This window comes from Actinomadura sp. 1N219 (genome assembly GCF_044326405.1).
GTDB lineage: Bacteria > Actinomycetota > Actinomycetes > Streptosporangiales > Streptosporangiaceae > Spirillospora.
In genome coordinates, this window is sequence record NZ_JBIRAY010000001.1 from 910,486 (window position 1) to 1,024,399 (window position 113,914).

A 113,914-nucleotide genomic window follows, 5' to 3' on the forward strand; every position below is an offset into this window, starting at 1 on the left:
CCCGAAGCGGGCCCGCAGGCGGTGCGCAGGCTGCTCACCGAACTGATGGACTTCGACGAGGTCAACCGCCATCTGATCGAGAAGATCACCGCGATCGGCATCCGCTACGACTTCGGCGAAGGCCCCGACCTGCTCGGCCGCCGCCTCCGCGACATCGACCTGAAACAAGGCCGCCTCTACGGCCTGCTGCACCGCGGCCGCGGCCTGCTGCTGGACCGCACCGAACGCCTGACCGTCGGCGACTGGTCAGACCGGGTCGACTACCTCGCGGATCCCACGGCGGTGCTGGACGTTCCGTGCGTCCTGCTACGCCCCGACGGCCACGTCGCCTGGATCGGCGACGACCAGCAGGACCTGGAAGACCACCTGACCCGCTGGTTCGGCAAGCCCGCCAACTGATGTCGCCTGAACAACCGGAAGGCCCATGAGGAGGATCGAACGGCGGCAGTAGCGACTGACCATCGGAAGGCTGGAGGCAATATCAGCCGTGGTGCTCTGGCGCGGGGGCCGGCCGGCGAGGAGGGCCGGCCTCCGAGTGACGACCGGAAGGCAGCGGAAGAGCACCACGGAGTGGGTGAAGATGAACCGAGGGGCGGGCTGGTCGCGGTGCCAGGCGGCGGGGCCGCGTGTCAGGTGTTGAGGGAGGATGCGCGGCGGCGGCGTCCGTTGCGCCTAGGGCGTTTGGGGGTGGTGCGCGCGTCTTCGTGCCGGGCGGCCGCGGAAGCGGGCGGCGCCTTGCGGGGGGACGCGGGCGGCGCCTTGCGGGGACGGGCGGTGTCCCGGGCGACGTTGGCGGGGGCGGCGTCGCGGGCCGGTGGACGGGCGCCGGTGATGCGGGCCAGATCGGGATCGCCGGGGCGGACGCTGGTGGTCCGCGGGGTGATGCCGGTCTGGGACATCAGGGCGTTGGTCTCGCGGCGCTGGTCGGGGAGGACGAGGGTGACCACGGTGCCGGTGCGTCCGGCGCGGGCGGTGCGTCCGGCTCGGTGGAGGTAGTCCTTGTGGTCGGCGGGCGGGTCGATGTTGACGACGAGGTCGAGGTCGTCGATGTGGATGCCGCGCGCTGCGACGTTGGTGGCGACCAGGACGGTGACGTCCTTCGCGTGGAAGCCGTCCAAGGCGCGGTTGCGCTGGGACTGGGTTTTCCCGCCGTGCAGCGCGGCGGCACGGACGCCGCGGGAGGTGAGCTTGCGGGCGAGGCGGTCCGCGGCGTGCTTCTTGCCGACGAACATGATCACCCGGTCGTCGCGGGCGGCGATGTGCACGATGGTCTCGTGCTTGTCGGTGTCGGCCACATGGAGCAGGTGGTGCTCCATGGTGGTGACGGAGTCGGTGGGCGGGTCGACCGAGTGGGTGACCGGGTCGCTGAGGAACCGGCGGACGAGCTGGTCGACGTTGCGGTCCAGGGTCGCCGAGAACAGCATCCGCTGCCCGTCGCGCGGGGTCTGCTCCATCAGCCGGGTGACCTGCGGCAGGAATCCCATGTCGGTCATCTGGTCGGCCTCGTCCAGCACGGTGATCCGCACCTGGCCGAGCCGGCAGTCGCCGCGTTCGATCAGGTCGGCGAGGCGTCCGGGGGTGGCGATCAGGACGTCCGCGCCGCGTTTGAGCGCGTTCGCCTGGCGCGAGATCGGCAGGCCGCCGACGACGGTGGTGAGCCGCAGGTCCACCGCTTCGGCGTAGGGCGCGAGCGCGGCGGTGACCTGCTGGGCGAGTTCGCGGGTGGGGACGAGGACCAGCGCCAGCGGTTCGCGGGGACCGGCGCGGTGGCCGGAGACGCGGGTGAGCAGCGCCAGGCCGAAGGCGAGGGTCTTGCCGGAACCGGTGCGGCCACGTCCGAGGACGTCCCGGCCGGCGAGGGCGTTCGGGAGGGCCGCGGCCTGGATGGGGAACGGGGTCGTCACGCCCTGGCGGCCCAGGGTCGCCAGGAGCGGCGCCGGCATGCGCAGGTCGGAGAACGACTCGACCGCGGGCAACGATGAAGCGGACGTCTCCGGCCGCGCGGACGCCTCCGGCCGCGCGGACTCCGCGGCGGGACGGCGCCGTTGCTCAGGGCGGCGGCGGTCGGAACCGGCACGAGGGCCGGCGGAGCGTTTTCGGCCGGACGTGTGGGGATTGCGTGACATGGCGGAGCCTTCCTCGAAACGGTGCGTGTCGAGGAAGTGCTCCGCCATGCTGGAACGCCTGCCCAGGTGACGCGGAGGATTCGCAAGAACGAACCGGGTGACGACCGCGGGAACCTGGGTCGCGTGGTGGGACTAGATCGTGGCCGCGTGGGCCGCGATGATCAGGAGGGGACGATGTTCTCCGCCTGCGGGCCCTTCTGGCCCTGGGTGATGTCGAACGTCACCTTCTGGCCCTCCTGGAGCTCACGGAAGCCCTGGGCCGCGATGTTGCTGTAGTGCGCGAAGACGTCGGCGCCGCCGCCGTCCTGCTCGATGAAACCGAAGCCTTTTTCGGCGTTGAACCACTTGACCGTGCCGGTGGCCATGGTCATCTCCTCTGGTCGGTCACGACCGCACACCGTGTGCGGACGAGATCGCCGCGATGGCCCATCCGGAAGATCCAGAACAACAAAAATGCGCCTGAGGTCAGATCCGACAGGCGCACGAACATGTCTATGGGAACCGCAACTGCATGCAGACTACCACACGTTCGGAGAACGGAACGGGAAGCGGTCGGCGGCCGGCCGGCGCGGTTTGTGATTTCAGTATCAGGTGCTGGTAGATGCTCCATAATGCTCGGTTGCCGCGCATACTGGAGTAATGAGACCGTCCGGTTCCGCCAGGCGGCGGCATCTGCCCACCAGCCCTTTCCCGCCGCCCACCGTTCTACCCCTCCGAAAGTTCGCCCTCCAGGACCAGGTGACCCACGACAAGTACGGCCTTGGACGGGTTGTCGAAGTCGAGCATGGAGGAGCCCTCCTGGTCGATTTCGGGTCCGGGAAAGTCAGGATTTCCGCCCCATACGCGAAACTCTTCAAACTCTGAAATCCGGGTCGGCTCCGTCCGGCCCTCTCCGACCCGTTCGGCCCCCGTCCGGCCCCATCCGGCTCCCGCGCGGCCCGCCCGCGAAAACCACACCCGTGAAGCGAACGAATCGGCGTCATCCCCGCCGAAGCTCGCGGGCTGCGGTGACATAGACTCGCCCCTGCCAGGGACCTTTCGAGCGCGGGCCGCCTTGCCGGCGTCGTTCCCGGCGACACACGTACCGGTTCCGTACGGACCGAGAATGGGGCCCTTCATGGCCCGTGACACCGCACCGCTCACCTTCCCACCCGGCACGACCACGGCCCCGCCCGGCGCACCCGGCACCACGACCGCCCCGTCCGGCACGACCGCGGCGTCCGAACTCAGGTCACCGCCCGCGCCGCGCCTGCGTCTGGCGCCCGGCCGTGCGGAACGCGGGGTCATGAACGGGGGCTGGTGGCCGCGATCCCGCGACACCGCCGCCGAACTCACCGAGCTGCTGACCGCCCTGGACATTCCGCAGGACGCGGCGGCCCGCGTGACCATCGACTTCAACGACTGGGACGACATCCCGCTCCGCATCACCGTCCTCGGACGCGAGGTCAGAGTGGGCTGGCTGGCCCACCGCGACCACATGGTCGCGCTCACCAGCGGCCGCGCCGACCCGATGCTGCTTCTGGTCATCCCGCCCGAGACGACGCCGGCGTCGGCGGAGGACGCCCTGGCCAGGTGCGCGGCCGAGATCGGTGACACGGAGCCGCAGGAGATCCTGGCCTCCTGCGACATCCCCGTCCGCCAGCGCTGAGCCGCTCGGCGGCTGACCCGCGTCCCGATGCCGCCCGCGGCCGGTGGCGAGCCGCACCGAAGCCCGAGTCGCACCGAAGCCCGCACTCGCCGCGTTCTCGGTCGAGCACGGAGGGCTGACCAGAGCCGACCAGGGCCGACCGTCTGACGGCATTCGTCCACGCGTGCCTCGGCCGCACCGCCCACCCGCCCCGGCCCGGCCCGGCGGGATCCGACGGTGCCGCTTCGACCAGAAGGGCCCCCGGCCACATCACCTTTCCGGGCGGACGACCTGGGCCGGGAGTGTTCGGGGTGAACCGAAGGGAATGAATCTGATGTCCGATCCGGGGGGTGAGGATGACCGGGCAGGTGGACGATCGACAGGCCACGACTCATGACCGTCTCGTGGAGGCGATGAACTCCGGGGTTCTCGCCACCGACGAGTCCGGCCGGATCACGGCCTGGAATCCGCGCGCGCAGCAGCTTCTCGGCTACACCCGCGACGAGGTGCTCGGACGGCCGATGCACCGGCTTCTGCACCGGGACGCCGACGGGCACGTCCCGCCGGAACGGGACTGCCGCTTCATGGACGCACTGCGCACCGGCGTCCCCGACCACGGGGACGGCCAGCGGTTCGCCCATCGCGACGGGCGGCTGGTGATGTGCTCCTGGTCGTCCGCTCCGATCTACGCCGGCGAGCAGGCCGCGACCGGACCGGCCGGGCTGGTCATCGTCTTCCAGGACGCCGCCGACCGGATCGCGGTCGAGCGCGAGCGGCGCGACCGGATGGCGCAGGTGCAGCGGGCCAATTCCCGGCTGACCCTGGTCGCCGAGATCACGACGGTGCTGTCGTCCACGCTGAACGAGGAGGAGCTGCTGCGGCGGCTCGTCCGGCTCGTGGTCCCCGCGCTGGGGGACTGGGCCGAGGTCGACCTGCTGATTCCCGACGGCCGCGTCGAGCGGGTGGCCGCGACGCACCACGAACTGTCGCCAGCCGACATCGCCGGGCTCGAGGGACCGCTTCCGCCTCTCCCGCGGATACCGCGCGGACCGCTGGCCCAGGTCCTGCGCGGGGGCTCCGCGGTCGTCGTCAGCGGCGACGACGGCGCCCGCTCCGACGAACCGCTGGCCGCCGCCCAGCACGAGCTCTTCCAGGTCATGGACGCCCAGAACGCGATCATCGCCCCGCTGGCGGCCCGGGGTGAGACCTACGGCGCGCTGACGCTGGGCTACTCCCGTCCCGGCCAGGTCTACGGACCGGGCGACAGGCTCGTCGTGGAGGACGTCGCGCGCCGCACCGGCCTCGTCCTGGCCAACGCCCGCCTGTACGCCGGGCAGCGCAACACGGCCGAGGCGATGCAGCGCAACCTGCTCGCGCCCCTGCCGCAGCCGGGCGATCTGCGGCTGGAGGCCCGGTACGTGCCGGCGACGCAGCTCAGCTCCGTCGGCGGCGACTGGTACGACGCCTTCATGCTGCCCGACGGCGCCACCGGGCTGGTCATCGGCGACATCGAGGGCCACGACCTGTCCGCCGCGGCCCGCATGGCCCAGGTCCGGAACATGCTCAGGGCCCTGGCGTGGGACATGGCCGAGCCGCCCAGCCGGGTGCTGGCACGCCTGGACGGAGTCATGGCCGCCGTCAGCGACGCCGACCTCGCCACCGCCGTTTTCGGCCGCGTCGAGGAAGATTCGGCCGGGCGATGGCACCTGCGCTGGTGCAACGCCGGCCATCCGCCGCCCCTGCTGATCACCCACGACGGCGGCACCCATTTCCTGGACGAGCACGGAACCCTGCTCGGCGACCCCGACCTCACCGGAACCCGCCCCGACGGCACCCGCGTCCTCCCGCCGTCCTCGACCCTCCTGCTCTACACCGACGGCCTCGTCGAAACCCGTGACTCCGACCTGTCCGACCGTCTCACCAGCCTCCGCCGCCACGCCTCCCACCTGGCTCAACTCCCGTTGCCCGACCTGTGCGACAAGCTCCTGGAGCGGGTGGAGCCCAGCGGCGAGGACGACGTCGCACTGCTGGCCCTCCGCATCCCCGGCTAATGCCCGCGCCGCCCATGCGTACACTGCGGGCGTCCGGCAAAGACGGCGCCGCGCTCGCGGTCGACCCGCACGCCGGCGACCCCGGCCGCCGGAGCGGCCCTCCTTCTCTGATCTTCGCAACCCGCCGGAACGTTTAAGACCGTACGTCCGGTGACGCCTTCTCGGACGCCACTTGTCAACGATCGGAGACTCATGCCCACCCCAAGCCCTGCCGGAGCGGACGCACCGAACGGCGGCGGAACGCCGACCGGCACGACGCTCGGAATCACCGCGCGATCGGGCAAGGAGAACGAGCGCCGGCAACCGATCCACCCGCTGCACCTCGACCGGCTCGACCCCGCGCTCCGCTCGCGCGTCTATCTCGAACGCGGATACGGCGAACGGTTCGGCGTCACGGACGAGGACCTGGAGCCGCAGGTCGCCGGGCTCCTGTCCCGCGAAGAGCTCATCGCCCGCTGCGACGTCGTCCTGATCCTCAAACCACAACCCGATGACCTCAAGCAGATGCGCCCCGGCCAGACCCTGTGGGGATGGCCGCACTGCGTCCAGGACCCGGAGATCACCCAGCTCGCCATCGACGGGCGGCTGACGCTCATCGCGTTCGAGGCGATGAACCACTGGACGTCCGACGGCGGGTTCGCCCTGCACGTCTTCCACAAGAACAACGAACTCGCCGGGTACTCCTCGGTGCTGCACGCCCTCGCCCTGACCGGCGGCACCGGGGCCTACGGACGGCGGCGGCGCGCCGCCGTCATCAGCTTCGGCGCGACCGGCCGCGGCGCGGTCACCGCCCTGAACGCGCACGGCGTCCACGATGTGGACGTCCTGACGCAGCGGGGCGTGAGCGCGGTCGCCTCACCGATCCACTCGGCCCAGATCGTCCATTTCGACCGCGATCCGGACGACCCGGCCCTCACCCGCGTCCTCACCGACGACGGCATGGTGCCGGCCGCCGCCTTCCTCGCCCAGCACGACATCATCGTCAACTGCGTCCTCCAGGACCCCGGCGCCCCGCTGATGTTCGCCACCGCCGCCGACCTGCCGCTCTTCCCCTCGGGCACCCTCGTCGTCGACGTGTCCTGCGACGCGGGGATGGGTTTCGAATGGGCCCGTCCGACCTCGTTCGACGACCCCATGTACACGGTCGGCGACAACGTCCGCCACTACGGCGTGGACCACAGCCCGTCCTACCTGTGGGACTCCGCGACCTGGGAGATCAGCGAGGCGCTGCTGCCCCATATGCACGCGGTCCTCGCCGACCCCTCCGCCCTGGAGACCGACACGATCATCGAGCGCGCCGTGGAGATCCGCGACGGCGTCGTCCAGAACCCCGAGATCCTGTCCTTCCAGCACCGCTCACCCACCTACCCGCACCCCCAGCTCTAACGGCCGGCCTGGTCGGGCGGGACGACACGTCGTCGGAGAAGTCAGACCCACGCCTTCATAGTTTCGGCGAGCGTCTCGGTCGGACGGCCGATAAGCCGGGCAAGGTCGCCGGGTGTGGGGGCCATGGCGCCGTCGCGCATGTCGGCGTTGAGGGTGACCAGGAAGCCCGCGGTGCCCTCGTCGAGGCCGGAGGCGAGGAGTTGCTCCCGTTCGGCCTCGGGGGTGAGCGCCTCGTAGCGGACGGGGCGGCCGAGCAGCTCTTGGACGGTGGCGGCGAACTCGTCGAAGTTCCAGGCGGTGTCGCCGGATAGTTCGTAGGCCTTGCCCTGGTGGCCGGGGGTGCTGAGCACGACGGCGGCGGCTTCTGCGAACTCGGCGCGTGGGGCGGTGGCGATGCGGCCGGGCCCGATGCCGTTGGCGATGACGCCGCGGTCGCGGGCGGCGGCGAAGTCCTGCAGGTGGTTCTCGGTGTACCAGCCGTTGCGCAGGAAGGTGGCGGGGATGCCGGAGGCGGTGATGAGTTCCTCGGTGGCCTTGTGGTCGGCGGCGAGCTCAAGGACGGTCGTCGGAGCCTGCAGACCCGAGGTGTACACCAGGTGGTTCACGCCGGCCCGGCGGGCGGCCTCGATGGCGTTGTCGTGCTGGGCCACGCGGGCGCCGATGTCGCCGAAGGAGATCAGGAGGAGCTTGTCGGCGCCGGTGAGGGCGGCGGCGGTGCCGGCGATGTCGTCCAGGTCGATGGCGGCGGTGCGCAGCCCGCGGCCGGCGAGCGCGGTGAGACGTTCGGTGCTGCGTCCAAGGGCGAGGATGTCGTCCGCAGGGACGCGGTGCTGGAGGAGGGCGTCGACGGTGTGACCGCCGAGCCGGCCCGTCGCGCCGATGATCGCGATGGTCATGAAGGCTTCCTCGTGGGATTTCAGTTGCTGATGGCGGGTGCTCTCGGGGACGACGAACCGTGTTTGGAGAGAGGTCCGGATCGGATTGGATCGGGTCAGGAGCAGGTGACGGCGATCTTGCCGAGGGTTCCGGCGCCGAACGCGGCGAACGCCTCGTCGGCCCGCTCCAGCGGGTAGGTCGCGGTGACCGGGACCCGCAGCGTCCCGGCGGCGGCCTGCTCGGCCAGCGCGGTCAGGGTCCGGCCGTTGGGGTCGGCCATGATCGGGTGGACGGTGACGCCGTCCACCGCGTCCGGGGACAGCCCGAGCGTGGAGGCGATCCGGCCGCCCTCGCCCAGCAGGCCCGCGAGCTGGACGCCGTCGCCCGCCAGGTGCAGCACCACGTCCACGCCCTCGGGAGCGATGGCGCGGACCTGCCCCTCCAGGTCGCCGGTGTAGTCGACCACCTGAACCCCGCCGCCGGTGAGCCCCGTCACGAAGTCGGCCTCCGTGCCCGGACGAGCAGTGGCGATGACGTGGGCGCCGCGGGCAGCGGCCAACTGCACCGCCAGCGCACCGACCCCACCCGTCGCGCCGGACACCAGCACGGTGTCGCCCTGGCCCACCTTGGCGGCGTCGAGACTGTCCAGAGCGGCGGTCCCGGCCAGGCCGAGCGCGCCGGCGTCCTGGAACGACAGGCCCTCGGGGACGTGGACAATTCCGTAGGCGGCGGGCACGGTCGCGTACTTCGCCAGCGAACCGACCTGCAGGACGGGCTTCATCACCACCCCGAACACCCGGTCGCCCACCGCGAACCCGTCCACGCCCTCGCCGAGCCCGGCGACCGTCCCGGCGAAGTCCTTGCCCAGCACCAGCGGGAACCGGTGCTCCATCATCTCCCGCACATACCCGGCGGCCACCGACAGGTCGAACCCGTTCACCGATGCCGACGCCACCTCCACCAGCACCTCACCGGCCTCAGGACGCGGCGCCTCCACGTCCCCGACCTGCGGGGTCGCCGGAACACTCTCGACTGCCACAGCACGCATACGATCTCCCAACATGAACTGGAACGGCCTTCCCGTTTCTGCTTCACCCACCCTAACCACATAAGTGGGAAGGTTGTTCCACTTGAGTAGGCTGGGGGCATGACGTCCGCGAACAACCCCCAAGCCGACGAGCCCGCGCCGGGGTCAGATCAACGCCCCGGGCCGGGGCTGCGGGCCGACGCCGAACGCAACCGCGACCGGATCCTGGCCGCCGCCCGACACCTCTACGCCCGCGAAGGGCTCGGCGTCTCCATGGCGGCGGTCGCCCGCGAGGCCGGCGTCGGCAAGGCCACGCTGTCGCGCCGCTTCGCCACCCGCGAAGACCTCATCACCGCCGTCTTCGCCGACCGCATGGACGCCTACGCCACCGCCGTCGCCGACGCCCTCGCCGACCCCGACCCCTGGCACGGCTTCACCCGCTACATCCACGCCGTCTGCGCCATGCAGGCCGCCGACCGCGGCTTCGCCGACGTCCTCACGATGACCTTCCCCACCGCCAAAACCCTGGAAGCCCGCCGCGCCCAGGCCTACAACGACTTCCTCGAACTCATCGCCCGCGCCAAGGGCACCGGACACCTGCGCGACGACTTCACCGACCGCGACCTGCCCATCCTCCTCATGGCCAACGCCGGCGTCATCGCCGCCACCGCCGACGCCGCCCCCGACGCCTGGCAACGCCTGACCGGCCACATGCTCCGCTCCTACGCCACCCCCGGCGCCCCCCTCCCACCCCTGCCGGACGCCCCCGAACCCCGCGCCCTGTACCGCGCCATGATCCGCATCACCCGCCCCGCCCCCTGACCACGGCCACGGGCGATCAAGTCACCGGCTGGGGCCCTTCTGCCGGCTCTGGTCGTGGGACCGAAAAGTGCGGTACTGCGGGCGTGGACGGCCTCGGTGAGGTCAGCAAAGAATTCCCAATACAGTCCATCCGTTCTGCGATCTTCTTGCTGATGATCTGCCTCTTCGTCTGCTGCATCACGACGATCGCGAGGACGCCTAGTGTGAGCGGATCGCAAACTTTCCCTATTTGGACATGCTCGGGTGCGTATTGAGGTGATTGTCGCGCAAGGCTCCTCCTTGACTGGAATCCTTGCCAGATCTTTCATAGTGTGTTCTCATGTTGCTCAGTGTCACCATCATCATGTGATCGCCTCTGCCGTCGGGAGGGCGGGACGATTGGAACGTCGCGACACGCCAACGCTAGTAGTGGTCGAGGCGCAACTGACGCCCGAGGGAATTCTGTGGCCTGTCGTGGCGGCGGAACTCGGCCTCGCCACCGTCTTCCTAACGAATGATCTTCAGCGCTATGAGAAACTTCCCCGGTACGCTGACGTTTTCGATAGAGATGATGTTCTGGCCATGACGGCCGATACCAATTCAAGGTCGGCGGTCGTCGAAACGGTGCGGAGCATCTCCGAGTTTCGGGACGTCCGGGGAATATATACGCAGTGCGACTACAATCTTCCACTGGTCGCCGAGGCTGCGGGGGAACTCGGCTTGCCGGGCTTGAGCCCGCACGCCGCCGCCCTGGCCCGCAACAAGTTGCTCACTCGCGAGGCTTGCCGCGACGCGGGGGTGCCAGCTCCGGATTTCATGCAGGTCATCAGCGCCGAGCAGGCGGTGGCGTTCGCTGAGAAGGTCGGCTTTCCCTGCGTGGTCAAACCGATGACGGAGTCGGCCAGCACCGATGTGGCGCTAGGCCGTGACCCGGGTGAGGTCGCGCGGCTGTTCGAGAGAATCGCCGCCCAGCGGCAGGACCGGCGCGGTCAGGCCCGGCCGTCGGGCGCGTTGGTCGAGGAATACTGCCCCGGCTATGAGGTCAGCGTCGAGACGTTCACGGTCGACGGGCACATCACCGTGCTGGGTGTCGTCGACAAGTCAGTGAGCGCGCATCCGTATTTCGCCGAGATCGGCCAAGTCTTCCCCAGCCTGCTGCCCGATCGCGTCACCGCGGAATTGGCCGGCACGGCGGTGGCGGGGCTGCGCGCCATCGGACACCATTTCGGCGCCGCGCACACCGAGGTCCGCATGACCGGAAACGGGCCGCGCCTCATCGAGATCAATGCGCGCCTGGCAGGCGAGGACATTCCCGAGCTCGTGGACGCGGCGCTGGGACTGGCGACTCGTCGGCAGGCATTGGCAATGCATGTGGGCCAGAAGCCCGATCTCACCATTTCCGAGCGGCGGGGCGCCGCCACCCGAAAGATCACCTTTCCGGTGGCCGGGACGATTCGGCGAGTCGACGGGCTCGACGCGGCACGCAGCGCTCCAGGCGTCGTGGAGGTAGTCCTCATGGTCGGGGAAGGCGACAGCGTGGCCGCCCTCGTAAGCAATCACGAGTTGTATGGGCAAGTGCGTACGGAGGCTTCCAGCGCGGGCGAGGCGCTGCGGCTCGCGGAGGCGGCCTTCAATCAGATCTCGTTCCTTGTTGACTGACCAAAGCCCCTGCCGTCGGACGAGGTAAGGAGCACGAGCGTGGGCTCTTTCATCCACACCGGAGACAACTACAAGGTCATCGACATTCCTCGGCCGGACCCAAGGGTTCTCAGTGAGTTCGGCCGTCTCCCTATGGATCCCTACGCCGGAGGAAAACAGCGCTATCGCCGCTTCTCCCAGTACAAGATGACATGGGACGAAGCCGCGGACGGGTGGGGACTGGAAGTGCTGAAGCACCGTCCATTCCTGCAGTCCCCGGAGGTCAATTCCTACGTCGGTGGAGTGCAGCGGAATTTCGAACCGCTGCGAATCGACCCCACCCCGCAGATCGACGCGGGCGCCAAGGCGCTCGCGCTGGACGAACACGACGCCTGGCAGATCAACGTCCACCAGTGCAGGGTCGTCACCAATGCCGAAGTACACGGCGTCTCGGTGCCCGAGGGCCCGCACCGCGACGGCCACGAGTACGGCATGCTCGCCGTCTTCGCGCGCGAGAACATCGGCGGCGGGGAGAACCAGCTCATGCCGACCGGTGGCGGTGAACCGTTCTTCGCCGTCACGCTCCAGGTGAACCAGGCGCTGGTCTACGACGACGCCGCCATGTGGCATTACGCCACCGACATCGTCCCGCGCGACGAGTCCGGCGGCCACCGCGACCTGTGGATCGTCGCGTTCAACCGGTGGGCGAATCGCAAGTACGGCCCAGAGTTCGAACGCCTGGCCACGGCGACCGGGAAAGGTGCTCGATGACAGTGGCCGAAGGAGTCGTTCCCGGCTTCTCCGACATCGACCTCAGGACGCTCGGGGACCAGTTCGGCACCCCGCTGTACGTCGTGTCCCTCGACCGCCTGCGCGATAATGCCGCCGCACTTGCAACCAGTCTGAAACCGGCCGCAGTGCAGCTGCTCTACTCGCTGAAGACCAACTACCTGCCCGCCGTCATCACCACGCTGGCGGCCGAGGGCCTCGGCGTGGACGTCGTGTCGGGCTATGAACTCCGCACGGCCCTGGATTGCGGGCTGCCCGGCGAGCGGATCGTCTTCAACGGCCCGGTCAAGACCGAAGAAGAATTGGCCGAAGCGGTACGGCACGGAGTCTTCGTCAACATCGACGGCGTCGAGGAGATACCCGTACTGGCCCGGCTCGCCGCCCGGCGGGGGAGGGAGCCGCTCCCGGTCGGCCTGCGGGCGTACCCACCGCACAATGTCTTCGCCGAACCTGGCGGGCCGGTCGAACGCGCACTGCCGTCGAAGTTCGGCTGGCCGATCGCGGACGGCGCCGCGGACGAGGTCGCCGAGAAGATCATGGCCGAGCCCGCGCTTCGGCTGACCGGCGTGCACTGCCATCTCGGGTCCCAGATCGTCCGGACCGGGAACTTGCTGGCGGCGCTCGATGCCCTGTGCGCCTGGGCCGCGCGGTTGCGGACCCGCACGGAGCTGACCGTTCTCAACATCGGCGGCGGGTTCGGCGTCGACGGCATCCACCGGATACCCGGCGCGGTCGCGTCGCTCAGCGAGGTACGGGCGGGCGGGCAGGCCGACCCGTCCGCCCAACGGCCGCGCTTCGACCTCGACCTGTTCGCCCAGGGACTCACCGAGACGCTGCGCCGTCACCACCTCGGCGACCTCGCCGTGTTCGCCGAGCCGGGCCGCGCGCTGGTCTCCGCGGCAGGAGTCCTGCTGACCCGGATGGTCGGCGAAAAGGACCTCGGCGACCACCGCTGGATCCTGCTGGACGGCGGGCTCAACCTGCTGCCGACCGCCGGCGTCGCCGAGGCGCATTCCTTCACCGCGCTCGTCTCGGACTCCGGCCGCCTGCGGCCGTGCCTCGTCGGTGGGCCGCTCTGCTACGAGGGCGACGTCTTCGGCGTCGACATCGACCTGCCGGAAACGCTCGAGGTCGGGGACTACGTCGCCGTCCAGGACGCCGGCGCCTACGGGTTCTCCCGCGCCACCAGCTTCAACCGGCTCCGTCCGGCGACGGTGACGGTGTCCGGGCGGACCGCCGAGCTCGCCTGGCGGGCCGAGACCCATGAAGACCTGATGAGCCCGGCGGTACCGATCCGTGCGGCCCGCTCGACCGTCCAGAGGGGACGCGCATTGTGAGTGACAATTCCCGCACCTTGCGGCAACGATCGCCGGGAGGTGACGCAGACCCGATCCGAAGCAGGGTGCCCGTCCAATTGAGTTCGGACGAGATGGCCGCGCCCGCGGTCGCGCTGTGGGCCGTGCCTCGCTCGGTGTCCACCGCCCTGGAAAAGAGCCTGTCACAGCATCCGGACGTCGAACCCGTCCACGAGCCATTCACCGACTGCTACTACTTCAGCGATCAACGCCGGAGCGACCGGTACGGCGATCAGCCGCACAAGCGGTCGTACGGAATGCCCGACGTCCATACACAACTGCAGGCGATTACCGCTCCCATCCCGCTCATCAAGGACCTCTGCTTCCAAGCCGAGCCGTACGTGCCCAGCGACCGCCTCGCTACCTGGACCAACATTTTCGTGGTTCGCCACCCAGCCCGAGTATGGCTTTCACTCAGTCGGCTCAAGCCCGACTTCACCGAGGACGAGTTCGGCTTCACCGCACTGAACCGGATGTGGACAAGGGTTGTGGAGGAACTGGGGCACCCCGGCCGGATTGTGGAGGGTGACCGCTTCCGGCTGCAGCCCAGGCGCGTCCTCTTCGACCTGTGCCACTGGCTGGGCTTGAGCTTTGACGCCCACATGACGAACTGGATCGACGGCAGAATCAGGCAGTGGTCACCGGACGAGCGCGACTCCCAGCAGAAATGGCATCGGGTACTCGAAGGCAGCCGCGGTGTCCTGCCTCCCGACCCCGAGTTGCCGCCGGACTGGGAGCCGATTGAGCCGGATCCGCTGCGGAGACGCATATACGACCAGGCGGTCGAAGTTCACGACCACATCATGCGTCTCGCACAGGTAGCCGGAGCGGCATAACCGTCTCAGTACTTCCACCGGACCCGCGAGACGATCTCCTCTGCACTGCATCCGTCGAACAAAGCAACCTCGCCTCGACGCACGACACAAATCGTATCGATCATCGCCTCACCCAGCGCCGCGCTCAGCACATCATCGCTCTCCAGCGCTTGAACGGCCTCCTCCAATGAGGACGGAAGCGCGGCAACGCAGTCCTCGCCATTCAGCTTCGCCGGATTCACGTCGACGGGCTTCGGGAGCGCGGCATTCTCGACGAGTCCGGCGTGGCCCGCGGCGAGCACGCCCGCCATCGCGAGATACGGGTTGGCCGCACCGTCGAAACTCTTGATCTCGAAGTTGGCCGTCTGCGCCCGTCCCCCGGCCGCCCCGGTCACGAACCTGAGCGCCGCCTCGCGGTTCTCCCACCCCCAGCAAGCGAAGGCGCCCGCCCAATGGAACGGGACCAGCCTCAAATAGCTGGCCACCGACGGCGCGCCGATCGCCAAAAGCGCGGGCAGCCGGGACAGGATTCCGGCGGCGAAACCTTCGCCGGACCGCGTGAGGCCGTACGGTCCGTCGCCTCCGGCCATCATGTTGTGACCGTCCCGCCAGAGGCTGATGTGCACATGCGCGCCGTTGCCGATGCCCTCTGTGACGAACATCGGCGAAAAACTCGCGCGCAGCCCATGACGGTGGCTGACCGCACGGATCGTCTCGCGCACCAGGACCGCGGTGTCGGCGGCGCTGACCGGATCCGCGGCCGCGACCGATATCTCGTATTGCCCTGCCGCATATTCGGGATGAATCTGATCCACCGAGATACCTGTCGCGGTCACCGCATCCAGCACATCCCGCAGATAGTCCGACCGCTCCATAAGGCGCGTCATCCCATAGGCGGGACCGGTGGACGCGGGTACGAAATCGTCACCTGGACCGACAGAAACCGACCATTCAATCTCAAACGCCGCGCGTACGCTGTAACCATCGGCGGCGAGGCGGGCAACGGCACGACGCGCCAGTCCACGGGCGTCCTGCGGATGCCGCCCGCCTTCCAGGTCGAACCGATCCGCGGGCGCCCAGGCCCACCCCGGAAGCGCGGCCAGCACCACCAGCTTGTCCAGATCGGGATGCAGGCGCAGGTCACCTACCGGACCACCACAAAAGCGGCCCTTCAAGATCGAGTCATCGACCATACAGGCGTCAAATGACGGCGACATGCCGACCCCCCAGGCGGCGGCGTGCTCAAGCCGACTCCGCGGCACCGCCTTGATTCTGGTGATACCCCCGGTATCGACCCACGTGATAACAACTCCACTCACCCGACGCGCGACAAGCCCTTCGGCCGCACGCCGCCCAACTTCGGCACGCCGCGACCGTTCACCCGCATCCATCGAGTCAACTCCACCCTGCACCACACCCCCGCCCATACCCCGCACGGCACCACGCCGACCCCTGCATGCCGCTCGATCCCCTCGCAGCAGCCACCCTGGCAGCGCCGCCCCGGCACCCGGGCACCCTCGGTAGTTCACATACCTGAACTTATGTTCTCCTACTTGACATGCTGTGGCTGATATCTGAGCATCTCCGTAGTTGGCCGAATGCGATTCCACGGCCACTCCCGCTGGCCGGTGACCCAGACACGTTTCAGGGAGTCTCTGATGTCCGATACGACGCCGCGCCGGACGCGTCCGCGGAAGATGCGGCGGAGCCAAGGACGATGACTCTCCTGCAGGCCTGGGCGCAAGCCGTCCGCCGAGAACCCGGCGCCCCCGCGCTCACCTACTTCGATCGCACGCTCGATCGCGGTGAGGTGGAGGCGCAGGCGGCGGCGTTCGCGGCGGCGCTCCTGGCGCGCGGGTTCGGTCACGGCGACCGGCTGGCGGTCTGCCTGCAGAACGTGCCGCAGTTCGTCGTGGCGGCGCTGGCCGCCTGGCGGATCGGCGCGGTGGTCGTCCCGGTCAACCCGATGTACCGGACGCGGGAGCTCCACCACGTTCTCGCGGATTCGGGCGCCCGCGCGCTGGTGTGCCTGGAACGTTCCCACGGCCTGGCCGAGGCGGCGCTGCCGGACACCGCGGTCGAGTTCGTCGTGACGACCTCCGAGCTCGACCACCAGTCCGCCGATGACCGGAGGCTGCTCGCCGACAGTGCCCGGCAGGCGCATCCGGGCGCCGACGACATGGCGGAGCTGATCGCCCGGTACGCGCCCGGCACCCCCGGCTCGCCGCTCGCCGAGGACGATCTCGCGTTGCTCGTCTACACGTCCGGCACGACCGGGCCCCCCAAAGGCGCGATGACCACGCACGCCAACCTGGCCTTCGGCGCGGCGGTCTACCGCGACCGCGCCGGGGTCGGGCCGGGGGACGTCGTGCTCGGCATGGCGCCGCTCTGCCACATCACCGGCCTCGTCGGGCATCTGGCGGTGGCGCTGCTGGCCCCGGCCGAGCTGGTGCTGACCTACCGCTTCCACCCGGAGGTGGCCCTGGAGGCGTTCGAGCGCCGGTCGGTCACCTTCACCATCGCGGCGATCACGGCGTACAAGGCGATCATGGCGCTGCCGGCGGCGGAGCCCGCGCGGTTCAGGTCGGTGAAGGCGCTCTACTCCGGCGGCGCCCCCATCGCCCCGGCGGTCGCCGAACGCGCCGCAGCCGTCTTCGGCCACCGGCTGCACAACGCCTACGGGCTCACCGAGTCCACGTCGATCACCCACATGACCCCGCTCGGGGCCGAGCACAGAGTCGCGGGAGCGCTGTCGGTCGGCCCGCCCGTGCCGGGCGTCGTCGCCCGCGTGGTCTCCGAGGACGGCCGCGAACCGCCTCCCGGGACGCCCGGCGAGCTGGTCATCGAAGGGCCCGGCGTGGTGGCCGGCTACTGGCGGAACCCCGAGGCGACCGGCGCGGGCCTGCCCGGTGGCGTGCTCCGCACCGGCGACGTCGCGTGGCTCGACGAGGACGGCTGGTGCTACGTGGTCGACCGCGCGAAGGACCAGATCAACGCCAGCGGGTTCAAGGTCTGGCCGCGCGAGGTGGAGGACGCGCTGCAGGAGCACGCGGCGGTGCGGGAGGCGGCGGTGGTCGGCGTCCCCGACGACTACCGCGGCGAGACGGTCAAGGGCTACGTCGTGCTGCACGCGGGCGCGCGGGCGACGCCGGAGGAGCTCATCAGCTTCGTCCGGCAGGCGCTGGCCGCCTACAAGTGCCCGCGCGCCGTGGAGATCGTGACCGACCTGCCCAGGACGGCGAGCGGGAAGATCCTGCGCCGCGCCCTGCGGGACACCGGTGAACGGAAGGGAGCGCCATCGTGAACGGCCGGGACGGAGTCGAACTGCGGAGCCTGCGGGCCGGTCATCGGGTCGATCCGCTCGGGCTGCCCCCGCGCGGGCCGCTGCTGTCGTGGACGACCGCCGGCACGGGAACGCTCGACCTCGGCCGGGGATATGAGGTGACGGTCGGGTCCGATCCCGGGCTCGCCGAGCCGATCTGGCAGCGGCGCGGGCTCACCGTTCCCCGGACGGTCTACGACGGGGAGCGCCTCGGCTCGCGGGCGCGCCGGTATTGGCGCGTGGCCGCGACCACCACCGGTGGCGGGCGGGTCATGAGCGAGACGGCGTCCTTCGAGGTCGGCCTGGCGGAACCCGCCGATTGGGAGGCGTCCTGGATCGCGGGGCCGCTGCTGCCGCACCGGCGCGAGAGCTATGACCCGTGCCCGTATCTGCGCACGGAGTTCACCCTGGAGGATGCTCCGGCGCACGCCCGCCTGTACGCGACAGCGCTCGGTCTGTACCGCGTCTGGGTGAACGGCACCGAGGTCACGGAAGACGCGCTGCTGCGTCCAGGCTGGACTGATTACGGCATCCGCGTGCACCACCAGACCTTCGACTGCACCGGCCTCTTCCGGAAGGGGCCGAACACCATCGCGGTCGCGCTGGCCAAGGGATGGTACGCGGGACGGGTCGGGCTCGTCCGGGAGCCGGGCCTCTACGGGGACCGCCCGGCGTTCCTCGCCCAAGCCGAGATCGTGACGGGCGGCGGCGGGGTCCGCCGGGTCGTGTCGGACGGTTCCTGGCGGGCCGGCCACGGCGCGCTGCTCGCCTCGGACATGCTGCGCGGCGAGACTCAGGACCGCCGGCTGGAGCCGGACGGCTGGCGGTCGGCGGGGTTCGACGACCGCGGCTGGACGGCCGCCGAGGTGGTCGGCCCGCCGGACGCCGAGATCGTCCCGCAGCCGCACGACTCGATCCGGGTGCACGAGGTGCACGCGGGACGGCTCGTCCACGAGCACGCCCGCGGCCCGGCGGTCTTCGACTTCGGGCAGAACCTCGTCGGCTGGACGCGGTTGGAGACCACCGCGGAGCCGTCCGTGGAGCTGATCGTCCGGCACGGCGAGATCCTCACCCCGGACAACCTGGTCTATCGCGACAACCTGCGCGGGGCCTTCCAGGAGGACCGCTACACGGTGGGCGATCACGGCCCGCACCGCCTGGAGACCGACTTCACCGTGCACGGTTTCCGGTACGCCGAGGTGTGGGGCCTGCCGACGGTCTCGCCGCACCTGGCGCTGAAGGTCCGCGACGACACGTCCGTCAGCGCCGTCTCCATCGAGACCGGGCACGACCGTTCCGGCGCGTTCGAATGCTCCGATGAGCGGCTCACCGCGCTGAGCAGCGCCGTCGAGTGGACGGTCCGCGACAACTTCCTGGAGGTCGCCACCGACTGCCCGCAGCGCGACGAGCGGCTCGGCTGGCTCGGGGACGCGGGGGTGATCGCCCCGACGGCCGCCTACCACTTCCACGTCGGCGCCTTCTACGCCAAGTTCGCCCAGGACGCGGCCGACGCCCAGACCGAGGATGGCGCGATCCGCTCCTACGTGCCCGTGGTCCCGCCGGGCCACCTCTCGCCGGGCGCGCCGGGCTGGGCCGACGGATACGTGCGGATCGTCCACCTCCTGCTGGAACGGTACGGCGACACGGTGACCGCGGAACGGCACTTCGACGCGATCGCCCGCTACCTCGCCCACGTCGACCGGAACAACCCGGACGGCATTCGGCGGGAGGCGGTCGGCGCGAACTTCGGCGACTGGCTGTCGATCCCGGAACGGCCCGGCGAGACGGTCCACCCCGGGTACGCCTACACGGGGGCCTTCTCGACCGCGCCGAAGGACGTGCACGCCACCGCGCACACCTACCGGTCCCACGTCCAGTTCGCCGAGATCGCTGCGCGGCTCGGCCGGACCGAGATCGCCGCGCGGCACGCCGAGCGGGCGGAGGAGATCCGGTCCGCGTACCTGAAGGCTTTCCTCACCTCCGACCGCACGATCGACGGCGCGACGCAGACCGTCTACGCGCAGGCCGTCGGCTTCGGGCTCGTCCGGGGCGAGGACGCCGTCGCCGTCGCGGGGCACCTGCGCGACCTCGTCGAACGGGTCGGGCACGTCACGACGGGCATCCACGGCGTCGAGCACGTCCTGCCGGTCCTGGCGCGGAACGGGCACGCCGACCTGGCCGGACGGCTCCTCCTGCGCGAGGAGATGCCGGGCTGGCTGCACATGATCCGCAAGGGCGGGACCACGATCTGGGAGAAGTGGGACGGCATCGCCGAGGACGGGACCCTGTCCACCGCCGAGATGAACTCCTTCAACCACTGCGCGCTCGGCGCTGTCGGCCGGTACCTGTTCGAGGACGTCGCCGGTCTCGACGCGTCCAGCACCGCGTGGGACGGCGTCGTGCGCGTCCGGCCGTCCTACCCCGAGGGGCTCGACTGGGCGAAGGCGACCTACGACAGCGCGGCCGGGACGGTGCGCTCTGCGTGGCGCCGCGAGGACGGCCGGATCGTGCACGAACTGGACCTGCCGCCCGCCGCCCGCGCCGAGGTGACCCCGCCCGACGGCCTGCGCCTCACGAACACCCCCGCGGGCGCCGCCGGTACGGCCGCGTTCGGGCCGGGGCGCCACACGCTCGTGCTGACCGCGGAGGGACGGTCATGAGCGCGCTCGCCGTGCCGGGATGGGCCCGGGCCGTCCTGCGCGTCGTCCGGCTCGTGGCGATCCTGCTGATCGTCGCCTCGCTGTGCTTCCTCAGCATGCAGCTCCTGCCGGGCGATCCCGCGCGGCAGATCCTCGGCCCCACCAACGCGACACCGGAGGCGGTGGCGGAGCTGCGCCACCAGCTCGGCCTCGACCGGCCGCTCGGCGCCCGCTTCGCCGACTGGGTCGGCGGCGTCCTCCAGGGAGACCTCGGGTCGTCCTACCGCACCGGCCAGAGCGTCACCGACATCATCGCCGAGCGGGTCCCGGTCACCGTCGAGCTGGTCGTGTTCAGCCAGCTCATCGCGCTCGCGCTCGCGGTGCCCGCGGCGATCGCGGCGGCCACCCGCCGCCGCACCGGAGTCGACCGCGGCATCAGCCTGTGGGTGTTCACGACCCTGTCGATGCCGAACTTCGTGATCGGCGTCCTGCTGATCTGGGTGCTGTCGGTCAGCCTCGGCTGGCTCCCGTCCAACGGGTACACGCCGTGGAGCGAGGATCCCGCCCGGCACCTGGCGAGCATGATCATGCCGTCCATCGCGCTGGCCGCCGCGCCGTTCGCGCTGTACCAGCGAGTGCTGCGCGCCGACCTGGTGGAGACGCTGAGCCGCGACTTCATGGCGGTGGCGCGGGCGAAGGGCGTGTCCCCGGCCCGGATCATCGTCCGGCACGCGCTGCGGCCGAGCCTGCTCGGGCTGAGCACCTCGGTCGGGGTCACGGTCGGCACGCTGATCGGCTCGACCGTCGTGGTGGAGTCGCTGTTCGGGCTCCCCGGGCTCGGCGCCGAGCTGGTCAGCGCGGTGCAGGGCCGCGACTACGTCGAGGTCCAGGGGATCGTCCTGGTGATCGCGGTGGCGTTCGTCCTGATCAACCGGCTGGTGGACGTGCTGTACGGCGTCCTCGACCCGAGGCTCGGCCCGGCCGGGACACCGGCCGCGGGAGGTGCGGGATGACCGTCCGGACAGGCATGCGCGGCATGGTGCGCCCGAACGCGCGCCCCGCCCCCGCGCGCAAGCGGCGCGCTCGCGCGGCCGGCGTCACGGACCTCCTGTCGGCCGGCTGGCTGGCGCTGCTCATCGCATCCATGCTGCTGCTCCCGACCCTGCTCGACCTCGACCCGCTCCGGCTGGACGCGACCGCCCGGCTGGCCGGGCCGTCGGCCGACCATCTGCTCGGCACCGACAACCTCGGCCGCGACCTGCTGGCCCGCGCGCTCGACGGGGCGCGGGTGTCGCTGCTGATCGGGCTCGGCTCCACGCTGATCTCCATCGTGATCGGCGTGCCCCTCGGAATGCTGGCCGCCTACGCGCGCGGCCCGGTGGACGCGGTCGTCTCGTTCGTGGTGGACGTGATCCTCGCGTTCCCGGGACTGGTGCTCGCGCTCGCGCTGACCGCCTTCCTCGGCGGATCCACCGGCAACGTCATGATCGCGATCACGCTGCCGATGATCCCGGTCTTCGTCCGGCTGGCCCGCGCGCAGACGCTGTCGGTCCTCGGCCGCGAGTTCGTCGAGGCGAGCCAGGTCATCGGCACGCCCGCGGCGGGGATCCTGCGGCGCGACGTGCTGCCCTCCATCGCCGAGGCGATCCTGGCGTTCGCGCTGGTCAACGTGGGCCGCGCGATCATCATCGAGGGCGGGCTGAGCTTCCTCGGGATCGGCGTCCCGCTGCCCCAGCCGACCTGGGGAACCATGATCAGCGAGGGCCGGCTGCACGTCGCGACGGACCCGCTGATGATCCTCGTCCCGTCGGCGTTCCTGATGTTCACCATCCTGAGCCTGAACCTGCTGTCCGACCGGTTCCTGGTCGACGACGGCACGACCGGGGGAGGCGCCGCATGAGCGAGCAGCGGACCGTGTCCACCGCGCCCACCGCGCCCGTCCGCACGGACGGGGACGTCCTCACCATCCGCGACCTGGTCGTGGAGTTCCCGACCCCCGCCGGGCCCGTCCGGGCCGTCGACGGCGTCAGCCTGCGGGTCGGGCACGGCGAGCGCGTCGGCATCGTCGGCGAGTCCGGCTCGGGCAAGAGCGTCCTGTCCCGGACGGCGCTCGGCCTGACCAGGCCGCGCGAGGCGCGGATCTCCGGCGAGGTGCTGATCGACGGCCGCCCCGTCCTGTCCCTGCCCGAACGCGGCCGCCGCGCGATCTGGGGACGCGTCGCCGCCATGGTCTTCCAGGACCCGCTCAGCTCCCTGCACCCGATCACACCGATCGGGGAGCAGGTCGCCGAGGCGGTGCGCCGCGTCCCCGGGGTGGGCCGCCGCGAGGCCGCGCGCCGCGCGGTCGAGCTGCTGGACCTCGTCGGCATCCCCAGGGCGGCGGAGCGGGCCGGGTCCCGCGCGCACGAGCTGTCCGGCGGGATGCGGCAGCGCGTGATGATCGCGATCGCGATGGCCGGGCGGCCGAAGCTGCTGTTCGCCGACGAGCCGACCACCGCGCTGGACGTCACCGTGCAGGCCCGCATCCTGGAGCTCTTCGACGAGCTGTGCCGCGAGTTCTCCATCGGCCTGGTCATGGTCAGCCACGACCTCGGCGTCATCGGCCGGCACACCGACCGGGTGGCGGTCATGTACGCGGGGCGCGTCGTGGAGACGGGCGCGGTCCGGGACGTCTTCGCGCGGCCCGCGATGCGCTACACGCGGGCGCTCATGGACGCGATTCCCCGCTGGGGCGGGGACCGCCAGGTCCTCCCGAGGCCGATCGGCGGGCTCCCGCCGAACCTGCTCGACCCGCCGCCCGGCTGCCGCTTCGCGCCCCGCTGCGCCGCGGCGCTGGACGAGTGCGCGGCCGACGCGCCGGCCCTGGCCGACCTGCCAGGCGACGACGGTCACCGCTTCGCGTGCTGGAACCCCGAGGACCATGCCGAGCCGGGAAGGGAGGCGGCGAAGTGACCGGCGACGAGGCGGTGCTGCGGCTCAGCCGCGGAAAGGTCGCCTTCCCCGGACGGGACGGGCGGCCGTTCGAGGCGGTGCGGGACGTGTCCCTCACCCTGCGCAAGGGCGAGATCCTGGGCCTGGTGGGGGAGTCGGGCTGCGGCAAGTCCACCACGGCCCGCGCCATGCTCGGGCTGCAGCCGCTCACCTCGGGCGCCCTTGAGCTGCGGGGACGTCCCGTCCGGCGAAGGGACCCGGCGCTGCGCTCGGCCGTGCAGGCGATCTTCCAGAACCCGGCGGGCTCGTTCAACCCCAAGCGGTCCCTGCTCGACTCGGTGATCGAGCCGCTGCGCGTGCACAAGCGCGGCTCCAAGGCCGAACGGCGCGAGCGGGCGCTCGCCGAGCTGGCGCGGGTCGGCATCACCGCGCAGCTGGCGGGACGGCGTCCCGGCGAGGTGTCCGGCGGGCAATGCCAGCGCGCGGCCATCGCCAGGGCCACCATCCTGCGGCCGGACGTGCTCATCTGCGACGAGCCCGTCTCGGCGCTGGACGTGTCCATCCAGGCGCAGATCCTGGAGCTGCTCGCCGAGCTGCGCGCCGAACAGGGCCTCACCATGCTGTTCATCTCGCACGACCTGTCGGTCGTGGCGTCGCTCTGCGACCGGACCGCCGTGATGTACGGCGGGACCGTCGTCGAGGAGGGCCCGACGCCGCGGGTGGCCGGGGCGCCGCTCCACCCGTACACCGTGATCCTGCACGACTCCGTCCCGTCGCCCGACCTGTGGGCCGAGGACGAGGTCCGGCTGCGGATGCGGCCGGGCGTCGGCGGGGACGGGCGGTCGCAGCCCGGCTGCCCGTTCGAGCCGCTGTGCCCGTCCGCGACGGACGTCTGCGCCTCCGAGCGCCCGGCGCCCGAACCCTCCGGCGGCGAGCACCGGGCCGCCTGCCACCACCCCTTCCAGGGTGTGGACGCGGCCGCCCCTGCGACACAGGCGGCCGATGCCTCGAAGGGCACCCCGACGTGATTCGCCCCCCGCACAACCCGGCCGCGCCCGGCGAGGGCGTCCGGCCGATCCCCGAAGGAGTATGACCATGACCGACCGGCGCAGACGCGGCGGCACGACCACCCTGGCCACGGCGGCCGGCGCGGCGGTGCTGATGACCGTGACGATGGCGGGCTGCGGGGCGGGAGGCTCGTCGGGCGGGACGCCCCGCTCCGGCGGGACGCTGAAGGTGAGCATGAGCTCCGCCCTGACCGAGCTGGATCCGGCGAAGGGCTCCGCGAACGCGATGGCCCAGGTGGGCGTGGCGATCTACGACACGCTGATGAAGGTGCAGAAGGTCGGCGACAAGCCGACCCCGCACATCGCCAAGTCGCTGACCGCGTCCGACGACCTCAAGACCTGGACGATGAAGCTGCCCGCCGGCGTGCAGTTCAGCGACGGCACCCCGTTCGACGCCGACGCGGTCAAGTTCAACATGGACCGCCACCTCGACCCGAAGACCGCGTCGACGGCGGCGTCGCTGCTGTCGTCGGTGGCGTCGGTGCGCGCGCCGGACGCGGAGACCGTCGTCTTCAAGCTGAAGTACCCGTTCGCGAACTTCCCGTACACGCTGGCGTTCGACGGCTCGGGGACGGCCGGGTACATCGCCTCCCCGGCCGCGCTGAAGAAGTACGGGAAGGACTACACCGCGCACGCCGCCGGCCTCGGGCCGTTCAAGCTGGAGTCGTGGGCGCCGGGCAAGCCGGTGACGCTCGTCCGCAACCCGAACTACTGGAACAAGAACCAGAAGATCCGCCTCGACAAGGTCGTCATCAGCACGATCGCCGACGAGCAGGCGCAGTACCAGGCCCTGCAGTCGGGCACCGTGGACGTCGCGTCCAGCATCGACCCGACGGTCCAGAAGCAGGCCAAGGCGAACAGCTCGCTCAACTACGAGCAGGGCGTCGGCAGCGACCAGAACAGCATCGCGCTCAACATGGACCAGCCGCCGTTCAACGACCCCCGCGCCCGGCAGGCCGTGTCCAAGGCGCTGAACCGGCCGGAGATCGTCGCGCTGACCAAGGAGGGCCTCACCGGCCCGGCGGTCAACCTCTTCCCGAAGGGCGACCCGTTCCACAACCCGGCGGCCGACCCCGGGTTCGACCTCGCGGGCGCGAAGGCGCTCGTCCAGCAGTACGAGCAGGCCACCGGCCGCCCGTTCGAGTTCACCTACACGTGCCGCGCGGTGGTGAACGAGACGCAGGTCATCGAGCGGCAGCTCGCCGCCGCCGGGATGAAGCTCAAGATCGAGATCCAGGAGGGCGCCACCGCGCTGGAGACCTTCTTCGGGCAGAAGTACCAGGCGACCTGCTGGTCGATGGCCGGGTTCCTGACCCCCGACCTGCTGCCGTACCGGTTCTTCCACTCGTCCGGCGACCTCAACAACATGGGCTTCAAGGACAAGCGGTTCGACGCGGCCGCGGACGCGGCGCGCCGCACCGCGGACCCCGCCGAGCAGAAGCGGCTGTGGGCCGAGGCGGACACGGTCCTGGCCGAGCAGCTGCCGTGGGTGTGGACGACGGGGCAGCCCGTCGCCTACATCTCCCGCAAGACCGTGCACAGCCCGGACCTCGACGAGCCGAGCCGGCTGCGCGGGCGGATCGTCGAGTTCGACGACATGTGGCTGTCCAGCTAGCGGCCACGCGGACGCGGACCAACGGCCGGGGCGCGCGGGTGAGCGGCCACGCGGAACGGAAGGGGAGCACAGTGGAGTGGGACGAACGGGTCGGAGTCGTCACCGGCGCCGCCTCGGGCATCGGCGCGGCGACCGCGCGCGAGCTGGCGGCGCGGGGCGCGCACGTCATCGCGCTCGACATCGACGGCGGCGGCCTGGCCGGCGTGGTCCGCGGCATCGAGGACGCGGGAGGCCGGGCCACCGCCCACACGGTGGACGTCTCCGACGCCGCGTCCGTCACGGCCGCCGTCCGGGAGACCGGGGACGACCTGGGGCGCGTCGACATGGTCGTCAACTGCGCCGTCAGTTTCATCGCCAAGGGCCTGGACGTGACGTCCGCCGACTGGGACCGCGTTCTGAGCGTCAACGTCAAGGGCATCTCCAACGTGGTGCAGGCCGCGCATCCCCTGCTGGCCCGCACCGAGGGGGCGGCCATCGTCAACACGGCGAGCATCTCCGCCCACATCGCCCAGCCCGCCCGCTGGACCTACAACGCGACCAAGGCGGCGATCGTCAACCTGACCCGGTGCATGGCCATGGACCTCGCGCCCGACGGCATCCGCGCCAACACCGTCAGCCCCGGCTGGATCTGGACGCCGGAGGTGGCCCGCGCCGCCGACGGCGACCGCGCCAGGTGGGAGCCGGTGTGGGGCAGGTACCACCTGATGCGGCGGCTCGGCGAGCCGGCCGAGGTCGCCAAGGCGATCGCGTTCCTGTGCTCGCCGGACGCGAGCTTCATCACCGGCGCCGAGCTGCCCGTCGACGGCGGCTACCTCGCCATGGGGCCCGAGGGTCTGGGCGAGACCTCCGCCTTCGCCGGCTCCGAATGAATTGGAACGCACCAAGAGTGTGGAAGGAGGGCTGATGTACAACGTCGTGATCACCGACACGAACCTCGGCGACGGCTCCCACGAGCGGGAGGCGCTCGGCGGCGGCCACCGGGTGGCCGCGCACCAGGCCAGGACCGAGGACGAGGTCCTCGCCGTCGCCGCCGAGGCGGACGCGCTGCTCACCCAGTGGGCGCCGATCACGCGGCGCGTCCTGGAAGGGCTGCCGCGGCTGCGCGCCGTGGTCCGCTACGGGATCGGCCTGGACACCATCGACCTCGCCGCGGCCGCCGACCTCGGCGTCCAGGTAGGCAACGTCGACGACTACTGCCTCGCCGAGGTCGCCGACCACGCCGCCGCGTCCATCTACGCCCGCAACCGCCGCCTCACCGAGGGAAGCCGCGGCTACTCCAGCCGCGGCTGGACGACCGAGGGCATCGCCAGGCCGCGCCCGCCGGCCGAGGACCCGGTCGGCATCGCCGGGTTCGGCAGGATCGGCCGCTCGCTCGCCGTCCGGGTCCGGGCGCTCGGGTTCCCCGTGCACGTCTGGGACCCGCTCGTCGAGGACATGCCCGACGACGTGACGGTGTGGCCGACCCTGCCCGAGCTGGCGGCGGCGGTCCGGCACCTGTCGCTGCACCTGCCGTCCACCGCGGAGACGCGCGGGATCGCGGGCCGGGACGTGCTGGCGGCGCTCGGCCCCGACGGTCACCTGGTCAACACGGCCCGCGGCGCCCTCGTGGACGAGGCGGCGCTGCTGGACGTCCTCGACTCCGGCGAGCTGGGCTTCGCCTCGCTGGACGTGCTGTCCTCCGAACCGCCCGAGGACGTCTCCGCCCGCGTCGCGGACCATCCCCGCGTCCTGGTCACCCCGCACATCGCCTACCTGTCCACCCGGTCGCTGCCGCGGCTGCGGGTGCGGGCGGCGGAGAAGGTCCGCGAGCTGCTCGACAGGACGCCCGCACGCGAGGGTGCCTGATTCCCCGCCGGGCCTGATTCCGCGCCTCCGTCACCGCGCCGACTGCCGCCATCGCCCCCACTCCGAGAACGAAGGACGAACACAGTGAAGGCTCTCGTATTCACCGGACCGGGCACGGTCGAACTGCTCGACGTGGACCGGCCCGTCGCCGGGGAGGGCGAGGTGCTCGTCCGGATCGAGGCCGCCGGGATCTGCGGAAGCGAGCTGCACGGCATCCTGCACACCGACTTCCGCAAGCCGCCGCTCATCATGGGCCACGAGCTCGCGGGCGTCACCGAGGACGGCCGGCGCGTCACCGTCAACCCGCTGCTGAGCTGCGGGGCCTGCGACCGGTGCCGCGCCGGCGACGACCACCTGTGCCGGGAGCGCGCGATCCTCGGCATCCACCGCCCCGGCGGCTTCGCCGAGGCCGTCGCGGTGCCGGAGCGGGCGCTGCACGTCCTCGAACCCGGCATGGACGCCGAGGTGGCGGCGATGGTCGAGCCGCTGGCGAACGCGGTGCACGCGCTGCGGCTGGCCGACCCGGCGCCCGGCGCCCGGATCGGCGTCATCGGCGCGGGCACGATCGGGCTGGTGACCCTGCTCGCCGCGCGGGACATCTCCGACCGTGTCGAGGTCTGCGACCTGTCCGAACGGCGGCTGGCGGTCGCCGCGCGCCTCGGCGCGTCCCGCGTCGGCGCGGAGCTCGCCGGGGAGTTCGACGTCGTGATCGACGCCGTCGGCGCGCACGTCACCCACCGGGACTCCGTCCGGCTCCTGCGCCCTGGCGGCACCGCCGTGTGGATCGGGCTGCTCAGCGCCGAGCCGGGCTTCGACGGCCGGCACATCGTGCGGCAGGAGAAGCGAGTCCTCGGCTCGTACTGCTACACCGGCATCGACTTCGCCGCGGCGCTCAAGCTGGCCGGCCGCGTCCCGCTCGACTGGGCCACCTCGTTCAGCCTGGCGGACGGCCCGGAGATCTTCACCGCGCTGATGCGCGGCCGCCAGGACGTCGTCAAGGCGCTCCTGCGCCCCTGAATCGGAGAGGCGAGACGTACATGCGATACGGAGTCAGACTGCTGCATCTCGGCGACGGGGACGTCCCGGGCCCGGAGGTCTACTGGATGTCGGACTGGGATCACTGGTACCGCCTGGCGTTCCAGGCCTTCCTCGTCCAGGGGCCGGGGGTGACCGCGCTGATCGGGACGGGGCCCGCCGAAGACCTCACCCCGATGAACCGGCAGTGGGCGGGCTTCCTCGGCGAGCGCGCGGCGATGCGCCGCGAGGCCGGCCAGTGGCTGCCCGACCAGCTCGCGGCCCTCGGCGTCGACCGGGCCGACGTCACCCACGTCCTGCTCACGCCGTTGCAGCTGTACACCACCTCGAACGTGCCGCTGTTCCCCAACGCCCGGATCGGCCTGACCGAACGCGGCTGGACGCATTTCCACCGCACGCACGCCCATCCGCACGACGACCGCTGGTCGAGCCTGCCCCCGGACGTCCTGGCGTACCTGACCCACGAGGCCTGGGACCGGGTGCGGCTGCTCGCCGACGAGGACGAGGTGGCGCCCGGCCTGCGGACCTGGTGGACGGGCTCCCACCACCGCGCGTCCATGGCCGTCGAGATCGACACCGACGCGGGCGTGGTCACCGTCACCGACGCGTACTTCACCCGCCGCAACCTCGACACCGATCACCCGATCGGGATCTGCGAGAACATCTACGAGGCCCTCGCCGCCCACGCCCGCGTCCGGGACGTCGCCGACCACGCGCTCACCCTGTACGACCCGGACCAGCTCGACCGCTACCCGGACGGAATCGTGGCACCCGCCCCTGTCGCCCGGTCTTAGTGACCGAGCATGCGGCTACGCGGTGAGGACCTGCCGCTGCCGCCGCCCGAACTCGCTGATCGAAACTTCACGTCCCGGGGGAGAACCCGAGCCGGAGCGAGACCGCGGCGGCCTGTTCCAGGACGGCGGCGGTTATCCGTTCGATGAACGCGGGAGACTTGCGGACGTCGGGCACGGACACGCTGATCGCCGCACGGACCTCGCCCTGCGCCCCCCGGATCGGCGCCGCCACGCAGAACACGCCGGGCGTGTACTCGGAGTTGTCTGTCGCGTGCCCGGTCGCCCTGACCGTCTCGATCTCCTTGGCCAGCACCTCGTACGAACCGATGGTCTGGGGGGTGAACCGGGTGAACGTCACGTCCTGGAACCGTTCGCGCAGCCCGGCGTCGGAGAGCCCGCTCAGCAGCGCCTTGCCGACCCCCGTGGCGTAGGCGGGCAGCCGCGCCCCCACCCTGGATTCGAGCCGCAACTGCTGGTCGGAGTCGACCTTGGCCACGTAGACGTTCTCGGTCCCGTCCAGGATCGCGAGCTGGACGGTCTCGTTGAGCAGGTCGCGAAGCGTCTCCATGTAGGGGAGCGCGAGTCTTTCCAGGTCCGAGACCGCCAGGTAGCTCTGCCCCGCCTGCCAGAGCCTGATGCCGACCCGGTAGCCGCGCGTGCGGGGATCCTGGCTCAGGAACCCCCGGGACGTCATCGTGGCCAGCAGCGAATGCGTGCTGCTCTTCGGCAGATCGAGGTGGACGCGGATCTCCGTCAGCGTCAGCCCCTCCGGGTGGTCCGTCAGCAGCTCCAGGATCCGCAGCACGCGATCGGCCGACTTTACCGCCTCACCCATGGCCACCTCGGTTCACATACATGAACAAAAATCTACGTATAAGAACCTTACTCCATCCCCTACCCGCACGCTCGGCCGACTTCCCTGTCCGTGTCCACCGGATCGTCAGTTGGTTCGGGTTCGGAGGGTTCGCGCCAGGGTGGGGATCATCACCGTTGCGGGGACGAGGTGTAGCCCGAGGAGGGCGGTGGTGGTGGCTGTGTTCGCCCCGGAGAGGAGGGGCGGGATCAACGAGATCGCGGTCAGCGGCACCGCCGTCCACACGAATCGCGCGGCGGGGCGGGCGCTCCAGCGAAGAAGGACGGCGGCGATGACGACGCCGACGGCCGAGAAGAAGCCGGTCACCACGGCGAACCCGGACAACGGGATCGTCTCGCCGCCGTCGGGGATCTCGAAGTCGACGCCGACGGCTTGGGCGAGCGCGGCGGCGAGGGTGGCGGCCGTCATCGCCGCGAGGGTGGCGACCAAGCCGACGCTGGCGAGCCTGCGGAATTGGTGGGTGTGGCTAGTCCGGCCTGGGGCGGCCCCGGTTTCGTTCATGTCGTCCTCGATCATCGGGTGACTGGCGTACGGGTGTGTTGACCGGCATGTGACGGTCTTGGCCCTGGGGGTGACGATGCGCACCGTCGCCGTGCGGCGGCCGGGGTTGCGCAGGGCGCGGACGCCGGTGCCGCGGAGCCAGAACCCGGCGTCGCGTCCCAGGACCGGCCCGGGCTCGCCGTCGCGCAGCTCCAGCTGCACCCGCCCTCGGGTGACGACGGCGAACGCGTCACACCACTCGCCGGCGGCCACCGCGACACGCGCGCCACCGCGCAGCGTGAGCGTCCGCACCGGGACTACTCCGCGCTGTCCGCCGGGAGGCGCTCCGGCAGCCCGAGCCGCGGGAACTGGTCGTCGTGGAACGTGGTGATCTCGGTGATCGCCCCGCCGGTGACGCGCAGGACGTCGATCGTCAGCGGCAGGTACGCGCCCTCGCGCCGTTGGTAGAAGGCGACCGCGGGCTGCCGGTTCACCGATGTCAGGACGGCGCGCAGGTGCTCCATGCCCTCAAAGCCGCTCTCGATCCAGTCGCTCACCACCGCGTCGCGGCCGATGTACAGGCCAGGCGTGGGCGGCATCGAGCACCGGACGTCGTCGGCCAGCAGTGCGGCGAGCTCGCCGACGTCGGTGGCCACGCTGGCTTCGGTGTAGCGGCGCACCACCTCGCGCGTCCCGGCGTCCTCCTCGCCGCCGGTCCAGTCCTGCCGCTCGGCGGGCAGATGCTCGCGCATGCCGGCGCGGGCCCGCTGCAGCGCGCTGTTCACGGAGTTGACCGAGTCCCCGAGGAGCTCCGCGACGTCCTTGGCCGGCCAGCCGAGCACGTCCCGCAGGATCAGCACCGCGCGCGGGCGCGGCGCGAGATGCTGGACGGCGACCAGGTACGCCAGCTCGACCGTCTCCCGCGCGACGGCGACGGCCTCCGGCTCGTCCGCCTCACCCGCGGGCAGCTCGTCCAGCAGCCGGTCCGGGTAGGGCTGCAGCCACAGCACCTCGCCGCCGGTCGCGGGCTCCGGGCGGCGCTTGGCGAGCAGGTCCAGGCAAGCGTTGGTGGCGATCCGGTACAGCCAGGCCCGGAACGTCGACCGCCCCTCGAAGGTCTCCCGCCGCCGCCAGGCGCGCAGGAACGTCTCCTGGACGGTGTCCTCGGCGTCCTCGAACGACCCGAGCATCCGGTAGCAGTGCACGTGCAGCTCCCGCCGGTGCCGCTCGGCCAGCCCCGAGAACGCCGGCTCGTCGACCTCGCCCAGCCCGCTCCCGCCCAGCTCCTCCAGCCGCCTGTCCGCAGTCATCACGTCATCCTTCCCGCTTGTCGTGTCCCGTCGTAGGTGTGACGGGGGCGGGCGCGGAAACTCATCACCGGGGGTCGGTCAGCATGTTCGTCCTGCCCGCTGAACCGGACGTGCCCGTTGGGCGAGCGTTCGGCTCTCGACGCGCTGCCTGGCGAGGATGCCGGCCGAGCGCTACCGCTTCTGTGGAGCGCGGATCAGCACGTCCGGCATCGTCCTGCGGTTGGCCCCGACGGAGCGCCATTCCGCCGGATCGGCAGGGGACGGATGCGTTGCACGGCCGGTTCGCCCCGACTCATTTGCAGCGTGTGGAATCACGGTTTCGGATGACGGTGACTTTCGCGGCTGTCGATCCACCTGTGCCTGTCATGTACGCCCCTTCGAAGGTCTTGGCCTGGCCGCACCCCCTGGCGGCGACCACCTCCGTGTGCCTCTGACAAGGGCTGCTGTCGTGATTCTTGTCGTCGGTCAGGGGCGGCGAGCGCAAAGGCCGGGCATGGACAACCTGCCAACCACCGGGCGTGATCCAACGTCCGCCCGCGTTGACCGCAGCTCCGTCCTCGCAGGCGTTTCGGACGCCCATTGCACAACGTTCGGAAGCCAATCGGCCGGTGCTTAGCGCGCTCGGTGCGCCGCGGCGTGCGGGTGCAATGCTGCGTGTTCCCCGGTGCCGTCCTCGAACGGATGGCCTCGGCGGTCTGGGGTGAGCTGCGCAGGGTTAAGTGAAGTCCGAGCTGGCGGCACCTGGTTCTATGTACGCGGGGGCTTTCGCAGGCCGTCCTCTGGTCCGGGAGGATGCTGACATGACCACGCTGGGCGGGCGGCGCGTGTACACGCGCGGCGACCTGATGGAGAGTTATGGGCTGGGGCGTAGCACGCTGGAAAAGTTGTATCGGGAGCGAGACGTCAACGGTCATCCCGAAGCGGTGGGATCGGTCGGCTCGCAGCTTGCGTGGGACTCCGAGGAGTGGGACCGCTGGTACGCGGGGCGTCAGGCGAGCCCGAAGGTTGAGGCCGGTCTGGTCACGCGGGACGAGTTGAGCGCGAGGTTTGGTCTTAGTCGCCATGCGCTCAAGAAGCTGTGGAGCGAGCGCGAGAGCAACGGGCACCCGGACGTCGCCCGCCAGGTGGGTAAGGCTCTCTACTGGGACGAAAAGCAGTGGGCGGCCTGGTACGCGGGCCGCCAGGAGGGCTCCGCTGACGACGGTGATCCCGATGCGTTGGTGACGTTGGCCGAGGCGGCGCGCCTCCTGGGTCTTGCCCAGAGCAGCGTCACCGTTTATGCGAAGCGTCCACCTGCTGGATGGCCCGAACCCGTCCGGCAGGAGGCTCTCGGGGGCGGTCGGGTTCGTCGTTTCTACCGGCGAGGTGACGTACTCGCTTACGGCGAGACCAGGCTTACTCGTCGAACATGATGAGTTCCCAGCCCAGTTCGTCCCAGGTCTCCTTGCGGACTTACCGGCCGATCACCGTGCGGCTGATCCTCGGCATCTGTCCGAACTTCATCGCCCTGCCCTTCCCCGGGCGTCTTGAAGAGCTGATCCGCCGTGCGCTGCGGCAGGTCCCGTCGGACGATCTCGGCTGGTCGGCCGCCGATCCGCTTGCCGATCCTCAAGGTGGCGCGGCGGGCAACGCCTAGCGGCAGCGCGGCCAGCCCTCGCTCCAGGCGGGTCTCGTTCAAGCCGGCAGAACCATCCTGGTGGTCCGGGACGGCGAGATGGCTCAATTGCGACTCGATGGCGTCTTAGAAGCGGTGTCGGCATAGGACGTCGCGTTCTCGCGGCGGCGGGCTCGGCGGGCTCCGGTTACCAGAAGGGCGGCCGCGACCAGGAGGACCAGCAGCGGCGAGGGTCCGTCGGCTACGAAGCCGGCGGCGACCCAAGCGACCATGGCCCACGAGATGAACAGTGGTGGTGTGATGCCGCGGCGGTCCAGCCACAGCACGGTCAGGCCGATGAGGCTCAGCGGTGGTCCGAAGCTGAACACCGTGTACCACCAGGCGACGGTGGCATCGCTCATCTCGGGGTAGTCCCCCAAGTTCCAGACCCCGCCAAACCATGTTCCGGCATGGTCCGGGGCTGCTTCGACGAGGCTGCCCAGCGTGTGCCCGAGTCCGGCGAGGACGATGATCCAACCTGCCCATTTAGCCATCTGATTTCTCCGATCTACTGCGAAGTCGGCCGAGCGGACGATCAGGTACGACTTTTCGTCGGTCGACAGGGACAGCGGCAGTCGCCGCCCCCACAGACCGCGACCAGATCAAAGCGATGGGTTCACCCGCGGCCAGGGCCCTGCCGCGGTGTGCCGGTTCGGGCGGCCATGGTCGAGCCAGGCACGTTCCCATTGGCGGGTCAGTGCCGGGTAGATGACGAGGTACCGGAACGGAAGGATGAAGGCCATATAGAGCCGTCCGAACAGTCCGTTGGGTTTGACCAGTGCCGCCATGCGCAGTTCGTATGCGCCTTCGTTAGTCGGCACCCAGCCGAGGTGCATGATGTCGTGGACGGTCTTGTTGCCCAGTTCGCGGGCCGCTTCGTTGTCGAGCTGGTACAGCTCGGAGAACGGATCGCTGCAGGGGACGGCGTCGTCCGCGGTCTGGGCGAGGTCGCGGGGGAGGCGGTCGCGCAGCGAGGCGACCCGTCCGGCCAGGCCCGCCCTGGGTGTGTCCCAGCCGAGCAGGGCACCGAGCTTCCAGCGCACGGCGAACAGGAATCGGACTGCAGCCGGATCCTTTCGGGTGTCGTAAGCGGTCTTCAGCGCTTCGACCATCACGGGGAAGTCGTCGGGCCCGGCGTCGGGCGCGCGGAAGGACCAGACGTCCTCGATCCGGAAGTCGTGGGTGAACTCGTGGATCCGCCACGGCTGTGCGGTGTGGGCGGCTTTCGGTATTCGCACGGTCATTCCTTCCGAGCCGGTGTGCCCTGTGGGCCGGGTGGGGGTAGGCGGTGGCGGAACCGCTAGTTCCGGAACTGTTGGTTTCGATACCTCTGGTTCCGTATGATGCACCCATGTCCGCTCGAAGGCAAGCTCGCCAGGGGGGCCGCCCCCGAGACAGCCGCGTCGACGACGCCATCGCCTCCGCCGTCCAACAGCTGCTGACCGAGGTGGGATACACCCGGCTCACGATGGCCGAGGTGGCCGCGCGGGCGGGCGTGGGCAAGGCGGCGATCTACCGGCGCCACGCCACCAAACAAGAGATGATCTTCGACGTCCTGCTGCCGGACCGGTTCCTGGCCGTGGCGCCCGACCGCGGATCGCTCCGCGCCGACCTGGCCGCCGTGCTCGCCGAGATCGCGGACGCCATGGCCTCTCCTCCGCCGGGGACGGTCCCCGGCCTGCTGGCCGACATCCACGCCGACCCCGCACTCCAGGACCGGTTCGACGAGAGATACCTGGGAGCCCAACGCCAGACTCTCGTGGAGATCCTGGACCGCGCGGCCGCACGCGGCGAACTCACCACCCGCCCCGACCCAGCCGCCCTCAACGCCCTGCTCGTCGGCCCCGTCTTCGCCTGGCTGTTCCTGCTGTCCGAATCCCCTGACCAGCTCCCCGTCCTGACCGCCGCACTGCTCGACGCGATCCTCGCCCTCACCACCACCGAGCCTCCCCCACCCCAAACACCTGAGGCCGCAAGTCGCGTCCGTCGACCCGACCGGTGACGGCACCTGCGTCCTTTGGAGGATCCTGAACGTTGTCGTCGCCTTGAGCGTGGTCGCCGTCGCGGCCTACCGGGACCCGGAGGTCGTAGCCACGATTGGCGCGGCCTGCGCGGTGATTTTCGATGCGTCCGCGATAACCCGGCTCCGGTCAGCCATGGACGGGCTGGGTGGGGAGGTGGATGGTGACGATGAGCCCGCCGCTGGGGCGGGGGGTGAGGTCGAGGGTTCCGTGGTGGGCTCGGACGATGCTGTTCACGATGGCCAGTCCGAGGCCGACGCCGGCGTGCTGGCCGGTGCCCGCGTGCTGGTCCGTGCGGGTGCGCTGGGTGCCGCGTTGGAAGGGCTCGGTGAGGGTCGGTATCAGGTCGGGTGGGAGCAGGTGCCCGGTGTTCTCGACCTGAAGGACGCTGCTGTGCTGCAGCGATGCGGTGTGGATGGTGACGGTGCCGCCGGTGGGCAGATTGTGGACGATGGCGTTCTGGACGAGGTTCGTCACCATCCGCAGCAGGAGTTCGGCGGAGCCGAGGGCCTGTGCCGGGTGGCCGGTGACGGTGAGGGTGATCTCGCGCTGTTCGGCGAACGGAAGCAGCGTCTCGGCCGCCTGTTCGGCGAGCAGGGACAGGTCGACGGGCTCGCGCGTGAAGTTGTGGCGGTCGCTGCGGCTGAGCAGCAGGAGCGCTTCGGTGAGGTGGATCGCCCGGCTGTTGACGGTGTAGAGGCGTTCGATGAGTTCGGTCCGGTCGCGGGCGGGGTCGGTGCGGGCGACGTCCAGGAGCGTCTGGGAGATGGTCAGCGGGGTGCGCAGCTCGTGGGACGCGTTGGCGGCGAAGCGTTGCTGTTCGGTGATGTGGGACTCGAGTTGCCCGAGCATGGTGTCGAATACGTCGGCGAGTTCGCGGAATTCGTCGTTCGGGCCCTTCATGTCGATCCGGTGGGCGAGGGATCCGGTGGCGGCCCGCCGTGCCGCATCGGTGATCTGGGTGAGGGGTGCGAGCATCCGGCCGGCGAGGATCCAGCCTCCCAGCAGGCCGAACACCAGGAGGAAGCCCAGCGCCTGGGCCGCGCGGGGCACGAAGGCGCGCTGCAGGTCGGAGCGGTTGGGGACGAACGGTTGCGGCTCCAGGGGCCAGCCGCCCCCGCCGCCCCTGGGCCCGTTCACGATCGTGCCGTCGGGGACGTAGCGGAGCAGGAACACCCAGACCACGGCCAGCAGCAGTGCACCGGCCACCATGAGGAAGCCGGCGTAGCTGAGGGTGAGCTTCAGCCGGGTGCTGAGCCCCGGGCGCCTATTCATCAGCGCCGCCAGGTCCGCTGTTCGGGTCGGGGTTGGGGTCCGGGTCGGGGGAGGGGTCGGCGCCAGGGGCGGCGGCGGCGTCGGGGGCGATGCGGTAGCCGACGCCGGGGACCGTGGCGATCAGCCAGGGTTCCCCGAGGCGCTTGCGCAGCGCCGACACGGTGATGCGGACGGCGTTGGTGAAGGGGTCGGCGTTGGCGTCCCAGGCCCGCTCCAGGAGTTCTTCGGCGCTGACCACACCGCCCTGGGCGGAGATCAGGACTTCGAGCACGGCGAACTGCTTGCGGGTCAGCGCGACGTAGCGTCCGTCCCGGAAGACCTCCCGGCGGAACGGGTCCAGCCGCAGGCCCGCGATCTCCAGGACCGGAGGACGGGCGTGCGCGCGCCGCCGGTCCAGTGCCCGCAGCCGCAGCACCAGCTCGCGGAGCTCGAACGGCTTGGTGAGGTAGTCGTCGGCCCCGAGCCCGAACCCCGACGCCTTGTCGTCGATCCGGTCGGCGGCGGTGAGCATCAGGATCGGGATGCCGCTGCCGGACGCCACGATCCAGCGGGCGATCTCGTCGCCGGAGGGGCCGGGGACGTCGCGGTCCAGCACCGCCAGGTCGTAGGAGTTGACGGCGAGCATTTCCAGCGCGGTGTCGCCGTCCCCGGCGATGTCGGCGGCGATCGCCTCCAGCCGCAGCCCGTCACGGACGGCCTCGGCCAGGTAGGGCTCGTCCTCCACGATCAGCACACGCATCTCCGCAGGGTATGCAACGCGACCTATCGCCGACGTATGCGAACGGACGCGCCCCGTGGCCCCCGTGGCTCCGGCCTCTCAGGGGCCGGGATTGTGGGGCTGTCCGGGCACGGTGGCGGCGTCGACGAGGTGTGCGACCAGTTGCTCGTAGGACAGTCCGGCGGCGGCGAACATTCTGGGCACCTGGGACTCGGCCGTCATTCCCGGCATGGTGTTGACCTCGTTGAGGACGGGCCCGCGGCCGGTGAGGAAGAAGTCGATGCGGGCGACACCGGCGCAGCCGAGCGCGTCGAACATCCGCAGCGCCGCCTCGGTCAGGGCCGCGCGGTCCGCGCCGTCGATGTCGGCGGGGACGCTGAACCGCGCCGAACCGTCGTACTTCGCCCGGGTGTCGAACAGGCCGTCGGCGTGGATCTCCAGCGGCGGAGCCGCCCATCGACGGCCGTCGGCCTCACGCAGGACGGCCACATCGATCTCGCGGCCCACGACGACGTCCTCGATCAGGATCCGTTCGTCGAACCGCGCCGCGCGACGCAGCGCCTCCCGCAGCTGGGAGGCGTCGCGTGCCAGTGCGACGCCGAAACTCGACCCGGCCGAGGCCGGTTTCACCACCGCATCGGTCTCGAACTCGATGTCCTTGATCTCCGCCGCCGTGACCAGGCGGCCGGGGGCGGTGCGGATGCCGGCGTCCTCCGCCACGAGCTTGGTCGCCCACTTGTCCATGCCGAGCGCACCGGCGCGCAGGTCCGAGCCGACCATCGGTTTGTGAGCCAGGGCGCACAATGCCGCGAGGGTCCCGTCCTCGCCGGACGGGCCGTGGACCGCGGGGAAGACGACGTCGGCACGTTCGATGACGTCCAATGCCGCCGCCAGGGAAGGGATGGCCTTTGTTCCGAGCGCGTCGGTTCCTCGCCACCATGTGCCGTCGCGGCCGATGGTCAACTCGTCCACGTCGAACCCGCCGGAACACAGCGCCTTCGCCACCGCCGCGGCAGTGGCGAGAGAGACGTCGTGCTCGGCATTCGCCCCACCACCGATCACCACAATTCGCCGCATCCCGCCGGCCCCCCCTTTCACACCACGCTCCTCTTTCATCTCGCGCTTCCACTTCCCTTCCATCCCGCACGCCCCCTGCATCCCGCGCTCCCGTTCGTCCCGGGCTCCCGTTCGTCCCGGGCTCCCGTTCGTCCCGGGCTCCCGTTCGTCCCGGGCTCCCGTTCATCCCGCGCGCCCCTTTCATCCCGCGCGCCCCCTTCATTCGCGCGCCCCCTTCATTCGCGCGGCCCTTCATCCCGCGCCGCGCCCTTCGAGTCGTGCGCACTCCTAGCCGTGGTCCCGTTCATGCGGCCTCTCTTTATGCGGTGCTCCGTTTCACGCGCGAGCCGATGCCGGTGACGATGGTGTGCGGGATGGTTCCGGACCAGCGCGCCCAGTCGCCGATGGACGGGGTCGCGCCCCCGTCCGGGCCGAACACGGTCGCGGACGTGCCGGTCGGGAACGCCACGGCACCGGTGTCGATCACGATCTGGTCCATCGAGACGCGTCCGACGACCGGGAAACGGCGCCCGCCGATCTCGACGCCGGCCTGGGGCGAGCACTCTCGCGGGATCCCATCCGCGTAGCCGATGGGCAGGACGCTCAAATGGGTGACCCGATCGGTGACGTACGCACCGCCGTAGCCGACCGGCGTGCCCGCCGGGACCTCCGACGTGTGGACGATCGGTGCGGTCAGACGGGACGCGCCGTGCATCTCCACCGTCCCGGAAGGATCGATTCCGACCAGTCCGGCCCCGACGCGGACCATGTCGAAATGAGTCGCCGGATCGGTCAGCGCCCCCGACGTGGCCGCGAGATGGACCGGCGGCGAACCGAGCCCCGCCGCCCGGACCGCCCGCCGCGCCGCCCGCATACCGGTGACCGCCCCCGCGTTCGCCACCGGATCGGCCTGGTCGGCCAGCGCCAGATGCCCCATCACGCCCACGACGCGGACTCTCCGAGCCCGCTGACCACGCTGAGCCAGGCCGATCAGCTCGTCCCAGGCCGCCCGGGGGCAGCCGCCGCGGGACATGCCGGTATCCATATGGAGATGGACCCGCAGCGTCGGCGCGGTCTGCGTGAGCAGTGCGTCGAGCTCGTCCACCGATCCGACCGCGACATCGACCCCGGCGGCCACCGCCGCCTCGGCATCGATCCCGGACGGGTGCAGCCACGTGAGGATCGGCACCGCCAGACCGGCGGCACGCAACACCGAAGCCTCCGTGACACTCGTCGTCCCGAGCCATCCGGCACCGGCGGCGGCGGCGGCCCTGGCGACGCGGACGGCGCCGTGGCCGTAACCGTCGGCCTTGACCACGGCCATGATCGTGCTCCGGGTCCGCGTACGGACCCTGGCCACGTTCGCGGTCACCGCCACGGGCAGCGTCTGCAACGTCGGCGGCCGAAATGTACCTGAACGACGCTCAGGCGCGACCGAGACACGATTCACGGACGCATCCCCGGGCCTTCGGACATCCACGAGCAACGGCCGTCGACGGCATCGGGACGCGTTTCGTCAGGCCACGTCTCATTGCAATACCCCTGAGACTGCCGCCCGTATGCGGCACCGTGCCCGTACAGCCAACCCGCCGCGTCCGGATGCGGCAGCCGGACCGGCTCCACCGTCCGGTACTCGAAATGCCACCACTCGTTGTCGTAGACGCGGTAAAGCCCGTACCGTCCACCGTGCTGTTCGAGCCATCGCGCGCCCTCGGTCGGCCGGACGTCGAGCGCGAGCCCCCGCACATGACCGGACTCCTCCGGCGGCAGCACCCGGCGCCGCGCAGCGGACACCGAGCCGGTGCGCCGCACCTCCGCCATGAAAATCCGGCGCTGCTCCGCCGCGTCGCGATATCCCGAGGTCAGACCGATCAGCTGCCCGTCCCGCCAGAACGCCTCGGCCCGCGCGTGCTTGAACGCCGCCAGCGTCTCCGGTGCCAGCCCGCGGAGATCCTCGGCGGGGTAGCGCAGGCTCAACGCCCATTGGCAGGCCAGGAAGCGGGCTCGGCCCGGTGCGCGGCAGGAGGCGATCGGCACCAGCAGCACCGCGACGAGCCGGGTGACGGTCGCAAGGACGCGCGCCTTGATCGCCGAGCGTGGCGGTGACGTTGATGCGCTGTGGTCCATGCCTCCACTGAAGACGGGACGCTGTTGCGGTGGCGTATCCGATTTTCGATACGCCCGCGATACAGCTCAGACGTGGTGGGTGTCGCCGGTCAGGCCGCCGGCGGCGGGGGTGAGGCACCGGGCCAGGACCTCGACGGCGGCGCCAGCGTCACGCCCGAGTGCGGCCTCCTCAAGTCGGCCGGGCTCGCTGACGCCGTCGCGGTCGGGGACGCGGAGCGCCGAGAGGCGATCCCGGTCGAGGTCGGTTTCCAGCCCCCGCAAGCCAAGGCGCGCCATGCTCTCGCAGGTGCGCACGCACCCCGGGCCGGTGCCGAGCTCAGCGGCCATGGCCGGGGATTTGCGGGAACAGGCGGCCCACGGCCCGTCGACTCCTCCAGAGATTCCACCCAGCGGCGACGGTTCTGCGGCCGGCTCCGCCATCCACTTGGGCAGATCCGCCTAGACCTTCCGGTGGTGCGCGTCCCGCCGCCGCGGTTCCGGGTGTTCACCGTCAGGCAGATGTGCGGGCGTGAAGGTGACGTGACGGGGAGCTCGTCCTGGAGGCTCGGCAGTGCGAAGGGCACCGAAGAGTCGCTTCAGCGCCTGCGGTAGTAGCTCGGGATCTCGCGATCATCAGCGCCGGGACCATCTCGCTGCCGGCGTGCGCCGGTGCCTTGATGCCGGGAATGCCGGGGATTGGGGTGTATCGCGGGCGTATCGAAAAGCGCATACGCCACCGCAACAGCCTCCCCACTTCAGTGAAGGCATGGACCACAGCAGGCCATGCCGAGGGCATGGCGCCCCGGTTCGGAAGGTGATCACGAAACGGAGCGCGTCGTGTCATACCTGAACGTTCGTTCGCCGCTGACGAGGGCCGGTCTGGCCGCCGGTGTCGCCATGGCGATCATGGCCCAGGCCGGGCCTGCCACCGCCGCCCCAGCGCGGGCCGGGAACGTGCAGAAAGCGATGGAGAAGCTGGCCACGGCGCCAGGGGTTGTAGGGGCCGTCGGCGGTGCTTACGTCGACGGGGAGCCCGTCGGGCTGGGCAGCGGGGGCTCCCGGTTCCTGGGCGGCGGAGGCGGGCGGATACCCGCGAACGCTCGCTTCCGGATCGGCTCCCAGACCAAGCAGATGGTGGCCACCGTGGTGCTGCAACTGGTCGAGGACGGCAGGTTGGGCGTGGACGACAAGCTCGGCGACCTGCTACCGGTGGTGCGGGACAAGGATCTGGTGGAGCGGGCCGACGAGATCACGGTACGGCAGATGCTCCGGCACACGTCCGGCATTCCCGACTGGTACGCCAGCAAGCCGAACCCTGACGGGAGCGAGGGAGAAGACCCCTCGTTCGACGTGTTCGACTTCACGACCCACTATCGGCCGCTGGATCTGGTGAAGTGGAGCCGCGACCGTCCCCGCACTGGGCAACCGGGCGAGAAGTGGTCCTACTCCAACACCAACTACACCCTCCTCGGCATGATCATTGAGAGGTTGACCGGCCACGACCTGGCCGCCGAGCTGCACAGGCGCCTGTTCGGCCCGCTCGGGATGACCAAGACCTACCTCCCCGTCAAGCCGCCGGAGGGGATCAAGGGACCGCACGGCCACGGCTACTACCCCGACGCCAACGGCAGGCTGCGCGACGTGGACCGGCTCAACGCCAGCATCGCCGGGGCGGCTGGAGGAGTGGTCTCCACCGCGCACGACGCCAGCGCCTTCCAACGGGCGTTCGCCCAGGGCAAGCTGCTGCCGCCGGAACTCCAGCGAGTCCTGACCGACCGACTGCCCGGTCACCCGCAGACCCTGGGCAAAACCCGCAGCTCTTGCGGCGACGATCTCTACATCATGGGCGGGACCGCCCCCGGCTTCCTCGCCATGACCTTCTACTCAGAAGACGGTCGCCGCCAGCTCTCGATGTCGGCCACCCTGAGCGGCAAGGACACCGCCGGGGCGGGCCAAGCGATGGGCAAGGCCATGGAGACGATCTTCTGCCCATCCTCGTAGCGGCGCCCCGGGGCTGTGAGGCACTCCCTCGTTCGTCTGCTGTACTTGACGTTCAATTCGCGTCCTGGGCTGGTCGGCGCTGCTTGCTCGCGGTGATGTCCTCGAAGGACAAAGACCTTGGTGATGCGGCATGAGGCCCCGATGCTGCGCCGACAGGCCGCCCGGCCCTGTCTGGACCGGGCCGACCGCGCGGAGATCTCGACTCTGGCGCGTCGGCCTCCGCGTCGGCTGCGCGCGTATCGGCTGGTGACGCCGGGGACGCTGGTGGCCTGGCATCGCCGCCTGGTCGCCGAGCACTGAACCCAGCCGAGCAAGGCCGGTCGTCTGCCTGTCTCGTAAGAGGTCCGCGACCTGGTGATCCGACTGGCCAACGAGAATCCCGTGCCGGGGCCATCGCCGAATCCAGGGCGAGCTGCGCGGCCCGGTTTATCGGATCGGTGCGGTACCGTCCGGCGGATCTTGCCAGCGGCCGCGCTGGACCGGCGCCTTGACAGTCCTCGCCGACCTGGCGGAAGTTCTCGACCCGAGCGGGGCCCTGAACCGCGCAGCAAGCCCCGCAACCTGCTCACGAATCTTGAGAGCGAACCGAGCATGTCAGGTTCTTGATCCGTCATCGCGACTCCCACCAGTGTCGCGCCAGCGGCCATGGCGCGCGCGACCGGCACTGACTCCTACCGCCGCGCCTGCAGCGATACCGAGGCCGGCACTTGATCCGCTACTGGCTACGGCTCAGTCGAACGTGCCGAGTTCTGTGCCGCTCTGTCCGTGTCCAGCCCGATCTCCGTGCCGCACAATGCCACCGTATGCCGATCCGTTTCAGAACCGCTGAGCAGACACCGGGCCAAACTGCTCACCAGCCGCCCGGGGCGGACATCAATGGGAGGTCATGTCGGTGGCGGAACAGTTGTTGATCAGTGACGGGTCTACCAGCGGCTCGTAAGCCGCTGAGAAGCTGATCGGCCTCGACCTGGACGCCGCGATCGTGCTCGCCCCAGCGCAGGATGGCAGAGGACTCTCGATCGTCTCAGTACTTGCTCCCGAAACCGCTCCGTCCCTTGCTGCGTCTCTTTAGAAGGAGATATTGCACATCCACGCTCCACTATCCTTTGGGCGGACTCTCATGGAGGACGAAGGTGGGACAAGAGCGTTTCGCAGATCGCCGCGAGTTCTTCTATAGCACATCAGCTCCTCCCTCCACTTGGAACCCTTTCATCCCTGTCACCCAGTACCTTCGCGAGAAACTGGACCGGCGATGGGTGCGGCGGCGGCTTAAGGGCGAGGTCGATGATCTGATGCGGCACACCCTGAAACTTCAGGAGGCAGCAGCACTCCCCGACCCGTTGATGCCTGCGTTGCGGACCGCGCGGTCCGCCATTCACAGTCTCCGCACCGAACTGGACGTATGGGGGCTCCTGGAGACCAGACCAGGTCAATCCGGCGCGGCCGTCGAAGTGCTGCTGGAGCTCGACATCGCCAAAGAACTGGGCAGGCACGGCATTAGCCTGGACCCGTCGATCGCCGAACGCCTCAAGGAACTACGACGAAGGCTCCACCGAGAACGAACCCAGGGCCTTCCGCACCGCCGCGACGACGACGGCCCGGGCGGCGACGGTGACGCCGGGCTGAAAGAGTTGCTGGACCTGGCCCTCACGGTGATCGACGAGCTGCTCGAGGACGCCGATCCCAACGACACCCAGTGGCGTGAACGTGCCGGACGCGTGCTGCACGCGGTCGTCGATCTGCTGTCGAACCTCGTCGTGGCAACCGCCGGAGTCGGCCTGACGATACTCGCCATCGATGACACTCTCAGCAAGGAAGTCACCAAGAAGGCCATCGAGATCCTCACAGGCATGATCGGACTGGAGCTCGTCCGGGCGGCAAGATCGAAAACGGCGGCCCCTGACATCGCCGCTGTTGTCCGTGCCGCCGACAGCGGCGTCCGCACCGGGGCCCGCAACCTGCTTACGGTCACGCGACGGATTTGCTCCAAGCGAGATCGTCGCAGCCGCGATCAGCTACAAGCCAAGAAGGCGCTGGCCTGCCTGAGAGGGCATGTCTTCACCGTGGAACGGCTGCTCGAACTCGCGGACACCAGCCAGTGGCCGGAGTCCGATGGGTATCTCGAAGTGTGCAAGCGACTGAACGAGCTCGCTCGGGAGGCCGTCGACTCGTTGAAGGACACCTCGCCCATCAGCCGATGGCGCATGCGCCGAGGCGTGCTGGCGAAGCTCGACCGGGCCGTTGTCGAGCTGGCCACCTTCCAGGTTCCCGACACGCTTCCACCATGGCTTCCAAGCCGATCATCCGCGGACGGCCAACCCGAATCGTGAGGAAGCGCTCGTACCGAGACACGCCACGTTGCCGTCACCCACAGCGCCGCGCCGCGTCACCATGACCAAGCGATGTACGCCACAGCCGAACGGCGAAAGGCGCCCCTTCGGTGTCCGCTCTGCCCCTCGCGCGAAAAGTTGACCCCGCGACGCGAATCGCCCGCTCGGCGACACCGATCGACGCACACCCTTCGCCCACGTCACGGCGATGGACTACTGACAGCTGAGGCCTTCGCGTGCTGCCAGGCAAGGAGGGTCATCGCACAACACAACGGGACCTGGCAGGGCCGATGTCCCGGATGCGAGGGCGTCTCTCATGATGATCAGGAAGATTTTGGAGGACTGCACGTGAGCACCCCCGATCTGTCGAGCCTCCGGTGGTGTAAAGAGCAGCCACAGCAGCGGCCAGGGTGGCGGCTGCGTGCAGGTCGCAGACCTCGCGCCCGTGGTGGCGATTCGTGACTCCAAGGACCCCGACGGCCCCAAACTCGCGTTCGATGTCGTGGCGTGGCGCGCGTTCGCCGACCAGGTGAAGGGGTGCAAGTGCAACTTGGGGCCCTAGCCGTGGGCCAGCCGGACGTCCAGTGGCGTAAGAGCGAGCACAGTAGTAGCCAAGGCGGTCAATGCGTCGAGGTCGCGTACCTCGCTACCTCAGTTGGGGTTCGTGATTCCAAGGATCCGCCTGGCCTCAAGCTGGCGTTCAGTCGTGCGGCGCGGCGGGCATTCGCCGACCGAGTGAAGACAAATGAGTTCGACCCGGAAGGTTAGGGACGGGATGCGCGGACGTCCGGTGGCGCAAGAGCAGCCGCAGTAGTGGTCAGGGTGGGCAACTGTGTGGAGGTCGCGGGGCCTCGCCGGGGCGGTTGGGGCGGCGGACTCCAAGGATTCGGACGGGGCCAAGCTCGCGTTCAGCGTGGCGGAAGTGGCGGGCGTTCACGCGCCGGGTGAGGTCTGACGAGTTCGACCTAGTGCGGTGACCACGAACGTTCATCGGGTTGGGTGACGCCGGGCTGGGCCGGGGGGCCCTGACCGGGCGGGAGCCACGGCGACCGGGAGGTCCGGTTCCCGGAACGGTGTTCGGCCTCGACCAGTTCGGGCCGCTGCGGACCTTCGTGACTCATGAATTCTCCCAGCGATGTGTCGTGACGTGCGATTCGCCGTTCGTCTTAGGAGTAGACCCTCCAGCAGGGGAGGGAACTTGCACCTAAGTGAATGTGAGGGGGATCGTCGTGGTCGCCGACGAAGAACTCATCCCGGTCCCGCGCAGCCTGGCCGAGCGGCGGGCCTATGCTCGCAAGCGGCTCGAATCCGGCATCCAGATGTGGCTGGCCACCGGCAGTGACGGTCGTGGCGCGCACCTGATCCCGGTCGCCTATGTCTGGGACGGGTCGGTTCTGTACACCGCGACCTTTGCCGGCAGCAGGACCGTCGCCAACATCGAAGCTCACCCGCGGGCCAGGGTCGCTGTCGGCGACACCGCCGACGTCGTCATGATTGACGCCGCCGCTTCGCCCATCGATGTCCCCGACATCAGCGTCGAAATTGGTGAGCGCTACGCCAAGGTTTCCACAGACCCGCGTAACTCGCCGGAGGGCAGGTTCGTCTACCTGCGCCTGCAACCCCGGCGCATCCAGGTCTGGAACGGCTTCCACGAATTCGTCGGGCGTACGGTCATGCAGGACGGCCGATGGCTGGACAGCTCCGTCGACTGAATAGTTCGTCCCACAACCAGGCCCCGTCCCTCCATCACCGCACCAGTCGCGGAGGAGCGGCAGGGCGCTGGTGTCCAAATGCCACAGGTGTACACCATGTACACCTGTGGCATTGTGTGCACTAGAGTGCCTGTATGGAGTCCTACCCGATCAAGGAGGCGCGGAAGCGCCTTGGCGACATGCACGCCGCCGTGGTTCACGGCCGGTCTCACCCTCGGATCACCAAGAACGGTAGGGATCCTGTGGTGCTGGTCACCGAGCAGGAATGGCAGGAACTCCAGCAGCTCCGCCGCGAGCGTGTTGCCCGGCACGCCGACCAGGAGGCTAGCCGCATCAAGCCGTATCTGGACGCCGGTGAGACCCCACCCGGCTACGAGGTTTACACGCGCGAACAAGTTGCCTCTGGTGACTGGCTTGCCTGATCACCTCGTCGTTCCGCGCAGTCTCCGGCTCCTGATCGCTGGCATGGCGCCCCACTATCGCACGGCCGTTCAGCTCGTGATCATGTCGTTGCTGAGCGATCCGGTTCCGCCCGATGCCAAGCCGCTCGGCATCGAGGGGTTGGAGTACGACCACTACACGCTCACTCGCGACGATGTCACCGTCTACTACCTCGTCACGGGCGACAGCATCGTGATCAACAACGTTCATCCCGACAGCTGACGAGTGCTGAGACAGCGCCACTGGCCCGTTTGCTCGCCCCGCCGCCGTGACCGATCGAAGGCGCGGGCCCGGCTGCCATGGCTGAGGTGGCATTCTCGGGATTCGGACGGGCCCAATCTCATGTTCAGTGCGGATAACAGGTCGCCTCTATGAATGGCCTGCTTGATCGTCTCCCTGTCGCCATATTTCGTGGGGTTTGGTGAATGCGCGTGCGTTGCTCGGTACTGTGTAACGCGTTATGCAACCTCCACAGCCTCCCCAGGGTCCGCCTGGTCCCCCTAGTCCGCCCGGACCTCCTCGGCCTCCGGGGCCGCCACAGGGATATCCAGGGCATCCCGGGCCGCCGTTTCAGCCGTACGGGCCGCCGTATCGGACGGGACGTAGGCGTTCGAAGAAGCTACTCATGCTCATCCCGTTGGCCCTTGTGCTGGTCGTGGGTCTGATCGTCGTGATCAGTGTGGTCGTCCACCAGCAGGGGGAGCCCAAGCGGTTTCTCGAAGCCTGGGTCGTCGAACTGGGCGAGCCGCGGAACATGAGGATCTATGAAGGTGGTTGGGTCGACGAAAAGAACGATGATTACACCGCGATCTGGCGAATGATCTGCAATCCTCCCGGCGCCTGCGCCGACCCGACCCCCTTCGAGTCGGTGTCGAAATGGCTGAAGGACGCCGGAGACGATTTCGACGAGGATCAGGTAGCCGAGTGTTACAACAAGGAGCTCAACTGCCAGCGGACCATTTTTAAGGACAATCATAAAGGCTTCGTCTCGCTGGATATTAATGGATACCGGCCCATGGTGTACGACATGAAGGTCGTCCTCGTGTGGTGATCGGGCCGGTCCCGCACGGCTCGCTTGCGCGCCACCTGGGAGCACCCCTGACCTGGTCCAGAAGGCGGGATGGGGCGGCGTATGGCGGCGGCGAGGCTGGACGAGTTGTCGCGGCGCGATCAGGATTGGCTGCCCGAGATTCCCTGTCCCGCGACCCGCACTCCGGTGACACCGTGCATTGGCCGCTGGACCGGGTCGATATCGACGGCTGGTTCTGGAACCACGACGGACCGGTCCGTCGCATTCCCGCCCGGCTTCCACGGCTATGGCTCACGCTGACCGGCGTCATGCGGACCGCCGAACCCGTGACCTATGCGCCGTTTACTTGTGAGCCCGGCCCCGGTCTCCCTTTCGTCGTTCCACGAATCCTGGAAGCCACGGACGTGCGCGCCGTTCTCGCCGAGGTCCCCGTTGGCTGCTGCGCCGGCTGGGTCATGGCCTGCTTCGGCCCCCTTTCGGGCGTCCCCCGTGGGTCCGCGGTCGCTGGCCAGGCGTGGGCGGACATGCCGGGCTAGTGCAGTGGCTGGCGGGGCGCGTGCGCCTGACGTTTCGGGATGGCGCATTCCCGCTCACGGCACGGAACTGGTCCTGGAAATTGTCCCTATGGTTCGCGGGTGACGGGGCCAAGGCGTGGTTCGGAGCCGGGTCCGCAACCGGGCGGTGGCGATTCTTGACCATTCGGTGCCCGAGTGACAGCACATTGCGCCTGATCCTTGAGGTGGTCCTGCGAGAGGCGGACATCCGCCCCGCGGGGCCAGCTCGTCGCGGGCGGCGGTGCTGTGATCGACAACGTGGCCCCGAAGGCTGAGCCGGGCCGGGCATTGCTTGAGGCATTTGCTATTTGGCGCGACTGGGCCGGGTCGGTGTGGTTGTCTGCCGGTATGACGGCGCCGGGGAGTCTTGTGGCCGGACGGTATCGGCTGCTGGGGTTACTGGGTGAAGGCGGGATGGGGGCGGCGTGGCGCGCCCGGGATGAGCGATTGAGTCGAGAGGTGGCGGTCAAACATCTCAAGGTGCCGTCCGACATCGGTGCTAAGGCTGTCGCGCTGCTGGTGAGCCGGATGCATCGAGAGGCTCGTGCCGCGGCGGCGCTGCGGCATCAGGGCATTGTCACGGTGCATGACCTCGTGGACGACGAGGACGGTCTGCCGTGGATCGTCATGGACCTGGTTTCCGGCTGCTCCCTGGAACAGGCCGTCAAGAATGACGGTCCGTTGACCATGGAGCGGGCCGCGCGTATCGGCGCCCAGGTGGCCGACGCGCTGGCTGCCGCGCATGCCGCCGGGATCGTGCATCGGGACATCAAGCCGGCCAACATCCTGTTAGAGGCGGATCAGGCCCTGGTCACTGATTTTGGAATCGCCGCCGTCGATGGAGCCGCTCGAATCACCCACAGCGGCATGCTTCTCGGCACCCCCGCCTACATGCCCCCCGAGCAATTGGAAGGGCGACAGGCCACTCCGGCATCGGACGTCTGGTCGCTGGGCGCCACCCTGTATTTCGCCCTTGAGGGCCGTCACGCGTTCGTCGGGTTCAGGCGGGATAGACCGGCACCCATGTCCCAGGTCGGCGGCTTGCAGGACGTCATCAACGACCTGATGTGTGAGACTCCGTCCGGCCGTCCCACTGCCGCGCAGGCCGCCAAGTCTTTACGACAGGAACCCGCAACCGCCACCAGACCGGATCTGACTCACGGCTCCAACGGACCTTTCCCCGCCCTCGCGCGAGATCATCCGATCCGGATCGGCCACCTCTCCGGCCATGCGACCCCCGTGACCACTGTGGCGTTCAGCCCGGACGGCAGAACCCTCGCCACCGGGAGCGGCGATAAAACGGTTCGGTTGTGGGACGTCCGGAGCCGTTCCCAGATCGGTCAACCCCTCACCGACGGATACCCGATCCATGCGGTGGCGTTCAGTCCGGACGGTGCGACGCTAGCCACCGGTGGTCTCGGAAACAAGGCGCGGTTGTGGGACGTTCCCCATCGTTCCCAGATCGGCCAACCCCTCGGGCATAAAGGCAAGTTCGGATCGGTCGATGCGGTCGCGTTCAGTCCGGACGGCAGGACGCTGGCCACCGGCGGCAGCGATAAGACGGTTCGGTTGTGGGACGTTGAGAACCACTCCCAGGTCGGCCAACCCTCTGGCATGTCCCTCATAAGGGACGAAGCCCGGGTCTTGGCAGTGGCGTTCAGTCCGGATGGCAAGACTCTGGCCACCGCCGGCAACGACACAAGGGTCCGCTTGTGGGATGCCGGGAACTGCCGCCAGATCGGCCAACCCCTCCTCCACAAAGGCCGGAGCAACGCGGTCTTAGCGGTGGTGTTCAGCCCGGATGGCAGGACGCTCGTCACCGCCGGCAGCGACACAAGGGTCCGGTTGTGGGATGTCGGGAGCCGTTACGAGGTCGGTCAGCTCAGCGGTCACAAGAAACGCGTCGTGTCGGTGGTGTTCAGTCCCGATGGCAGGCGCCTGGCCACCGGCGGTGACGACGGGACGGTGCGGTTGTGGGATGTCGGGAGCCGCTCCGAGGTCGGCCAGCTCACCGGTCACAAGAAACGCGTCGTGTCAGTGGCGTTCAGTCCGGACGGCAAGTCCCTGGCCACCGTCGGCCTCAACGGGACGGTGCAATTGTGGACGCCCTGAACGCAGTACGTGATGAGCCGCTCGCGGTGAGCGGTCGCGTCCGGAAATTGGATTGACGGCGGGGGCGGGCGGCTGTGTACGGTGCGTTCGTCGTCGTAGATCGTGAGGACACGCGCGTGAACACGCCCGCTATTTCTCTCTGACCCGTATCACCAGCGCTTCGTAGGCCGACCCCTGTCGGCCTCTGCCGGGCTGCGTGCCCGGCTCTTTAGCGTTCCTGGCCGTCTGTGCGCGGCCTTGTATCAGGGCTTAGAGAGATCGTGTCTTCACAACCCAATAGAGCTTGTTTCGTGCTGTCCTGGGCAGTGCGGTGTGTCCGCCTGCCTTTGTTGTCCGTGCGGTGCGTCGAGTGCCGGGGGACGACGGCCACGGCTGAGCGGCGGATGTTCCGCGTCAACGCCAACAAGAAGCTCCTCGACGTGTGGCTCCTGGTCGACTGCGTCCGTTGTGGCGCGACCGCGAAGATCGCGGTTCATGAGCGTGTTCCGGTGCGCTCGGTCGATCGGCTGCGGGGCTTCGAGGAGAACGACCCGCAGCTCGTCGAGCGGGTGCTCCTGGATCCGTCGGTCGCCCGCCGCAACCGGTTCACCCTGGATTGGGACGGTGCGTGGTACCTCGATACGCCGGAGGTGCCGCCGCTCGACGCGGACTGGCCGGTGCGCGTCGACGTCGCATTCGAGGCTCCCGTGCCGCTCAGGCCGGATCGCTTGATCGGTCAGGGGCTCGGGCTCAGCAGAAGGGCCGTCGAGCGCCGCGTGAAATGCGAGGTCGCACTCACGCGCAAAACGAGCCGGACGTTCGCCTTCACCCTGCTTCCATTGCCGGCCTAGTGCCCGGCGTCGCGGTGGCGTCCGTTGGCAGGTTCGGAGATGTGCCTACCAGGGAATGTCACTCTCGGTATTCGTATGGGGACGTGCCGTGAAGTAGCCGTCCCCGGCTTCGAAAAGGGATGATTCGTGAAATCTGGATCCGTTACCGTCCTCGCCGCCGCGACGATGGGCGTCGCCGCGCTCACCTGTACGGGGGCAGCCGCGGCGGCCACGGCACAGGCCCCGGTCGTGAGCCTGCGGGGGCTCCAGCCGCAGTCGAACGTGCCGAACCTGAGCGCACCCGGCGGGGCACAGACCGTGTCGTACCCGCCCGACCATCAGACCCGGCACCACCCGACCCGGGTGACGTTCGTCGCCCCGAAGTACACCCGCATCGTCGAGGTACCCACGAACTGCAACGTCGGGTGCGCGGCCAGGATCGGCTCGGGCGGCCGCACCGCGACACTCGATGTCGCGGGGGCGGGTTACACATGGAGTGCTCCGCTGCAGGTACGGGTCGCCGCCAATGCCGACGCGCCCCTGGAAGGCGGCCGGTTCAGCGGCACCACGAGCACCGAGGGCGTCACCCAGCCGCTGACCGTGAACATTCGACCGGGCACCCAGGGCTCGGCGTCGATGTACCCCAGGGACGCGCCCGGCGGGGGCGGTGTCCGCGTCCTGTTCGTCGAGGAAGACAGCAACGCCGAAAGGTCCGGGCTCAAGGCCGACGACCGCATCACCGCCGTGGACGGCAAGCCGATCGCCAACGGCAGGGAATTCAACGCGGCGCTTGAAGGCCACCGCGCCGGCAGCACCGTACCCATCACCATCACGCGCGACGGAGAGGAAAGGACCCTAAACCTCAAACTCGACTAATACTCCGGCTCATCGAACCCAACGGCCCACCCGGCCGGGTCGATGTCTTCCGCAGTAGGTGGCGCGGCCACCGCCGATCGTCTGGTTCCAACACACCACACGATCACAGCGGTGGCCGTCTCACGTCCCGGCTGACGGGCAGTTCCTCCATGTGAAGTGGTAGGTGCTGCCGAGGTCGGCGTGCATGTCCAAGGTGCTTGCCCTGGTCCGGTCGGGGGCGGTGAGGCGCAGTTCTGTGGAGATGTTCAGATTGCGCTCCTCGCCGCACGGCACATAGATGAGCCGGCCGGGGTCGATCGTCTCGGTGGCCTGCCAGCCGTTGGAGAAGGGGCCCTTGAACGAGTGGTAGATCGGTGCATGTCCTGGGGCGCCCGCGTAGTACTGCGACGCCTTGAGAACACCCGTCGCATCGGGTGCCAATTGGGCTGAGCCACGGTGGTCGATGCGCATCACTGCGTATGTGAAGGTCTTCGGGGGGACGATCCGCAGGTTGAGCTGGCAATTCTTGCGGAAGTCCGTTGGGAGGGCTTCGCCGCCGATTTTCGCCGAGTAGCGGCTGTATTTGACGGTGAAGCCGTTGGGTTCCGGGGTGATGGTCACGGTCTCGGGGCGGCAGCCCGACCCATTCGTGGACGCGATCTCAATCGTGGGTGTCGCGTGCGGCGGGGGTTCGGAGGCAGCGGGAGACGTCAGGACGGGTATGGCTGCGACGCCTAATGCCGTAACCAGCGTGGCCTTGGGGCTCATGGGTGGGTCAGCACGTTGACCACGCGGCCGTTGGGGTCGCGGACGAAGAACCGGCGCACTCCCCACTCCTCGTCCTGCAAGGGGTGGACGATTTCCGCGCCGCTCTCCCGCATCAGCGCGTAGACCGCGTCGACGTCGTCCACCTCGACGCTCATGTCGGGGACGACCGGCGCGGTCTTGTCGTGGGTCATGAAGGTGACCTGCGCCGTGGGATTGGACGGAGAGGCGAGCGTCACGACCCAGCCGAGGTTCATGACCTCCTCGAACCCCAAGCGGCCGTAGAAGTCGCGGCTCTCCTCGATGGCCTCTGAGCGGATATCGGGCATGACCCGGCGGATGGACATGGACGACACCTCCTTCTGCTGACGGGCGAGAGCGAACGTGCCCTGATTATGTCCAGTGGCGCCAGGGCCTCAACCGTGCGCATGGCCAGAAAATGACACGGACAGTAGTTAAGTGATTGCGGTGGGTATGTAGCGCTCGGGTCGCGCCACAGCGGCCCGCCGAATCTACGGAGGGAACGTGTACAAGTTCACTGCACCGTCCGCGTTGCGGACGGCTAAGACGCGCGTCCGGGCCATCGCCGCGGCCGTCGCCCTGGCCCTCGTCGTGCCGCTGACGTTCGCCAACGCGACGCCCGCCAGCGCGGACCCGGCGGCCTACTTCGTGTTCACCGACATCACCCGCGAGGAGGCCGTCCTCAAGCTCACCGACCCGGCCAAGATCCAGCACGCCCGGGAGCTGGTCAACGGTGAGACCGTCGACAGGCCCCACGTCGTCGGACGGATCGTCAAGCGCCAGGCCGACTACAACCCGCGCTGGAGCTACCACTACAACCCGGACACGATCGACTTCTTCGAAGTCGCCATCGAGGTCTGCGACGCGACCATTCCCTACGTCGAGGACCACCTGGACGAGGCGGGCGGCGCGTTCCTGCCCGGCCTGGTCTGGTGCCCCTGGACGTCCCGCCTGATCAGGGAGGTTCACGCGCCGTAACAGCTCGTGGTGCGGTGTCGCACCCCATTCGCCCAGGGGCCGGTCAGGCCGGCTCCTGGGCGTTTCCGTGTCCTGTCCCAGGCGCGGATCAGGCGCGGATCAGGCGCGCTGCCTCCTATTGTCCGGACGTATGTAGACGCCTTTCTACATGAGGTCGCTCATTGGAATAGGGGTGAAAACGTGCGAGCCGCAATCTGCTTGACCGGAACAGCAGTTCTTCTCGGGGTGATGGCCGGGCCCGTCTCGGCCGACTCCGCGTCGGGGGTGCCCGAGTCCGCGTCGGGGGTGGCCGACTCCGCGTCGGGAGTGGCTGACGCCTCGGCGCTCGCGTTCACGTCGAAGTCCTGGAAGTGCTCGAAGCCGACCGGGAAGAAGTTCAAGATCAAGAACAGCTCTCCCAACGAGAGGTGGACGCGGCTGAGCTACACCAATCCCTGCAACCACAAATGGTACGTCAGGGTGTACTACAAGAACAGCGGCGGGGTGGTGTTCTCCTACCCCTTCACCGTGAAGAAGAATTCCAAGGGCACCAAGACCTTCAAGCCCCGTCCGGCCTGGCTCATCAAGGTGGAAGCCTCGAAGAAGCGCCCCTAGGCGTCCGCAGTCAACACCGACTGGGAAAGGTTCTGCGATGCACCGCACAATTGGCGTGACGGCGGCCGTGGTCATGGCCGCCGGACTTATCGGGACGGTCCCCGCCACCGCGTCCGCGGCTCCGGCCGGGGCCGCCCGGACCACGGGGGCCGCCGCGACCGGCGCGTCCGCGCAGGCCGGGGACGTGTCGACGATGTCCGTCCACCGCAAGCACCGGAAGTGCACGAAGCCGAAGGGGAAGAGGTTCAACATCTCCTGGGCCGACGGCTTCTCGTCCACGACGTTCTACTTCAACAACCACTGCAAGGGAAAGAACTACATCAGGGTCTGGTACCAGTCCAACGGCAGAAAATGCAAGAACATCACGGTCAAGCCCGGCGTGAAGGGCCGCAAGAAGCTGCACCGGATCTACTACCAGAACCTGATGAACGTGGACTTCGGAAAGTGCCCCCTGTGGCCGTGATCCCCGGCTGACGACGGCACGATCAAAGGAGTATCGGCATGAGTCATCTGCTCGGCAAGACGGCCGCGGTGGCGATCGCGGTGGCTGCTATCGCCTCGGTTCCCTCCGTTGCGTCCGCGAGCCCGGTCCAGGCGACCGGGGCCGCCGGGACCACCGGGACCACCGTGTCCGCGAAGGCCGCGGACGCTTCGACGATGGCCGTTCACCGGAAGTCCCGGAAGTGCACCAAGCCCAAGGGGAAGAAGTTCAATATCTCCTGGTCGCCCGGAGGCGCTTCCACGACCTTCTACTTCAACAACCATTGCAAGGGGACGAACTACATCAAGGTGTTCTACACCGATTCCGTCCCGCATCTGGGCAAGTGCCGGACCATCAAGGTCAAGCCCGGCGTGAAGGGCCACAAGCGGCTCTGGAACGTCGTCAAGCACAACATCGACTACGTCGGCTTCGGTAAGTGCCCGTAGCCACGAGACAGCCCCGCCGACCGGATTTCGGGCTGCGGCATCCGGTCGGCGGGTCTCGCCTGGCCGCGTCGGCCGTCAGCGATGCGGGTGCATGGCGAGGCGGCCGCCGGCGATGCGGACCGCCAAGGGCCTGCCGCCGCAGGCGTGGAGCAGCTCGCCGACGGCCACCGGGTCGGCGTCGACGCGTTCGCGTCCTGCGATCGCGCCCAGAAGGACGCGGGCGTCCGGTTCGGGAAGTACGTCCAGCCGGAGCGTGCAGGAGCACGGCAGGCCCAGCAGGGGGAAGCGGGACGTCACCAGCACCGCGCAGCCGGGGGTGCCCGGGAGCAGCGGTTCGACCTGTGCCTCGTCCTGGGCGTCGTCGAGGACGACGAGCACGCGCCGATCGGTGATGAGGTCCCGGTACATCGCGGCCCGCTCATCTGCGGATTCCGGGAGGTGGGCGCCGTCCGCGCCGAGGGCGCGCAGGAATTCGGCGAGCACGTCCGCCGAGCGTCGCGACCCGGGAGTCGCGCTGCCGCGCAGGCACGCGAAAAGCTGGCCGTCCGGGAAGCGGGGCCGTAGCGCGTGCGCCACATGCAGAGCCAGAGCGGTCTTCCCTGTGCCGGGCATCCCCCAAATGCTGGCGATGGGCGGTGCGGTGGCCTCTCCGCACAGTTTCCCGGTGACCGCCTCGATTTCCGCGGTGCGTCCGACGAAGTCGGCGGTATCGGCGGGAAGGAGGCACGGGCTGCGCCGCCTTACCGGCACCGGCACCGGCACCTGCACCGGCACCGAAGAACCGGCCACGGCAGGCCCCGGTTCTTCGGTGAGCAGATTGCGGTTCAGGTCGCGGAGGTCGGCGGACGGTTCGATGCCGAGTTCGTCCACGAACCGGGCGTGCAGGTCGCGGTAGACCGCAAGCGCCTCGGCGAGCCTTCCGCCGCGTTGCAGGGCGAGCATGAGCAGCGCATGCGGCCGCTCGCACAGCGGGTGTTCGGCGGCGAGGCGCCGCATCTCCGAGATGACGTCCGAATGCAGCCCGAGCGTGAGCTTGACCTCGGCCCGCGCCTCCATCGCCGCCCGCCAGGACTCGCATAAACGCGACACTTCGGCGCAGACCGACGTCCCCGCCAGTTCCCATGCGGGCTCGCCGTGCCACAAGCCGAGGGCCGCATCGAACAATGCCTTGGCGTCTTCCAGCCGGCCTTCGGCCGACGCCTCGCGCGCCTCGTCGATCGTGGTCGCGAAGACGTCAGCGTCCAGCTCCCCGGGCCGGACGCGGACCAGGTAGCCGCGGCTGGCGGTGAGGATCCGGTCCGCGTCGCAGACCCTGCGCAAGTCGGAGATGAGCGTGCGCACCCTGCTCGGCGCGGCCGCCGGGAGGTTCTCACCCCACAGTGCCTCGGCGAGGCGATCGGTCGGCACCGCGCGGTTCGCGTCGACGAGCAGCGCGGCCAGCAGCGCCCGCTGCTGGCAGGTCAGGTCGACCGGACGTTCGCCCCGCCGGAGTTCAAGCGGACCGAGTACGCGGAAATTCAACGGCTCCATCGCGTCCCCCTCGCGGCCATTTCGTCATCGGGGAACGGGACGCGTTCGCCGACCGTTCTCCGTCCATGATCAGGCTCCTCGCGCACCGTGGCAGGTGAGGCTGGCGGAACGCTTGCCCGCCGGCTTGACGAACGCTTGCCGTGTGCTGGACGTCCGGCGGAACGGCCCCCGCCGGACTGGCCGTGATCATGATTTGCCGACCGGACGAGCGTTGACGCACGGAGTGGGGCGCCATGCGAGTAAAAGTCCTGGGTCCTGTTGAAGTCTGGAATGCGGACCGGAATCTGGTCGGCGCCTGCCGTCCGGCTCAACTCGCGGTTCTCGGCCTGCTCGCTCTGCACGCCAACCAGGTCGTTTCCAGGGATCGCCTCATCGAGTGGTTGTGGGGCGAGCGGCAACCGGCAACGGCCGAGAATCTCGTCCAGGTGCATGTGAGCCGATTACGCTCCGCGCTCCGCCGCGGCAGCCGCGAGGCGGCCGGACGGATCGCCACCCGCGCCCCCGGCTACGTGCTCCATGCCGAGCCCGGCGAACTGGACCTGCTGGAATTCGAGCAGCTCGCCCGCACGGGAGGGACGGCCCTGAACGACGGCGACCCGTCCGAGGCGGCCCATTTCCTGCGCGGCGCCCTGGAATTGTGGACGGGACCCGCGCTCGGCGGGCTGGGGCTTTCCGCGCGGGCGCAAGCCGGAGCCATGCAGCTGGAGGAAAGGCGGTTATCGGTCCTCGAACAGCGGATCGAAGCCGATCTGATATGCGGCGGGCATTGTGAGGTCATCGGGGAACTGCGGGGACTCGTCGCCGATTTCCCGCTGCGCGAACGGCTCTGGGAACACCTGATGGTGGCCTTGTGCCAGGCGGGCCGGGCCGGGGAGGCCCTGTACGCCTACACCGAGGCGCGCGGCCATCTCGTCGACCAGCTCGGGATCGAGCCGGGGCCGTCGCTGCGCCGGCTGCAGGATCGGATACTCGCCGGTTCATCGTGCGACAGACGTCCCGACCAGGCCGGGAGCGACGAAACCTCGGGCCGCCGCCGCCCGGCAGCCGACCTCACCGCCGCCCGGCCGGTGGCCGACCTCGCCGCCGCGCGTCCGGTGACGGACCTCGCGGCCGCCCGGCCCGTGGCGGACCTCGCAGCTGCGCGTCCGGTGGCGGATCTCGCGGCCGTGCGTCCGGTGGCGGATCTCGCGGCCACGCGGTCGGTTGAGCGGTCGGCGGCTCCCAGGCAGCTTCCCTTCGACATCCACGGCTTCATTGGCCGCCACGAGGAACTGGCGCACCTCGACCGGCTCCAGGACGACGCCGGTGCGAACCCGTCCGCGGCGACCGTCGCCGTCGTCTCCGGGACCGCGGGCGTCGGGAAGACGGCCCTGGCGGTGCGGTGGGCGCACACCGTCCAAGACCGTTTCTCGGACGGGTCCCTCTTCGTGAACCTGCGCGGCTATGACCCCGTCGGGCCGCCGATGGAACCGGCCGAGGCCCTCGACGGGTTCCTGCGGGCCCTGGGCACGGCCCCCTCCGCGATCCCGCCGAACCTGGAGGAGCGCGCCGCCCTGTTCCGGACGAAGGTCAGCGGCCGGAGAATCCTCATCCTGCTGGACAACGCGGCGTCGTCCGAACAGGTCCGGTGGCTGCTGCCCGGCTCGTCGCGGTGCATGGTGCTCGTCACCAGCCGCGGCCGCCTGTCCGGGCTCACGGTGCGTGAAGGCGCGGACCGCCTCTGCCTCGATCTGCTCGCCGAGAAGGAGGCGCTGCGGCTGCTCCGCCAGGACATCGGGTCGCGCCGGGCGGACGCCGAGCCCGCCGCGGCGGCCGAACTGGTCCGGCTGTGCGCCTGCCTGCCACTGGCGTTGCGCCTGGTCGCCGAGCTGACCCGCACGCGAAAGCACATCGCCCTCGGCGATCTGGTCCAGGATCTCGCCGACCAGCGCCAACGGCTGGACCTGCTGGCCACCGACGATGACCAGGCCACCGCCGTGCGAGCGGTGTTCTCCTGGTCGTACGACGCCCTGTCCCCGGCGGAGGCGCGGGCGTTCCGGCTGCTCAGCGTCCATCCCGGGCCGGACGTCAGCCGGGGCGGGGCGGCTGCCCTCATCGGCGCCGACGGTCCCGGCGCGCGGCTGCTGCTCGGCAAGCTGACCGGTGCGCATCTGCTCCAGGAGACCTCGCACGACCGCTACCGCTTCCACGACCTCCTGCGGGCCTACGCGGTCGACCGGGCGCATGAGGACGAGTCCGCCGCCGAGCGCGACGAGGCCGGGAGCCGCGTCCTGCACTGGTACATGCACACCGCGCTGAGCGCGGACAGGGTGATCATGCCGCTGCGCCGGCACATCGAGCTCGGCCCGCCGCCCGCGGGCGTGCGCCCGATCGAGCTGCGGAACCCGACCGACGCGGTGGCCTGGTGCGAATCCGAGCGGCCCAATCTGGTGGCCGCAGTTCACCATTCGGTGGAGTCCGGCCGGTACGAAGTCGCGAAGAAGCTGCCGCAGATCCTCTGGAGCTATTTCAGCGTCGCGACGCGCTGGAGTGATTGGATCACGACCAGCCGCCTGGGCGTCCGGGCGTCCCAAGATGACGACGACAGGTTCGCGGAGGCGTTCAGCCGCGCCAGCCTGGCCAACGCGTACCGAGATATTCGCCGCCTGGACGACGCCGTCGAGCAGTTCGAGCAGGCGATCGCCATTTCCCAGGAGATCGGCGAGCTGTGGATAGAGGCGTCGGCACGGAGCGTGCTCGGCATGACCTACCGGGACCTCCGGCAGTTCGACGCCGCCCTGCGCAATTGCCGGAGCGGCCTGCGCCTGTTCACCGCCATCGACGACGAATGGGGCGTGGCGTGGTCGTTCTACGGGCTCGGTGACCTGCTCGGAGCCTGCCGCGACCACGACGACGCCATCGCCCACCTGCGAAAAGCCCTCGCCATTTTCAACCGCATCGACGACCAGTGGGGCCGGAGCCGGGCGCTGTTCGGTCTCGGCCACAACCACTATCACATCAAGCAGTTCGACGAGGCCGCCATCTATTGCGGGGAAGCGCTGACCATCGCGGGCAAGATAGGAAATCGCCACGGCGTGGCTCTGGCGCTTTACACCCTGGGAAGAATTGAGAGCGATACCGGGAACATCGACGGCGCGAGGCGGACCTGGCGGCGGGCGCTCGCCATTTTCGAGGAACTCGACGCGCCTCAGGCAGTGGCGGTGCGCGCACTGGTGCGAGAGGACGCCGACCGCGACGCCACCTGATCTCCTGGGGCCTTGAGAACGGGTGGAATGACCGGATTCGGCCCTGGCTTCGAGGTTAGCGAGCAGGTCGCCGCGGAGGGCCCCAGGCGGGGCGCCGAGGGGCAGCCGGCGGACGCCGGGGGACCCCGTCCGGGCCATGTGATGATCAAGTCGTAGCACCCCGTGATCTCCTCACGACCCACCGGAGGTAACCCGTGCAGCAGATGACGATCAAGGGCCCGCGAGCGATCGCAGGAGCCGTGGCCCTGGCCTTAGCCGGGCTGCTGGTCATGGCCGCGGCCCGTCCGGCCGACGCCGCTCCGTCGGCCGCGGCCCACTTCGTCTTCACCGACATGGCCAGCGACGACGAGGCCGTCATCGAACTCACCGACCCCGCCGAGATCCAGCACGCCCGCGACCTGATCAACGGCACCGCCACCGACAACCCGCAGGTCATGGGCAAGATCGTCAAGCAGCCGGCGTCGTACAACCCCGGCTGGAGCTACCACCTCGACCCGGCGACGATCCAGTTCTTCGAGATCGCCACCGAGGTCTGCGACGCGTCCATCTCCTACGTCGAGGAGCACCTCGACGAGGCGGGCGGCGCGTTCCTCCCCGGGCTGACCTGGTGCCCGTGGGGCTCGCGCGTCCTCAGGGAAGTCCCCGCGTAATCCGCAGCGCAACACGCGCCGACCCGGGGGCCGTCCCAGGCCCCCGGGTCTCGGCTGAACCTGGGCGGGTTGGGCCGGGTGGACCGGTTGGGCGGGGTCAGCGGGTCACCGCGGTTTCGCGCTCCACCCGCGACAGCTTCTCGGGATTGCGCACGTAGTAGCAGCCGCTGACCAGGCCGTCGTCGAACCGCATCGCGAGGACGCCGTCGAGTTCCCCGTCCAGCCGCAGGAGCAGTGCCGGGCCGCCGTTGATCTGCACCGGCTCGACCGTCATGACGGCGTCGACCTTGGCGAGGCCCGCGGTGAACAGGCGGGCCGCCTTGTCCGCGCCCACGACGGGCTGCAGCACGGCCTGCTTGACGCCGCCCCCGTCCCCGATCACGACGACGTCAGGCGCGAGGACGTCGAGCAGGCCCTGCACGTCGCCCGTCTCAAGCGCCCGCTGGAACGCCTCCAGCGCGCCCCGGGTCTCGTCCGGCGAGGCGGCCCCGCGCGGACGGCGCGCCGCGACATGGGCCCGCGCCCGGTGCGCGATCTGCCGGACGGCCGCCGGGTTCTTCTCCACGGCCCCCGCGATCTCGTCGTACCCGAAGTCGAACACCTCGCGGAGCACGAAAACCGCCCGCTCCAGCGGCGTCAGCGTCTCCAGCACCAGCATCATCGCCATCGAGACGCTCTCGGCCAGCTCGACGTCCTCCGCCACGTCGGGCGCGGTCAGCAGCGGCTCGGGCAGCCAGGGGCCGACGTAGGTCTCCTTGCGGCGGCCGAGCGTCCGCAGCCGGGTGAGCGCCTGGCGGGTGGCGATCCGGACCAGGTAGGCGCGCCGGTCCCGCACCGTCGCGAGGTCGACCTTCGTCCACCTGAGCCAGGTCTCCTGGAGGACGTCCTCCGCGTCCGCCGCCGAGCCGAGCAGCTCGTAGGCCACGGTGAAGAGCAGGTTTCGGTGGGCGATGAACGTCCCGGTGGCAGGGTCCGGACGGCCGTCGCCGCCTTGCTCCGGCTCGTTCATGGACGGTCCCTCCCCGTTCGCCGACGATCGTCCCCACCCACAAGACTCCGGCCCCCGCCGTGGTGTGACATCCCCAGCCGGTGGCGCAGGTCACATGAACGGGGATGTCACAGGGACCGCGCGGGCGGGGTCTCCCTGTCGTAGGACGCCGCGCGGACGGACAGCGCGGCACTCAAGATCGAGAGCTGGGGAGAGGCCATGGAATCCCGTATCGACATGACGGCCAACGAGTTCGGCGCCAAGTTCTACAAGCGGTTCGGCAACACCGGACTGGTCGTCCACCAGTCGCCGCTGCCGAGGACCACGCAGGAGCTGCTGTCGCTGCGCATCAGCCAGATCAACGGCTGCGGCTTCTGCGTCGACCTCCACACCAAGGAGGCCGCGGCGGCGGGCGAGACCGCCCTCCGGCTCAACCTGGTCGCCGCCTGGCGCGAATCCGCCGTGTTCACCGAGCCGGAGCGTGCCGCGCTGGCGCTCGCCGAGGAGGGCACCCGCCTCGCCGACGCCCACCACGGCGTGTCCAACGAGACCTGGGCCGACGTGCGCGAGCACTACGACGACGACCAGGTCGCCGCGCTCGTCGCCCTGATCTCCCTGGTCAACGCGGCCAACCGGCTCGGCGTGATCACGCGCAAGCAGGGCGGCTCGTACGAGCCCGGCATGCTCGACACGGCGATCGCGAGCTGAGGCCCGGCGAGTCTCCGGGGGCATCGGCCCGGCCCGGACGCGTCCGAGCCGGGCCGATCCGCATTCGTTGTCCGACTCCGGCGTCTCAGGCGATGCGTCGGCGGGCCTTGTCCTTCTGTTCCTCTGGCAGGGCGTCAATCGGCAGTAGCCGCGGCAGCAGGTCGGATTCGGTGGTGAGGGCTCGGAAAGCAATGGCCACGGTCACGTCGTGTTCGGGGCGGGACACGATTTCGACGGGGTCGCCGGTGCGGATTTCGCCTGGCTCGATCACGCGTAGATAGGCGCCGGGACGGGCCGTCCGGGTGAACCGTTTGATCCAGCCCTCCTCGTCCAGCCAGCCCTGGAAGGTGCGGCAGGGAATTCGCGGACAGCTCACCTCCAGGACGAGGCCGGCCCCCAGCCGCCACCTCTCGCCGATCAGGGCGCCGTTGACGTCGATCCCGGTGGTGGTGAGGTTCTCGCCGAAGACGCCGTCGGGCAGGGGCTTGCCGAGTTCGTCCTGCCAGAAGTCGAGGTCTTCGCGCGCGTAGGCGTAGACGGCCTGGTCGGGCCCGCCGTGACCGGTGCTGAACGTCCTGTCGCCGGCCAGGCCGACCGCTCCGGGCGCCGCGGGGTCCGGCGCGGCGACCATGACCGGGCCGTCGGCCGGACGCTTGTCGATGCCCGTCGTCGGGGACTTGTTCCAGGGGTTGGTCCGAGGTTTGCCGATGTTGACCGAAAGCAGCATCACGATGCGACGATACGTCGCGGGACGGCCGGCCGTTACACCGAGATCACCTGCGGCCGCCGAATTCCCAGGGGTGGATCTCGACGTTCTCGTACAGGCCGCTCCGGGCGTAGGGCTCGTCCGCCATCAGGGACTCGGCGGCGGCTCGGTCCGGCAGTTCGACCAGCAGGGCGGTGCCCGCCCATTCGGCGCCGTCCTCGGAGAAGAGCGGGCCGTAGGCGATGAGGCGTTCGCGGTAGCCGCGGTCGAGGTATTCGTGGTGCGCCTCGTCCAGCGAATCGCGGGACGCGGCCGTTCCCGGCTTGGCCTGAGCGAGGATCAGGAACCGCTGGTATCCGGCGATCGCCCCGGTGAATTGCCACATCGTGCGGCCCAGGACGTTCCGCCAGCGGCGGACGAGGACCTCCCGGTAAACACCGGCCCGGTAGTTGGGCTCGTCGAACGCGAACTCGCGCGCGGCCGCCGGATCGGGCAGACCGACGATGTGCAGGCTGCCGGTCGCCGTCATGCCGTCCGGCGTGAGCGTGGGGCCGCGCGCGATCAGCGTCTCGGCGTAGCGGTCCATGAACGTCCAGTGGGCTTCGACCAGCTCCGAACGCAGTGCCGCGCTCCCCGGCCGGTCACGGCAGTAGAAGAAATACTCCACGTCGCCTCTTCATATCGGGTGTTCGGATGCCTTGACGCAGGTCAGGGCCGGTGCAAGCGTGGAACTGATGGTGAAAGGGGGACCCATCATGCTGGAGATCAAGAGCATCGACAAACCGGACGACCGGCGCGACATGTCCAAGGGGCACCTCGAACTCGTCAACCTGTCCGGGCTGGTGTTCGGCAAGGCGACGTTCGAGCCCGGGTGGCGCTGGACGGAGTCCGTCAAGGAGATCGCGGGCACCGACCTCTGCGAAGTGCACCACAACGGCTACATCGTCCAAGGACGGATGCGCATTCGCACGAAGGACGGCGCCGAAGGGGAGGTCGGTCCCGGCGACGTGTTCGTCGTGACGCCCGGCCATGACGCGTGGGTCGTCGGGGACGAGCCGTGCGTCGCGTTCGACTTCGGCGGCGGCATCGGCGAATACGCCAAGGCCGACGCCCACTGACCAAGGACTGCCAGGCCGACGAAAAATGCCGGGGTCAAACGGCTAGGACGGCGAAGGGCCCGCGGCTCTGGCCGCCGTCCGGTGATCGCCACTCGGCGGTGACGGAGCCCAGAGCGTCGCCCGTCCCGGGCTGATCCTCGCGGAGAACGCGCACGACCCGGATGGTCAGCGGGCCGCGAGGCTTGGTCTCCACCGTGATGTCGGTGCCGTGCCGGGCGTCCTCGACGGACGCCAGCGCGACCAGCGCCGAGGCCCCGTCGCCGGTGAAGTCGCTGACGACGGACGGGTCAGGGGTGTCGCTCTGGTTCTGGTGCTGCGGCTCGGCACGGCCCTGGAGGAGCGCGAGGAGCTGCCCGACGGCGACCGGGTCGCGGGTGGCGTCGTACACCCAGCGCCGTCCCAGCACACCGTGCTCGGACGTGCCGATGAGGGCCCGGTCGGCCCCGTCGAGCGGCGCGCCGCGGTAGCTGACCGGCACGTGGTAGGCGACGGGGGCGCCGCCGGACGTGTCCGTGACCACCATGAACTCGATCCCGACCGCGCCCTCCGGGTCGTCGAGCCGGAACCCCCCGGATTTGGACAGGACGGGCGCGTCCGGCGAGCCCGCGTACCACGGCCGCGCGGGCAGCCATGCCGCGAGCAGCTCCAGCTTGCCGGGCGTCATCGTGGTCTCGTGGATGAAAGCCATATCGCAATTGTCCACACCCGGGCGGGGCGATGACTGTCGCCTCTGGTCCTGGACACCGCCGCGATACGGAGAAAGATCGATGCGTGGCCATTAACGCATCCCCCGCCGACAACACGTCCCCCGCCGGCACCGCATCGCAGGCCAGCAGCGCATCGCAGGCCAGCAGCGCATCGCAGGCCGGCGCCGCATCGCAGGCCGAGGCGACGCCGACCACCGCCAGCCGCAGGACGTTCCTCTCCCTGTCGACTGCGGCGGCCGCCGCCGTCACCGCGACGGGCGCCGGCGCCGCGCTGACCGCCGCGCCCGCGGCGGCGAAGGAGCGCGGCTGGCCGGACGGTCCCGGCAAGCCCGTCGCCGACCAGCGCCCGGACGCCGAGCTGCGCGCGCTGCTGCGCGAGATCGACCAGGACCGCGTCGAGGCGAACGTCCGGAAGCTGGTGAGCTTCGGCACCCGGCACACGCTGTCCGTCCAGGACGATCCGGAGCGCGGCATCGGAGCCGCCCGCGACTGGATCCTCGCGGAGATGAAGAGCTATGCCGCCGCGTCCGGCGGCCGGATGACCGCCGAGCTGCAGTCGTACGTCCAGGAGCCGGGGCCGCGCATCCCGACGGCGACCCGCATCACCAACGTGGTCGCGACGCTGCGCGGCTCGGCGACCCCCGACCGGATCTACGTGGTGTCCGGCCACTACGACTCGCGGGTCACCGACGTCATGAACGCCACCGCGGACGCGCCCGGGGCCGACGACGACGCGTCCGGCGTGGCGGTCGTCATGGAGCTGGCCAGGGTGATGGCGAAGCGGCGTCCCGAGGCCACCCTCGTCTTCACCGCCGTGGCGGGCGAGGAGCAGGGCCTGTACGGGGCCAGATACCAGGCGAAGCAGTACAGGACGGCTAGCGCGGACGTGCAGGGGATGTTCACCAACGACATCGTGGGCAGCAGCACCGCCGACGACGGCACCCGCGACCCCCGTTCGCTGCGCCTGTTCGCCGAGGGCGTGCCGACCGCCGAGTCCCCGGGCGAGGGCGACGTGCGGCGCTCGGTCGGCGGCGAGAACGACTCCCCGTCCCGGCAGCTCGCCCGGTTCGTCTCGTCCGTCGCCGACAACGACGCGACCGGCATGCACGTCCGGACGATCTACCGCCGCGACCGCTACCTGCGCGGCGGCGACCACATCGGCTACCTGGAGCAGGACTACCCCGCCGCCCGCTTCACCGAGCCGCACGAGGACTTCGCCCACCAGCACCAGGACGTCCGCGTCGAGGACGGCAAGCAGTACGGCGACCTGCCCGAGTTCTGCGACTTCGCGTACATCGCCCGCGTCGCCAAGGTGAACGCCGCCGCGCTGTGGTCGCTCGCCCAGGCGCCCGGGACGCCGAAGAACGCCCGCGTCCGCACCAGCGCGCTCACCAACGACACCGACCTCGTCTGGGACCGCGGCGCCGAGCCGGACCTCGCCGGGTACGAGGTCGTGTGGCGGGAGACGACCAGCCCCGACTGGACGCACGTCATCCCCGTCGGGAACGTCACCGAGGTCCGGATCGACCTGTCCAAGGACAACGCGTTCTTCGGCGTCCGCGCCGTCGACCGCGACGGCCACCGCAGCCCGGTCGCGTTCCCCGTCCCGGGCTGACCGGCCTTACCTTGCGGGCGCGTCACGACCTTGCGGGCGCGTCACGCGGGCGCGTCCAGGACGGGGGCGAAACCGTCGTGGATGCGGGCCAGGCCGAACTCGAAGAGCTGCTCGTAGGAGAAGTCGAAGGTCTTGTCGTCCAGGCTGGCCATGGTCGGGAAGGCTCCGCTGTTCAGGGCGCTCTCCAGGGTCGGTCCCTGCTCCTGCCAGAACTCCTCGCTGCTGACGCCCGTCCGCGCCACGGCCCGGAGCTCGTTGATGTGGCTGCGCGCGACGCCGTTCACGTAGTCGTACTGGACGCCGACCATCATCATCAGCGTCCGGTCGTCGGTCCCGAAGCGGCGCAACTGGCCGAGGAGCTGGTCCAGCCCGCGCAGTGAGTTCGGGCCGAGGAGCGGACGGCTCTGGTCCACGAACGGGTACCAGGGATGGTCCAGGCAGAGCCGCCAGTGGCCGCGGGCGTCGGCCAGGAGGATCTCGCGCCAGCCGAGGCCGTCGTCCGCGCGCTCCGGCTCGTCGTCCGCGCACTCCGGCTCGTCGTCGCCGGAGGCCTCGATGACGCGGTCGAGCATGAGGTCGAGCAGCTCGCTCTTGCCCGGGACGTACCGGTACAGCGTCATCGTGCCGACGCCCAGATGGGTCGCGACGCGGCGCATCGACAGCGCCTCGATCCCCTCTTTGAGGGCGAGCTCGTCGGCGACCTCGACGGCCGCCGCGACGATCCGGTCGAGGCTGAGCCCGGGCGGGCGGCCGCGCGGCGGCCGGGTCCGGTCACCCCACAGCAGCTTCAGGCTGCGTCCGAGATCGCGGTCGTCGCCGTGCTCCGTTGCCATCGTCCGTCCTGCTCTTCCCATGTCCGGCGCCGCCCGCCGGCGTTCGGGACACGACGCTATCGCGTGGCCCGGCTGGACTTTGGGTATAGTGTACGCTAATTTGCGTAGGGTATACGCGATATGGGAGGCGGCATGCCGGAGAACGCGATCCTCGCCGAGGGGGTCCGCAAGATCTACGGAGCGAAACGGGCACTGGACGGCTTCGACCTGGCCGTGCCGAGCGGCATGGTCTACGGCCTGCTCGGCCCGAACGGGGCCGGGAAGACCACCGCCGTGCGCATCCTGACCACGCTCGTCCGGCTGGACGGCGGCCGCGCCGAGGTCGCCGGGCTGGACGTCGCCACGCGCCCCCGGCAGGTGCGCCGCCGGATCGGGCTGGCGGGCCAGCACGCGGCGGTGGACGAGGTCCTGACCGGACGGCAGAACCTGCGCATGTTCGGCCGCCTGTTCCACCTGGGCAAGAAGCGCGCCGCCGAACGCGCCGAAGAGCTGCTGGAGCGCTTCGACCTGCTCGACGCCGCCGACAAGGGCCTCAAGGAGTACAGCGGCGGGATGCGCCGCCGCCTCGACCTCGCGGCCAGCATGATCTTCGCGCCGGACGTCCTGTTCCTGGACGAGCCGACCACCGGCCTCGACCCGCGCGGCCGCAACGAGGTCTGGGACTCCGTCCGGTCGCTCGTCGCGCAGGGCACGACCGTCCTGCTGACCACGCAGTACCTGGACGAAGCCGACCAGCTCGCCGACCGGATCGCCGTCCTCGACCGGGGCAAGGTCATCGCGGACGGCCCGCCCGAGTCGCTGAAGCGGCTGATCGGCGGCGACCGGATCGAGGTCGTGGTCAGCGACGTCGCGAACCTGTCCGCCGCGGCGGCGGTCGTCGCCCGCGTCGCGTCCGCCGAACCGGAGACCGACCCGGCGGCGGCGCGGGTGCACGCGCCCGTCACCGAACGGGTCGCCGCCCTGACCGAGGTCGCCCGCACCCTCCAGGACGACGGCATCGGCGTCGAGGACATCGGGCTGCGCCGCCCCACCCTCGACGAGGTGTTCCTCCGCCTCACCGGCCACCGCGCCGAGACCGGCGACGACGCCCCGAAGAAGGACGCCCCGAAGAAGAAGGAGAAGGTGAAGGCGTGAACGTCCAGGCCAAGACCGCCGACGACGACGCGCTCGGCACGCGGCTCTACTGGGCGGCGGCCGACTGCTGGACGATCGTCCTGCGCGGCCTGACCCACTACGTCCGGCAGCCGAGCAACATCGCCTGGCAGCTCGGGTTCCCGATCGTCTCCGTCCTGCTGTTCGGGTACGTGTTCGGCAGCGCGATGTCCGTCCCCGGCGGCGGCGACTACCAGGAGTTCCTCATGCCGGGCATGTTCGGCATGACGATGGCGATGGGCTTCATGAACACCGCGTACGTCGTCGTGTACGACAGCGCCCGCGGCGTCACCGACCGGTTCCGGTCGATGCCGATGTCGCCGTCCGCCGTCGTCACCGGACGCGGCGTCGGCGACCTGATCGGCGCGTCCCTCGACCTCGTCGTCCTCGCGCTGACCGCGCTGGCGATCGGCTGGCGCTCCAGCGGCGGCGTGCTCGACACCCTCGCCGCCTTCGGGCTCCTCCTGCTGCTGCGCTTCGCGCTGATCTGGATCGGCGTCCTGCTGGGCCTCCTGGTGCCCAACGAGGAGGCCGCCGGAAGCCTGTTCGCGGTCGCGTTCCCGTTCGCGATGATCTCCAGCGCGTTCGTGGCGCCGTCCCTGATGCCGGACTGGCTGGGCACGATCGCGATGTGGAACCCGGTCTCCGCCACCGTGACCGCGTGCCGCGAGCTGTTCGGCAACCCGGCCGCCGTCGGCGACACCTGGATCGAGCAGCACGCCATGATGATGGCGCTCGTCTGGCCGATCGTCCTCACGGCGATCTTCCTCCCGCTCGCCGTCCGCCGCTACCAGCGCCTCAGCCGCTGACCCTCCGCACGCCGCGAACCCGACCGTCCCCGGGCCGGGGGCGGTAGGTTCGTGGAATGAATGTTCGGCCGGGGCTTGAGGACGTTCGGCGGGCGCCGAAGGTGTTGCTGCATGACCATCTGGACGGTGGGGTGCGGTCCGGGACCGTCGTGGATCTGGCGCGGGAGTCCGGGTACACGGAGCTGCCGACCACGGACGCCGACAACCTTCGGGCGTGGTTCGAGGAGTCGGCGAACTCGGGGTCGCTGGAGCGGTACCTGGAGACGTTCTCGCACACCGTCGGGGTGATGCAGTCCGTCGAGGCGCTGACGCGGGTCGCCTACGAGTGCGCGGAAGATCTGGCGAAGGACGGCGTCGTCTACGCGGAGGTCCGGTACGCGCCGGAGCAGCATCTGCGCGGCGGGCTGTCGCTGGAGCAGGTCGTCGAGGCCGTGCTGGACGGGTTCGCGCGAGGCGGACGCGAGCACGGGATCCGGGTCGGGACGCTCGTCACCGCGATGCGGCACCAGGCGCGATCGATGGAGATCGCGGAGCTGGCCGTCCGGTACCGGGGCGCGGGCGTCGTCGGGTTCGACATCGCGGGCGCCGAGGCCGGGTACCCGCCGACCAGGCATCTGGACGCGTTCGAGTACCTGCAGCGGGAGAACGCGCACTTCACCATCCACGCGGGCGAGGGGTTCGGGCTGCCGTCGATCTGGCAGGCGATCCAGTGGTGCGGCGCGGACCGGCTCGGCCACGGGGTGCGGATCATCGACGACATCGAGGTGGACGGCCCTGCCGCCGATGGGGAGCCCAGGCTCGGGCGGCTCGCCGACTATGTCCGGGACAAGCGGATCCCGCTGGAGATGTGCCCCACGTCCAACATCCAGACGGGCGCGGCGAAGTCGATCGCGGAGCATCCGATCGGGCTGCTGCGGCGGCTGAGCTTCCGCGTCACCGTGAACACCGACAACCGGCTGATGAGCGGGACGACGCTGTCGAACGAGTTCGCGAAGCTCGTGGAGGCGTTCGATTACGGCTGGGACGATCTGCAATGGTTCACGGTGAACGCGATGAAGTCGGCGTTCGCGCCGTTCACCGAGCGGCTCGAACTGATCAACGGGGTGATCAAGCCCGGTTTCGCGCAGCTCAAGTGGAGCGGCGCCCGGCCCCTGGCATGATCGAGCCATGGTGACCATTCGTTCCACCGGCGGCCGGGTCGCGGCGTACGCGTGGCTGGCGTTCGCCGCGCTCAACCTCGCCGACCTGCTGTTCGGCATCACCGGCGACGCGAGCTACACGCCGTTGACGTTCGGCATCGGCGTGCTGCTGCTGCTCGGCAGCGGGGTCGCGTACGCGGTCGGGCTGCGGCCCGCGATCATCGGGGACGACGACGCCGTCACGATCCGGAACCCGCTGCGGGACGTCCGCGCGCCGTGGGCCGCGGTCCGGCGGATCGAGGGCACGAACGCCGTGACGGTGCGGTTCACCGGCCCGGACGGCGCGGAGCTGGAGTCGCGGGCCTGGGTGCACCAGACGTCGCCGCGCGCGCAGGCGAAGGCGGAGGCGCGGGCCCGGAAGGAAGCGACCAAGCAGCAGGAGTTCGACCTGCGGGGACGGACGCCCGCCGCGTACGCGGCGCAGCAGCTGAACGAGATCCGCGACCGGCAGCGTCCGAGGACGAAGTCGGGCGCGCCGGACCGCGCCGCCGCCGCGAAGGAGGCGGCGGACGAGTCGGCCAAAGGGACGGTGACGTGGTCGGTTCCGGCGCTGGCGTCGCTGGGCGTCCCGCTGGCGCTGCTGGTCGTGGTCGTCATCGTGGCGGCGGTCAGCTGAGGGCCGCGGAGACGGCTTCGCGGAGGGCGTCCAGTTCGGTGGCGGCGCGTGCGCGGGCCGTCGCGATGTCGCCGTCGACGGGTTGGACGACTTCCAGGTAGCACTTGAGCTTGGGTTCGGTCCCGGACGGGCGGATGACGATGCGTGCGCCTCCGGCTAGGCGGAGTCGCAGGCCGTCGGTGGGGGGCAGGCCGTCCGTCCCGGCGTGGAGCAGGTCGTCGATAGATTCGACCGGGTGTCCGGCCAGGTTGGTGGGGGGTGTGGCGCGGAGGCGGGTCATTGTGGTGGTGGTCTGGGAGGGGTCGTGCATGCGGATGGAGAGTTGTGCGGTGGTGTGCAGGCCGTATCGGCGGGCTTGGTCGTCGAGGAGGTCGGGGAGGGTGTGGCCGTTGTGGCGGGCTTGGGCGGCGAGGGCGGCGATGGCGAGGGCGGCGGTGATGCCGTCTTTGTCGTTGACCAGGACGCCGTGGTCGTCGCCGACGCTGTAGCCGAGGGCCTCCTCGTAGCCGAACACCAGCCGGTCGGACGGGCCGCCGGCGCGCATGATCCATTTGAAGCCGGTGAGGGATTCGGCGAACCGGACGCCGTGCGCGGCGGCGATGGAGCGCAGCAGTGACGACGACACGATGGTGGTGGCGATGAGGCGGTCGTGGCCGGTGGTGTGGCGCAGGATGTGTTCGGCGAGCAGCCCGCCGACCTCGTCCCCGGTCAGCACCCGCCAGCCCCCGTCGCCGTCCGGAACGGCCACAGCGCAGCGGTCGGCGTCGGGGTCGTTGGCGATCACCAGGTCGGCTCCCCGCTCCCGCGCCAGCGCGAGGGCCAGGTCGAGCGCGCCGGGTTCTTCGGGGTTGGGAAAGGCGACGGTCGGGAAATCGGGGTCGGGTTCGCCCTGCTCAGCGACGACGGCGGGGGCGGAGAACCCGGCACGGTCGAACGCCGCGAGCAGGACGTCGCGGCCGACGCCGTGCAGGGGCGTGTAGACGATCGACAGGCTCGGGTCGGGGGAGCCGAGGTGCAGGGACGACACCGCGTCCAGGTAGAGGTCTGCGTTTTGGTGGACGGGCCGGCCGGTGCCCAGCGGCAGGTCGTCCACGCGGCCGACGGCGTCGATCGCGGCGGAGATCTGCGCGTCGGTGGGCGGGACGATCTGCGCCCCGTCGGCCCAGTACACCTTGTAGCCGTTGTCGCGGGGCGGATTGTGGCTGGCCGTCACCATCACCCCCGCCACCACGTCCCCATGAGCACGGGTGAAATGGGCCAGGACGGGGGTGGGGACCGGGTCGGTGAACACCTCGGGCCGCAACCCGGCCCCGGCCAGCACGGCTGCGGTGTCCTGCGCGAACTGCCGTGAGCCGTGCCGGGCGTCGAACCCGACGATCACCCGGCCGCCCGGCGGCAGGCAGGCGGCGAGCCCGGCGGCGGCGCGCATGACCGTGACCCGGTTCATCCGGTTCGGCCCGGCGCCCAGTTCGCCGCGCAGCCCGGCCGTGCCGAACTCCAGCCGGGCGCCGAACCGGTCGGCCAGGGCCTGGTCGTCGCCGTCGTCCAGGATGGCGCGGAGTTCGGCGCGGGTGGCGGGGTCGGGGTCCTGGGCGAGCCACTCCTGGGCGGCGCGGCGCAGATCGTTCACAGCTTGGCCAGCAGGGTGGCCAGCAGTGCGCCGATCCGGCCGGCGGACGCGCGGCCGGCGGCCAGGACCTCCTCGTGGTCGAGGGGCTCACCGGCCAGCCCGGCGGCGATGTTGGTGACCAGGGAGATCCCCAGCACGTCCGCGCCGCCCCGCCGGGCCTCGATGGTCTCCAGGACGGTCGACATGCCGATCAGGTCCGCGCCCAGCGTGCGCAGCATCCGGATCTCGGCGGGCGTCTCATACGTCGGGCCCCGCAACGCCGCGTACACCCCCTCCGACAACGTCGGATCGACCTCCTTGGCCAGGGTCCGGAGCCGCCCGGAGTAGGCCTCGGTCAGGTCCAGGAAACTCGGGCCGGTCAGCGGGTTCGCGCCGGACAGGTTCAGATGGTCGGAGATCAGCACCGGCTCCCCGACCCGCTGATGCTCGGGCCGCAGACCGCCCGCCGCGTTGGTGAGCACCACCGTCGCGACTCCGGCCGCGAGCGCCGTCCGGACCGGATGCACGACCGCGTCCACGCCGTGCCCCTCATACAGGTGCGTCCGGCCCAGGAACACCAAAGCGCGGCGCCCGGCGACCTCCACCACCCGCACCCGTCCCGCATGCCCCTCCGCCGCCGGAGGCGCAAACCCCGGCAACTCCGTGACCAGCACATCCGTAGACGGCGAGCCGAGCGCGTCGGCCGCCGGGACCCAGCCAGAACCCATCACCAAAGCGACATCGAAAGAGTCCACGGACGCGCGAGCGCGCAACTCGTCCGCAGCAGCCCGCGCCAGCGCAAAAGCGTCGTTGCTCACGCCGCCGACACTACCGGCGCGGATCGACGGCTAGTCGCCCAGGGACGTGCACGGACGGGTCCGCAGGTCCTTCACGTAGTCGTCGGGCGCGCCCGCCTTCTCCGCCGCGTCCGCGAGGATGCCGAGGTAGCGCGCGGACGGGAGCCCGCCCTCGTAGTCGTCCAGGACGTACATCCAGCACAGCACGTCGCCGTCCAGCGTCTGCACCCGCACCCTGATCTTGCGGTAGACGTCGAGCGCCGCGCCCTCCCAGGCGTCGAGCTCCTTCTCGTCCCAGGCGGGCACGTCGTAGTAGACGACGAAGACCTGCTCGGAATCGTCCTCGACGACGGTCGCGAGGGCGCCGTCCCAGCCCTTGTCCTGCCCGCCGAAGGTCAGCCGCCAGCCGGCCAGCCAGCCGGTGCCGCGCATGGGCGAGTGCGGAGCCCGGCTCGCCATCTGGTCGGGATCCATGTTGGAGGCGTACGCCGCGTACAGTGCCACGTTGGCCAAGGTTACGCCACATGCCCTTACGGGCCGGGAGGAAGGCCGTATCGGCATCGGCGTGCTCCGTGAAACCGGTCCACGACGGGACTTTTCATCGCCGTGAGTAGGAAACAATGGAAGATGTGACCCGAATCGTGATCATCGGAGGAGGGCCGGGGGGCTACGAGGCCGCGCTGGTCGCGGCGCAGCTCGGCGCCGACGTGACCGTCGTCGAACGGGACGGCCCCGGCGGCGCGTGCGTGCTCACCGACTGCGTGCCGTCCAAGACGCTCATCGCCACCTCGACCCGCATCGCGGTGATGTCGGAGTCGGAGGGCCTCGGCGTGCGCTTCAACGGCGGCCCGGACGGCATCGTCGGCGCGCTGGAAGCCGACATGACCACCGTCAACAAGCGCGTGAAGGACCTCGCGCGCGCCCAGTCGTTCGACGTCGCCGAGCGGCTCGCCTACGAAGAGGTCAAGATCGTCCGGGGTGAGGCGCGGCTGGTGGAGCCGCATGTGGTCGCGGTCGGCGACCGGCGGATCCACGCCGACAACGTGCTGATCGCGACGGGCGCGACGCCGCGCGTCCTGCCCGGCGCGGAGCCGGACGGCGAGCGCATCCTGAACTGGCGCCAGCTCTACGACCTGCCGGAACTGCCCGAGGACCTGATCGTCGTCGGGTCCGGCGTGACGGGCGCCGAGTTCGCCGGGGCGTACCTGTCGCTCGGGTCGAAGGTGACGCTGGTGTCGTCGCGCGACCGGATCCTGCCGACGGAGGACGCCGACGCCGCGGCCGTCCTGCAAGAGGTGTTCCTGCGGCGCGGGATGAACGTCATGTCGCGGTCCAGGGCCGCGACCGTGGAGCGGTCGGGGAACGGCGTGATCGTTACGCTGGAGGACGGGACGAAGGTCGAGGGCAGCCACTGCCTCATGACCGTCGGGATGATCCCGAACACCGGCGGCATGGGCCTGGAGGACGTCGGCGTCCGCTGCGACCCGCGCGGGTTCGTCGAGGTCGACAAGGTGTCGCGGACGTCGGTCCCGCACATCTACGCGTCCGGCGACTGCACCGGCGTGCTGATGCTGGCGTCGGTCGCCGGGATGCAGGGCCGGATCGCGATGTGGCACGCGCTGGGGGAGGCGGTGCAGCCGCTGAAGCTCGGCTGGGTCGCGTCCAACATCTTCACCGACCCGGAGGTCGCGTCGGTCGGCGTGACGCAGGGGATGGTCGACTCCGGCGACGTCAACGCCCGGACGGTCATGCTGCCGCTGTTCACCAACGCGCGCGCCAAGATGCAGGGCTTCGAGGACGGTTTCGTGAAGCTGTTCTGCCGTCCGGCCACGGGGATCGTGCTCGGCGGCGTCATCGTGGCGCCGCGGGCGAGCGAGCTGATCCTGGGCGTGTCGATGGCCGTCCAGCAGCACCTGACCGTCGACCAGGTGGCGCACACGTTCGCGGTGTACCCGTCGCTGTCGGGCAGCATCACGGAGGCGTCGCGGCGGCTGATGGCCGAGCACGCCTACTAGGCGCGCCCGGCCACCTCCGGCGTCAGAAGTAGCGCAGCGCCACGTACACCCACGCCATCACGGTGCTCACGACCGTGATGCCGATCCCGTAGCGGGTGAACTGCCAGAAGCTGATCGGGTGACCGGTCCTGGCGGCGATGCCGATCGCGACGACGTTGGCGCTCGCGGCGACCGCCGTCCCGTTCCCGCCGAAGTCGGCGCCCAGCGCGAACGACCACCACAGGGCGTCCGCGGTCTGCGGGTCGGCGCCCTCGGCCATCCCCTCCACGATCGGCGCCATCGTCGCCGTGTACGGGATGTTGTCGAAGAACGCGCCCAGCACGGCCGACCCGAACACCAGGCTGGTGGCGGCGGCGAAGTAGTTGTCGCCGATCGCGTCCGCGGCCCACTCGCCGATGCCCTCGATGACGCCGGTGTGCCCGAGGCCCGCGACCATCACGAACAGGCCCATGAAGAACACCAGGACGCCCCACTCGACCTCCTTGAGGACGTCCGCCACCTCGACCTTCGTGACCAGCAGCATGACGCCCGCGCCGACGAGCGCCACGATCGACGGCTCCACGTGCAGCACCGAGTGCAGCGAGAACCCGACGATGATCAGCCCGAGGACGGCCAGGCACCGCGCCAGCAGCCCGTGGTCGGTGATGGCCTTGCGCTCGTCCAGCGCCATCACCTCGTCCACGTACCGCTCGTCGTAGGTGAACGACTTGCGGAAGATCCACCGCGACAGCACCACGAACGTGAGGAAGATGATCACCACGATCGGGGTCATGTGCATGAGGAAGTCGTTGAACGTCAGCCCCGCGCGGCTGCCGATGATGATGTTCGGCGGGTCGCCGATCAGGGTGGCGGCGCCGCCGATGTTGGACGCCAGCACCTCCGCGATCAGATACGGCTGGGCCGGGATGCGCAGCCGGTCGCAGACCACCACCGTCACCGGCGCCACCAGCATGATCGTGGTGACGTTGTCCAGGAACGGCGACGCCACGGCGGTGATGGCCATCAGCATCACCAGCAGCCGGTACGGACGGCCCTTCGAGCGCTTGGCCGCCCAGATCGCCAGGTACTCGAACAGCCCGGTGCCCTTGATCACGCCGACGACGATCATCATGCCGAGCAGCAGGAAGATGACGTTCCAGTCGATCCCCTCGTGCTCGGAGAAGAAGACCTCCCCGCCCGCGGTCAGCCCGAGCACCGTCATCGCGCCGGCCGCGATGAGGACGACCTTGACCTTGTCGGCCTTCTCCGTCGCGATGAAGAAGAACGCGACGACGAAGATCCCGAGCGCTATGGCAGCGCTCACCGCACGCCCCTCGGCGCGCGGGACCCGGGCGGACGAAGCGGGTGGGTCAGCCGTCGTCCGGCCTGGCCAGCGCCAGCGCGGACAGCAGCCGGTCGAGCGTGATCGCGCCCGCCAGGAGCCCGGCGTCGTCCACCACGGCGACGAGCGGGCTGCGCTGCCGCGCCATCAGCGTGGCGAGCTCCAGCAGCGTCGCGGACGCCTTGACGATCACCGGGCGGGGAGTGTGCGTGCCGAGGCAGTCGCCGACCGTCCGGTCGCGGAGCTCGTGCCAGAAGACGTCGGCGTGCGCCTCGTCCACGGCCCGGGTCAGCGCCGGGTCCTCCTGGTAGGCGGCGGGCACCGCGAGCCGCAGCACCTGCGTGCCCGGCAGGACGACCCGGGGCCGCTGCTCCGCGTCGATCACGATCAGCCCGGGCAGGCGGCCCAGCGCCATGACCTGGATCGCGTGGGCGATCGAGTCGCCCAACGTCACGGTCGGCACCTGTACGGCGATGTCCCGCGCTTGCATCCTGATGGTGTCCTTCCGGCTCCCGGAGAGCCTTGTTCCTCGTGCTGATAGATCCCTCCTCCTGGCGCCGGGGAACGGCCCGTCGCAGGACGGCCGCCGTCGCGCCGTGAGCGGGGGACGGCGTGCGCCGCTGAATCGCTGAGACATGCGTCCGCCCCTTTCTGCGTACGCTGTCCAGTCTTTGCGGCGGCGGCCCGCGCCGATATCGGGTCCAGGCCCCATATCGGCGGGGAGGGATCATGTATCTGCAGGTGGCGGGAATCTCCCGCGGTGTCCCGAGCCTAGGATGAGGGCGAGACCGGAGGTGATCGGGTGCACACGCGCGAGTCCGCCACCCGGATTCTGCTGGCCGACGACCACGCGCTGGTGCGCCGCGGGCTGCGCCTGATCCTGGACGCCGAACCCGACCTGACCGTGGTCGCCGAGGCCGCCGACGGCGCGGAGGCGATCGACGCCTGCGCGGCCGGCGGCGTCGACCTCGCGATCCTGGACATCGCGATGCCGCGCATGACGGGGCTGCAGGCCGCGCGGGAGATCTCGCGGCGGTTCCCGTCCGTGCGGACGCTGATCCTGTCGATGTACGACAACGAGCAGTACCTGTTCGAGGCGCTGAAGGCGGGCGCGTCCGGGTACGTGCTGAAGTCCGTCGCCGACCGGGACCTGCTCAACGCCGTCCGCTCCGCGATGCGGGACGAGCCGTTCCTTTACCCGGCCGCCGTCACCGCGCTGATCCGCGAATACCTCGCCAGGGACCGGGACGGCGAAGCCCCCGACAGCGTCCTCACCCCGCGCGAGGAGGAGATCATCAAACTGGTCGCGGAGGGGTACTCGTCCAAGCGGATCGCGGAGACGCTGACGATCAGCGTGAAGACGGTCGACCGGCATCGCGCGAACATCCTCGGCAAGCTCGGCATGCGCGACCGGCTGGAGCTGACCAAGTACGCCATCCGCGTCGGCCTCGTCGAGCCCTGACCTACGGCGCCGTCCGGCGTGCGCCGGACGGCGGGATGACCAGCCTGACCTCGGTGCCGGTGTCGTCGTCCGCCGGGCCGATGGTGAGCTGCGCGCCGATGAGCATCGCCCGTTCCCGCATCCCGTGGATTCCGGCGCCGACCTCCGTGGGCGGGCCCGAGCCGTCGTCCACGACCCGCAGGACGACGCGGCCGTCGTCGTCCTGCGCCAGCGACAGTTCCGCGTTCCGCGCGCCGGAATGCCGCCACACGTTCGTCAGGCCCTCCTGCGCGATCCGGTAGATCACCAGCTCGGCGTCCGCGCCGAGACCCTCCAGGCCCGTCTGGACGCGGCGGGTCACGCGCGGCCCGCCCGCCTCGGAGAAGTCGGCGGCGAGGGCGGTGAGCGCGCTGGTCAGGCCGAGATCGTCCAGGACGCCCGGACGCAGCCGCCGCGCCACCCGGCGCACCTCGTCCAGGCTCGACCGGACGGTCTCCTGCACGCCCCGCAGCTCGTCCGCCACCTCCTCGGGCGCCCGGTTCACCACCGACTTCAGCTCAAGCAGCACGACCGTGAGGCTCTGCCCGATCTCGTCGTGCAGCTCCTGCGCGATGCGGCGGCGCTCGGCCTCCTGCGCGTCCAGGACCACGGCGGTGCTGGTGCTGCGGTCGGCCTCCAGCCGGTCCAGCATCGCGTTGAACTGGTCGACCAGGTGGAACAGGTCGCCGTTCCGTCCGGTCGCCAGCCGGTCGCCCGAGCGCAGCGAGTCGAGCCGCGCCATCAGCGCGGTGAGCCCCTCCAGCGGCGCGAGGCTGGCGCGCAGCAGCACCGCGTTCGCCGCCATCATCACGGCGAGCCCGACCACCAGCACGGGCAGCTCCCGCAGCAGGACGAACGACGACACGGTGACGGGCGCCACCGCCAGCGCCACCGTGCCCGCCGCGAAGATCAGCCCGTTGATTCCGAGGATGCGCCAGTACAACGCCGACGCGGGTGTCCTGCTCATAGGTCCACGTCACCGCATGACGTCGGCGTTTGTCCATGCGTGACACCCCGCGCGCAAATGCACGATGGCCCCGCACGTTATGGGCGCCCGGCCCGATTGCGGCGCCTCTCCCCATCGCCGACGGTGGAAGGGAGCACAGCCGGAGGTGGGGCAGATGGACGTTCTCGACGCGGCCCTCGTGGTCCTGGGGCTGGGCGCGGTCGTCGTCGTGGCGTCGGGGGTGCGGCGGGTCGGGGCGTCCGAGCGGCTGGTCGTCCGGCGGTTCGGGGGGACGGCCGAGGTCCGCGGGCCGGGGCTGCGCTACCTGCTGCCGCTCGCCGACGCGGGCGTCCTCGTCCCCGCGAGCCTCCACCCCCACCACGTCTGGTTCAAGGCCGTGACCAGGGACGGTGTCGCCGTCCGGGGCAAGGCGCTCGCGACGATCCGGGTGGACGACCCCGTCCGGTACGCCGAGGCGGCGGACTCGCCGTCCTCCGCCGCGCAGGCGATCATCCAGGTCGCGCTGCGCGACGTGATCGCCGCCCGGGACCTGGCGGATCTGCCCGCGCTGCTGGAGGCCGGCGACGATCCCGAACTGGTCGGGCACGTCGGCAAGGCGGTGCGGCCGTGGGGACTGGCCGCCGGGCTCGTCGCCATCGTCGACGCGGTGATCCCCGTCGTGCCGGACGACGGTCAGAAGCCGCCGAAGTCGCCGCCGCCGCCGAAACCGCCGCCGCCGCCGAAGTCGCCGCCGCCGAAGTCCCAGCCGCCGCCGACGTCGCCTTCCGCGCCGGCGCCCGCCGCGTCGCCGCCGTAGCCGCCGCCCCAGCCGCCGCTCATCATCGAGCCGAGCATGGTGCCGATCATCATGCCGCTGAGCAGGTCGATCCCACCGTAGCCGTAGTAGTAGCCGCCCGCGTACGGGCCGTAGGCGGGGCCCGCGTCCCAGTACGGCCGCCGGGTGCCGCCGGACGGCACCATGCGGACGTCCGGGTCCGTCCCCTTCAGGACGGCCTCCGCGTCCGCCGCGCACGCCGGGACGGAACGCTCGACACCGCCGGGCGGCGCCCACGTCACGTCCTCCACGGACGGCCCGTGCTGCGGGTTGAAGAAGCAGGGCGCGCGGCGCTCGGGCACGGGCTCGTCGGCGAGCCGGGCGCGTGTCGCGGTCATGTAGTAGCGGCCGTCCTCCAGCGCGGTGGTGACGGCCTGCATGTCCTGCGGCTTGGCGGCGTGCGCCGTCTCCCGCTTGGCCTCGTCGTAGGAGTTCATGGCGCGCTCGTAGTCGGCGCGGGTGTCGGGGTCGAGGCCCTTGTCCATGACGTCGAGGTCGAGATGCGCGATGTCCTCGCCGAGCAGCGTCACGTCCTCCTCGACGCCGGCCTTGAGGTCGGCCATCTGCCGGGCCTCGCGGTCGAGGCGCCGCTTCCGCACGACGAGGAACCCTCCGGCGGCCGCGGCGACGACCATGAGCAGGACGCCGAGCGTCACGTACATGCCGACCGCGCTGGACCGGGCCTTGTCGTCGACCTTCTTCTCCGCGAGGCCGCCGAACTGGATCAGCCGGTCCTTCAGCGGCGCGCCGTTCGTGCGGGTGACGAGCTGGTTGATCTCCTGCTTGTCGAGCTTCTTGGAGATCGCGCCCATGCGGCTGCCGTCGGCGGTGACGGCGACGTACGTCCCGCCCTTGCCGACCCGCTCCGCGACGGCCGGGAGCATCTGCCCGACCTCGGTCCTGGTGACGCCGTTCCCGACGACGACGGCGCGGATGTCGGCGTCCTCGTCGCCGCCGAGCGCCGACGTGATCTCGTTCCGGTCGGACGGGGACAGCACGTTCCCGGCCTCGCTCGTCACGTAGAGCCGCGAGTCGATCAGGCCCTTCGCGATCTGCCCGGCGTTGTCGTAGCGGGCCGCGGTCTGCGCGGTGGTGGTCTGGGTGGTGATCTGCGCTGCGGCGGGCTGCGCCGGGGCGGCCTGCGCGGGGGCGGTGAAGGCGAACGCCGGCAGGGCGACGGCGGCGACGATCGCCGAGACGGCGCCCCGGCGTGCCGCCCGGATGGCCCGGTTGTCGGTGCTCATGCCTCCAGTCTGCCCATGTAACGGCAGAATGCGTCCTCCGGCAGAGGGATTTCGCGTGGGCCGCCCGGGTCAGCTGTCCTTGATCTCGCAGATCACGGCGCCTGCGGAGACGGTCTGGCCGACCTCGGCGGACAGGCCGGTGAGCGTCCCGGCCTTGTGCGCGGTGATCGGCTGCTCCATCTTCATGGCCTCCAGGACGACGACGGTGTCGCCGGCCGCCACCGTCGCGCCGTCCTCGACGACGATCTTGACGATGGTGCCCTGCATCGGGCTGACCAGGGAGTCGCCGGACGCCTGCGCGCCGCCGCCCTTCTTGCCGCCGCGCCGCCGCGCGGGCTGCGCCGCCCCGGCGGCCCCGCCCGGCATCGCGCCTAGTCCCGCGGGCAGGACGACCTCGATGCGCCGCCCGCCGACCTCGACGGTGACGCGCTCCCGCTCGCCCTCCTCCGCCTCGTCGCCCGCGGCGTGCGTCTCGTAGGGCGGGATCTGGTTGTCGAACTCGGTCTCGATCCACCGGGTGTGGACGGAGAACGGCGTCGCGTCGTCGGCCGGGACGAACGCCGGGTCGTCCAGGACCGCGCGGTGGAACGGCAGCACGGTCGGCATCCCGTCGATCACGAACTCGGCCAGCGCGCGGCGCGCCCGCTCGACGGCCTGCCGCCGCGTCGCGCCCGTCACGATCAGCTTGGCGATCAGGGAGTCGAACGCCTGCGGGACGGTCTGCCCCGCGCCGTAGCCGGTGTCGAGGCGGACGCCGGGGCCGGTCGGCGGCTCCCACGCGGTGAGCGTCCCGACCGCGGGGAGGAAGCCGCGGCCCGCGTCCTCGGCGTTCAGCCGGAACTCGATCGAGTGGCCGCGCAGCCCGGGGTCGCCGTAGCCGAGCTCCTCGCCGTCGGCGATGCGGAACATCTCCCGGACGAGGTCCACCCCGGCGACCTCCTCGGTGACGGGGTGCTCGACCTGGAGGCGGGTGTTGACCTCCAGGAACGAGATCGTCCCGTCCTGGCCGACGAGGAACTCGCACGTTCCGGCGCCGACGTACCCGGCCTCTTTGAGAATGGCCTTGGACGAGCGGTAGAGCAGTTCGACCTGCTCGTCCGAAAGGTAAGGCGCCGGGGCCTCCTCGACGAGCTTCTGGTGCCGCCGCTGCAACGAGCAGTCGCGGGTGGACACCACGACCACGTTGCCGTGCTTGTCGGCGAGGCACTGCGTCTCCACGTGCCGCGGCTTGTCGAGATAGCGCTCCACGAAGCATTCGCCGCGCCCGAACGCGCCGATGGCCTCGCGGACGGCGGACTCGTACATGTCCGGGACCTCGTCCAGCGTCCGGGCGACCTTCAGGCCGCGCCCGCCGCCGCCGTACGCGGCCTTGATCGCGATCGGCAGCCCGTGCTCGGCGGCGAACGCGACGACCTCGTCCGCGCCGGACACCGGGTCCTTGGTTCCGGCGACCAGCGGCGCGCCGACCTTCTGGGCGATGTGCCGGGCCTGCACCTTGTCGCCCAGCGCGGTGATCGCGGCGGGCGGCGGGCCGATCCACGTCAGCCCCGCGTCCTGCACGGCCTTGGCGAAGTCGGCGTTCTCCGCGAGGAACCCGTAGCCGGGGTGGACGGCGTCCGCGCCCGATTCGGCGGCGACCTTCAGCAGCTTCTCGATGCTGAGGTAGCTGTCGGCGGCGCTCTGCCCGCCGAGGGTGAACGCCTCGTCCGCTACCTGAACGTGCAGGGCGTCCAGATCGGGCTCCGCGTACACCGCGACGCTGGTCATCCCGGCGTCCCGGCAGGCACGGGCTATGCGGACCGCGATCTCGCCGCGGTTGGCGATCAGGACCTTGCGCACGTGGGTCTCCTCCCTCACAACCTCACGCAGTCTAGATAATCGCCGTTCCGCGATTTCGTAAGCCCCTCCCCAAGTGCGCACATCTAAGGGTGCGTAGGGGGTGCGCCCCTGCGAGCGTCTCCTCGGCGGAGGCGACCTCCTGCTCGGCCTCCGGGGGCGCGTCGGGTGGACGGGTCCGGACGGCCCGCCTCGCCGACAGCCGTCCGTGACGGCGCGACTCCCCATTTCTTAAATCCACTTGACGGGGAGTCACTATGTGCGTCACAAGTCGTGCGCGGCGCCGCCGGGATGGCGTGGGTGGCCACATCCGGACACGCCCGCATGGGCGGAAAGGGTCCGGAACGCAGGCCGATCCGCCGTTCGGCACTGGATCGAGGTGATCGTCCCGGCGTAGGCTGTCGCCATTCTTTCGGCGCCGCCTGGAAACGTTCCAGCGTTGCGAGACGAAAGGCCGGGACCGCGACTCCCGGCGGAACGATCGAGGCGGACGCCGGTCGACGCCTCCATGAGCCGCGGGTCCCGGCCCATCCCCCCGAGGTCGGGACCCGCACCCGCCACGTGCCCGCTCAGTCCGCGCCCGCCGGAGGCGGGAGGGCCACCTGCACCTGGGTGGCGGCGCCGGCGGCGACGAACAGGCCGCGGCCGGTGGGGCCGCCGAGCGGGGCGTTGCGGGGAAAGCGCAGGCCGAAGAGGTCGCCGTCGTCCGGGGACTCCACCGACAGCAGCACGCCCGACCGGGAACGGCGGGCCTCGCTGAGGAAGCCGCGATGGCCGCCCGCCAGGTCGGCCGTGGCGCCGCCGACGACGACGGCGTGCGCGCCGTCGCGGGCGGTGCGGAGGACGTCGCGGAGGGCGTCGTCCAGGCCGGTCCGGTCGAGGAGTTCGGCGTCGTCCACGACCACGGCGTAGTGGTGCTCGTCGCCGATGGCGGCGACCAGATCGGCCGCGCCTGCGCCGGACGTCAGCAACCCCAGGACGCCCGGATGCCCGGACAGCAGCCGCAGCGGCGAGCGGCGCGGCGTGACCAGCACGACGGGCACGAGGCCGCCGCCCACCGCCGGGTCGAGAAGCGAATGGACGATCGTCCGCAGCGTGGTGGAGCGGCCGGAGCGGGGCGGGCCCGCGACGGTGAAGCCCGGCCCGTCGTTGAGCAGGTCGACGCCGACGGGCGCGAGGGTGTCGCCGCCGACCCCGATCAGCGCCCACAGCGCGGACGGGGCGAGGAACTCGCGTTCCAGCGACATCGCCTCGCGGTAGGTGACGCGGTCGGGCAGCTCGTCCACGCGCAGGGGGCGCCTCCGGCGGGGCAGGCGGCCGTAGCGGGACACGCAGGCGCGGGCGATCTCCTGGAGCGCGGCGCCCTGCGCGGCGCCGGACGGGTCGTCCGCCAGCAGCCCGATCTGCGACTCGCGCGGCGGGGCGTCCGGCCCGGCCGGTCGACCGGCCGGTTCGAGGGCGCGGCCGGGCGGCATCGCGGCGGGGACCTGCCTGCCCTTGAGGCCGCCGTAGCCGTAGTCGTCCGGGTCGTCCATGCGGAGGAGGAGGCGGCGGCCGAAGGCGGCGGAGATCTGCCCGCCCAGGCCGGAGCGGTCGCCGGTGACGACGGCGCGCAGGCCCACGGCGGCGCCCTCGTCCAGGAGCCGGATCACCTCGTCGACCAGGCGGCCCTGGTCGTAGTGCTCGAACGCGCCGAGGAACCCCTCCCAGCCGTCGAGCAACAGCACCATCCAGGGGAGGCGGTCGGTGGCGGCGACGGAGGCGCGCTGCTCGGCGAGGGACGCGAAGCCCGCCTCGGCGAGGACCTGCCTGCGCCGCGCGGTCTCGGCGGCGAGCGCGGTGAGGAGCCGGTCGCAGCGGTCGAGCTGGTCGCGGGCGACGACCGCGCCGCAGTGCGGGAGGGACGTCAGCGGCAGCAGCGCGTTCGCGCCGCAGTCGACGGCGTACAGGTGCGCGTCGTAGGGGGAGCAGGCGGCGGCGAGGGACCCGGCGATCGTCCGCAGGGCGGTGGAGCGGCCCGACCGGGCGGACCCGGCGATGTACAGGTGGCCGCCGGACGCGAGGTCCAGGGCCAGATCCTCGCGGGACTGGACGGCGGGCAGGTCGGTCACGCCGAACGGGATCGGCGGGACGTCCACGACGGAGCCGCCCGCGGCGTTCCGGGGCGTCAGCGTGAACCGCTCCGGCAGCGGGTTCAGCCACGGCGACGGCTCCCGCACGATGCCCGCGCGGCGTGCGGCCTCGTCGATCGCCTGGACGAGAACGCCGAGGTCGGTGGCGTCGTCGTCCGCTCCAAGGGCCTTGCGGGGGTCGGGCAGCGGGTGTCCGAGGCTCTGCCAGGGGAGCGGGACGACGGTGGCGCCGCGCCCGGTGACCCCGGCCCCGGGACGGCGGCCGCTGACCCGCGCCACCTGCAGCGCCTGCGGTGGCGACCCGCCAGAGCGGATGTAGCAGCGTCCAGGGGTGGACTTGGGGATCTGCGCGGCTTCCGGCGAACCGAGGACCTCGGTGGACTCGTCCGGGCCGGTGACGCGCAGCGCGATCCGCACCTCGGCGTCGGCGGCGACTCCAGCGGCCCCGGCGGGACGCCTCGTGGCGAGGACCAGATGGACGCCCAGCGCCCGCCCGCGCCGCCCGATGTCGACCAGGCCCGTCACGAAGCCGGGCACGTCGGCGGCCATCGCGGCGAACTCGTCCACGACCAGGACGAGACGCGGCACGGACGGCAGATCGTGCCTCCCGCGGCGCAGCCCGTCGTAGCCGTCGAGGTCCTTGACACCCGCGTCGAGCAGGACGTCCTCCCGGCGCCGGAGTTCGGCGGAGAGCGACTCCAGGGCGCGTTCGGCGGCGCGCTCGTCGTCCAGGCCGGTGACCACGCCGACCGTGTGGGGGAGGCGGGCGCACTCCCTGAACCTCGCGCCGCCGTCAGAGCCGATCAGGACGAACGTCATCTCGTCAGGGCGGTTCGCGGCGGCGAGGGACGCGACGAGCGTCCGCAGCAGCTCAGACGTGCCCGCGCCTGCGGTTCCCGCGATGAGGGCGTGCGGCCCGTCCGCGCGCAGGTCGATCTCGTACGGGCGGCGTGAGGAGCCGAGGCCGATGGGGACGCGGGCCGTCCGGCCTCCCGTGCGCGTCCACGTCCGGAGGATGTGGTCGGCCGTGGGCTCCGGCATGTCGAGGACGTCAAGGAGCCGCACGTCCGCCGGGATCGGGTCTGCGGCGACCTCGCGCGGCACGTCCCGGACCGGGGCCAGCGCACGCGCCACCCGGTCGGTCCAGGTGGGGGAGACCTGGTCGGCCAGGACGGGGAAGTCGTATCCGGGGCCCCGGAGGCGGACCGTCGCGGGGTATTGCGGATCCCATACGGCTGCGGCGCGGCATTCCTCGGGGAGTTGGCGCTCGTCATCGTCCACGCAGATGCCGTACAGGCCGAATTCGGCGCCGCGCGACAGTAGCATCGGCATCCCGGGTATGCGGCGCAGCGTGCGCGCCCCGTCCAGCACGAGCAGGATGTTGTAGGGGACCGGTTCGGCCTGGTCGGCGGCGCGTCGCCGTTCGGTGAGGCGGATCGCCAGCTCGGTGACGCGGTGCGCGGCCGATTCGGGGTCGGTGCCGACGAGGGCGACGCAGTCCTCGCCCTCGCGGGGCGCGCAGTGCGGCAGCCACCGCACCCAGTTCCACTCGTCCCCGGCGTCCCGGTCGGCGGACAGGACGACGATGGCCAGGTCGCGGGGGCTGTGCAGCGCGGCGGCCTGCGCGACCGTCCACCGGGCCAGCGCGCGGGACGCGCGGCGCGGACCGGCCACCCCCACGACGCCCAGCTCGGCCAGCGGCACCGTCACCGGCACCAGCCGGGCGTCCACGGGCGGAAGGCGGGCGGCGTCGCCCGTGATCTCGATCCGGGCGGGCAGGTCGGCGAGGCCGATCCGCAGCTGCAGGACGTCGGGGTCGCCGCGGCGGCGCTCCCACAGCCGCCGCCGGGGCCCGGTCGCGGTGAGCAGCACCTCCGCCGGGTCGGGATGCAGGGCGCGCCGTTCGGCCTCGTCCTCGCGGCGCAGCCGCTCCAGTTCGGCCTCGAACTCGGCGGACCTGCGCTCGAACTCCTTCAAAGACCTGCGGCCGAACACCCGGAGCCGATCGAGCGGCCCCTGCTCGGGGGCCTCCGGGACCTCCAGCCTCCTGACAGGGAACACGGGGCGCGGGCGGGGCGGCCGGTCGAACGCGAGGCCGCCCTCCGGCAGGGGCTCCAGATGGGCGTCGGGCGCGCTGCTCGGACCGAGCGCCAGGACGCTGGAGCCCACCCGCAGCCGGCCGCCCGCGGGCCAGACCGCGGTCGCGGCCAGCGGCGTCCCGTCCAGCGCGGCGGCGCCCCGCATCGTCAGCTCGGACGCCTCGACCTGGACGGCCTCCCGCCCGACCGTGAGCCGCAGCGACCGCGCCGGGACGGACGGATCGTCCAGCACCACGTCCACGTCCCGGCCGGACCCGATCGTGCTGACCCCGAGCCCGAGCCGGTGCACCGACCCGGCCGCCGGGCCGCCGACGACCCGCACCTCGACCAGCCCGGTCGGCTCGGCGAGGACGGTGGCGGCGGCGCCGCGCCGCTCCACCGCGACGACCGCGCCGTCCCGCAGCTCCTTGACGGCGAGGGCCTCCGGGTCGAGCATCCGCCCGTCCATCCACAGGGCCCGCCGCGGCCGTCCCGCGCGGCCTCCCGGCCTCAGCGGCTCGTCCGGCCTCAGCAGGTCGTCCGGCCTCAGCGGCTCGTCCGGTCTCGGCAGCTCGCCGGTGTCCAGGAGGGCGTCGTTCGCCAGTCGGTGGGACCGGCCGTCGAGGAGGGCGGTGAGCGACTGGGCGACGCCGTCCACGGTGGCCTCGGAGTCGACGTCCATCACCACGTCGCGCGGTCCCGTGCCCGTGAGTGCCGTGAACGAGATCCGCATTCCATCAGCTTAATTACCCGCGGGCGTCCGCTGCCCGCGTGCCGAGATGATCGCCCTGAGGGCGTCGTCCATCGAGGTCGGCGCCATCCCGAACGTGGACTGGAACGCCGAGGAGTCCAGCACGAACGGCTTGTCGAACTGGTACCGGGTCTCCCGCAGCTCCTTGACCAGCGGGTTGAACAGCCCGATCAGGTTGAAGACGGGCCGCGGCAGCGCGGCGACGCGTGGTGCCGGAGCGCCGGCGAGCTCGCACAGCCGCGCGGCGACGTCGAGCGTGGAGACGGCCGGGCCGGTCGGGACGTGCCAGGGCCGTCCCCAGGCGCGCTCGTCCGTCCCGGCGATGGCGAGGGCCTCGGCGACGTCGGGCAGGTACGTCCACGAGTGCGGGACGGACGGGTCGCTGAGGTAGCTCACCTTCTTGCCCGCCAGCAGCGGCGCCACGAACCGGACCTCGCCGACGGGCCCCGCGTCGGTGCTGCCCGGCCCGTAGTAGTCGGACCCGCGCAGCTCGGTCATCCGGATGCGGCCGGCCTGGTGCGCGGCCAGCGCGTCCTCCCACATCTTGGCTCGCACCCGGCCCTTGGCGCCGGTCGTGGCGAGCGGCAGGTCCTCGGTCATGGGACCGTCCACCGGCCCGTAGCCGTAGAGGTTGCTCAGGGTCACCAGGACCGCCCCCGTGGCCTCGGCGGCGCCCAGGAAGGACGACGCCATCGGCGGCCAGTCCTGCGTCCAGCGGTTGTAGGGCGGGTTGACGCAGTTGTAGAGCGTGTCGGCGCCTGTGGCGATCTTGGTCAGCCGGGCCTGGTCGGTGACGTCGGCGGCGATCCGCTCGACGCCGTCCGGGCCCGAGCCGGACCGGGTCACGACGACGACGTCGTGCCCCTGCTCGACGAGCCGTCCGGCCAGATGCGCGCCGACTTGGCCCGCTCCGACGATCACGTGCTTGCCCATGGTCGCTCTCCTCGCGTTCGATGCTCCGTTGCGAGAGCAATGCTCTCCATTGTGAGCGGTGTTGTCAAGAGCAGTGCTCTCGTTTTGGTGCGACGCTCTGCTAACATCGAGGTCATGAGCGCGGTTCGCACAGCACGGGAACGAGTTCGGGCGGAGCTGATCCGGGAGATCACCGAGACCGCCAGACGGCAGCTGGCCACCGCGGGCGCGGGCGGGCTGTCGCTGCGCGCGGTCGCCCGCGAGCTGGGCATGGTGTCCTCGGCGATCTACCGGTACGTGCCGAGCCGTGACGACCTGCTCACCGCGCTGATCATCGACGGGTACAACGCGATCGGCGCGGCGGTCGAGCGCGCCGACGCCCGGCACGCCAAGGCGCACACGGGCGACTTCGCCGGACGATGGCTCGCCGTGTGCAGGGCCGTCCGGGAATGGGCGCTCGCGCATCCGCACGAGTACGCCCTGCTGTACGGGTCGCCCGTCCCCGGCTACGAGGCGCCGGACGACACCGTCCCCGCCGCCGTCCGCGACACCGTCGTGATCGCCCGGATCGTCACCGAGGCGCACGCCGCCGGGGCCATCGACCCGGACGCGCCGGACGGGCCGGACGTGCCGTGCCCGCCCCCGCTGCCCTCGATCGCGGGCGGCCTGGACCGCGTGCGCACCATCGTCCACATGGACGCCCCCGACGACGTGATCATGCGAGCCGTCACGGCCTGGGCCGGCCTGTACGGGACGGTCAGCTTCGAGGTGTTCGGCCAATACGACAATCTCATCGGCGATTCGTCACGAGCCGACTACTTCGACCACACCATGACGCTGCTCGGACGCCTCATCGGCCTGAAACCCTGACGCGTGCGGGCGGCGCCCGGCGGCATTCGGGCGTCCACAATGGGGTCAGTGACGGATGTGACTGATGGTAAAAACCTGAGTGACCGACGATTTCGCAGGTCATCGCACTATGCCCGGGAACGTGACGGCACGCGTTCACCGAATCCATTGACGTGACCTTGCCGCCCCCGCAAGCATGGATCGCTCGGTGATGCGGGGACCCCGTCCGGCGGGGTCTGCGGGAGGGCGGGAAGCAGGGCGCGATGAAGTCCAACCAGGCGACCATCTCCGGCGGTGGGGCGGCGGGGCTCGGCGGCACGGGGCTCGGCACGTCCGGCGGGCAGCGGCTCCCCTCGTCCCCGCGCGAACGCAAACCGGCCCTGGCGGCGCTCGCGCTGCTGCTCATCCTCGGCGGCGCCCTCGCCAGCGCCTACCTCGTGATGGCGAGCGGCGAGCGGGTGTCGGCGATCCGGGTCGCCCAGCCGGTCGCGGCCGGGCAGGCGATCCCGGCGAGCGCGCTCGAGGAGGTCCAGGTCGGCGACACCGGGATCCAGTACCTCGACTGGTCGGAGCGGGCGAAGGTGACCCGCCACATCGCGGCCGTCCCGCTGGTCAAGGGCGCGCTGCTGACCAACTCCATGATCAGCCCGGCGGACGCCCCGTCGAGCGGCCGCCTGATCGTCGGGCTCGCGCTGAAACCGGGCCAGTTCCCGTCCGGCGGCGGCGACACCGGCGTCAGCGTCGGACGGCACGTCATGCTCTACGCGGTCGGCGGCGCGACGAACGGCGGGCCGCGTCCCGGAACGGTCCTGTCCCAGGACGCGATCGTCGTCGGCATGAGCGGCGACGACGGCGGCAGCGGCGGGCTCGGCGGCGCCCGGCTCCGCTCCGAGCAGACCAACGTCGACGTCGCCGTCCCGCCCGCGGACGCGGCGCTGGTCACCCAGGCGGCCTCCGCCGGGACGATCGCGGTCGCGCTGATCCCCGCCGGGGGAAACGCGGCCCTGCCGCCCGCCGCGCCCGCGCCCGGGAAGCCCGGCGACCAGCAGCAGACCCCGGGGCCGGGCGCCACCCAGAACCCCGGCGCCACCCAGAACCCCGGCGGGACGCAGAGTCCCGGCGGGACCGTGCCCGTCCTCCCGGGAGGCGGCACGCCGGGTCCAGGCACGGGCGGTAACTGACGGTGGCACTCATCGCGCTCGCTGCCGACAAGGGGGCGCCGGGCGTCACCACGGCCGCCGTCGCCCTCGGCGCCGTGTGGCCGCGCCCCGTGCTGGTCGCGGAGTGCGACCAGGCGGGCGGCGACCTCGTGTACCGGCTCCCGGCGCAGGACGGCGAAGGCGCCGAGGGCATGCTCAACCCGTCCCGCGGGCTGCTCAGCCTCGCCGCCACCGCCCGCCGCGGCCTGCGGCCCGACCAGATCGGCGAGCACTGCCAGCGGCTCGTCGGCGGCCTCGACGTGCTCGTCGGGATCACCAACTCCGAGCAGGCGCAGGCGATGACGTGGCTGTGGAGCCCGCTCGGCCGCGCGTTCGCCGGGCTCGCGCCCGTCGACGTGATCGCCGACTGCGGGCGGCTCGGCGCGGACACCCCGCTGCTCGGCCTGCTGCGCGAGGCCGACCTCGTCGTCCTGCTCACCCGCGCCACCCTGGAGCAGGTCGCGCACCTGCGCGAACGCGTCGCGGCGCTGACGGCGGAGCTGCGCGGCGGCCCGCCCGTCGGGGTGCTCGTCCTCGCCGACCCGCGCGACTTCCGCGGCTCGATCGCCGAGGTCGACCGCATCCTCGCGGGCGCCAGGCACCGCGGCCCCGCCCCCGATCCGGCGCAGGGCCCGCCGCCGGCGGACGTGACCGTCCTCGGCGGCCTGGCCCTCGACCCGAAGGGCGCCGAGCTGCTCTCCGGCCGCTGGGGCGGGCGCCTGGACCGCTCGCTGCTGGTCCGCTCCGCCCGCGAGGTCGTGGGCGACCTCGTCGGACGCATCCCGTCCGGCCGCCCGCTCGCGCTGCCGCCGCCGCCCGCCCAGCCCCCGCCCGAATCACCACCTGCTCCCGCGCCACCGCCCGTGGAGGCGCCGGCGTCTGCGGAAGGGAGGCGGTAGATGGACCACGGGCTCGTCAAGCGCCTCCGGCAGGAGGTCGGCGACCGGCTCGCGCAGCAGCGCAGGCTGGACGCCGCGAACGGGCTGCCGCCGATGTCCGGGGAGGACGAGCGGCAGTTCGCCCGCGCGCTCATCGGCCAGGTGCTGGAGGAGTTCGCGCGCGGCGAGATCACGTCCGGGCGGCGCCCGCCGAACGCCGAAGAGGAGGAGGCGCTCGCCGCCGGGGTGCACGCGGCGCTGTTCGGCGTCGGCCGGCTCCAGCCCCTCCTGGAAGACCCCGAGATCGAGAACATCGACGTCAACGGCTGCGACCGCGTGTTCATCGGCTACGCCGACGGCCGCGAGGTGATGGGCGAGCCGGTCGCGGAGAGCGACGAGGAACTGGTCGAGCTGATCCAGATCCTGGCCGCCTACAGCGGGCTGTCGTCGCGCCCGTTCGACACCGCGAACCCGCAGCTCGACCTGCGGCTCCCGGACGGCTCCCGGCTCTCCGCGATCATGGACGTGACCGTCCGCCCGGCGCTGTCGATCCGGCGCGCCCGCCTCGGCAAGGTGTTCCTCGCCGACCTGGTCGGCAACGGCACGTTCTCGCCGGAGATCGGGCTGTTCTTCCGCGCCGCCGTGCTCGCCCGCAAGAACATCATGATCGCCGGGGCGACGAACGCGGGGAAGACGACGCTGCTGCGCGCCGTCGCGAACGAGATCCCGGCGAGCGAGCGGCTCGTCACCGTCGAGCGGGCCCTGGAGCTGGGCCTGGACGCCTTCCCCGAGCTGCACCCCAACTGCGTCGCGTTCGAGCAGCGGCTGCCGAACTCCGAGGGCCAGGGCGCGATCACGATGGCGGAGCTGGTCCGCCGGTCGCTGCGGATGAACCCGTCCCGCGTGATCGTCGGCGAGGTGCTCGGCGACGAGATCGTCACGATGCTGAACGCGATGTCGCAGGGCAACGACGGGTCGCTGTCGACGATCCACGCGAACTCCTCGGTCGAGGTCTTCAACCGCATCGCCACCTACGCGATCCAGTCGGACGAGCGGCTGCCGGTCGAGGCGACCCACATGCTGATCGCGGGCGCGATCGACTTCGTCGTGTTCATCGAGAAGCGCAACGAGTACGCCTCCGGCGGGCGGCTGCGCCGCTACGTGTCCAGCGTCCGCGAGGTGGTCGGCGTGGACGGGCGCGTCCTGTCGTCGGAGGTGTTCGCGCTCGGGTCCGGCGGGTACGCCGTCCCGGCCGCGCCGATCTCGTGCATCGCCGAGCTCGCCGACCACGGCTACGACCCGTCCGCCGGAGGCTGGTGATGTACGCGCCGGACGTGCTCCTCGCCATCGTCGCGGGCGCGGCGGCGGGCGGCGGGCTGATCCTGCTGGTCGCCGCGCTGCGCGGGCTGCCGGTGCGGTCCGGACCCGCCCGCGGCCGCAGCCGCGAGGACCTCGTCAGGACGTTCACGACCCGCACCGCCGCCGCCGTCATCGTCGGCATGGCCGTGCTGGTCGTGACGCGCTGGCCGATCGCCGCCGCCGGGACGGGCGCGCTCGTCCTCGCCTGGAGCGGCCTCGCGGGCGGCGCCGCCGAGGAGCGCAGGTCCATGATGCGCCTGGAGGGGCTCGCCGCCTGGACGGAGTCGCTCCGCGACACCATCGCCGGGGCCGTCGGCCTCGAACAGGCCATCCCCGCCTCGCAGCGCGCCGCCGCGCCCGCGCTGCAGCAGCCGCTCCGCAACCTCGTCGACCGGCTGCACACCCGCGTCCCGATGCCGGACGCGCTGCGCCGGTTCGCCGACGACCTGGACGACCCGTCCGCCGACCTGGTGATCGCCGCGCTGATCCTGAACTCCAAGCTCCGCGGCCCCGGCCTGCGCGACATGCTCAGCGCGCTGGCGAACTCGGCCCGCGCCGAGCTGGACATGCGCCGCCGCGTGGAGGCCGACCGGCGGTCCACCCGGCGCAGCGTCCGGATCGTCGTCGCCGTGTCGGTCGGGACGGCCCTGGCCCTCGCCGTGTTCAACCACTCCTACGTCGAGCCGTACGACGACTTCGTTGGGCAGCTCGTCCTGTGCGTCGTCGTCGCGCTGTACGGCGCCGCGTTCCTGTGGCTGCGGCGGCTGTCGAAGTACGAGCTGCCGGGACGGTTCCTCAGCGAGCCGCGCAAGGCCGTCCAGCCGGGCGTTCCTGGCGAGGTGCCGAGCACGGTCGCGGGCTGGCAGGGCGACGGTTCCGGCGGCTCGCAGGAGCTTCCGCTCCGGGGACGGCACACCATGGATGCGGGCGGCGGTGGCGCCCCGTGAACGGCCTGAACGCCGCGATGATCGCGGGCGCGGTCGTCGGACTCGGCCTGTACGTCCTCGTCCGGGCGCTGTTCCCGCAGCGTCCAGGACTCGCCGCCCGGATGGCCGCGCTCGACGCCACCCGCCGCCGCCGCGACCTGGAGGAGCAGCAGGCCGGACGGCTCTCCCCGACGCTGGAGAAGGTCGGCGGCGTCCGCGCCAGGCTCGGCCGGGAGCTGGCCCGGGTCTGCGAGGCGCGCGGCTGGCGGCTGCGGTCCGTCCGCGCCGACCTCGCCATCACCGAGCGGTCCCTGGAGGGGTTCCTCGCGACGAAGTTCCTGCTGCCCGCCGCCGCGCTGCTGTTCGTCCCGCTGATCGTCGCGTACTTCACGCTGCTCGGGCTCGGCTCGTCCGTCGCCGTCCCGGTCTGGATCTGCGTGCTGTTCGCCGCGATCTTCTTCTTCTTTCCCGACCTGCAGCTCCGGCAGGAGGCGCAGGCCCGCAGGCAGGACTTCCGGCACGTCGTCGGCGCGTTCCTCGACCTCGTCTCGATGAACCTGGCGGGCGGACGCGGCGTCCCCGAGGCGCTGATGACCGCGTCGAACGTCGGGGAGGGCTGGGCGATGCACCGCATCCGCGACGCCCTGGCCAACGCCCGCATCACCGGGCAGACGCCGTGGCAGTCGCTCGGCCGGCTCGGCGAGGAGCTCGACATCTCCGAGCTGCGCGACCTCGCGGGCGCGCTCGCGCTCGTCGCCGACGACGGCGCGCAGATCCGCAAGTCCCTCTCCGCCCGCGCCGCGTCGATGCGCAGCCGCGAGCTGTCCGAGCTGGAGGGCAAGGCGGGCGAGCGCTCCCAGTCGATGCTGGTCGCGCAGCTGTTCCTGTGCGCCGGATTCCTGATCTTCCTGGCCTACCCGGCCCTGATCCGGGTGCTCGCCTCATGACGCCGCCCGCGCCCGACACCGTCCCCGAACCCGCTGCCGACACCGCCGAGACGGCCCACTGGAGGTGCCCCGATGAGTCAGCACAACCCGTTCAACGATCCGTTCGTCGCCTATCTGCGCGCCGTGGCGAGCGCACGCCTCGCCCGGCTCCGCTCCGAGGAGGAGCGCAGCAAGGGCGCGTCCGCCATCGAGTGGGCGATCATCACCGCGATCCTGGCGCTGCTCGCCATCACGATCGGAGCGGTCATCACCAAGAAGGTCACGGACAAGGCCAACACCATCAACACCGGCTGAGCCTCCGCTCGGACGCCGGGGTGTCGTCGATGGAATGGGCGCTGCTCACTCCCGTCCTCATCCTGCTGATGCTCGTCGTCGTGCAGTTCGCGATGGTGTTCCACGCCCGCCACGTCGCGCTCGCGGCGGCGCAGTCGGGCGCCCGCGTCGCGCGGACCTCGCCCGTCGGCGGCGGCTGGGAGGGCGCCGCCGCCGCGAAGGCCGCCGGCGACGCGCGCGCCATCGGCCCCGAGCTGCTGGACGGCCTCGACGTCCGGACGGGCGAGGCCGGGGACGAACGCTGGGTCGAGGTCAGCGGGACCGCGGTGTCCGTCATCCCGTTCATGAAGTTCCACGTCTCGCAGCGCTCCCAGGGGCCGATCGAATGCTTCCGCCCGGACGTCGGCGACGGCACCGCCTGCGAGCGGGGGGCCGGGCCGTGAGACTCCCGGACCGCGGATCGATGTCCCTGGAGATGGTGCTGGTCACGCCCATCTTCGTCGCGTTCCTGCTCTTCCTCGCCGCGGCCGGCCGGATGGTGGACGCGCAGAGCCAGGTGGACGGCGCCGCCCGGGACGCGGTGCGCGCGGCGTCCATCGCCCGCAGCGCCCCGTCCGCGCAGGCCTTCGCCGCCGACACCGCCGCCGCCGGGCTCAGGAACAACAAGTGGTGCGCGGGCGGGCCGAGCGTGGTGACCGACGTGTCCGACTGGCGGCCCGGCGGCCGCGTCGGCGTGACGATCACCTGCGACGTCGACCTCGGCGACCTGTCCTTCATCGGGCTGCCCGGCACCAAGCGCCTCCAGGGCGAGGCGATCGCCCCCATCGACACGTTCACGTTCCGGGGCACCGACACCGGAGACGGCGAATGAAACGGCTCACCGCGCGCATCAGCCGCCTCGGACGGGACCGGGGGACGATCGCCCTCTACACCGTCCTGTTCACGCCCATCGTCCTCCTCCTGGCCGGGCTGCTGGTGGACGGTGGCCTCGCCATCCACGCGCGGCAGCGCGCCGCGGACATGGCCGAGCAGGCGGCCCGCGCGGGCGCCAACCAGATCGACACCGACGAGCTCCGGCGGACGGGCGAGCCCGTCCTCGATCCCGGCCGCGCCCGCGCCGCCGCGTGCGACCTGCTCGCCGCCTACCGCGACCAGGTCACCGCCTCCCAGTGCGACGCCGACGAGGAGGAGGTGGCCGTGACCGTGCAGATCACCGTCCGGCCGCAGCTGCTCGGGATCATCCCCGGCTTCAGCGAGTTCCAGATGACGTCGGGCGCGACCGCGCATCCCGTCACGGGAGGCCCCGACGCGGGAGGAATCGACCCGTGAGCCGCGGCCGAAACAGTCCTACGATGAGTGCGACGTCCAAACGCACGGCAGGCGGCGACCGGCGAATGGCAGGGACGCGATGGTGACAGGACAAGGGCGGCGGCCACCGGTCCAGGTCCGGCGGCGCAGTGCGGGCGATGTTCTGGCGGGGGTCTGCGCGCTCGTCGCGCTGACGGTGCTGATGGCGGGCGTCCCGGCCGCGCTGCTGATCCTGTTCGGGTCGCCGCTGCCGGACGACATGCCGGCCGCGTCCGACCTGACGAACCGGGTGGGCCCCGGCGCGCTGATCGGCATCCTGGTCGCGCTGGTGTGGCTCGCGTGGATCCAGCTCGCGGCGTGCGTGGTCGTCGAGGTGTACGCGGGCGTCCGCGGCGTCGGCGTCCCGGCGCGGGTGCCGCTGGCGGGCGGGACGCAGTCGCTGGTGCACCGCCTCGTCGTCGCCGCGCTGCTGCTGTTCTCCGCGACGTCGGTGATCGTGCCCGCGTTCACGGGCGGCGGCGGCCTGTCGCAGCGGCCCCCGGCGCAGACGCAGGCGCAGGAGTTCCAGCCGCCCCCGGCCGTGCCGCAGAGCACGAACCTCACCGCCCCGGCGGAGACGTCCGTCACCGAGAACCTGATCGACGAGTCGGCCACGACCAAGATCTACCGGGTGCAGCCGCCGGAGGGACGCCACCACGAGAGCCTCTGGGAGATCGCCGAGAAGTGCCTGGGCGAGGGACGCCGGTACAAGGAGATCTTCGCGCTCAACAAGAACCACATCCAGCCGGACGGGACGCGGCTCACCATCGCCAGCCTGATCCGTCCGGGCTGGGTCCTGGAGATGCCCGCGGACGCCAAGGGCGCCAAGGTCATCCCCGCCAGGGACCTCAAGGACTACTACCGGTACGGCCACGCCGTCCCCGACAAGCCCGAGAAGCCGGAGCGGCCCGCCAAGCCGGAGCAGCCCGTACAGCCGGAGCAGCCCGTCCAGCCGGAGCAGCCGCGCGAGTCGGCCCCGACCACCCCGGCACCCGACCCGAAGCCGCAACAGCCCGCCCCGCCGCCGTCGACCGCGAAGCCGCCGACGTCCCAACCTCCGGCAACCCAGCCTCCGGCGTCGCAGCCACCTGCCTCCCAGCCTCCGGCATCACAGCCGCCGGCATCACAGCCGCCGGCCTCGCAGCCTCCGGCGTCGCAGCCGTCGGGGCCGTCCGGGGAGATGGACGGCGCGGCCGGCAGCGGCGGTGCGTCGGTGCCCGGTCAGGGGTCTGACCAGGAAGAAGAGTCCGGCGGACGGTTCGACGTCGGCTGGCCGCACGGGCTCGCGGCGGCGTCGCTGCTCGCCGCCGGGCTGCTCGGCGTGCTCGGACGGCGCCGCCGCGCCCAGATGTGGAACCGCGCGTCCGGGCACATGATCGTCCGGCCGGAGGGCGAGGCCGCGGACGCGGAGCGGGCGCTGCGGCTCGGCGCCGACGACGAGGCGACCCGGCTCCTCGACCTCGGGCTGCGGCACCTGTCGAAGTCGATGGCGGCGGGCGGCCGGGCGCTGCCGACCGTGTACGGCGTCCACATCGGCGGCTCCCAGAGCCTCGACCTGTGGATCGCGCCCGCCGACCGGAACCCGCCCGCCCCCTGGCAGGCGTTCGACGACGGCCAGGTGTGGCGGCTGCACGGCGACGCGCTCGCCGGACTTGAGGCGTCCGACCTCGGCGACGTCCTCGCCCCGTACCCCGGCCTGGTCTCGATCGGCACCAACGACAGCGGCCGCATCCTCGTCGACCTGGAGGCCGCGCACGGGCTGATCGCGCTGCGCGGGCCCGAGGACGTCCGGCGGGCGGCGCTGTCGGCGATCGCGATCGAGCTGGCCACCAACCGCTGGTCCGACCACATGCGGATCACGCTCGTCGGGTTCGACGGCGAGCTGGGCGAGGGGCTGGCGGAGATCGCGCCGGACCGGGTGCGGTCCGTCCCGACGCTCGCGGACGCGCTGCCCGAGCTGGAGGGACGCAGCGAGGAGGTCCGGCAGGCGCTCGCCGCGTCCGGGGTCGACTCGGTCCTCACCGGACGCTGCCGCGGCGTGTTCGGCGAGGCGTGGATGCCGCACTACCTGATCATGGCGGACCGGCCTTCGGAGCGGGACGCGGACCGGCTCGTCGCGCTCGCCCGCACCGGCACCCGGATGGCCGCCGGGTACCTCGTCCCCGGCGACGTGCAGGGCGCCACCTGGACGTGGGACGTCGACGCCGCCGGACGCCTCCAGGCCGGCGTGCTCGGCTTCGACGTCGACGCGCAGCTCGTCCCCGACGACGCCTACCGCCGCGTGTTCCAGCTGTTCCGGGCCGCGAACCGGCTCGACTCCGTCGAGCTGCCGGGCCTGGCCGGCGGCGCGGAGCCGCCGACCGCGCAGCAGTCGTCGGTCGAGATCCGGCTGCTCGGCCCGATCGAGGTCGAGGCGCCGGGCCCGATGGACGAGAGCCGCCGCGAACTCTGCACCGAGCTGCTCGTCTACCTGGCGGCGCATCCGGAGGGCGTCCACCCGACGGTGCTGTCCGGGGCGATCTGGCCGCGCGGGGTGAGCGCGGCCGTCCGCGACGCGTCCGTGGCGCGGGTGTCGGACTGGCTCGGCCGGGACGCGCGCGGCCGCCCGAACCTGTACTACGACGACCGCGGCCGGATCAGGCTCGGCTCGGAGGTGCGCGTCGACCTGGCCGTGTTCCGCTGGCTGGTGTGGCGGTCGGCGGCGGAGCCCGCGTCCGAGACCGCCTACATGGCGTACGCGCTGGACCTCGTCCGCGGCCCGCTGCTCGCCGGGCGGCCGCGCGGCCGGTACGCGTGGCTCGCCGACCACGACCTGGAGTACGAGTCGTCCGCGCGGGTCATCGACGTCGCGCACCGGCTCGTCGTGCTGCGGCTGGACGAGGGCGACGCGCGCGGTGCGGTCGGCGCGGCGCGGGCCGGGCTGCGGCTCGCGCCCGAGGACGAGGGCCTGTGGCGCGACCTGCTCCGCGCGACCCACGCCACCGGCGACGTCGCGCAGGTGCAGGTCGTCGTGGACGAGCTGCGCGGCCGCATCGCCCGCGACCCGGTCTACGACCGGCTCCAGCCCCAGACGGAGGCGCTCATGGAGGAACTCCTCCCCGACTGGCACGGCGTCGGCTCCCGCTGACCCGCGTCCCAGGTCAGCGGTACAGCCCGGTGCCGCCCAGCGAGTACCGGCCCGGCTGCGGGTGGACGGTCAGCCCCGCCGGACGCCCCTCGACCATGACCTTCCGCAGGACGTGCCCCGTCCGGGTGTCCACGGCGTAGACGAGGCCCGTCGGGTCGGCGAGCCATAGCGCCGTCCCGTCCGACGACACCCCGCCGAGCGCGGGGGAGCCGCCGCCCGGCAGCGGCCACCGGGCCGTGACGTGCCGGGTCGCGAAGTCGATCGCGGCGAGGACGCCGCCGCCGGCGACGAACAGCCGGCGCGCGTCCCGGCTGATCGCCAGGCCGCGCGCGCCCGGCGCGGTCGGGACGAACCCCAGCAGGGCGAACCGGCGGGCGTCCACCAGCCACACCCCGCCGTTGGCGGCGTCCGCCACGTAGAACACGGCGCCGTTCGGCGACAGCCGCAGGTCGCCGGGGCGCGCCCCGGCCGGCAGCCGGATCGTCCCGGTGATGGCGCGGCTCGCGAGGTGCACGCGGGCGATCCCGCCTGCTGACCGGCAGGTCGTGACGAGCGACGCCCCGTCCAGGGTGAAGTCGGCGTGCCCGGCGGTGCACGGCATCGGCACCGACGCCTTTAGCAGCATCGTCTGCGGGTCGCGGACGTCGATGCGGCGCGGCCCGCGGGCGAGGAGCAGCGCGTCCCGCCCGTCCGGCGTGAAATACAGCCCGCCGGCGCCTGGCACGTTGACCGGCAGGCCCAGCCTGCCGGTGCGCGGCCCGACCGAGACGAGGACGCCGTTCGCGCGGCCGGCGGCCCACAGGCGCCGCAGGTCCCAGGACGGCACCACCCGCGACGCCGCCGCCCCCGTGTGGAGACGCCCGGCGAGGCGGAGCGTGACCGGGTCGAGGACGTCGACGGCCTGCCCGTTCGCGACGTACAGCCGCGCCGGCATCCCCTGCGCGTTCGGCGCGATCATGCCGGGACCGGTGGCGGCGTAGACGCGTCCGCTCGCGGGCGCGCCGCCGCCCGGCGGATCGGGCTGCGGCGCGGACGGGCCCGTCCCCGGGCGGATGCTCGAATACGGCGCCGGCCCGCCGAGCCCGACCACCGGGCCGTCCGGGGATCCCTCCCCGGGCCGGTAGAACGGGACGGGCGACTCGCACCCGGCGAGCACGCCGCCGGTCAGCGCGAGGGCCGCGGCGAGCGGGAACGCGGCGGCGCGTGATCGTCCCTCGTGAGCTCCCATGCGCGGTCTCCCCCCATCACCGCGGGGACCATACCGAGCGACGACTCCGAGTGTCCGACTAATTGCAAAACGTGTTCGCGTTCGCTGCCGGCACGAGGGGAACGCTAGTCGGACTTGCCGATTCCGATGCCGAACTCGCGGTAGACGCGCTCCCAGAAGCCGTCCCGCAGCCAGGTGCGGGCCTCCTGGTACGGACGGAGCGAACCGCCGAGCTCCTTTTCGGCCTCGATCAGCAGTTCCTTGTCGATGACGGGCGGCAGGATCGGGCCGGGGAGCAGGTCGCGGATGTTGTCCCGGCCCCGCTCGAAGATCCACTTCTGCGCGACGTGCTCGCCGATCTCCAGCATGTGGTCGCGCTCGGGGCCGAGCTTGCCGTCCGCGGCCGCGGCGGCGGCGTTGTTCATCGACGCGGCCACCGTCGCGGGCGTCGCGCCCGCCGGGACCGGGACGCTGGTGCGGACGCTCGCCGGCACCGGCTTGACCGCCGGGGGACGTCCCGCGAACACCTGCGACGGCGACGGGACGGGGCTCGTCCCCTTCGCGGCGGCAGCGGCGGCCGCGGCGTCCCGGACGGCCGCGGCGGTGCCCGGCGCGGGCGGGGGCAGCAGCTTCGCCTTCGTGAAATAGGGGCGCAGGAAATCGGCCGGCAGCACCTCGACCGTGTCGGACTCCCACACCAGCCACTCGGCCTGGTTCGACCCGTGCGTCGGCTCGACGCCCCACAAGTGGACGCGGACGCCGTAGCGCTGCGCCGCCTCCACGGCGGGCAGCATGTCCTCGTCGCCCGCCAGCAGCACCGCGTCGGTGATCGCGCGATGCCGGGCGAGGGCCTCGAGGTCGGCGCGGAGCTGGGCGTCCACGCCCTTCTGCTGGCCCTGCGCGTTCAAATTTCCGAGCCGCAGCTTCACCAGCGGCAGGTTCGCGATGACGCGCTGATCGACCGTCGGCTGCCGCTTCGGCGCGGCGTCGAACCAGTACACCCGCAGCAGCTCGCCGCGGCGCTGCTCGTCGGCATGGTCGGTCAACGCCTTGATCAGCTTTTCGGCGGCGACCCGGTACTCACGCCTCGAACCGCAACTCAGCAGCAGCGCACCGGAGGCCGCGTAGAGGTACCCCGCGTCGACGAAAATCGCGTACCGCGCGGGCTGTGGGACGAACTCCGAGGTGGCCATGGCCTTCCACCTTATTCGTGACGGGCCGTCGCTGGGCGCGAACCGCGCTTGTCCGTCACCTCGTCATCACTCGTCCGTCACCGGGACAGGGCGCTGGCCCGCCACGCCCCGGGGCCGCGCGGGCGCGGCTCCGCCGCGAACGTGTCGCGCACGAGCCGGGACCTGTCGGCCCACCGGGACGGGCGCGCCGCGCCCTCCGCCGCGCCGCCGTTCCGCGCCGCGGCGGCCTGCGCGCGGGCGGTCAGCACGGCCACGAGGGCCGCGATCTCCTCCGGCCCCGCGTCGCCGCGGACGACCTGGAGGAAGGGCTTGCCCTGAGCGGTCACCAGATCTCCCTGGGAGGTTCGGTCTAGAGCGGGATGTTCCCATGCTTCTTGGGCGGCAGCGTCTTGCGCTTCTCCCGCAGTGCGCGCAGCGCCCGCACCACCTGCCCGCGCGTCTCGGACGGCTTGATCACGTTGTCGATATAGCCGCGCTCCGCCGCGATGTAGGGGTTGGCGAGCGTGTCCTCGTACTCGGTGATCAGCTCCGCGCGGCGGGCGTCCGGGTCCCCGGCTGCGGCCAGCTCCCGCCGGTACAGGATGTTCACCGCGCCCTGCGCGCCCATCACCGCGATCTGCGCGGTCGGCCACGCCAGGTTGACGTCCGCGCCGAGGTGCTTGGACCCCATGACGTCGTACGCGCCGCCGTACGCCTTCCGCGTGATCACCGTGACCAGCGGGACGGTCGCCTCCGCGTACGCGTACAGCAGCTTCGCGCCGCGCCGGATGATCCCGTTCCACTCCTGGTCGGTGCCGGGCAGGAAGCCGGGGACGTCCACGAACGTCAGCACCGGGACGTTGAACGCGTCGCACGTCCGGACGAACCTGGCCGCCTTCTCGGACGCGGCGATGTCGAGCGTCCCGGCGAACTGCATCGGCTGGTTCGCGACGATGCCCACCGAATGGCCCTCGACCCGCCCGAACCCGACGATGATGTTCGGCGCGAACTGCTCCTGCACTTCGAGGAACTCGCCGTCGTCCAGGACGTGCTCGATCGCGGTGTGCATGTCGTACGGCTGGTTCGGCGAGTCGGGGACGAGGGCGTCGAGCTCCTCGTCCAGCTCCGACGGGTCGACGTCGGCCGGGAACGCGGGCGCGTCCGAGAGGTTGTTGGACGGCAGGTAGGACAGCAAGGCCTTGACGTACTCGATCGCGTCGTCCTCGTCCGACCCCTGGTAGTGCGCCACGCCCGACTTGGAGTTGTGCGAGTGCGCCCCGCCCAGCTCCTCCATCGTGACCTCTTCGCCGGTGACCGTCTTGATCACGTCGGGCCCGGTGATGAACATGTGGGACGTCTGGTCGACCATGACGATGAAGTCGGTGATCGCCGGGGAGTACACGGCGCCGCCCGCGCACGGCCCCATGACCAGCGAGATCTGCGGGATCACCCCGGACGCGTGCACGTTCCGCTTGAAGATCTCCGCGTACAGGCCGAGCGCGACGACGCCCTCCTGGATCCGCGCGCCGCCGGAGTCGTTGATCCCGACGACGGGGCAGCCCGTCGTGATCGCGTGGTCCATGACCTTGCAGATCTTCTCGCCGAACACCTCGCCGAGGGAGCCGCCGGAGACGGTGAAGTCCTGGCTGAACACGGCGATCGGGCGTCCGTCGACGGTGCCGTAGCCGGTGACGACGCCGTCGCCGTAGGGCCGGCTCTTCTCCATCCCGAAGTTCGTGGACCGGTGCCGCGCCAGCTCGTCGAACTCGACGAACGACCCCGGGTCGAGCAGCGCGTCGATCCGCTCCCGGGCCGTCATCTTGCCCTTGGCGTGCTGCTTCTCGACCGCGCGCGCCGATCCGGCGTGCACCGCCTCGTACCGGCGCCGCTCCAGGTCGGCGATCTTTCCGGCCGTGGTGTGGACGTCGTACCCGACCGGGGGTTCAGGGGCTTCCGTGGCCATGCGCGCCAGGGTAACGACCTCCCACCGGCGGGGATGCGGCCGGGGGAGTCGTTACGCTTGGGCGGGTGGCCACGAAGACACGCGACACGTTTCGGCAGGACATGCCCGAACCGCTCCGCCGCGACGTCCGCCTGCTCGGCGCGATGCTCGGCGACGGCCTGGTGGAGTACGGCGGACAGGACCTGCTGGACGACGTCGAACGGCTCCGGCACGCGGTGATCGCGGCCCGCCGCGGCGAGATCGGCGGCGGGGAGGTCGCGTCCCTCGTGGACGGCTGGACGCTGGAACGTGCCGAACAGGTCGCCCGCGCGTTCACCGTCTACTTCCACCTGACGAACCTGGCGGAGGAGCACCACCGCATCCGGACGCTCCGGGACCGCGACACCGGCGACACCGTCCCGGGGTCGGTGGCGGCGGCCGTCCAGCAGATCAGGGCCACCGGTGACGGCCGTCTGGACGCCGTCGTCGACGGCCTGGAGTTCCGTCCCGTCTTCACCGCCCACCCGACCGAGGCCCGCCGCCGCGCCGTCGTCACCGCCATCCAGCGGATCAGCGACCTGATGGCGCGGCTGAACGGCGCCCCCGGCGCCACCGAGCGCGAGGAGATCGAGCGGAGCCTCCGCGAGGAGATCGACCTGCTCTGGCGGACGGCGCTGCGCCGCGCCGCCCAGATGGACCCGCTGGACGAGGTCCGCACCGCGATGGCCGCGTTCGACGAGACGATCTTCCGGGCCGTCCCGCACGTCTACCGGGCGCTGGACCGCGCCCTCGGGAACTCCGGCGCCCGTCCGCCGAAGGCCCGCCCGTACCTGCGGTTCGGCAGCTGGATCGGCGGCGACCGCGACGGCAACCCGTACGTCACCGCGCAGGTCACCCGGGACGCGGTCATGATCCAGGCCGATCACGTCCTGCGGGCGCTGGAGGCGGCGTGCGCGCGGGTCGGCCGGGAGCTGACCGTCCACGAGGACACCACGCCCGCCTCGGCGGACCTCCGCGACGCGCTCGCCGCCGCCCGCACCGCGCAACCCGGGCTGATCGGCGAGATCGCCAAGCGGTCGCCCGGCGAGCCGCACCGCCAGTTCCTCCTCCACGCGGCGGCCCGCATCGCCGCGACCCGCGAGCGCGACGCCGACCTGGCCTACGCGTCCGCGGACGACCTCCTCGCCGATCTGCGCACCGTCCAGGAGTCCCTCGCGGGCGCGGGGGCGCCCCGGCAGGCGTACGGACGCGTCCAGCACCTGATCTGGCAGGTCGAGACGTTCGGCTTCCACCTGGCCGAACTGGAGATCCGCCAGCACTCCGAGCTCCACGAGCAGGCCCTGAAGGAGGTCGCCGCGGGCGGCCCGCTCTCGGAGATGACCGAGGAGATCCTGGAGACGCTCCGCGTCGTGGCGTGGATCCAGCGGCGCTTCGGCGTCCGCGCCTGCCACCGCTACATCGTCTCGTTCACGCGTTCCGCCGACGACATCGCCAACGTGCACGCGCTCGCCGCCTCGCTCGGCGACGGCGCGCCCGTCCTCGACGTCATCCCCCTGTTCGAGACGGGCGAGGACCTGGAGCGCGCCCCCGCCGTCCTGGACGGCATGTTGAAGATCCCGGCCGTCCACCACCGCCTGGACGAGACCGGCCGCCGCCTGGAGGTCATGCTCGGCTACTCCGACTCAGCGAAGCAGCTAGGCCCCACCAGCGCCACGCTCCGCCTTTACGACACGCAGGAGGCCCTGGCCGCGTGGGCGGCGCGCAACGACATCGCGCTCACCCTGTTCCACGGCCGCGGCGGCTCGCTCGGCCGCGGCGGCGGCCCCGCCAACCGCGCCATCCTCGCCCAGGCCCCCGGCTCGGTCGCGGGCCGGTTCAAGGTCACCGAGCAGGGCGAGGTCATCTTCGCCCGCTACGGCCACGGCGAGATCGCCAAGCGGCATGTCGAGCAGGTGACCAGCGCCGTCCTGCTGGCCTCGACGGACGCCGTCCAGGACCGGGCCCGCGAGGCCGCCGCCCGCTTCCGCCCCCTGGCGGACAAGATCAGCGAAGCCGCGCAGACGGCGTTCCGCTCCCTGATCGAGACCGACGGCTTCGCCGCGTGGTTCGCCCGCGTCAGCCCCCTGGAGGAGATCGCCGAACTGCGCATCGGCTCCCGTCCGGCCCGCCGCAAGGCCGCCCGCGGCCTGGAGGACCTGCGCGCCATCCCGTGGGTGTTCGCCTGGACGCAGACCCGCGTCAACCTCCCCGGCTGGTACGGCCTGGGCAGCGGCCTCGCCGCCGTCTCCGACGACGGCCGCGACCTCACCGAACTCCGCGACGCCTACGAGGCGTGGCCGCTGTTCAACACCCTCCTCGACAACGCCGAGATGAGCTTGGCCAAATCAGACCGCGCAATAGCCGAGCGCTACCTCGCCCTAGGCGAACGTCCCGAACTCACCGAGACCGTCCTCACCGAATACGACCGCACCCGCCGCCTGGTCCTGGCGGTCACGGGCCACGAGCGCCTCCTGGAGAACCGCCGCGTCCTCTCCAGAGCCGTGGAACTCCGCAACCCCTACGTGGACGCCCTCTCCCACCTGCAACTCCGCGCCCTCAAGGCCCTCCGCCAGGGCGTCGCGAACGACGAGGAACGCGCCCACCTGGAGGCCCTGCTCCTCCTGTCCGTCAACGGCGTCGCCGCCGGCCTCCAGAACACCGGCTGAGCGATGATCAGACCGGCCGTCGCGGCCGACCGGCCGCGCATCGAGGAGATCGTCGAAGCCGCCTACACCCCGTGGGCGGAGCTCATCGGCGCCCGCCCGATCCCCATGGACGCCGACTACGCCGCGTTCATCGAGGCCGGGCACGTGTTCGTGACCGGCGACGGCCCGGACGGGCTGATCGTCCTCATCCCCGAGGACGGCGTGCTCCTGATCGAGAACGTGGCCGTCGCCCCCGACCGCCACGGCCAGGGCATCGGCCGCGCCCTGCTGTCCTTCGCCGAGGACCACGCCCGCGCGCTGGCCCTCCCGCGCCTGCGCCTCTACACCAACGAGCTGATGGCCCGGAACATCGCGCTGTACACCCGCCTCGGCTACCACGAGACCGGCCGCGAGGACATCGGCGGCCGCAACGTCGTCCACATGTCCAAGACCCTCACGTAGCGCCGACGGGCCGACGGGGGGTCGGGCAGAATCGGGGGGATGAGGTATGTGCTGCTGATCTGCGATGACGAGACGGACGCGCCGAGCAACGAAGAGATGGCCGCCGATCCGGTGCACCAGGCGTGGGAGGCCGACTTGGAGCGGCGCGGGGCGGAGATCGTCGGCATGCGGTTGCGTCCGGTGGTGGACGCGACCACGGTCACCGTTCGTGAGGGGGAGACCCTCGTGTCGGACGGGCCGTTCGCCGAGACGAAGGACTTCGTCGGCGGTGTCGTGATCGTGGACTGCGCGAACCTGGACGAGGCCATCGAGATCGCGGCCGGGCATCCCTACGCGCGCCGGGGCGGCGTGGAGATCCGTCCCGTCTGGGAATGACGACGCCGGGCGACTCCGTCCGGGACGCGGTCGACGCGGCCTACCGGGACGAGTGGGGCCAGGTCGTCGCGACGCTGATCGGCATGACCGGCGACTGGGATCTGGCCGAAGACTGCGCGCAGGACGCGTTCGCTCTCGCGCTGGCGAGCTGGCCGCGCGACGGCGTCCCGCACCGTCCGGGGGCGTGGCTGACGACGGCGGCCCGCAACCGGGCGATCGATCGGTTGCGGCGGGACGCGGCGGGCGCGGCCAAGTTGCGGCAACTCGCCGTGCTGGCCCGCGAGCCGGATCGGGCTCCCGCGGAGGACATCCCCGACGAGCGGCTGCGGCTGATCTTCACCTGCTGCCATCCGGCGCTGCCGTTCCCCGCACGCGTGGCGCTCACCCTGCGCACGCTGGCCGGGCTGAGCACCGCCGAGATCGCCAGGGCCTTCCTGACCGCCGAGCCGACGATGGCGCAGCGGCTCGTCCGGGCGAAGCGCAAGATCCAGAACGCCGGGATCCCGTACCGGGTTCCGCCCGCCGATCTCCTTCCGCAGCGGCTCGCGGCCGTCCTGGCGGTGCTCTACCTGATCTTCAACGAGGGCTACGACGAGGAGGACGAGCGCCGGGCGCTGACGGCCGAGGCCATCCGCCTGACCAGGGTCCTCGTCCGGCTGATGCCAGGCGAGCCGGAGCCGCGCGGGCTGCTCGCCCTGACGCTGCTGCACGAGGCCCGGCGCGCGACCCGCAAGGACGACAACGGCGTGCTGGTCACGCTGGAGAACCAGGACCGGTCCCGCTGGGACCGCGAACTGATCGCCGAGGGCGTCGCGACGCTGGACCGGGCGCTGGCCATGCGGCGTGCCGGGCCCTACCAGCTCCAGGCCGCCATCGCCGCCTGCCACGCCACCGCGCCCGACGCGGCGAGCACGGACTGGCCGCAGATCGCGACCCTGTACGCCGAGCTTGGCCGGGTGGCGCCGTCCCCGGTCGTGGACCTCAACCGCGCCGTCGCGGTCGCGATGGCGGACGGCGTCCCGGCCGGGCTGAAGCTGGTCGACGAGCTCACGGCGTCCGGGCGGCTCGACGGGTACCACCTGCTGCCCGCGACCCGCGCCGACCTGCTCCGCCGCGACGGCCGCGCCGCCGAGGCCAGGGCGGCGTACGAGGAGGCGCTGACGCTCGCGCCGACCGAGGCCGAGCGCCGCTACCTCGCCGGGCGCCTCCGCGAACTCTGAACCAAGAATTTGCCGGGGATGTCGATCCCGGGTGGGTGTCCTTCGTCGGTGGGGCGAAAGTCCAACCGAGAGGAAGGAAAGCCCGATGAGCACCGACACGACACTTCCGACGCCCGAGATCACCGACCGTGCCACCTTCCAGGCCCAGCTGGACGAGTTGCGCGTCCAGGAGAAGGCGCACACGCGCGCAGGCGACGCGATCGCGGCGGCCCGGCGCCGTCTGCCGATGGTGGAGGTCGACGCCACCACGCCGCTGATCGGCCCGGACGGCCCCGTCACCCTGCTGGACGCGTTCGAGGGCCGTCGCCAGCTGATCGCCTACTACATGATGTGGTACACGGGCCGTCCCGCGTCCGAGCAGTGCGAGGGCTGCACGTACTACAACGGGAAGGTCCGCGAGCTGTCCTACCTGCACGCCGCGGGCATCACCTACGCCACGCTCTGCCAGGGGCCGTACGAGGAGAGCGTCCGGTACCGCGACTTCATGGGCTGGGACATGCCCTGGTACTCGGCCCAGGACTCCGCCGAGACCCTCCTGGTCGGACGCCAGGTCGGCATGTTCCACCTGGTCTGCTACCTGCGGGACGGCGACCGTGTCTTCGAGACCTACTGGACGACCGGACGCGGCGTCGAGGCCCTGGACAACAGCTACCCGCTCATGGACATGACCGTCTACGGGCGCCAGGAGGAATGGGAGGACTCGCCCGACGGCTGGCCGCACGACGGCTCGACCGACGGCGGCTTCTTCCGCATCGATGGACGTCCCGCCTCCCAGTGGCCCCGCCTGGCGGCCGGGCACTCCGACGACCTCGGCAACGCCTCATGACCGCCGAGACGAGCGCCGAGACGAGCGCCGAGCCCGGCGTCCGGACGAGTGCCGGGACGAAGGCGGTCGCGGCGCCGCGGTTCACCGGCAGGGAGCGGATGGTGCTGCTCGTCCTGCTGGGCGCGGGGTTCACGATGGCCGTCGACTTCTCGATCCTGAACGTCGCGCTGCCGGAGGTCGGCGCGGGCGTCGGGCTGGGGCTGACCGGCCTGCCCTGGATCGCCTCGGCGTACGCGCTGCCCGCCGCGGGCTTCGCCCTGGTGTTCGGCCGCCTGGCGGACCTGTTCGGCCGCCGCAGGCTGTTCGTCGCCGGGATGGCCCTGCTCGTCGGGTCCTCGCTGCTCGGCGGCTTCGCCGTCAACCCGGAGATGCTGCTGACCGCGCGGGCACTGCAGGGGTTCGCCACCGCGATGTCGATACCCGCGACGCTGTCGCTGCTCACCACCACGTTCACCGAGGGCGCGCTGCGCGAGCGCGTCCTCGGCCTCAACGGGGCGCTGCTGTCGGGCGGCTTCACCGTCGGCGCGCTGGTCGGCGGCACCCTGGTCGGCCTGCTGGGGTGGCGGGCGGCGTTCTTCGTGAACGTCCCCGTCGCCGTGGTCATCCTGGTGGCGACGCCCGTCCTGATCAACGAGAGCAAGGCGCCGGGACGAACGCGGCTGGACCTGCCAGGGGCGGTCACCGTGTCCGGCGGACTGCTGGCCGTGATCTACGCGGTCATCGAGCGGAGCGTCCCGGCCGCCGTGGCCGGCGTGCTGCTGCTGGCCGCGTTCTGGGTGATCGAGCTTCGCTCGCCCGCGCCGCTCGCTCCGGTGCACATCCTCAAGCGGGCCACCGTGAAGTGGGGCAATTGCGCCGGGTTCGTGATCTTCGCGATGGAGCCCGCGATGATCTTCCTGATGACGCTCTACCTGCAGCGGCACCTCGACTTCTCGCCGCTGGTCACCGGGCTGATCTTCGGTGTCCCGGGGCTGGCGTCGGTGGCCGCCGGGGTGATCGCCGGACGGGTCGTCGGGCGCCTCGGCAGCCGCAGGGTCCTCGCCGTGGGCATGGCCGTTCAGGCGCTGGCGACCGTCCCGCTGATCTTCCTCGGCGCGGACCGGCTGGCGCTGGCCGTCCTGATCCCGGCCCTGTTCATCGGGTTCTTCGGGCATGTCAGCGCCATCGTCGCGTTCACGGTGACCGCGACGTCCGGCCTGCCGGACGAGCAGCAGGGCCTGGCGACGGGCCTGACCTCGATGACCCAGCAGGTGGCCCTGACCGTCGGCATCCCGATCATGGGTTCGGTCGCCGCGACCCAGGGGTCGGGGCTGGCCGGCATCCACCTCGCGCTCGGCGTGATCGTGGCCATGACGCTCGTCACCGTCGTCCTGGTCTGGTTCGGGCTGCGGCCGCGCGACGGCCTCGGGAACACCGCCTAGGACGGCCAGACGGGCTTGCGCTTCTCGTTGAACGCCGCGATGCCCTCGCGGCGGTCGGCGGAGAACGCGACGGTGCGCCAGGCGTTCTCCTCCAGGTCGAGGCCCGCCTCCAGGCTCACGCCGCCGCCGAGGCGCAGGGCCCGCTTGGCGGCGCGGACCGCGACCGGCGAGTTCCCCGCGATCACGCCGGCGAGTGCGAGGGCCTCCTCGCGGGCCGTCCCGGCGGGCACCTTCCGGTCGGCGAGGCCGTACTCCAGGGCCTCGCCGGCGCCGAGGCGGCGGCCGGTGAGCACCAGGTCGGCGGCCTTGCCGGGGCCGAGGCGGCGCAGCGCGAGCTGCGTCCCGCCGCCGCCCGGGACGAGCCCGACGCTCACCTCCGGCAGCCCGAACACGGCCGTCTCGTCCGCGACGATCAGGTCGGCGGACAGCGCGAACTCGCAGCCGCCGCCGAGCGCGAACCCGTGCACGGCCGCGATGACCGGCTGCGGCAGGCCGAGGACGCCGCCGAACGCGGCCCGGAACACCGGCCGCTGCGCGAGGATCTCGGCGTCGGTCATGGCGTTGCGCTCCTTGAGGTCGGCGCCGACGCAGAACGCCTTCTCCCCGGCCGCGCCCAGCACGACCGCGCGGACGGACGCGTCCGCCGCGACCTCCGCGCAAACTTCCGCGAGCCGCCGCGCCATCGCCGTGGACAGGGCGTTGAGCGCCTCGGGCCGGTCCAGCACGATCTCCGCGACATGCCCGTCGCGCCGCAACGTCACACCATCCATGAAGGGCACCCTAACGATCGTCATGGTCGTGGGGTTGGATGGGTCGGGTGAGCGAATCACCTTATGGGGATCTCGACCGGCCGCCCCTGCATGAGGCGGCGCTGCGGCGTGCGCTCGTCCGGGACGGCGGCCTGTGGCGGGACGTGCGGGTCGTGGCGGAGACGGGCTCCACCAACGCCGACCTCGCGGCCCGCGCCGCCGACGGGGCGCCCGAGGGGACCGTCCTCGTCACCGAACTGCAGACGGCGGGCCGCGGCAGGCTCGGACGGGCCTGGACCGCGCCCGCGCGGTCGGGCCTGACGTTCTCGATGCTGCTGCGCCCGCCGGTGCCGGTGCCGATGCTCGGCTGGACGCCCCTGCTGACCGGCGTCGCCGTCGCGACCGCCGTCCGCCGGATGACGGCCTGGTCGGAGACCGGGGAGGGCTTCCTCGGCGACGGCGCGGACGGCGACATGGCCGTGGACGTCCGGCTCAAATGGCCGAACGACCTGCTCGCCGGCGACCGGAAGCTCGCCGGGATCCTGGTGGAGAAGGCGGGCGACGGGCTCGTCGTCGGCGTCGGCCTGAACGTCGGCCTGCGCTCGGACGAGCTTCCGGTGAAGACGGCGACGTCCCTCGCCATCGAGGGCGCGCCGCTCAGCGACCGGGCGCCGCTGCTGCGCGCGATCCTGCGCGAGTTCGCGACCTGGTACCGGGAGTGGACGGCGCTCGACGGCGACCCCGAGACGAGCGGGCT

The 113,914-nt window shown here is 71.3% G+C and carries 107 protein-coding genes and 1 pseudogene (2 of these 108 running past the window's edge); 69 read left to right on the top strand and 39 right to left on the bottom strand.

The window, feature by feature from the left end:
- Positions 1-399, top strand: partial view of a rifampin monooxygenase gene (rox, locus tag ACH35V_RS04135; protein WP_395970164.1) — the final stretch only. Its footprint begins 1,035 nt before the window's first position; the window shows 399 of its 1,434 coding nt (coding positions 1,036-1,434); its start codon lies off the left edge, out of view; the stop codon is at positions 397-399.
- Positions 400-629: 230 nt separating this feature from the next.
- Here rox and ACH35V_RS04140 read toward each other — a convergent pair whose 3' ends face one another.
- Both ACH35V_RS04140 and ACH35V_RS04145 read right to left on the bottom strand, forming a co-directional pair.
- Positions 630-2,126, bottom strand: coding sequence for a DEAD/DEAH box helicase (locus ACH35V_RS04140; RefSeq protein ID WP_395970165.1), 1,497 nt, complete (start codon positions 2,124-2,126; stop codon positions 630-632).
- Positions 2,127-2,287: 161 nt separating this feature from the next.
- Positions 2,288-2,491: a cold-shock protein gene (locus ACH35V_RS04145; protein ID WP_131964235.1), complete on the bottom strand. Its 204-nt coding sequence runs from the start codon at positions 2,489-2,491 to the stop codon at positions 2,288-2,290.
- A 752-nt stretch (positions 2,492-3,243) separates the two neighbouring features.
- On the opposite strand from ACH35V_RS04145, the gene ACH35V_RS04150 reads away from it, so the two are divergent.
- From ACH35V_RS04150 to ACH35V_RS04160, 3 genes are all read left to right on the top strand, one after another.
- Positions 3,244-3,774 carry a DUF5994 family protein gene (locus ACH35V_RS04150; RefSeq protein ID WP_395970166.1) on the top strand — a complete coding sequence of 177 codons (531 nt, stop codon included), beginning with the start codon at positions 3,244-3,246 and terminating at the stop codon, positions 3,772-3,774.
- Between the two features lie 335 nt (positions 3,775-4,109).
- Positions 4,110-5,804 (top strand): SpoIIE family protein phosphatase, encoded by a 1,695-nt coding sequence (locus ACH35V_RS04155; protein ID WP_395970167.1) that lies wholly within the window; start codon positions 4,110-4,112, stop codon positions 5,802-5,804.
- Between the two features lie 192 nt (positions 5,805-5,996).
- A complete protein-coding gene (locus ACH35V_RS04160) occupies positions 5,997-7,190 on the top strand; it encodes a N(5)-(carboxyethyl)ornithine synthase (protein WP_395970168.1) in 1,194 nt (397 codons plus the stop codon).
- 41 nt (positions 7,191-7,231) lie between these two features.
- Here the strand turns inward: ACH35V_RS04160 and ACH35V_RS04165 are convergent, their stop codons facing one another.
- Both ACH35V_RS04165 and ACH35V_RS04170 read right to left on the bottom strand, forming a co-directional pair.
- Entirely contained in the window at positions 7,232-8,086 is an 855-nt protein-coding gene (locus ACH35V_RS04165) for an NAD(P)H-binding protein (protein WP_395970169.1), read from the bottom strand.
- A 95-nt stretch (positions 8,087-8,181) separates the two neighbouring features.
- Entirely contained in the window at positions 8,182-9,114 is a 933-nt protein-coding gene (locus ACH35V_RS04170; protein ID WP_395970170.1) for an NADP-dependent oxidoreductase, read from the bottom strand.
- Positions 9,115-9,213: 99 nt separating this feature from the next.
- On the opposite strand from ACH35V_RS04170, the gene ACH35V_RS04175 reads away from it, so the two are divergent.
- The 5 genes from ACH35V_RS04175 (at position 9,214) to ACH35V_RS04195 (ending at position 14,512) form a co-directional block, all read left to right on the top strand.
- Positions 9,214-9,915: a TetR/AcrR family transcriptional regulator gene (locus ACH35V_RS04175; RefSeq protein ID WP_395970171.1), complete on the top strand. Its 702-nt coding sequence runs from the start codon at positions 9,214-9,216 to the stop codon at positions 9,913-9,915.
- A 345-nt stretch (positions 9,916-10,260) separates the two neighbouring features.
- Positions 10,261-11,553, top strand: coding sequence for an ATP-grasp domain-containing protein (locus ACH35V_RS04180; RefSeq protein WP_395970172.1), 1,293 nt, complete (start codon positions 10,261-10,263; stop codon positions 11,551-11,553).
- 39 nt (positions 11,554-11,592) lie between these two features.
- Positions 11,593-12,303 carry a 2OG-Fe dioxygenase family protein gene (locus ACH35V_RS04185; RefSeq protein ID WP_395970173.1) on the top strand — a complete coding sequence of 237 codons (711 nt, stop codon included), beginning with the start codon at positions 11,593-11,595 and terminating at the stop codon, positions 12,301-12,303.
- Positions 12,300-13,658: a diaminopimelate decarboxylase family protein gene (locus tag ACH35V_RS04190; RefSeq protein ID WP_395970174.1), complete on the top strand. Its 1,359-nt coding sequence runs from the start codon at positions 12,300-12,302 to the stop codon at positions 13,656-13,658. The genes ACH35V_RS04185 and ACH35V_RS04190 overlap by 4 nt, the downstream gene beginning before the upstream one ends.
- Before the next feature lie 77 nt (positions 13,659-13,735).
- On the top strand, positions 13,736-14,512 hold the full coding sequence (locus ACH35V_RS04195) for a hypothetical protein (protein ID WP_395970175.1): 777 nt from the start codon (positions 13,736-13,738) through the stop codon (positions 14,510-14,512).
- 5 nt (positions 14,513-14,517) lie between these two features.
- Here ACH35V_RS04195 and ACH35V_RS04200 read toward each other — a convergent pair whose 3' ends face one another.
- The gene (locus ACH35V_RS04200) at positions 14,518-15,918 is read right to left on the bottom strand and encodes a glutamine synthetase (RefSeq protein WP_395970176.1); all 1,401 of its coding nucleotides are present in this window, start codon (positions 15,916-15,918) and stop codon (positions 14,518-14,520) included.
- Between the two features lie 290 nt (positions 15,919-16,208).
- Here ACH35V_RS04200 and ACH35V_RS04205 point away from each other — a divergent pair, with 290 nt between their 5' ends.
- The 11 genes from ACH35V_RS04205 to ACH35V_RS04255 all read left to right on the top strand — a co-directional run bounded on the left by ACH35V_RS04205 (position 16,209) and on the right by ACH35V_RS04255 (position 29,739).
- The gene (locus tag ACH35V_RS04205) at positions 16,209-17,795 is read left to right on the top strand and encodes a class I adenylate-forming enzyme family protein (RefSeq protein WP_395970177.1); all 1,587 of its coding nucleotides are present in this window, start codon (positions 16,209-16,211) and stop codon (positions 17,793-17,795) included.
- Positions 17,792-20,473: a family 78 glycoside hydrolase catalytic domain gene (locus ACH35V_RS04210; protein WP_395970178.1), complete on the top strand. Its 2,682-nt coding sequence runs from the start codon at positions 17,792-17,794 to the stop codon at positions 20,471-20,473. Before ACH35V_RS04205 ends, ACH35V_RS04210 begins: the two co-directional genes overlap by 4 nt.
- Complete coding sequence (locus ACH35V_RS04215; RefSeq protein WP_395970179.1) at positions 20,470-21,465, top strand: ABC transporter permease; 996 nt, start codon at positions 20,470-20,472, stop codon at positions 21,463-21,465. Before ACH35V_RS04210 ends, ACH35V_RS04215 begins: the two co-directional genes overlap by 4 nt.
- Positions 21,462-22,352, top strand: a complete 891-nt coding sequence (locus ACH35V_RS04220; protein ID WP_395970180.1) for an ABC transporter permease — start codon at positions 21,462-21,464, stop codon at positions 22,350-22,352. Before ACH35V_RS04215 ends, ACH35V_RS04220 begins: the two co-directional genes overlap by 4 nt.
- A complete protein-coding gene (locus ACH35V_RS04225) occupies positions 22,349-23,404 on the top strand; it encodes an ABC transporter ATP-binding protein (RefSeq protein ID WP_395970181.1) in 1,056 nt (351 codons plus the stop codon). Before ACH35V_RS04220 ends, ACH35V_RS04225 begins: the two co-directional genes overlap by 4 nt.
- On the top strand, positions 23,401-24,411 hold the full coding sequence (locus tag ACH35V_RS04230) for an ABC transporter ATP-binding protein (protein WP_395970182.1): 1,011 nt from the start codon (positions 23,401-23,403) through the stop codon (positions 24,409-24,411). Before ACH35V_RS04225 ends, ACH35V_RS04230 begins: the two co-directional genes overlap by 4 nt.
- Positions 24,412-24,478: 67 nt before the next feature.
- On the top strand, positions 24,479-26,065 hold the full coding sequence (locus tag ACH35V_RS04235; RefSeq protein ID WP_395970183.1) for an ABC transporter substrate-binding protein: 1,587 nt from the start codon (positions 24,479-24,481) through the stop codon (positions 26,063-26,065).
- A 71-nt stretch (positions 26,066-26,136) separates the two neighbouring features.
- The gene (locus ACH35V_RS04240; protein WP_395970184.1) at positions 26,137-26,934 is read left to right on the top strand and encodes an SDR family NAD(P)-dependent oxidoreductase; all 798 of its coding nucleotides are present in this window, start codon (positions 26,137-26,139) and stop codon (positions 26,932-26,934) included.
- A gap of 34 nt (positions 26,935-26,968) precedes the next feature.
- Complete coding sequence (locus ACH35V_RS04245; RefSeq protein ID WP_395970185.1) at positions 26,969-27,910, top strand: C-terminal binding protein; 942 nt, start codon at positions 26,969-26,971, stop codon at positions 27,908-27,910.
- Positions 27,911-27,994: 84 nt separating this feature from the next.
- Positions 27,995-28,927 (top strand): alcohol dehydrogenase catalytic domain-containing protein, encoded by a 933-nt coding sequence (locus ACH35V_RS04250; RefSeq protein WP_395970186.1) that lies wholly within the window; start codon positions 27,995-27,997, stop codon positions 28,925-28,927.
- Between the two features lie 20 nt (positions 28,928-28,947).
- Positions 28,948-29,739, top strand: a complete 792-nt coding sequence (locus ACH35V_RS04255; RefSeq protein ID WP_395970187.1) for a hypothetical protein — start codon at positions 28,948-28,950, stop codon at positions 29,737-29,739.
- Between the two features lie 67 nt (positions 29,740-29,806).
- On the opposite strand, the gene ACH35V_RS04260 is transcribed toward ACH35V_RS04255, so the two are convergent.
- The 3 genes from ACH35V_RS04260 to ACH35V_RS04270 all read right to left on the bottom strand — a co-directional run bounded on the left by ACH35V_RS04260 (position 29,807) and on the right by ACH35V_RS04270 (position 32,403).
- Positions 29,807-30,574 carry an IclR family transcriptional regulator gene (locus tag ACH35V_RS04260; RefSeq protein ID WP_395970188.1) on the bottom strand — a complete coding sequence of 256 codons (768 nt, stop codon included), beginning with the start codon at positions 30,572-30,574 and terminating at the stop codon, positions 29,807-29,809.
- A 105-nt stretch (positions 30,575-30,679) separates the two neighbouring features.
- On the bottom strand, positions 30,680-31,405 hold the full coding sequence (locus ACH35V_RS04265) for a DUF6069 family protein (RefSeq protein ID WP_395970189.1): 726 nt from the start codon (positions 31,403-31,405) through the stop codon (positions 30,680-30,682).
- A 5-nt stretch (positions 31,406-31,410) separates the two neighbouring features.
- Positions 31,411-32,403 carry an RNA polymerase subunit sigma-70 gene (locus ACH35V_RS04270; RefSeq protein WP_395970190.1) on the bottom strand — a complete coding sequence of 331 codons (993 nt, stop codon included), beginning with the start codon at positions 32,401-32,403 and terminating at the stop codon, positions 31,411-31,413.
- A gap of 800 nt (positions 32,404-33,203) precedes the next feature.
- Between ACH35V_RS04270 and ACH35V_RS04275 the strand changes: the two genes are divergently transcribed.
- Both ACH35V_RS04275 and ACH35V_RS04280 read left to right on the top strand, forming a co-directional pair.
- A complete protein-coding gene (locus ACH35V_RS04275; RefSeq protein WP_395970191.1) occupies positions 33,204-33,815 on the top strand; it encodes a hypothetical protein in 612 nt (203 codons plus the stop codon).
- Positions 33,812-34,039 carry a hypothetical protein gene (locus ACH35V_RS04280; RefSeq protein ID WP_395970192.1) on the top strand — a complete coding sequence of 76 codons (228 nt, stop codon included), beginning with the start codon at positions 33,812-33,814 and terminating at the stop codon, positions 34,037-34,039. Before ACH35V_RS04275 ends, ACH35V_RS04280 begins: the two co-directional genes overlap by 4 nt.
- Before the next feature lie 83 nt (positions 34,040-34,122).
- On the opposite strand, the gene ACH35V_RS04285 is transcribed toward ACH35V_RS04280, so the two are convergent.
- Both ACH35V_RS04285 and ACH35V_RS04290 read right to left on the bottom strand, forming a co-directional pair.
- Positions 34,123-34,551 (bottom strand): DUF6463 family protein, encoded by a 429-nt coding sequence (locus tag ACH35V_RS04285; protein WP_395970193.1) that lies wholly within the window; start codon positions 34,549-34,551, stop codon positions 34,123-34,125.
- Between the two features lie 108 nt (positions 34,552-34,659).
- Entirely contained in the window at positions 34,660-35,295 is a 636-nt protein-coding gene (locus tag ACH35V_RS04290; RefSeq protein ID WP_395970194.1) for a DUF2867 domain-containing protein, read from the bottom strand.
- A 113-nt stretch (positions 35,296-35,408) separates the two neighbouring features.
- On the opposite strand from ACH35V_RS04290, the gene ACH35V_RS04295 reads away from it, so the two are divergent.
- Entirely contained in the window at positions 35,409-36,059 is a 651-nt protein-coding gene (locus ACH35V_RS04295) for a TetR/AcrR family transcriptional regulator (RefSeq protein WP_395970195.1), read from the top strand.
- Positions 36,060-36,207: 148 nt separating this feature from the next.
- Here the strand turns inward: ACH35V_RS04295 and ACH35V_RS04300 are convergent, their stop codons facing one another.
- The 6 genes from ACH35V_RS04300 to ACH35V_RS04325 form a co-directional block, all read right to left on the bottom strand.
- Positions 36,208-37,353 (bottom strand): sensor histidine kinase, encoded by a 1,146-nt coding sequence (locus ACH35V_RS04300; RefSeq protein ID WP_395970196.1) that lies wholly within the window; start codon positions 37,351-37,353, stop codon positions 36,208-36,210.
- Entirely contained in the window at positions 37,346-38,092 is a 747-nt protein-coding gene (locus ACH35V_RS04305; RefSeq protein WP_395970197.1) for a response regulator transcription factor, read from the bottom strand. The genes ACH35V_RS04300 and ACH35V_RS04305 overlap by 8 nt, the downstream gene beginning before the upstream one ends.
- A gap of 78 nt (positions 38,093-38,170) precedes the next feature.
- On the bottom strand, positions 38,171-39,169 hold the full coding sequence (locus tag ACH35V_RS04310; protein ID WP_395970198.1) for a D-alanine--D-alanine ligase: 999 nt from the start codon (positions 39,167-39,169) through the stop codon (positions 38,171-38,173).
- 277 nt (positions 39,170-39,446) lie between these two features.
- Positions 39,447-40,607, bottom strand: coding sequence for an alanine racemase (alr, locus tag ACH35V_RS04315; protein WP_395970199.1), 1,161 nt, complete (start codon positions 40,605-40,607; stop codon positions 39,447-39,449).
- On the bottom strand, positions 40,574-41,254 hold the full coding sequence (locus ACH35V_RS04320) for a M15 family metallopeptidase (protein WP_395970200.1): 681 nt from the start codon (positions 41,252-41,254) through the stop codon (positions 40,574-40,576). Before ACH35V_RS04320 ends, alr begins: the two co-directional genes overlap by 34 nt.
- A 66-nt stretch (positions 41,255-41,320) precedes the next feature.
- Positions 41,321-41,581: a hypothetical protein gene (locus tag ACH35V_RS04325; protein ID WP_395970201.1), complete on the bottom strand. Its 261-nt coding sequence runs from the start codon at positions 41,579-41,581 to the stop codon at positions 41,321-41,323.
- A gap of 489 nt (positions 41,582-42,070) precedes the next feature.
- On the opposite strand from ACH35V_RS04325, the gene ACH35V_RS04330 reads away from it, so the two are divergent.
- From ACH35V_RS04330 to ACH35V_RS04385, 12 genes are all read left to right on the top strand, one after another.
- A complete protein-coding gene (locus ACH35V_RS04330; RefSeq protein ID WP_395970202.1) occupies positions 42,071-43,234 on the top strand; it encodes a serine hydrolase domain-containing protein in 1,164 nt (387 codons plus the stop codon).
- A gap of 141 nt (positions 43,235-43,375) precedes the next feature.
- The gene (locus ACH35V_RS04335) at positions 43,376-43,534 is read left to right on the top strand and encodes a hypothetical protein (protein WP_395970203.1); all 159 of its coding nucleotides are present in this window, start codon (positions 43,376-43,378) and stop codon (positions 43,532-43,534) included.
- An 833-nt stretch (positions 43,535-44,367) separates the two neighbouring features.
- On the top strand, positions 44,368-45,564 hold the full coding sequence (locus tag ACH35V_RS04340; RefSeq protein WP_395970204.1) for a hypothetical protein: 1,197 nt from the start codon (positions 44,368-44,370) through the stop codon (positions 45,562-45,564).
- Between the two features lie 421 nt (positions 45,565-45,985).
- The gene (locus ACH35V_RS04345; protein ID WP_395970205.1) at positions 45,986-46,126 is read left to right on the top strand and encodes a DUF397 domain-containing protein; all 141 of its coding nucleotides are present in this window, start codon (positions 45,986-45,988) and stop codon (positions 46,124-46,126) included.
- Between the two features lie 2 nt (positions 46,127-46,128).
- Positions 46,129-46,332 (top strand): DUF397 domain-containing protein, encoded by a 204-nt coding sequence (locus ACH35V_RS04350; protein WP_395970206.1) that lies wholly within the window; start codon positions 46,129-46,131, stop codon positions 46,330-46,332.
- A 461-nt stretch (positions 46,333-46,793) separates the two neighbouring features.
- Entirely contained in the window at positions 46,794-47,276 is a 483-nt protein-coding gene (locus ACH35V_RS04355; protein WP_395970207.1) for a pyridoxamine 5'-phosphate oxidase family protein, read from the top strand.
- Between the two features lie 134 nt (positions 47,277-47,410).
- Positions 47,411-47,698 (top strand): type II toxin-antitoxin system Phd/YefM family antitoxin, encoded by a 288-nt coding sequence (locus ACH35V_RS04360; protein WP_395970208.1) that lies wholly within the window; start codon positions 47,411-47,413, stop codon positions 47,696-47,698.
- Positions 47,682-47,939: a hypothetical protein gene (locus tag ACH35V_RS04365; RefSeq protein WP_395970209.1), complete on the top strand. Its 258-nt coding sequence runs from the start codon at positions 47,682-47,684 to the stop codon at positions 47,937-47,939. Before ACH35V_RS04360 ends, ACH35V_RS04365 begins: the two co-directional genes overlap by 17 nt.
- A gap of 403 nt (positions 47,940-48,342) precedes the next feature.
- Positions 48,343-48,768 carry a hypothetical protein gene (locus tag ACH35V_RS04370; RefSeq protein ID WP_395970210.1) on the top strand — a complete coding sequence of 142 codons (426 nt, stop codon included), beginning with the start codon at positions 48,343-48,345 and terminating at the stop codon, positions 48,766-48,768.
- A gap of 779 nt (positions 48,769-49,547) precedes the next feature.
- Entirely contained in the window at positions 49,548-51,413 is a 1,866-nt protein-coding gene (locus ACH35V_RS04375) for a WD40 repeat domain-containing serine/threonine protein kinase (protein ID WP_395970211.1), read from the top strand.
- A 383-nt stretch (positions 51,414-51,796) separates the two neighbouring features.
- The gene (locus tag ACH35V_RS04380) at positions 51,797-52,243 is read left to right on the top strand and encodes a DUF1062 domain-containing protein (protein ID WP_395970212.1); all 447 of its coding nucleotides are present in this window, start codon (positions 51,797-51,799) and stop codon (positions 52,241-52,243) included.
- A 126-nt stretch (positions 52,244-52,369) separates the two neighbouring features.
- Positions 52,370-53,098, top strand: coding sequence for a PDZ domain-containing protein (locus ACH35V_RS04385; protein WP_395970213.1), 729 nt, complete (start codon positions 52,370-52,372; stop codon positions 53,096-53,098).
- A gap of 120 nt (positions 53,099-53,218) precedes the next feature.
- Here ACH35V_RS04385 and ACH35V_RS04390 read toward each other — a convergent pair whose 3' ends face one another.
- Together ACH35V_RS04390 and ACH35V_RS04395 are read right to left on the bottom strand one after the other, a co-directional pair.
- Complete coding sequence (locus ACH35V_RS04390) at positions 53,219-53,845, bottom strand: DUF4360 domain-containing protein (protein ID WP_395970214.1); 627 nt, start codon at positions 53,843-53,845, stop codon at positions 53,219-53,221.
- Complete coding sequence (locus tag ACH35V_RS04395) at positions 53,842-54,189, bottom strand: VOC family protein (RefSeq protein WP_395970215.1); 348 nt, start codon at positions 54,187-54,189, stop codon at positions 53,842-53,844. Before ACH35V_RS04395 ends, ACH35V_RS04390 begins: the two co-directional genes overlap by 4 nt.
- A 178-nt stretch (positions 54,190-54,367) precedes the next feature.
- Between ACH35V_RS04395 and ACH35V_RS04400 the strand changes: the two genes are divergently transcribed.
- From ACH35V_RS04400 to ACH35V_RS04415, 4 genes are all read left to right on the top strand, one after another.
- A complete protein-coding gene (locus ACH35V_RS04400) occupies positions 54,368-54,841 on the top strand; it encodes a calmodulin-binding protein (RefSeq protein ID WP_395970216.1) in 474 nt (157 codons plus the stop codon).
- Positions 54,842-55,069: 228 nt separating this feature from the next.
- Positions 55,070-55,435 carry a hypothetical protein gene (locus ACH35V_RS04405; protein WP_395970217.1) on the top strand — a complete coding sequence of 122 codons (366 nt, stop codon included), beginning with the start codon at positions 55,070-55,072 and terminating at the stop codon, positions 55,433-55,435.
- Positions 55,436-55,472: 37 nt separating this feature from the next.
- Positions 55,473-55,898: a hypothetical protein gene (locus tag ACH35V_RS04410; RefSeq protein ID WP_395970218.1), complete on the top strand. Its 426-nt coding sequence runs from the start codon at positions 55,473-55,475 to the stop codon at positions 55,896-55,898.
- 38 nt (positions 55,899-55,936) lie between these two features.
- Positions 55,937-56,362, top strand: coding sequence for a hypothetical protein (locus tag ACH35V_RS04415; RefSeq protein WP_395970219.1), 426 nt, complete (start codon positions 55,937-55,939; stop codon positions 56,360-56,362).
- A 75-nt stretch (positions 56,363-56,437) separates the two neighbouring features.
- On the opposite strand, the gene ACH35V_RS04420 is transcribed toward ACH35V_RS04415, so the two are convergent.
- Entirely contained in the window at positions 56,438-57,892 is a 1,455-nt protein-coding gene (locus ACH35V_RS04420) for a BTAD domain-containing putative transcriptional regulator (protein WP_395970220.1), read from the bottom strand.
- Positions 57,893-58,125: 233 nt separating this feature from the next.
- Between ACH35V_RS04420 and ACH35V_RS04425 the strand changes: the two genes are divergently transcribed.
- The gene (locus tag ACH35V_RS04425; RefSeq protein WP_395970221.1) at positions 58,126-61,137 is read left to right on the top strand and encodes an AfsR/SARP family transcriptional regulator; all 3,012 of its coding nucleotides are present in this window, start codon (positions 58,126-58,128) and stop codon (positions 61,135-61,137) included.
- A gap of 203 nt (positions 61,138-61,340) precedes the next feature.
- Positions 61,341-61,787, top strand: coding sequence for a calmodulin-binding protein (locus ACH35V_RS04430; RefSeq protein WP_395971129.1), 447 nt, complete (start codon positions 61,341-61,343; stop codon positions 61,785-61,787).
- Positions 61,788-61,884: 97 nt separating this feature from the next.
- Here the strand turns inward: ACH35V_RS04430 and ACH35V_RS04435 are convergent, their stop codons facing one another.
- The gene (locus ACH35V_RS04435; RefSeq protein ID WP_395970222.1) at positions 61,885-62,796 is read right to left on the bottom strand and encodes an RNA polymerase sigma-70 factor; all 912 of its coding nucleotides are present in this window, start codon (positions 62,794-62,796) and stop codon (positions 61,885-61,887) included.
- Positions 62,797-62,994: 198 nt separating this feature from the next.
- On the opposite strand from ACH35V_RS04435, the gene ACH35V_RS04440 reads away from it, so the two are divergent.
- Positions 62,995-63,483: a carboxymuconolactone decarboxylase family protein gene (locus ACH35V_RS04440; protein ID WP_395970223.1), complete on the top strand. Its 489-nt coding sequence runs from the start codon at positions 62,995-62,997 to the stop codon at positions 63,481-63,483.
- 85 nt (positions 63,484-63,568) lie between these two features.
- On the opposite strand, the gene ACH35V_RS04445 is transcribed toward ACH35V_RS04440, so the two are convergent.
- Both ACH35V_RS04445 and ACH35V_RS04450 read right to left on the bottom strand, forming a co-directional pair.
- Positions 63,569-64,210 (bottom strand): MOSC domain-containing protein, encoded by a 642-nt coding sequence (locus tag ACH35V_RS04445; RefSeq protein ID WP_395971130.1) that lies wholly within the window; start codon positions 64,208-64,210, stop codon positions 63,569-63,571.
- A 46-nt stretch (positions 64,211-64,256) separates the two neighbouring features.
- Positions 64,257-64,856 carry a YciI family protein gene (locus ACH35V_RS04450; protein WP_395970224.1) on the bottom strand — a complete coding sequence of 200 codons (600 nt, stop codon included), beginning with the start codon at positions 64,854-64,856 and terminating at the stop codon, positions 64,257-64,259.
- Positions 64,857-64,944: 88 nt separating this feature from the next.
- Here ACH35V_RS04450 and ACH35V_RS04455 point away from each other — a divergent pair, with 88 nt between their 5' ends.
- Complete coding sequence (locus ACH35V_RS04455) at positions 64,945-65,307, top strand: cupin domain-containing protein (RefSeq protein ID WP_395970225.1); 363 nt, start codon at positions 64,945-64,947, stop codon at positions 65,305-65,307.
- Positions 65,308-65,341: 34 nt separating this feature from the next.
- Here ACH35V_RS04455 and ACH35V_RS04460 read toward each other — a convergent pair whose 3' ends face one another.
- Entirely contained in the window at positions 65,342-65,995 is a 654-nt protein-coding gene (locus tag ACH35V_RS04460; protein WP_395970226.1) for a 1,4-alpha-glucan branching protein, read from the bottom strand.
- An 83-nt stretch (positions 65,996-66,078) separates the two neighbouring features.
- Here ACH35V_RS04460 and ACH35V_RS04465 point away from each other — a divergent pair, with 83 nt between their 5' ends.
- A complete protein-coding gene (locus ACH35V_RS04465) occupies positions 66,079-67,629 on the top strand; it encodes a M20/M25/M40 family metallo-hydrolase (RefSeq protein WP_395970227.1) in 1,551 nt (516 codons plus the stop codon).
- A gap of 41 nt (positions 67,630-67,670) precedes the next feature.
- On the opposite strand, the gene ACH35V_RS04470 is transcribed toward ACH35V_RS04465, so the two are convergent.
- A complete protein-coding gene (locus ACH35V_RS04470; RefSeq protein ID WP_395970228.1) occupies positions 67,671-68,462 on the bottom strand; it encodes a TetR/AcrR family transcriptional regulator in 792 nt (263 codons plus the stop codon).
- 132 nt (positions 68,463-68,594) lie between these two features.
- Here ACH35V_RS04470 and ACH35V_RS04475 point away from each other — a divergent pair, with 132 nt between their 5' ends.
- Genes ACH35V_RS04475 through ACH35V_RS04490 form a run of 4 tightly spaced genes read left to right on the top strand, consistent with a single transcriptional unit; the run spans position 68,595 to position 72,238 of the window.
- Positions 68,595-69,596 (top strand): ATP-binding cassette domain-containing protein, encoded by a 1,002-nt coding sequence (locus tag ACH35V_RS04475; protein WP_395970229.1) that lies wholly within the window; start codon positions 68,595-68,597, stop codon positions 69,594-69,596.
- Positions 69,593-70,423 (top strand): ABC transporter permease, encoded by an 831-nt coding sequence (locus ACH35V_RS04480; protein WP_395970230.1) that lies wholly within the window; start codon positions 69,593-69,595, stop codon positions 70,421-70,423. The genes ACH35V_RS04475 and ACH35V_RS04480 overlap by 4 nt, the downstream gene beginning before the upstream one ends.
- A 56-nt stretch (positions 70,424-70,479) precedes the next feature.
- Entirely contained in the window at positions 70,480-71,583 is a 1,104-nt protein-coding gene (locus tag ACH35V_RS04485; protein ID WP_395970231.1) for an adenosine deaminase, read from the top strand.
- 7 nt (positions 71,584-71,590) lie between these two features.
- Complete coding sequence (locus ACH35V_RS04490; protein WP_395970232.1) at positions 71,591-72,238, top strand: PH domain-containing protein; 648 nt, start codon at positions 71,591-71,593, stop codon at positions 72,236-72,238.
- Here ACH35V_RS04490 and ACH35V_RS04495 read toward each other — a convergent pair.
- The 3 genes from ACH35V_RS04495 to ACH35V_RS04505 are packed head-to-tail and all read right to left on the bottom strand — an operon-like array spanning position 72,231 to position 75,148.
- Complete coding sequence (locus ACH35V_RS04495) at positions 72,231-73,868, bottom strand: phospho-sugar mutase (protein ID WP_395970233.1); 1,638 nt, start codon at positions 73,866-73,868, stop codon at positions 72,231-72,233. The two genes, ACH35V_RS04490 and ACH35V_RS04495, sit on opposite strands and share 8 nt — an antisense overlap.
- Positions 73,865-74,665 carry a purine-nucleoside phosphorylase gene (locus ACH35V_RS04500; RefSeq protein WP_395970234.1) on the bottom strand — a complete coding sequence of 267 codons (801 nt, stop codon included), beginning with the start codon at positions 74,663-74,665 and terminating at the stop codon, positions 73,865-73,867. The genes ACH35V_RS04495 and ACH35V_RS04500 overlap by 4 nt, the downstream gene beginning before the upstream one ends.
- Positions 74,666-74,695: 30 nt before the next feature.
- Positions 74,696-75,148, bottom strand: coding sequence for a gamma-glutamylcyclotransferase (locus ACH35V_RS04505; protein WP_395970235.1), 453 nt, complete (start codon positions 75,146-75,148; stop codon positions 74,696-74,698).
- A gap of 125 nt (positions 75,149-75,273) precedes the next feature.
- Between ACH35V_RS04505 and ACH35V_RS04510 the strand changes: the two genes are divergently transcribed.
- Positions 75,274-76,659 carry an NAD(P)H-quinone dehydrogenase gene (locus tag ACH35V_RS04510; RefSeq protein WP_395970236.1) on the top strand — a complete coding sequence of 462 codons (1,386 nt, stop codon included), beginning with the start codon at positions 75,274-75,276 and terminating at the stop codon, positions 76,657-76,659.
- Between the two features lie 22 nt (positions 76,660-76,681).
- Here the strand turns inward: ACH35V_RS04510 and ACH35V_RS04515 are convergent, their stop codons facing one another.
- On the bottom strand, positions 76,682-77,962 hold the full coding sequence (locus tag ACH35V_RS04515) for an SLC13 family permease (RefSeq protein ID WP_395970237.1): 1,281 nt from the start codon (positions 77,960-77,962) through the stop codon (positions 76,682-76,684).
- A 46-nt stretch (positions 77,963-78,008) separates the two neighbouring features.
- Complete coding sequence (locus tag ACH35V_RS04520) at positions 78,009-78,470, bottom strand: CBS domain-containing protein (protein WP_395970238.1); 462 nt, start codon at positions 78,468-78,470, stop codon at positions 78,009-78,011.
- A 312-nt stretch (positions 78,471-78,782) separates the two neighbouring features.
- On the opposite strand from ACH35V_RS04520, the gene ACH35V_RS04525 reads away from it, so the two are divergent.
- Complete coding sequence (locus ACH35V_RS04525; protein ID WP_395970239.1) at positions 78,783-79,442, top strand: response regulator; 660 nt, start codon at positions 78,783-78,785, stop codon at positions 79,440-79,442.
- Position 79,443: 1 nt separating this feature from the next.
- On the opposite strand, the gene ACH35V_RS04530 is transcribed toward ACH35V_RS04525, so the two are convergent.
- Complete coding sequence (locus ACH35V_RS04530; RefSeq protein WP_395970240.1) at positions 79,444-80,427, bottom strand: sensor histidine kinase; 984 nt, start codon at positions 80,425-80,427, stop codon at positions 79,444-79,446.
- A 154-nt stretch (positions 80,428-80,581) separates the two neighbouring features.
- Here ACH35V_RS04530 and ACH35V_RS04535 point away from each other — a divergent pair.
- Positions 80,582-80,965, top strand: a pseudogene (locus tag ACH35V_RS04535) (SPFH domain-containing protein); the annotation flags it as partial.
- A gap of 134 nt (positions 80,966-81,099) precedes the next feature.
- On the opposite strand, the gene ACH35V_RS04540 reads toward ACH35V_RS04535, so the two are convergent.
- From ACH35V_RS04540 to ACH35V_RS04555, 4 genes are all read right to left on the bottom strand, one after another.
- Positions 81,100-82,485 (bottom strand): hypothetical protein, encoded by a 1,386-nt coding sequence (locus ACH35V_RS04540; protein WP_395970241.1) that lies wholly within the window; start codon positions 82,483-82,485, stop codon positions 81,100-81,102.
- A gap of 69 nt (positions 82,486-82,554) precedes the next feature.
- A complete protein-coding gene (locus ACH35V_RS04545; RefSeq protein WP_395970242.1) occupies positions 82,555-84,324 on the bottom strand; it encodes an acetyl/propionyl/methylcrotonyl-CoA carboxylase subunit alpha in 1,770 nt (589 codons plus the stop codon).
- Positions 84,325-84,890: 566 nt separating this feature from the next.
- The gene (locus tag ACH35V_RS04550; protein ID WP_395970243.1) at positions 84,891-89,264 is read right to left on the bottom strand and encodes an FtsK/SpoIIIE domain-containing protein; all 4,374 of its coding nucleotides are present in this window, start codon (positions 89,262-89,264) and stop codon (positions 84,891-84,893) included.
- Between the two features lie 9 nt (positions 89,265-89,273).
- Complete coding sequence (locus ACH35V_RS04555) at positions 89,274-90,215, bottom strand: NAD-dependent epimerase/dehydratase family protein (protein WP_395970244.1); 942 nt, start codon at positions 90,213-90,215, stop codon at positions 89,274-89,276.
- 114 nt (positions 90,216-90,329) lie between these two features.
- On the opposite strand from ACH35V_RS04555, the gene ACH35V_RS04560 reads away from it, so the two are divergent.
- The 11 genes from ACH35V_RS04560 (at position 90,330) to ACH35V_RS04610 (ending at position 101,099) form a co-directional block, all read left to right on the top strand.
- Positions 90,330-91,064, top strand: coding sequence for a TetR/AcrR family transcriptional regulator (locus ACH35V_RS04560; RefSeq protein ID WP_395970245.1), 735 nt, complete (start codon positions 90,330-90,332; stop codon positions 91,062-91,064).
- A 242-nt stretch (positions 91,065-91,306) separates the two neighbouring features.
- The gene (locus ACH35V_RS04565; RefSeq protein ID WP_395970246.1) at positions 91,307-92,224 is read left to right on the top strand and encodes a hypothetical protein; all 918 of its coding nucleotides are present in this window, start codon (positions 91,307-91,309) and stop codon (positions 92,222-92,224) included.
- Between the two features lie 2 nt (positions 92,225-92,226).
- The gene (locus ACH35V_RS04570) at positions 92,227-93,141 is read left to right on the top strand and encodes a hypothetical protein (protein WP_395970247.1); all 915 of its coding nucleotides are present in this window, start codon (positions 92,227-92,229) and stop codon (positions 93,139-93,141) included.
- Entirely contained in the window at positions 93,142-94,440 is a 1,299-nt protein-coding gene (locus tag ACH35V_RS04575; protein ID WP_395970248.1) for a CpaF family protein, read from the top strand.
- Positions 94,440-95,426, top strand: a complete 987-nt coding sequence (locus tag ACH35V_RS04580) for a type II secretion system F family protein (protein WP_395970249.1) — start codon at positions 94,440-94,442, stop codon at positions 95,424-95,426. Before ACH35V_RS04575 ends, ACH35V_RS04580 begins: the two co-directional genes overlap by 1 nt.
- Entirely contained in the window at positions 95,423-96,352 is a 930-nt protein-coding gene (locus ACH35V_RS04585) for a type II secretion system F family protein (protein WP_395970250.1), read from the top strand. Before ACH35V_RS04580 ends, ACH35V_RS04585 begins: the two co-directional genes overlap by 4 nt.
- A gap of 72 nt (positions 96,353-96,424) precedes the next feature.
- Entirely contained in the window at positions 96,425-96,646 is a 222-nt protein-coding gene (locus tag ACH35V_RS04590) for a Flp family type IVb pilin (protein WP_395970251.1), read from the top strand.
- Between the two features lie 29 nt (positions 96,647-96,675).
- Positions 96,676-97,068, top strand: a complete 393-nt coding sequence (locus ACH35V_RS04595; RefSeq protein WP_395970252.1) for a TadE/TadG family type IV pilus assembly protein — start codon at positions 96,676-96,678, stop codon at positions 97,066-97,068.
- Positions 97,065-97,496 (top strand): TadE/TadG family type IV pilus assembly protein, encoded by a 432-nt coding sequence (locus ACH35V_RS04600; RefSeq protein WP_395970253.1) that lies wholly within the window; start codon positions 97,065-97,067, stop codon positions 97,494-97,496. Before ACH35V_RS04595 ends, ACH35V_RS04600 begins: the two co-directional genes overlap by 4 nt.
- Complete coding sequence (locus ACH35V_RS04605) at positions 97,493-97,954, top strand: TadE/TadG family type IV pilus assembly protein (protein WP_395970254.1); 462 nt, start codon at positions 97,493-97,495, stop codon at positions 97,952-97,954. Before ACH35V_RS04600 ends, ACH35V_RS04605 begins: the two co-directional genes overlap by 4 nt.
- A 79-nt stretch (positions 97,955-98,033) precedes the next feature.
- Entirely contained in the window at positions 98,034-101,099 is a 3,066-nt protein-coding gene (locus ACH35V_RS04610; RefSeq protein ID WP_395970255.1) for a BTAD domain-containing putative transcriptional regulator, read from the top strand.
- Between the two features lie 13 nt (positions 101,100-101,112).
- Here ACH35V_RS04610 and ACH35V_RS04615 read toward each other — a convergent pair whose 3' ends face one another.
- The 4 genes from ACH35V_RS04615 to ACH35V_RS04630 all read right to left on the bottom strand — a co-directional run bounded on the left by ACH35V_RS04615 (position 101,113) and on the right by ACH35V_RS04630 (position 105,441).
- Positions 101,113-102,327 carry a YncE family protein gene (locus ACH35V_RS04615; protein ID WP_395970256.1) on the bottom strand — a complete coding sequence of 405 codons (1,215 nt, stop codon included), beginning with the start codon at positions 102,325-102,327 and terminating at the stop codon, positions 101,113-101,115.
- Between the two features lie 104 nt (positions 102,328-102,431).
- A complete protein-coding gene (locus ACH35V_RS04620; protein WP_395970257.1) occupies positions 102,432-103,499 on the bottom strand; it encodes an NYN domain-containing protein in 1,068 nt (355 codons plus the stop codon).
- A 77-nt stretch (positions 103,500-103,576) separates the two neighbouring features.
- Positions 103,577-103,825 carry an acyl-CoA carboxylase subunit epsilon gene (locus ACH35V_RS04625; protein WP_395970258.1) on the bottom strand — a complete coding sequence of 83 codons (249 nt, stop codon included), beginning with the start codon at positions 103,823-103,825 and terminating at the stop codon, positions 103,577-103,579.
- Positions 103,826-103,848: 23 nt separating this feature from the next.
- Positions 103,849-105,441 (bottom strand): acyl-CoA carboxylase subunit beta, encoded by a 1,593-nt coding sequence (locus tag ACH35V_RS04630; RefSeq protein WP_395970259.1) that lies wholly within the window; start codon positions 105,439-105,441, stop codon positions 103,849-103,851.
- 101 nt (positions 105,442-105,542) lie between these two features.
- Between ACH35V_RS04630 and ACH35V_RS04635 the strand changes: the two genes are divergently transcribed.
- The 6 genes from ACH35V_RS04635 (at position 105,543) to ACH35V_RS04660 (ending at position 112,408) form a co-directional block, all read left to right on the top strand.
- Positions 105,543-108,125 (top strand): phosphoenolpyruvate carboxylase, encoded by a 2,583-nt coding sequence (locus ACH35V_RS04635; RefSeq protein ID WP_395971131.1) that lies wholly within the window; start codon positions 105,543-105,545, stop codon positions 108,123-108,125.
- A gap of 3 nt (positions 108,126-108,128) precedes the next feature.
- Positions 108,129-108,566 (top strand): GNAT family N-acetyltransferase, encoded by a 438-nt coding sequence (locus ACH35V_RS04640; protein ID WP_395970260.1) that lies wholly within the window; start codon positions 108,129-108,131, stop codon positions 108,564-108,566.
- Between the two features lie 39 nt (positions 108,567-108,605).
- A complete protein-coding gene (locus tag ACH35V_RS04645) occupies positions 108,606-108,941 on the top strand; it encodes a YciI family protein (RefSeq protein ID WP_395970261.1) in 336 nt (111 codons plus the stop codon).
- Positions 108,938-110,161: an RNA polymerase sigma factor gene (locus ACH35V_RS04650; protein WP_395970262.1), complete on the top strand. Its 1,224-nt coding sequence runs from the start codon at positions 108,938-108,940 to the stop codon at positions 110,159-110,161. Before ACH35V_RS04645 ends, ACH35V_RS04650 begins: the two co-directional genes overlap by 4 nt.
- An 85-nt stretch (positions 110,162-110,246) precedes the next feature.
- Positions 110,247-110,987, top strand: coding sequence for a DUF899 family protein (locus ACH35V_RS04655; protein WP_395970263.1), 741 nt, complete (start codon positions 110,247-110,249; stop codon positions 110,985-110,987).
- Positions 110,984-112,408, top strand: coding sequence for an MFS transporter (locus ACH35V_RS04660; protein WP_395970264.1), 1,425 nt, complete (start codon positions 110,984-110,986; stop codon positions 112,406-112,408). Before ACH35V_RS04655 ends, ACH35V_RS04660 begins: the two co-directional genes overlap by 4 nt.
- Here ACH35V_RS04660 and ACH35V_RS04665 read toward each other — a convergent pair.
- The gene (locus ACH35V_RS04665; protein ID WP_395970265.1) at positions 112,405-113,178 is read right to left on the bottom strand and encodes an enoyl-CoA hydratase/isomerase family protein; all 774 of its coding nucleotides are present in this window, start codon (positions 113,176-113,178) and stop codon (positions 112,405-112,407) included. The genes ACH35V_RS04660 and ACH35V_RS04665 overlap by 4 nt on opposite strands.
- Before the next feature lie 47 nt (positions 113,179-113,225).
- Between ACH35V_RS04665 and ACH35V_RS04670 the strand changes: the two genes are divergently transcribed.
- Positions 113,226-113,914, top strand: partial view of a biotin--[acetyl-CoA-carboxylase] ligase gene (locus ACH35V_RS04670; RefSeq protein ID WP_395970266.1) — the 5' portion only. The gene runs 178 nt beyond the window's last position; 689 of the gene's 867 nt are visible here — the first part of the coding sequence; it begins with the start codon at positions 113,226-113,228; its stop codon lies beyond the right edge, outside the window.

Bases quoted from the DNA above. Each gene is read 5' to 3' on its own strand.
- ACH35V_RS04140 (WP_395970165.1), bottom strand. From the start codon at position 2,126: ATGTCACGCAATCCCCACACGTCCGGCCGAAAACGCTCCGCCGGCCCT.
- ACH35V_RS04145 (WP_131964235.1), bottom strand. From the start codon at position 2,491: ATGGCCACCGGCACGGTCAAGTGGTTCAACGCCGAAAAAGGCTTCGGT.
- ACH35V_RS04150 (WP_395970166.1), top strand. From the start codon at position 3,244: ATGGCCCGTGACACCGCACCGCTCACCTTCCCACCCGGCACGACCACG.
- ACH35V_RS04155 (WP_395970167.1), top strand. From the start codon at position 4,110: ATGACCGGGCAGGTGGACGATCGACAGGCCACGACTCATGACCGTCTC.
- ACH35V_RS04160 (WP_395970168.1), top strand. From the start codon at position 5,997: ATGCCCACCCCAAGCCCTGCCGGAGCGGACGCACCGAACGGCGGCGGA.
- ACH35V_RS04165 (WP_395970169.1), bottom strand. From the start codon at position 8,086: ATGACCATCGCGATCATCGGCGCGACGGGCCGGCTCGGCGGTCACACC.
- ACH35V_RS04170 (WP_395970170.1), bottom strand. From the start codon at position 9,114: ATGCGTGCTGTGGCAGTCGAGAGTGTTCCGGCGACCCCGCAGGTCGGG.
- ACH35V_RS04175 (WP_395970171.1), top strand. From the start codon at position 9,214: ATGACGTCCGCGAACAACCCCCAAGCCGACGAGCCCGCGCCGGGGTCA.
- ACH35V_RS04190 (WP_395970174.1), top strand. From the start codon at position 12,300: ATGACAGTGGCCGAAGGAGTCGTTCCCGGCTTCTCCGACATCGACCTC.
- ACH35V_RS04200 (WP_395970176.1), bottom strand. From the start codon at position 15,918: ATGGGCGGGGGTGTGGTGCAGGGTGGAGTTGACTCGATGGATGCGGGT.
- ACH35V_RS04205 (WP_395970177.1), top strand. From the start codon at position 16,209: ATGACTCTCCTGCAGGCCTGGGCGCAAGCCGTCCGCCGAGAACCCGGC.
- ACH35V_RS04215 (WP_395970179.1), top strand. From the start codon at position 20,470: ATGAGCGCGCTCGCCGTGCCGGGATGGGCCCGGGCCGTCCTGCGCGTC.
- ACH35V_RS04220 (WP_395970180.1), top strand. From the start codon at position 21,462: ATGACCGTCCGGACAGGCATGCGCGGCATGGTGCGCCCGAACGCGCGC.
- ACH35V_RS04225 (WP_395970181.1), top strand. From the start codon at position 22,349: ATGAGCGAGCAGCGGACCGTGTCCACCGCGCCCACCGCGCCCGTCCGC.
- ACH35V_RS04235 (WP_395970183.1), top strand. From the start codon at position 24,479: ATGACCGACCGGCGCAGACGCGGCGGCACGACCACCCTGGCCACGGCG.
- ACH35V_RS04245 (WP_395970185.1), top strand. From the start codon at position 26,969: ATGTACAACGTCGTGATCACCGACACGAACCTCGGCGACGGCTCCCAC.
- ACH35V_RS04255 (WP_395970187.1), top strand. From the start codon at position 28,948: ATGCGATACGGAGTCAGACTGCTGCATCTCGGCGACGGGGACGTCCCG.
- ACH35V_RS04260 (WP_395970188.1), bottom strand. From the start codon at position 30,574: ATGGGTGAGGCGGTAAAGTCGGCCGATCGCGTGCTGCGGATCCTGGAG.
- ACH35V_RS04270 (WP_395970190.1), bottom strand. From the start codon at position 32,403: ATGACTGCGGACAGGCGGCTGGAGGAGCTGGGCGGGAGCGGGCTGGGC.
- ACH35V_RS04275 (WP_395970191.1), top strand. From the start codon at position 33,204: ATGACCACGCTGGGCGGGCGGCGCGTGTACACGCGCGGCGACCTGATG.
- ACH35V_RS04280 (WP_395970192.1), top strand. From the start codon at position 33,812: ATGATGAGTTCCCAGCCCAGTTCGTCCCAGGTCTCCTTGCGGACTTAC.
- ACH35V_RS04285 (WP_395970193.1), bottom strand. From the start codon at position 34,551: ATGGCTAAATGGGCAGGTTGGATCATCGTCCTCGCCGGACTCGGGCAC.
- ACH35V_RS04295 (WP_395970195.1), top strand. From the start codon at position 35,409: ATGTCCGCTCGAAGGCAAGCTCGCCAGGGGGGCCGCCCCCGAGACAGC.
- ACH35V_RS04300 (WP_395970196.1), bottom strand. From the start codon at position 37,353: ATGAATAGGCGCCCGGGGCTCAGCACCCGGCTGAAGCTCACCCTCAGC.
- ACH35V_RS04305 (WP_395970197.1), bottom strand. From the start codon at position 38,092: ATGCGTGTGCTGATCGTGGAGGACGAGCCCTACCTGGCCGAGGCCGTC.
- ACH35V_RS04320 (WP_395970200.1), bottom strand. From the start codon at position 41,254: ATGGACCACAGCGCATCAACGTCACCGCCACGCTCGGCGATCAAGGCG.
- ACH35V_RS04325 (WP_395970201.1), bottom strand. From the start codon at position 41,581: ATGGCCGCTGAGCTCGGCACCGGCCCGGGGTGCGTGCGCACCTGCGAG.
- ACH35V_RS04335 (WP_395970203.1), top strand. From the start codon at position 43,376: ATGCTGCGCCGACAGGCCGCCCGGCCCTGTCTGGACCGGGCCGACCGC.
- ACH35V_RS04360 (WP_395970208.1), top strand. From the start codon at position 47,411: ATGGAGTCCTACCCGATCAAGGAGGCGCGGAAGCGCCTTGGCGACATG.
- ACH35V_RS04370 (WP_395970210.1), top strand. From the start codon at position 48,343: ATGCTCATCCCGTTGGCCCTTGTGCTGGTCGTGGGTCTGATCGTCGTG.
- ACH35V_RS04380 (WP_395970212.1), top strand. From the start codon at position 51,797: ATGTTCCGCGTCAACGCCAACAAGAAGCTCCTCGACGTGTGGCTCCTG.
- ACH35V_RS04390 (WP_395970214.1), bottom strand. From the start codon at position 53,845: ATGAGCCCCAAGGCCACGCTGGTTACGGCATTAGGCGTCGCAGCCATA.
- ACH35V_RS04395 (WP_395970215.1), bottom strand. From the start codon at position 54,189: ATGTCCATCCGCCGGGTCATGCCCGATATCCGCTCAGAGGCCATCGAG.
- ACH35V_RS04405 (WP_395970217.1), top strand. From the start codon at position 55,070: ATGGCCGGGCCCGTCTCGGCCGACTCCGCGTCGGGGGTGCCCGAGTCC.
- ACH35V_RS04410 (WP_395970218.1), top strand. From the start codon at position 55,473: ATGCACCGCACAATTGGCGTGACGGCGGCCGTGGTCATGGCCGCCGGA.
- ACH35V_RS04415 (WP_395970219.1), top strand. From the start codon at position 55,937: ATGAGTCATCTGCTCGGCAAGACGGCCGCGGTGGCGATCGCGGTGGCT.
- ACH35V_RS04420 (WP_395970220.1), bottom strand. From the start codon at position 57,892: ATGGAGCCGTTGAATTTCCGCGTACTCGGTCCGCTTGAACTCCGGCGG.
- ACH35V_RS04425 (WP_395970221.1), top strand. From the start codon at position 58,126: ATGCGAGTAAAAGTCCTGGGTCCTGTTGAAGTCTGGAATGCGGACCGG.
- ACH35V_RS04430 (WP_395971129.1), top strand. From the start codon at position 61,341: ATGACGATCAAGGGCCCGCGAGCGATCGCAGGAGCCGTGGCCCTGGCC.
- ACH35V_RS04435 (WP_395970222.1), bottom strand. From the start codon at position 62,796: ATGAACGAGCCGGAGCAAGGCGGCGACGGCCGTCCGGACCCTGCCACC.
- ACH35V_RS04440 (WP_395970223.1), top strand. From the start codon at position 62,995: ATGGAATCCCGTATCGACATGACGGCCAACGAGTTCGGCGCCAAGTTC.
- ACH35V_RS04445 (WP_395971130.1), bottom strand. From the start codon at position 64,210: ATGCTGCTTTCGGTCAACATCGGCAAACCTCGGACCAACCCCTGGAAC.
- ACH35V_RS04455 (WP_395970225.1), top strand. From the start codon at position 64,945: ATGCTGGAGATCAAGAGCATCGACAAACCGGACGACCGGCGCGACATG.
- ACH35V_RS04460 (WP_395970226.1), bottom strand. From the start codon at position 65,995: ATGGCTTTCATCCACGAGACCACGATGACGCCCGGCAAGCTGGAGCTG.
- ACH35V_RS04470 (WP_395970228.1), bottom strand. From the start codon at position 68,462: ATGGCAACGGAGCACGGCGACGACCGCGATCTCGGACGCAGCCTGAAG.
- ACH35V_RS04475 (WP_395970229.1), top strand. From the start codon at position 68,595: ATGCCGGAGAACGCGATCCTCGCCGAGGGGGTCCGCAAGATCTACGGA.
- ACH35V_RS04485 (WP_395970231.1), top strand. From the start codon at position 70,480: ATGAATGTTCGGCCGGGGCTTGAGGACGTTCGGCGGGCGCCGAAGGTG.
- ACH35V_RS04490 (WP_395970232.1), top strand. From the start codon at position 71,591: ATGGTGACCATTCGTTCCACCGGCGGCCGGGTCGCGGCGTACGCGTGG.
- ACH35V_RS04520 (WP_395970238.1), bottom strand. From the start codon at position 78,470: ATGCAAGCGCGGGACATCGCCGTACAGGTGCCGACCGTGACGTTGGGC.
- ACH35V_RS04530 (WP_395970240.1), bottom strand. From the start codon at position 80,427: ATGAGCAGGACACCCGCGTCGGCGTTGTACTGGCGCATCCTCGGAATC.
- ACH35V_RS04540 (WP_395970241.1), bottom strand. From the start codon at position 82,485: ATGAGCACCGACAACCGGGCCATCCGGGCGGCACGCCGGGGCGCCGTC.
- ACH35V_RS04550 (WP_395970243.1), bottom strand. From the start codon at position 89,264: ATGCGGATCTCGTTCACGGCACTCACGGGCACGGGACCGCGCGACGTG.
- ACH35V_RS04555 (WP_395970244.1), bottom strand. From the start codon at position 90,215: ATGGGCAAGCACGTGATCGTCGGAGCGGGCCAAGTCGGCGCGCATCTG.
- ACH35V_RS04560 (WP_395970245.1), top strand. From the start codon at position 90,330: ATGAGCGCGGTTCGCACAGCACGGGAACGAGTTCGGGCGGAGCTGATC.
- ACH35V_RS04565 (WP_395970246.1), top strand. From the start codon at position 91,307: ATGAAGTCCAACCAGGCGACCATCTCCGGCGGTGGGGCGGCGGGGCTC.
- ACH35V_RS04575 (WP_395970248.1), top strand. From the start codon at position 93,142: ATGGACCACGGGCTCGTCAAGCGCCTCCGGCAGGAGGTCGGCGACCGG.
- ACH35V_RS04580 (WP_395970249.1), top strand. From the start codon at position 94,440: ATGTACGCGCCGGACGTGCTCCTCGCCATCGTCGCGGGCGCGGCGGCG.
- ACH35V_RS04590 (WP_395970251.1), top strand. From the start codon at position 96,425: ATGAGTCAGCACAACCCGTTCAACGATCCGTTCGTCGCCTATCTGCGC.
- ACH35V_RS04595 (WP_395970252.1), top strand. From the start codon at position 96,676: ATGGAATGGGCGCTGCTCACTCCCGTCCTCATCCTGCTGATGCTCGTC.
- ACH35V_RS04605 (WP_395970254.1), top strand. From the start codon at position 97,493: ATGAAACGGCTCACCGCGCGCATCAGCCGCCTCGGACGGGACCGGGGG.
- ACH35V_RS04610 (WP_395970255.1), top strand. From the start codon at position 98,034: ATGGTGACAGGACAAGGGCGGCGGCCACCGGTCCAGGTCCGGCGGCGC.
- ACH35V_RS04615 (WP_395970256.1), bottom strand. From the start codon at position 102,327: ATGGGAGCTCACGAGGGACGATCACGCGCCGCCGCGTTCCCGCTCGCC.
- ACH35V_RS04620 (WP_395970257.1), bottom strand. From the start codon at position 103,499: ATGGCCACCTCGGAGTTCGTCCCACAGCCCGCGCGGTACGCGATTTTC.
- ACH35V_RS04630 (WP_395970259.1), bottom strand. From the start codon at position 105,441: ATGGCCACGGAAGCCCCTGAACCCCCGGTCGGGTACGACGTCCACACC.
- ACH35V_RS04635 (WP_395971131.1), top strand. From the start codon at position 105,543: ATGCCCGAACCGCTCCGCCGCGACGTCCGCCTGCTCGGCGCGATGCTC.
- ACH35V_RS04640 (WP_395970260.1), top strand. From the start codon at position 108,129: ATGATCAGACCGGCCGTCGCGGCCGACCGGCCGCGCATCGAGGAGATC.
- ACH35V_RS04645 (WP_395970261.1), top strand. From the start codon at position 108,606: ATGAGGTATGTGCTGCTGATCTGCGATGACGAGACGGACGCGCCGAGC.
- ACH35V_RS04650 (WP_395970262.1), top strand. From the start codon at position 108,938: ATGACGACGCCGGGCGACTCCGTCCGGGACGCGGTCGACGCGGCCTAC.
- ACH35V_RS04655 (WP_395970263.1), top strand. From the start codon at position 110,247: ATGAGCACCGACACGACACTTCCGACGCCCGAGATCACCGACCGTGCC.
- ACH35V_RS04660 (WP_395970264.1), top strand. From the start codon at position 110,984: ATGACCGCCGAGACGAGCGCCGAGACGAGCGCCGAGCCCGGCGTCCGG.
- ACH35V_RS04665 (WP_395970265.1), bottom strand. From the start codon at position 113,178: ATGGATGGTGTGACGTTGCGGCGCGACGGGCATGTCGCGGAGATCGTG.